Below are 112579 nucleotides of genomic sequence, written 5' to 3' on the forward strand. Positions count from 1 at the left end.
GTAGTGTGGGGTTTCCCCATGTGAGAGTAGGTCATCGTCAAGATTAAATTCCAAAATCCCTGTCTGCTCACGCAGACAGGGATTTTGTTTTTGTGCTCGAAAAAGCTCTGCCAATGTGGCAAAGCATGCTGTGCGTAAAACGCTGCGATCCTTGCCAGTGTTGTACAGTACTTGTCTTACAGGGTTTCTATGCAATAGCGTGGCTCGTCGTTATTATGCGTGCCTGATTGTGAGGCGTAACTTGCATGCTGACGTTGTTGAAGCTTCTTAAAGATGGTCGTTTTCATTCTGGGCAAGCGCTGGGTGCTGCGCTCGGCATTAGCCGTAGTGCGGTCTGGAAGCAGCTGCAGCGTCTGGAGGCGGATCTGAACCTGTCTATCCATAAAGTTCGTGGTCGTGGCTATCAATTGGCCATGCCGCTTGAGCTTCTTGAGCACGAGCAGCTCGCTGAAAGTCCCTACCCTGCTTTTATTCATGAGTCCTTAGATTCAACGAATGCTGAAGCCTTGCGCCAAATTGCAGGCGGGGTGCCGGCGCCTTTTGTGGTCCTGGCTGAGCAGCAGAGTGCCGGCCGCGGTAGAAGAGGGCGAAAGTGGATCAGCCCCTTTGCCGAAAATATTTACTACAGCCTGGTACTTCGAATTGATGGTGGCATGCGTCAGCTCGAAGGGCTGAGCTTGATTGTAGGTCTAGCGGTTTTGAGTTCGCTTCGCGAGTTTAGTCGCTGCGATGCGGGCTTGAAGTGGCCAAACGATGTGCTGGCGGGCAATAAAAAAATCGCAGGTATTCTGCTCGAGCTGGTGGGTGATCCTGCTGATGTTTGCCATGTCGTTATAGGTATCGGTATTAACGTTAATATGATGGTTGCCAACGATGTTGATCAATCGTGGACATCCGTTCGTCTGGAGGCGGGTCAGGCGATCAATCGGAACGAGCTGATTGTCGCCTTGGGGCGCAAGTTACAGGGGTATCTGATTCGCCACGAGGATGAAGGATTCGCTGCTATTCAGGCAGAGTGGGAATCTAACCATTTGTGGCAAGGGCGTGAGGTTACGTTGATTGCGGGTACGCATACTGTTGATGGCGTGGTTGCCGGCGTTGATCAGCAGGGCGCATTGCGTCTTAACGTCGCAGGGCAGGAAAAAGTCTTTAGTGGTGGCGAGCTGAGCTTGAGGTTGCGCCATGATTCTTGAAATGGATTGCGGTAACAGTTTTATCAAGTGGCGAGTACTTGATGGCGATGCTGTGGTTGAAGGTGGAGTTGTAGATTCCGATGCTGGTCTCATAGCCGCGCTCTTGGCAACTCCATTGCTGCGCATCACGCGTTGCCGTTTGGTGAGTGTGCGCAGTGACGACGAAACTGCGAGTCTGGCATCTCTCTTATCGTCCACATTCTCGGTAGAAGTAATATGTGCTAGCCCGGCAAGAGTGATGGCGGGGGTAACGAACGGTTATGAGGATTTCGAGCGTCTAGGCTTGGACCGCTGGCTAGCCTTGGTTGGCGCATATGAGCTCTCTAGGCGCGCCTGCCTTGTACTGGATCTGGGTACAGCCGTAACGGCCGATTTTGTGGCTAAAGACGGTAAGCATTTAGGTGGGTTTATATGCCCTGGATTGCCGTTAATGCGTAACGAGTTGCGCACGCATACCCGGCGAATCAGATATGACAATCTTTCCGCTGAGCAGGCGTTGTTGCGAAATAGCCCAGGGCGGACGACTGTAGAAGCGGTGGAGCGCGGCTGTCTAATGATGTTGCGAGGATTCGTCCTGAGTCAGCTGCAATTGGCACGTGATTACTGGGGGGATGATTTCGAGGTGTTTCTCACGGGCGGTGATGCAAATCTCGTGGCATGCACTGTGCCTGAGGGTCGCTTGGTGAAAGATCTTGTGTTCATAGGCTTGGCTGCAGCTTGTCCTGTTTATTGAGGTTTCTATGCGCTGGTTGTTTCTGCTGCTGGTTGTATTGAATATTTTCTACTTTATATGGCATCAGCAAGAAGCTCCTCTTAAAGCTAAGGAGGTTGTATCTCTATCGCTGTACAAAGGAAGCAAGCAGGAAATACAGCTGCTGAGTGAAATGCGAACGGGGCTTGTCCCTGTACGGCCTCAAGAAAACGCGAGCAGTGATAAGGATGTCTGCTTCTACCTGAGCGGTTTGATCCGTTCTGACGCTGAGACAAAGATTAAAAAAAGTTTGTCAGATGCAGGCATAAAGAGTGGTTTGGATAGTCTGGATCGTGCCGGCGCAGGTGATTTTGTCCTGGTCCTTTCTCCGTCGGACAATGTGCAGGCTGTTGAAAAGGTTCTACAAAGTCTTCTCAATGAATTCAATGAGTTGAAATACGAAAAAAAGCAGTGTCAGGGGTTGCAGGCATCCGATAGTTTGCATAGAATGGCGCCCGCTCCACAGTGAACACCGGAAGCGGTAGTAAGTGTGTAGTAAGTCAGAAAGCTAACTTGATGATTTAATTGAGAAAAGCAGTTGACAAAGAGTTGGGATGATGTAGAATCCCGCTCAGCTCAGGAGGGGTTCCCGAGCGGCCAAAGGGATCAGACTGTAAATCTGACGTCTACGACTTCGAAGGTTCGAATCCTTCCCCCTCCACCATATTTGCGCAAATCAGCATGATTTGCGGGTGTAGTTTAGTGGTAGAACCTCAGCCTTCCAAGCTGATGATGCGGGTTCGATTCCCGCCACCCGCTCCATTCATGCTGGTTTCAATGGTGTTTTGCTCTTGTAGCTCAGTTGGTAGAGCACACCCTTGGTAAGGGTGAGGTCAGCGGTTCAAATCCGCTCAAGAGCTCCATACAAACAAGGCAGATATGAAAATATCTGCCTTTGTTTTAACGGGCTGAAAAGCTTGTCCGGAGTGTTTGCTGGTGGCGCTGTTGTAAGGTGTTGCTGCTCTGGTTGGCGATTGCTGTCGTTGGTGGCCTGCATTCTGCTGCTTGCGTGTCGTTGGGTTTTGGGCTTGGCGATAAAGTAATTGCAAAGGTTGTTGAAAAGTCTCTCTCGGGTCTGCATAATCGGCGGCTCGATAATGTTTTAGGTCAGTAGCTCAATTGGCAGAGCGACGGTCTCCAAAACCGTAGGTTGGGGGTTCGATTCCCTCCTGACCTGCCAGATTCGCTCAATGCGTCTGGCTTTCTTTTCACAGGATCCTCTTTGATGACTCCCAAGGCTGAAGTTCAAGGCTCTCGCTTCGATCTCCTCAAGTGGCTAGTAGTGGTTGCCCTTGTGGTAGTTGGCGTTGTTGGGAATCAGTATTATTCTGGTTCGCCGATCCTGTATCGCGTCATTGCACTTCTTGTGATTGCTGCTGTTGCTGCCTATGTAGGTTTGCAAACCGCAAAAGGCAAGTCGTTTGCTGTCTTGGTAAAGGAAGCTCGTACTGAGATTCGTAAAGTCGTATGGCCGACTCGCCAAGAAACTACGCAGACTACGTTGATCGTAGTGGCTGTTGTTCTTGTTATGGCGTTGCTGTTGTGGGGTTTGGATTCCCTGCTCGGTTGGCTTGTTTCCTTGATTGTTGGCTAAGGGTGTCCCGTGGCTAAGCGTTGGTACGTAGTGCATGCTTATTCGGGTTACGAAAAGCATGTTATGCGCTCTCTGATTGAGCGTATTAAGCTGGCAGGCATGGAAGATGGCTTCGGCGAAATTCTGGTTCCCACTGAAGAAGTGGTTGAAATGCGTAATGGCCAGAAACGCAAAAGCGAACGCAAGTTCTTCCCTGGTTATGTGCTAGTCCAGATGGACATGAGCGAAGGTACTTGGCACTTGGTCAAGGATACACCTCGTGTCATGGGATTCATCGGTGGCACTGCTGACAAGCCTGCACCGATTACAGACAAAGAGGCAGAAGCAATTCTGCGTCGCGTTGCTGATGGCAGCGACAAGCCCAAGCCGAAGACGTTGTTCGAGCCGGGTGAAGTTGTTCGCGTCACCGACGGTCCGTTTGCCGACTTTAACGGCACGGTCGAAGAAGTTAACTACGAAAAGAGTCGCATCCAGGTGGCTGTACTCATTTTCGGACGTTCCACTCCGGTGGAGCTAGAGTTTAGCCAGGTCGAAAAGGTCTAGCTGAACACGCATCCCAACCCCACGGCTTCGGTCGTGGGGTTTTGTCGTCACTGGGATAAACACGCAAGTAACCGGGGAGCCTTTTAAGTTAGGCGTCTGAACCCGTAATTGGAGTGCCTCATGGCCAAGAAGATTACCGCTTACATCAAGCTGCAAGTGAAGGCCGCTCAGGCCAACCCAAGCCCACCTGTTGGTCCAGCTTTGGGTCAGCACGGTGTGAACATCATGGAATTCTGCAAAGCTTTCAACGCCCGTACTCAGGGTATTGAGCCAGGCCTGCCGACTCCAGTGATCATCACTGTATACAGCGACCGTAGCTTCACATTCGAAACCAAGTCGACCCCTGCTTCGGTTCTGCTGAAGAAGGCTGCTGGTCTGACTAGCGGTTCGGCTCGCCCTAACACCGTTAAGGTTGGCACCGTTACCCGTGCTCAGCTGGAAGAAATCGCGAAAACCAAAAACGCGGATCTGACTGCAGCTGATTTGGATGCAGCCGTGCGTACCATCGCCGGTTCTGCTCGTAGCATGGGCCTTAACGTGGAGGGTGTGTAATGGCTAAGCTGACTAAGCGTCAAAAGGCAATCGCCGGTAAAATTGAAGCTGGCAAGTCTTACAACTTTGTAGACGCTGCTGCTTTGCTGGCTGAGCTGTCGACTGTTAAGTTCAGCGAGTCTTTCGACATCGCTGTTAACCTGGGCGTAGACCCACGTAAATCTGACCAGGTTGTTCGTAGCGCAACTGTGCTGCCACACGGCACTGGCAAGACTGTACGTGTAGCTGTGTTCACCCAGGGTCCAGCTGCTGAAGCTGCTTTGGCTGCTGGCGCTGATCGCGTTGGTATGGACGACCTGGCTGCCGAAATGAAAGGCGGCGACCTGAACTACGACGTAGTTATTGCATCCCCGGACGCAATGCGTGTTGTAGGTCAGTTGGGTCAGATCCTCGGCCCACGTGGTCTGATGCCTAACCCTAAGGTTGGTACTGTAACTCCAGACGTAGCAACTGCGGTTAAGAATGCAAAAGCTGGTCAGGTTCGTTATCGCACTGACAAAAACGGTATCATCCACACTTCCGTTGGCAAAGTCGGTTTCGACGCTGTTCAACTGAAGGAAAACGTTGAAGCCCTGATCGCTGATTTGAAGCGTATCAAGCCAGCTTCCTCGAAAGGTATTTATGTTAAGCGCGTTACTCTGAGCACCACTATGGGCCCAGGCCTGGTCATCGACCAAGGTTCGTTGAACGCGTAAGACAAATTGGCGCAGTGTGCTGCGCCAATGAAAGATTGGGGTCCCTGCCTGGCGGGGGCTATCCAAGACCGTAGGCGGCGCAAGTCTTAAACCTCAAGCCTACGCAGATGGTGCTCCCGGTTCCTTACCGAATCAGACACCAAAACGACATCCGACTCAGGTCAGATGAAACGGTAACAAGCAGGAGTTAAACCCGTGGCAATTAAACTCGAAGACAAGAAGGCCATCGTCGCTGAAGTCAACGAGGCTGCCAAAGTTGCCCTGTCTGCTGTTGTGGCTGATGCCCGCGGTGTGACAGTAGGCGCTATGACCGGACTCCGTAAAGAGGCTCGTGAAGCTGGCGTTTACGTACGTGTTGTACGTAACACCCTGCTCAAGCGCGCTGTTGCTGACACTGAATACAGTGTTCTCAACGACGTGTTCACTGGCCCGACCTTGATCGCATTCTCCAACGAGCATCCAGGCGCTGCTGCCCGTTTGTTCAAAGAGTTCGCTAAAGGTCAGGATAAGTTCGAGATCAAGGCAGCTGCGTTCGAGGGCAAGTTCCTCGCAGCTAATCAGATCGACGTACTGGCAAGTCTGCCGACCCGTGACGAAGCAATTTCTCAGCTGATGAGCGTGATTCAAGGCGCTACCAGCAAATTGGCTCGTACTCTGGCGGCACTTCGCGACCAGAAAGAAGCAGCTGCAGCTTAAGGCTGAGCAACTCCTTTCAGCGTTTATTGTTTATTTCGATGGCCGCATAGGCTGTCACCCCAATACAGGAATTTATAGTCATGTCTCTGACTAACGAGCAAATCATCGAAGCAATCGGCGAGAAATCCGTTCTGGAAATCGTTGAGCTGATCAAAGCAATGGAAGAGAAGTTCGGCGTTTCGGCTGCTGCTGCTTCTGCTGGTCCTGCTGTTGCTGCTGCTGTCGTTGAAGAGCAAACTGAATTCAACGTCATGCTGGTTGAAGCTGGCGAGAAGAAAGTTAACGTGATCAAGGCTGTTCGTGAGCTGACTGGTCTGGGCTTGAAAGAAGCCAAGGCAGTAGTTGACGGCGCTCCAGCAATGGTTCTGGAAGCTGTTGCTAAAGACGCAGCTGATAAAGCCAAAGCTGCTCTGGAAGAAGCAGGCGCTAAAGTCGAGCTGAAGTAAGCATCGACTTTGCGTCTCCAGCCCAAGCGTTAAGCTGAGGCTGATGGCTGGTGGCTCATGCCACCGGCCTTTTTCCGTTCTTGGCAGCCGACTGGGTTGGCGCCATAAACGAGCTGTAACCACCCTGTGCGGTGGAGCAAACCAAGGGGTTTGCACGATTTTCTGGCTGCTCCCGTCGGGAGAGGCCAAACAAGCAGGTGACCAAGCTGGGGAACGCTGATGGCTTACTCATATACTGAGAAAAAACGTATCCGCAAGGACTTTAGCAAGTTGCCGGACGTCATGGATGTGCCGTATCTCTTGGCAATCCAGCTGGATTCGTATCGTGAATTCTTGCAGGCGGGAGCGACTAAAGATCAGTTCCGCGACGTGGGCCTGCATGCGGCCTTCAAATCCGTTTTCCCGATCATCAGCTACTCCGGCAATGCTGCGCTGGAGTATGTCGGTTATCGCCTGGGCGAACCGGCATTTGATGTCAAAGAATGCGTGTTGCGCGGTGTGACTTACGCCGTACCTTTGCGGGTGAAGGTTCGTTTGATCATTTTCGACAAAGAATCGTCGAATAAAGCGATCAAGGACATCAAAGAGCAAGAAGTCTACATGGGTGAAATCCCCCTGATGACTGAAAACGGTACCTTCGTAATCAACGGTACCGAGCGTGTAATTGTTTCCCAGCTGCACCGTTCCCCGGGCGTGTTCTTTGACCACGACCGCGGCAAGACGCACAGCTCCGGTAAGCTGCTGTATTCCGCGCGTATCATTCCTTACCGTGGTTCGTGGTTGGACTTTGAGTTCGACCCTAAAGACTGCGTGTTCGTACGTATTGACCGTCGTCGCAAGCTGCCTGCGTCCGTATTGCTGCGCGCGCTCGGCTATAGCACTGAGCAAGTACTGGAAGCGTTCTACACCACTAACGTTTTCCACGTTCAAGGCGAAAGCATCAGCCTGGAACTGGTACCTCAGCGCCTGCGCGGTGAAATCGCTGCCATCGACATTACCGATGACAAAGGCAAGGTGATTGTTGAGCAGGGTCGTCGTATCACTGCTCGCCATATCAACCAGCTGGAAAAAGCCGGTATCAAAGAGCTCGTTATGCCTCTGGACTATGTCCTGGGTCGCACAACGGCCAAAGCTATCGTGCACCCGGCGACTGGCGAAATCATTGCTGAGTGCAACACCGAGCTGACCACTGAAATCCTGGCAAAAGTTGCCAAGAGCCAAGTCGTACGCATCGAAACGTTGTACACCAACGATATCGACTGCGGTCCGTTCATTTCGGACACGCTGAAAATTGACTCCACCAGCAACCAACTGGAAGCGCTGGTTGAGATCTATCGCATGATGCGTCCTGGCGAGCCTCCAACCAAGGATGCTGCCGAGACTCTGTTCAACAACCTGTTCTTCAGCCCTGAGCGCTATGACCTGTCTGCGGTTGGCCGGATGAAGTTCAACCGTCGTATCGGTCGTACCGAAATCGAAGGTTCGGGCGTGTTGTGCAAAGAAGACATCGTCGCGGTACTGAAGACTCTGGTCGACATCCGTAACGGCAAAGGCATCGTCGATGACATCGACCACCTGGGTAACCGTCGTGTTCGCTGCGTAGGCGAAATGGCTGAAAACCAGTTCCGCGTTGGCCTGGTACGTGTTGAGCGTGCGGTCAAAGAGCGTCTGTCGATGGCTGAAAGCGAAGGCCTGATGCCGCAAGACTTGATCAACGCCAAGCCAGTGGCTGCGGCAGTGAAAGAGTTCTTCGGTTCCAGCCAGTTGTCCCAGTTCATGGACCAGAACAACCCGCTGTCCGAGATCACCCACAAGCGCCGTGTTTCTGCACTGGGCCCGGGCGGTCTGACGCGTGAGCGTGCCGGCTTTGAAGTGCGTGACGTACACCCGACTCACTACGGTCGTGTATGTCCGATTGAAACGCCAGAAGGTCCGAACATTGGTCTGATCAACTCCTTGGCTGCCTATGCGCGCACCAACCAGTACGGCTTCCTCGAGAGCCCGTACCGTGTAGTGAAAGACGCGCTGGTTACCGACGAGATCGTGTTCCTTTCTGCTATTGAAGAAGCGGATCACGTTATTGCTCAGGCTTCGGCCACCATGAACGACCAGAAAGTCCTGGTTGATGAACTGGTAGCTGTTCGTCACTTGAACGAATTCACCGTTAAGGCGCCGGAAGACGTCACCTTGATGGACGTTTCGCCGAAACAAGTAGTTTCGGTTGCTGCGTCGCTGATTCCGTTCCTCGAGCACGACGACGCCAACCGTGCGTTGATGGGTTCGAACATGCAGCGTCAAGCTGTACCAACACTGCGCGCTGACAAGCCGCTGGTAGGTACTGGCATGGAGCGTAACGTAGCTCGTGACTCCGGCGTTTGCGTCGTGGCACGTCGTGGCGGCGTTATTGATTCCGTTGATGCAAGCCGTATCGTGGTTCGTGTTGCTGATGATGAAGTTGAGACCGGCGAAGCTGGTGTTGATATCTACAACCTGACCAAATACACCCGCTCCAACCAGAACACCTGCATCAACCAGCGTCCGCTGGTGCGTAAAGGTGATCGGGTTCAGCGCAGCGACATCATGGCCGATGGTCCGTCCACCGATATGGGTGAACTGGCTCTGGGTCAGAACATGCGTATCGCCTTCATGGCATGGAACGGCTTCAACTTCGAAGACTCCATCTGCCTGTCGGAACGTGTTGTTCAAGAAGACCGTTTCACCACGATCCACATTCAGGAACTGACCTGTGTGGCCCGTGACACCAAGCTTGGCCCTGAGGAAATCACTGCAGACATCCCGAACGTGGGTGAGGCTGCACTGAACAAGCTGGACGAAGCCGGTATCGTTTACGTCGGCGCCGAAGTTGGCCCGGGCGACATCCTGGTAGGTAAGGTCACTCCGAAAGGCGAGACCCAACTGACCCCGGAAGAAAAACTGCTGCGTGCAATCTTCGGTGAAAAAGCCAGCGACGTTAAAGACACCTCCCTGCGCGTACCAACCGGTACCAAAGGTACTGTCATTGACGTACAAGTCTTCACTCGTGATGGCGTAGAGCGTGATGCTCGTGCCTTGTCGATCGAGAAGACTCAGCTGGACGAAATCCGCAAGGATCTGAACGAAGAGTTCCGCATTGTTGAAGGCGCTACTTTCGAACGTCTGCGCTCTGCCCTGGTCGGTCAAATTGCCGAGGGTGGTGCAGGTCTGAAGAAAGGCCAGGAAATCACCAATGAAGTGCTGGACGGTCTTGAGCACGGTCAGTGGTTCAAACTGCGCATGGCTGAAGATGCTCTGAACGAGCAACTTGAGAAAGCTCAGGCTTACATCATCGATCGCCGTCGTCTGCTGGACGACAAGTTCGAAGACAAGAAGCGCAAACTGCAGCAGGGCGATGACCTGGCTCCAGGCGTGCTGAAAATCGTCAAGGTTTACCTGGCAATCCGTCGTCGCATCCAGCCGGGTGACAAGATGGCTGGTCGTCACGGTAACAAAGGTGTGGTCTCCGTGATCATGCCGGTTGAAGACATGCCGTACGATGCCAATGGCACCCCGGTTGATGTTGTTCTCAACCCGTTGGGCGTACCTTCGCGTATGAACGTTGGTCAGATTCTCGAAACCCACTTGGGCCTTGCAGCCAAAGGTTTGGGCGAGAAGATCAACCTCATGATTGAAGAACAGCGCAAGGTTGCTGACCTGCGTAAGTTCCTGCATGAGATCTACAACGAAATTGGCGGTCGTCAAGAAAGCCTGGATGACTTCTCTGACCAAGAAATCCTTGATCTGGCGAAGAACCTTCGTGGCGGTGTGCCGATGGCTACCCCGGTGTTCGACGGTGCCAAAGAAAGCGAAATCAAGGCAATGCTTCGTTTGGCAGACCTGCCAGACAGCGGCCAGATGGTGCTGACTGATGGCCGTACCGGCAACAAGTTTGAGCGTCCGGTTACCGTTGGCTACATGTACATGCTGAAGCTGAACCACTTGGTAGACGACAAGATGCACGCTCGTTCTACTGGTTCTTACAGCCTGGTTACCCAACAGCCGTTGGGTGGTAAGGCGCAGTTCGGTGGTCAGCGTTTCGGGGAGATGGAGGTCTGGGCGCTGGAAGCTTACGGCGCGGCATACACTCTGCAAGAAATGCTCACAGTGAAGTCGGACGATGTGAACGGTCGTACCAAGATGTACAAAAACATCGTGGACGGCGATCACCGTATGGAGCCGGGCATGCCCGAGTCCTTCAACGTGTTGATCAAAGAAATTCGTTCCCTCGGCATCGATATCGATCTGGAAACCGAATAACACGTGACGCGAATCGAGAGCGGGGCTGCACTGCCCGCTCTCTGCTCCGCCAGGAGGAAAGGCCTTGAAAGACCTACTGAATTTGCTGAAAAACCAGGGTCAAGTCGAAGAGTTCGACGCCATCCGTATTGGATTGGCATCGCCTGAGATGATCCGTTCGTGGTCGTTCGGTGAAGTTAAAAAGCCGGAAACCATCAACTACCGTACGTTCAAACCTGAGCGTGACGGTCTGTTCTGCGCCAAAATTTTTGGCCCGGTAAAGGATTACGAGTGCCTGTGCGGTAAGTACAAGCGCTTGAAGCATCGCGGTGTGATCTGTGAGAAGTGCGGCGTTGAAGTTGCACTGGCCAAGGTCCGTCGTGAGCGCATGGCTCACATTGAACTGGCTTCGCCAGTTGCACACATCTGGTTCCTGAAATCGCTGCCGTCCCGTATCGGCTTGCTGATGGACATGACCCTGCGTGATATCGAACGCGTTCTCTACTTCGAGAGCTATGTTGTTATCGATCCAGGCATGACCACCCTTGAAAAAGGTCAGCTGCTGAACGACGAGCAGTATTTCGAAGCGCTGGAAGAGTTCGGTGACGACTTCGATGCCCGTATGGGTGCCGAGGCTGTGCGTGAGCTGCTGCACGCTATCGATCTGGAACACGAGATTGGCCGTCTGCGTGAAGAAATTCCGCAAACCAACTCCGAAACCAAAATCAAGAAGCTGTCCAAGCGCTTGAAGTTGATGGAAGCCTTCCTGGGCTCCGGCAACCTTCCAGAGTGGATGGTTCTGACCGTTCTGCCGGTTCTGCCGCCAGATCTGCGTCCTTTGGTTCCGCTGGATGGTGGTCGTTTCGCGACTTCCGACCTCAACGATCTGTATCGTCGAGTGATCAACCGTAACAACCGCTTGAAGCGCCTGCTTGATCTGTCCGCTCCGGACATCATCGTGCGTAACGAAAAGCGTATGTTGCAAGAAGCTGTCGACGCTTTGCTGGACAACGGTCGTCGTGGCCGCGCCATCACGGGTTCGAACAAGCGTCCTCTAAAATCCTTGGCTGACATGATCAAGGGTAAGCAAGGTCGTTTCCGTCAGAACTTGCTCGGTAAGCGTGTTGACTACTCGGGTCGTTCGGTAATTACCGTAGGTCCGACGCTGCGTCTGCACCAGTGCGGTCTGCCTAAGAAAATGGCACTTGAACTGTTCAAGCCGTTCATCTTCGGCAAGCTGGAAATGCGTGGTCTTGCTACCACCATTAAAGCTGCCAAGAAAATGGTTGAGCGTGAGCTGCCAGAGGTTTGGGATGTTCTCGCTGAAGTGATTCGCGAACACCCGGTCCTCCTCAACCGTGCACCAACGCTTCACCGTCTGGGTATTCAGGCATTTGAGCCGGTACTGATCGAAGGTAAAGCTATCCAGCTGCACCCTCTGGTCTGTGCTGCGTACAACGCCGACTTCGACGGCGACCAGATGGCTGTACACGTACCGCTGACACTGGAAGCCCAGTTGGAAGCCCGTGCGTTGATGATGTCGACCAACAACATTCTGTCGCCAGCTAACGGTGAGCCAATCATCGTTCCATCGCAGGACGTTGTATTGGGTCTGTACTACATGACTCGTGAAGCGATCAACGCCAAAGGCGAAGGTCGTGTATTCGCGGATCTGCAAGAAGTTGACCGTGTGTTCCGTGCCGGCGAAGCCGCACTGCACGCCAAGGTTAAAGTGCGGATCACCGAAACCGTCAACGACCGTGATGGCGGCAGCGTGACCAATACCCGCATCGTCGACACCACTGTCGGTCGTGCGCTGTTGTTCCAGGTTGTTCCAAAAGGCCTGTCGTACGACGTCGTCAACTTGCCAATGAAGAAAAAGGCAATCTCCAAGCTGATCAACCAGTGCTACCGCGTGGTTGGTTTGAAAGAGACTGTGATCTTCGCTGACCAGTTGATGTATACCGGTTTCGCTTACTCGACTATTTCTGGCGTTTCGATCGGTGTTAACGACTTCGTTATCCCGGATGAAAAAGCGCGCATCATCGGTGCTGCTACCGACGAAGTGAAAGAAATCGAAAGTCAGTACGCTTCGGGCCTGGTAACACAGGGCGAGAAGTACAACAAAGTAATCGACCTTTGGTCGAAAGCTAACGATGAAGTTTCCAAGGCGATGATGTCGAACCTCTCGAAAGAGAAGGTTATCGACCGTCACGGTGATGAAGTTGAGCAAGAGTCGTTCAACTCCATGTACATGATGGCCGACTCCGGCGCACGGGGTTCTGCTGCGCAGATCCGTCAGCTGGCCGGTATGCGTGGTCTGATGGCCAAGCCGGACGGTTCCATCATCGAAACGCCGATTACTGCGAACTTTCGTGAAGGTTTGAGCGTACTTCAGTACTTCATCTCCACTCACGGTGCTCGTAAGGGTCTTGCGGATACGGCCTTGAAAACGGCTAACTCCGGTTACTTGACGCGTCGTCTGGTAGACGTTGCGCAAGATCTGGTAGTGACTGAAGTCGACTGCGGTACCGAACACGGTCTGCTGATGACTCCGCACATTGAAGGCGGCGACGTTGTAGAGCCGTTGGGTGAGCGTGTACTGGGTCGAGTAATCGCCCGTGACGTATTCAAGCCAGGTACTGATGAAGTTATCGTTCCTGCTGGCACCCTGGTTGACGAGAAGTGGGTTGAGTTCATCGAGCTGAACAGCATCGACGAAGTGATCGTACGTTCGCCAATCAGCTGCGAAACCCGTTTCGGTATCTGCGCCAAGTGCTACGGTCGCGATCTGGCTCGTGGTCACCAGGTGAACATCGGTGAAGCTGTCGGCGTAATCGCTGCTCAGTCGATCGGTGAGCCAGGTACACAGCTGACAATGCGTACGTTCCACATCGGTGGTGCGGCAAGCCGGACCTCTGCTGCTGACAGCGTTCAGGTGAAGAATGGCGGTACTGTCCGTCTTCACAACCTGAAGCACGTTGAGCGTGTGGATGGTTGCCTGGTAGCCGTATCGCGTTCGGGTGAGCTGGCAATCGCTGATGACTTCGGTCGTGAGCGTGAGCGTTACAAGCTGCCGTACGGTGCTGTAATTTCGGTTAAAGAAGGTGACAAGGTTGACGCTGGCTCGATCGTAGCCAAGTGGGATCCGCACACTCACCCAATCGTTACCGAAATGAAAGGTACCGTGACCTACGTGGGCATGGAAGAAGGCATCACGATCAAGCGTCAGACTGACGAATTGACCGGTATGACCAACATTGAAGTGCTTGACGCCAAAGACCGTCCAGCTGCCGGCAAAGAAATTCGCCCGGCCGTTAAGATGGTAGGTGTTGATGGTAAGGATCTGCTGTTGCCAGGTACCGACGTACCGGCCCAGTACTTCCTGCCAGCCAACGCATTGGTCGGTGTAGCGGATGGTGCGGAAATCGCGATCGGTGACGTTATCGCTCGTATTCCGCAAGAAACTTCGAAAACTCGAGACATCACCGGTGGTCTGCCACGCGTTGCTGACTTGTTCGAAGCGCGTCGTCCGAAAGAAGCCTCTATTTTGGCTGAAGTCAGCGGCACCATCGCGTTCGGTAAAGAAACCAAAGGCAAGCGCCGTCTGGTTATTACCCCGAACGACGGTACCGATCCGTACGAAGAGCTGATTCCAAAGTGGCGTCACCTGAACGTCTTCGAAGGCGAGCAAGTGAACCGCGGCGAAGTTATCTCCGACGGTCCAAGCGATCCACACGACATCCTGCGTTTGCTGGGTGTGAGTGCGCTGGCCAAGTACATCGTTAACGAGATTCAAGATGTTTACCGTCTGCAAGGCGTGAAGATCAACGACAAGCACATCGAGACCATCCTGCGTCAGATGCTGCGTAAAGTTGAGATTTCCGAGTCTGGCGATTCCTCCTTCATCAAGGGCGACCAGATGGAGCTGACGCAGGTACTGGTCGAGAACGAGCGCCTGGGTAACGAAGACAAATTTGTCTCCAAGTTCACTCGCGTTCTGTTGGGTATCACCAAAGCGTCGTTGTCGACTGAATCGTTCATCTCCGCGGCCTCTTTCCAAGAGACAACCCGCGTACTGACCGAAGCAGCGGTAACCGGCAAGCGCGACTACCTGCGCGGCCTGAAAGAAAACGTTGTCGTGGGTCGTTTGATCCCGGCAGGTACTGGTTTGGCCTACCACAGCGAGCGTAAGCGTCGCCGTGATGCAGACAAACCATTGCGCGTAAGCGCCAGTGAAGTGGAAGCTGCACTGACCGAAGCGCTGAACTCCAGCGGTAACTGAGTTCTGCGATAAATAAGGGTGGGCCCCGGTCTTTCCGTTCATCGAATCACGACAATTAGTCGAGCTTTGATGGGGGAGGGGTCGGGGCTTTGCCTTGACTGGGGGCAGGATCCTCTTTAGACTCTTGTACCCCTAAATTTGGCGGGGATTCGTTCCCGTCATTTTGCTTTTCTTGCAAGACAATAGCGTCGCAAGACAACAGTGGAGCTAGTAGATGGCAACTATCAACCAGCTGGTACGTCAGCCGCGTAAGCGTATCGTCGAGAAATCCGACGTACCTGCGCTGCAAAACTGCCCGCAACGTCGTGGCGTATGCACCCGTGTGTATACAACTACGCCGAAAAAACCTAACTCGGCACTGCGTAAAGTATGCCGTGTGCGCCTGACCAACGGTTTCGAGGTTTCCTCGTACATCGGTGGTGAAGGTCACAACCTGCAAGAACACAGCGTGGTACTGATCCGTGGCGGTCGTGTAAAAGACTTGCCAGGTGTTCGTTATCACACCGTTCGCGGCTCTTTGGATACTTCCGGCGTTAAAGGTCGTAACCAAGGTCGTTCGAAGTACGGTACCAAAAAGCCGAAGTAGTCTTCGGTCGCTGGTAAATAAATGCAGATTTCTTTTTTTCTGAGTCGATAAGAGTAAGGTCGGGCGTGCATCCAAAGGGTGTAATGGTCCCGAGCTAACCTGAAGACCGTTTGAGGGCTTATCCATGCCAAGAAGACGCGTAGCAGCCAAGCGCGAAGTGCTTGACGATCCAAAATACGGAAGCCAAATCCTGGCCAAGTTCATGAACCACGTGATGGAAAGCGGTAAAAAAGCCGTTGCCGAGCGTATCGTTTATGGCGCGCTGGAAAAGGTTAAAGAACGTAAGAACGGCGATCCCCTGGAACTCTTCGAGAAAGCACTCGACGCCATCGCTCCGCTGGTCGAAGTGAAGTCGCGCCGTGTAGGCGGTGCTACTTACCAGGTTCCGGTCGAAGTTCGTCCTTCCCGTCGTAACGCTTTGGCAATGCGCTGGTTGGTAGACTTCGCACGTAAGCGTGGCGAAAAGTCTATGGCTTTGCGCTTGGCTGGCGAACTGCTGGACGCTGCTGAAGGCAAGGGCGCAGCAGTTAAGAAGCGTGAAGACGTGCACCGTATGGCTGAAGCTAACAAAGCTTTCTCGCACTACCGCTTCTAATTTCAGCGCTATTCACTTTGCGAGGGCTTTATGGCTCGTACTACACCGATTAACCGCTACCGTAACATTGGTATCTGTGCACACGTGGACGCGGGTAAAACCACGACTACTGAGCGGGTACTTTTTTACACTGGCAAAAGTCACAAGATGGGCGAGGTGCATGATGGCGCCGCGACCACAGACTGGATGGTGCAGGAGCAGGAGCGTGGTATTACCATTACTTCTGCTGCGATCACTACCTTTTGGCAGGGTTCTAACAAGCAGTACGATAACTACCGCTTCAACGTAATCGATACCCCGGGCCACGTAGACTTCACTATTGAAGTTGAGCGTTCCCTGCGTGTACTCGATGGCGCGGTTGTTGTGTTCTGCGGCACCTCGGGTGTTGAGCCTCAGTCCGAAACCGTATGGCGTCAAGCCAACAAGTACGGCGTTCCGCGTCTTGTTTACGTAAACAAGATGGACCGTGCTGGTGCGAACTTCCTGCGCGTGATCGGTCAGATCAAAACTCGTCTGGGTCACACTCCGGTGCCTATCCAGTTGGCTATCGGTTCCGAAGACAACTTCCAGGGTCAGATCGATCTGATGTCCATGGAAGCGGTTTACTGGAGCGATGCTGACAAGGGTATGACTGCTCGTCGTGAAGCTATTCCTGCAGAGCTGCAAGAGTTGGCTGAAGAGTGGCGCAGCAACATGGTTGAGGCTGCGGCTGAAGCTAGCGAAGAGCTGATGAACAAGTACCTGGAAGGTGAAGAACTCACCATTCCGGAAATCAAAGCGGCTCTGCGTCAGCGTACTATCGCTGGCGAGATCGTTTTGGCTGTTTGCGGTTCTTCCTTCAAGAACAAGGGCGTTCCCCTGGTTCTCGACGCCGTGATCGACTACCTGCCGGCCCCGGTAGATATTCCTGCCATCAAGGGTACTGACCCGGATGACGAGACTATCGAGCTGGAGCGTCATGCAGACGACAACGAGCCGTTCTCGGCTCTGGCGTTCAAGATCGCGACTGACCCATTCGTGGGTACTTTGACCTTCGTCCGCGTTTACTCGGGCGTGTTGAACTCCGGTGACGGCGTAATCAACTCGGTTAAAGGCAAGAAAGAGCGCGTGGGTCGTATGGTGCAAATGCACGCTAACGCCCGCGAAGAGATCAAGGAAGTACGCGCTGGTGACATCGCGGCCTTGATCGGCATGAAGGACGTCACCACTGGTGAAACCTTGTGCAACGCTGACAAGCCAATCATCCTGGTTCGCATGGACTTCCCGGAGCCGGTTATTTCGGTTGCCGTTGAGCCAAAAACCAAGGATGACCAGGAAAAAATGGGTATCGCACTGGGCAAACTTGCTCAGGAAGACCCGTCTTTCCGCGTTAAAACTGATGAAGAGACTGGTCAGACGATCATCTCCGGCATGGGCGAATTGCACCTCGACATCCTGGTTGACCGGATGAAGCGTGAGTTCAACGTTGAAGCCAACATCGGTAAGCCTCAGGTTTCTTATCGTGAGCGCATCACGAAGAACTGTGAAATCGAAGGCAAGTTCGTTCGTCAGTCCGGCGGTCGTGGTCAGTTTGGTCACTGCTGGATCCGTTTTGCACCTGCTGACGAAGGTCAGGAAGGTCTGCAGTTCGTGAACGAAGTGGTAGGTGGTGTGGTTCCTAAGGAATACATCCCGGCTATCCAGAAGGGTATCGAAGAGCAGATGAAGAACGGTGTTGTTGCCGGCTATCCGCTGATCGGCCTGAAGGCTACCGTGTTTGATGGTTCTTACCACGACGTCGACTCCAACGAGATGGCGTTTAAGGTGGCTGCTTCCATGGCTACCAAGCAACTGGCCCAGAAGGGCGGTGGTGAGTTGCTTGAGCCGATCATGGCGGTAGAGGTTGTTACACCTGAAGACTATATGGGTGACGTGATGGGCGACTTGAACCGTCGTCGCGGCATGATCCAGGGTATGGAAGATACGGTCTCCGGCAAAGTTATTCGTGCTGAAGTTCCGTTGGGCGAGATGTTCGGTTATGCGACCGACGTTCGTTCCATGTCTCAGGGTCGCGCAAGCTACTCTATGGAATTCAAAAAATACGATACAGCGCCGTCGCACATCGTCGATGCTGTTACTAAAAAACAAGGCTGATTTAGTTCAGTCCTTTAGGCAAGGAGTTAATTGTCGTGGCTAAAGAAAAATTTGATCGTTCCCTACCGCACGTCAACGTTGGCACTATCGGTCACGTTGACCATGGTAAAACCACGCTGACCGCAGCTCTGACTCGTGTTTGCTCCGAAGTTTTCGGTTCTGCTCGTGTTGACTTCGACAAGATCGACAGCGCGCCAGAAGAAAAAGCTCGTGGTATCACCATCAACACTGCTCACGTTGAGTACAACTCGACTATTCGTCACTACGCTCACGTTGACTGCCCAGGTCACGCTGACTACGTGAAGAACATGATCACTGGTGCTGCCCAAATGGACGGCGCGATCCTGGTTTGTTCGGCCGCTGATGGTCCGATGCCACAAACTCGTGAGCACATCCTGCTGTCCCGTCAGGTAGGCGTTCCGTACATCGTGGTTTTCCTGAACAAGGCTGACCTGGTAGACGACGCTGAGCTGCTGGAACTGGTTGAGATGGAAGTGCGCGATCTGCTGAGCACTTACGACTTCCCAGGCGACGACACTCCGATCATCATCGGTTCTGCTCGTATGGCTCTGGAAGGCCTGGACGACAACGAAATGGGCACCACTGCCGTTCGTAAACTGGTTGAAACTCTGGATACCTACATCCCAGAACCAGTTCGTCTGACCGACAAGCCGTTCCTGATGCCAATCGAAGACGTATTCTCGATCTCTGGTCGCGGTACTGTTGTGACTGGCCGTATCGAGCGCGGTATCGTTCGCGTTCAAGATCCACTGGAAATCGTTGGTCTGCGTGACACAACTGTTACCACTTGCACCGGCGTTGAAATGTTCCGCAAACTGCTCGACGAAGGTCGTGCTGGCGAGAACTGCGGCGTTCTGCTGCGTGGTACCAAGCGTGACGACGTTGAGCGTGGTCAGGTTCTGGTTAAGCCAGGCACTGTTAAGCCTCACACCAAGTTCACCGCAGAAGTATACGTTCTGAGCAAAGAAGAAGGCGGCCGTCATACTCCGTTCTTCAAAGGCTACCGTCCACAGTTCTACTTCCGTACTACTGACGTGACTGGTAACTGCGAGCTGCCAGAAGGCGTTGAAATGGTAATGCCAGGTGACAACATTCAAATGACTGTTACCCTGATCAAAACCATCGCAATGGAAGATGGTCTGCGTTTCGCTATCCGTGAAGGCGGTCGTACCGTCGGCGCTGGCGTCGTAGCCAAAATCATCGAGTAATCGATGATTGCATGAAAAAGCCCCCGCTCAGCGGGGGCTTTTTTTATTGAGTTGACACCTAGTGGGGTCGTCTATAGAATTGCGCCTCCTTTAAACGGGCGTATTGCGCTCGGTGGGAACAGCAATCTGGAGTCTGAAATCCAATGCAAAATCAGCAAATCCGTATCAGGTTGAAGGCTTTTGACCATCGCCTGATCGACCAATCAACCCAGGAAATCGTGGAAACCGCGAAACGTACTGGTGCTCAAGTGCGTGGTCCAATTCCACTGCCTACCCGTAAAGAGCGGTTCACCGTTCTGGTCTCCCCGCACGTCAACAAAGACGCGCGTGACCAGTACGAGATCCGTACTCATAAGCGCGTTCTGGACATCGTTCAGCCAACGGATAAAACCGTTGATGCACTTATGAAGCTTGATCTTGCGGCCGGTGTGGAAGTGCAGATCAGCCTCGGCTAAGACTTGGGTCTTAGTCGTGTAACGCTCTGAAATGGGCGGCCATAGCGGGTGAAAGCCCCGTACACTCATGAGGTTTACAACATGACTATTGGTGTAGTCGGTCGTAAATGCGGTATGACCCGTATTTTCACCGAAGAAGGTGTCTCCATTCCGGTCACGGTCATTGAGATCGAGCCGAATCGCGTCACCCAGTTCAAAACTGAAGAAACCGATGGCTATCGTGCAGTGCAAGTCACTGTCGGCGAGCGTCGCGCTTCGCGTGTAACCGCTGCTCAGGCGGGTCACTTCGCCAAGGCAAACGTTGCTGCTGGTCGTACCGTGCTGGAATTCCGTCTTGAAGAAGGCGAGTACCAAGCTGGCGATCTGATCAACGCTGAAATCTTCGCTGCTGGTCAACTGGTTGATGTAACCGGGCAGTCCAAAGGTAAAGGCTTCCAGGGTACGATCAAGCGTTGGAATTTCCGTGGCCAAGATAACACTCACGGTAACTCCGTTTCCCACCGCGTCCCGGGCTCTATTGGCCAGTGCCAGACTCCTGGTCGTGTATTCAAGGGCAAAAAAATGTCCGGTCATATGGGCGCTGAGCGCGTGACCGTGCAGTCCCTCGAAGTAGTGCGCGTCGACGCTGAACGCAATCTGTTGTTGGTCAAGGGTGCTGTTCCTGGCGCTACTGGCGGCAACCTGGTTGTACGTCCAGCGGCCAAGGCTCGCGGTTAAGGGGAAGCTGACATGCAATTAAACGTAAATGACGCTCAGGCGATCGAAGTTTCCGAACTGACTTTCGGCGGCGAATTCAACGAGACGCTGGTTCACCAAGCAGTCGTGGCCTACATGGCTGGCGGCCGTCAAGGTAGCAAGCAGCAAAAGACCCGTTCTGATGTTCGTGGTGGCGGTAAGCGCCCTTGGCGTCAGAAAGGTACTGGCCGTGCTCGTGCTGGTACTATCCGTAGCCCAATCTGGCGTGGCGGCGGTACCACTTTCGCAGCTCGTCCACAGGATCACTCTCAGAAGCTCAACAAGAAGATGTATCGCGCAGCACTGCGCTCCATCCTTGCTGAACTCGTGCGTACTGATCGTCTGGTCGTGGTTCAGGACTTCGCTGTTGAAGCGCCAAAAACCAAAGATCTGCTGAACAAACTGAATGGCATGGGTCTGACTGACGTCCTGATCGTGTCCGAAGTTGTTGATCAGAACCTGTACCTGGCTGCTCGCAACCTGCCACACGTTGATGTACGTGACGTGCAAGGTTCCGATCCAGTTAGTCTGATCGCATACGACAAGGTGTTGATCACCGTGTCGGCCGTGAAGAAATTCGAGGAGCTGCTGGGATGAACCAGGAACGCGTATTTAAAGTTCTGCTTGGCCCGCACGTTTCCGAGAAGGCTACGGTTCTGGCAGACAAGAAAGGCCAGTTCGTTTTCAAGGTTGCTACAGACGCAACCAAGCTGGAAATCAAGAAGGCCGTCGAAAGCCTGTTCAGCGTGAAAGTTGAGCGTGTTACTACCCTGAACGTTCTGGGTAAGAGCAAGCGCACCGCTCGCGGCGTGGGCAAGCGTAATGACTGGAAGAAGGCAGTAATTTCCCTTCAGCCAGGCCAAGATCTCGATTTCAGCAGCAGTGCTGAGTAAGGAAGGGGTGCATCATGGCAATCGTTAAATGCAAACCGACTTCCCCTGGCCGCCGTCATGTGGTCAAGGTGGTCAACAAGGAGCTGCACAAAGGCGCTCCTCACGCACCGCTGCTCGAGAAAAAATCGAAGTCTGGTGGTCGTAACAACAATGGCCGCATTACCACGCGTCACATCGGTGGTGGTCATAAGCAGCATTACCGTATGGTCGACTTCCGTCGCAACGACAAAGATGGCATTCCAGCCACTGTTGAGCGTATCGAATACGATCCAAACCGTACTGCTCACATTGCTCTTATGCTGTACGCAGACGGCGAACGCCGTTACATCATCGCCCCTAAAGGCGTGAGCGCTGGTGACCAGCTGATCTCGGGTGCTTTGGCTCCGATCAAGCCAGGTAACTCGCTGCAACTGCGCAGCATTCCAGTAGGTAGCACCGTACACGGCATCGAATTGAAGCCAGGTAAAGGCGCGCAAATCGCTCGTTCCGCTGGTGCTTCGGCTCAGCTGGTAGCTCGCGAAGGTGTCTACGTGACCCTGCGTCTGCGTTCTGGTGAAATGCGTAAAGTATTGGCTGAATGCCGTGCAACGCTGGGCGAAGTCTCGAACTCCGAGCACAGCCTGCGTTCGCTGGGTAAAGCTGGTGCCAAACGCTGGCGTGGCGTTCGCCCAACCGTTCGTGGTGTTGCCATGAACCCGGTTGACCACCCACATGGTGGTGGTGAAGGTCGTACCTCTGGTGGTCGTCATCCGGTATCGCCATGGGGCTTCCCGACTAAGGGCGCGAAGACTCGTGGTAATAAGCGTACCGACAAAATGATCGTCCGTCGTCGCAAGTAAATAGAGGGATACGACAGTGCCACGTTCTCTGAAAAAAGGTCCTTTTATTGATCTTCACCTACTGAAGAAGATCGAAGTGGCGGCGGAAAAGAACGATCGCAAACCGGTGAAAACCTGGTCGCGTCGTTCGATGATCCTGCCACAAATGGTCGGTCTGACCATCGCTGTGCATAACGGTCGTCTGCATGTTCCAGTTCTCGTGAACGAAGACATGGTTGGCCATAAACTGGGCGAGTTTGCCGGTACCCGCACTTATCGTGGGCACGTGGCTGACAAGAAAGCCAAGCGTTAAGGGGTAAGGAACGATGGAAGTAGCCGCTAAGTTGTCGGGCGCTCGAATCTCCGCCCAGAAAGCCCGCTTGGTCGCCGACCAGATCCGCGGGAAGAAGGTGGGCGAAGCGCTCAACCTGTTGGCTTTCAGCAACAAGAAAGCCGCCGAGATCATCAAAAAAGTGCTGGAGTCGGCCGTAGCCAACGCCGAGCATAACGAAGGCGCTGACGTTGACGACCTGAAAGTCGCCACCGTTTTCGTCAACGAAGGGCGTTCGCTGAAGCGCATCATGCCGCGTGCCAAAGGCCGCGCTGATCGCATCGTCAAGCGGTCTTGCCATATCACTGTCAAGGTTGCTGACAAGTAACGGAGTCGAAGAGATGGGTCAGAAAGTACATCCCATTGGCATTCGCCTGGGAATCGTCAAGGAGCACACCTCCGTCTGGTACGCAGACGGCCGGACTTATGCGGACTACTTGTTCGCTGATCTGAAGGTGCGTGAATACCTCCAAGACAAACTAAAAAGCGCGTCCGTAAGCCGTATCGATATTCATCGTCCGGCCCAAACTGCACGCATCACCATCCACACCGCTCGTCCAGGTATCGTTATCGGGAAGAAAGGTGAAGATGTTGAGAAGCTGCGTCAGGACCTGACCAAGCAAATGGGTGTGCCTGTGCACATCAATATCGAAGAGATCCGCAAGCCGGAGCTCGACGGTATGCTGGTTGCGCAGAGCGTAGCTCAGCAGCTGGAGCGTCGTGTAATGTTCCGTCGCGCGATGAAACGCGCTGTACAGAACGCTATGCGCATTGGTGCCAAAGGCATCAAAATCCAAGTGAGCGGTCGTCTCGGCGGTGCTGAAATCGCACGTACTGAATGGTATCGCGAAGGTCGTGTGCCATTGCACACCCTGCGTGCCGACATCGACTATGCCAACTACGAAGCTCACACCACTTACGGTGTGATCGGTGTAAAGGTTTGGATCTTCAAAGGCGAAGTAATCGGTGGTCGCCAAGAAGAGCTGAAGCCACAAGCACCAGCGCCTCGTAAAAAAGCTGCTAAGTAAGGGGTACGCAAAATGTTACAACCTAAGCGTACGAAGTTCCGCAAGCAAATGACTGGCCACAACCGTGGCTTGGCACTGCGCGGTAGCAAAGTCAGCTTCGGCGAGTATGCGCTGAAGTCTGTTGCTCGTGGTCGTCTCACCGCTCGTCAGATCGAATCAGCGCGTCGTGCACTGACCCGTCACGTTAAGCGTGGCGGCAAGATCTGGATCCGTGTATTCCCGGACAAGCCTATTTCCAAAAAGCCTCTCGAAGTTCGGATGGGTAAAGGTAAGGGTAACGTGGAATACTGGGTTGCCCAGATTCAGCCAGGCAAAGTCCTGTATGAAATCGAGGGTGTTTCTGAAGAGCTGGCGCGTGAGGCTTTCGCCCTGGCTGCTGCAAAGCTGCCGCTCGCCACCTCCTTTGTTAAACGGACGGTGATGTGATGAAAGCGAATGAACTTCGTGAAAAATCCGCACAGCAGCTGAACGAGCAACTGCTCGGCTTGCTGCGCGACCAGTTCAATCTGCGCATGCAGAAAGCAACTGGCCAGTTGGGGCAGTCGCATCTGCTCTCGCAAGTTAAGCGTGACATCGCTCGCGTGAAGACTGTGCTCAAACAGCAGGCAGGTAAGTAATCATGGCTGAAGCCGAAAAAACTGTCCGTACGCTGACTGGCCGTGTTGTCAGCGACAAGATGGACAAGACCATCACCGTTCTGATCGAACGTCGCGTTAAGCACCCGATCTACGGTAAATACGTTAAGCGTTCGACTAAGCTGCACGCGCACGACGAAACCAATCAGTGCCACATCGGCGACAAAGTCACTATTCGTGAAACTCGTCCGCTGGCCAAGACTAAGTCTTGGGCTCTGGTTGATGTTCTCGAACGCGCTGTGGAAGTCTAAGGACTAGGGGTCGGAGAAATTATATGATTCAGACTCAATCCATGCTCGATGTGGCCGATAACAGCGGCGCACGCCGTGTTATGTGCATCAAGGTGCTGGGTGGCTCCCATCGTCGTTACGCTGGTATCGGTGACATCATCAAAGTTACCGTGAAGGAAGCAATTCCTCGCGGTAAAGTGAAAAAAGGCCAAGTGATGACTGCTGTAGTAGTCCGCACTCGTCACGGCGTACGTCGTGCTGATGGCTCCATTATCCGCTTTGATGGCAACGCTGCTGTTCTTCTGAACAACAAGCAAGAGCCGATCGGCACCCGTATCTTTGGGCCAGTGACCCGTGAACTTCGCAACGAGAAGTTCATGAAGATCGTCTCGCTCGCCCCAGAAGTGCTGTAAGGAGATCCGACATGCAAAAGATTCGTCGTGACGACGAGATCATCGTGATCGCCGGCAAAGACAAAGGTAAGCGCGGTAAGGTGCTTAAGGTTCTCGCTAACAACCGTCTGGTTGTTGGTGGTCTGAACCTGGTTAAGCGTCATACCAAGCCTAACCCGATGTCGGGCGTGCAAGGCGGTATCGTCGAGAAAGAAGCTCCACTGGACGCTTCTAACGTGGCCATTTTCAACGGCGAAACCAACAAGGCTGACCGCGTTGGTTTCAAAGTAGAAGAAGGCAAAAAAATTCGTGTCTTCAAGTCGACCCAAAAAGCGGTTGATGCTTGAACACTGCTAGGTAGATGAGACCATGGCACGACTAAAAGAGATTTACCGGAAGGAAATCGCTCCGAAACTTAAGGAAGAACTTAAGCTTTCGAACGTGATGGAAGTTCCGCGCGTTACCAAAATCACCCTGAACATGGGCTTGGGCGAAGCGATCGGCGACAAAAAAGTCATCGAGCACGCAGTAGCTGATTTGGAAAAAATCACCGGTCAAAAAGTTGTTGTGACCTACGCTCGCAAATCCATCGCTGGCTTTAAAGTCCGTGAAGGTTGGCCGATCGGCGTCAAAGTAACTCTGCGCCGTGAGCGTATGTACGAATTCCTGGATCGTTTGCTGTCGATCTCCCTGCCTCGGGTTCGCGACTTCCGCGGCCTGAATGCCAAGTCCTTCGATGGTCGTGGCAACTACAGCATGGGCGTTAAAGAGCAGATCATTTTCCCGGAAATTGACTACGACAAAATCGATGCTCTTCGCGGTCTGGACATCACCCTGACCACCACTGCTCGGACGGATGACGAAGGTCGCGCATTGCTGCGTGCTTTCAAATTCCCGTTCCGCAACTGATTGGAGTAGGACCATGGCCAAGATGAGCATGAAAAACCGCGAGCTGAAACGTCAGCTCACGGTTGCCAAGTTCGCCAAGAAGCGTGCTGAGCTGAAAGCTATCATCGTTGATCTGAACGCAAGTCCAGAAGCACGTTGGGAAGCTCAAATCGCTCTGCAGAAGCAGCCACGTGACGCAAGCGCTTCGCGCATGCGTAACCGCTGCCGCCTGACTGGTCGTCCGCACGGTGTTTACCGCAAGTTCGGCCTGGGCCGTAACAAATTGCGTGAAGCAGCAATGCGCGGTGACGTACCAGGTCTGGTTAAAGCTAGCTGGTAAGGCGTACCGACAAAGTTATCGCTGTCGGGGTCGCAAGATCCTGACAGCCGGTGACCTTGTACTTGAATCAAGCCCCTATTGGGGCTTGATTCATTTCTGGCGTGTGTCTAGAATGACCGGCTCGCCAGAGCCTGTGCTTTTTGAGCACAGAGTCACTCGGTGACAGTTGTAGCCGCAAGGCTAATTCTTTTTGTATCAGGAGCGTCTAGCCCATGAGTATGCAGGACCCGTTAGCGGACATGCTAACTCGAATCCGTAATGCCCAGATGGCTGAAAAGTCTGTCGTAAGCATGCCGTCTTCCACGTTGAAGGTAGCTGTAGCCAAAGTTCTGAAGGACGAAGGTTACATCGCGGATTTTCAGATCAGCAGCGAAATCAAACCACTGCTGTCTATCGAGCTGAAGTACTTCGAAGGCCGTCCGGTTATCGAAGAAGTAAAGCGCGTTAGCCGTCCAGGTCTGCGTCAGTACAAGTCCTCCGATGATCTGCCAAAAGTTCGTGGCGGTCTCGGTGTGTCCATCGTCTCCACCAACAAAGGTGTGATGACGGATCGTGCTGCGCGCGCTGCCGGTGTCGGCGGCGAAGTTCTTTGCACAGTGTTCTAAGGGGGGATAAGCATGTCACGCGTCGCTAAGAACCCCGTTAAGCTGCCAGCTGGTGTCGAAGTTAAATTCGCCGGCCAACAGCTTTCGGTGAAGGGTGCTAAAGGCACTCTAGAACTGAACATCCATTCGTCGGTTGAAATCGTTGAAGAAGCTGGTGAGCTGCGTTTCGCTGCTCGCAATGGCGATCAACAAACTCGCGCAATGGCTGGTACCACTCGTGCGTTGGTAAACAACATGGTCCAAGGCGTAAGCCAAGGCTTCGAGCGTAAGCTCCAGCTGGTCGGTGTTGGTTACAAAGCGCAAGCAAAAGGCACAGTGCTGAACCTGGCTCTTGGCTTCTCGCACCCAGTGGATTACGAACTGCCGGAAGGCATCACCGCTGAGACTCCTAGCCAGACCGATATCCTGATCAAGGGCATCGACAAGCAGCTGGTAGGTCAAGTGGCCGCTGAGATCCGCGACTTCCGTCCACCAGAGCCTTACAAAGGTAAAGGTGTGCGTTACGCGGACGAAGTCGTCCGCCGTAAAGAAGCCAAGAAGAAGTAGGGCCTAGCAAATGACCGACAAAAAAGTTACTCGACTGCGTCGCGCTCGCAAAGCACGTCTGAAAATGCACGAATTAGAAGTCGTGCGTCTCTGCGTGTTCCGCTCTTCGCAGCACATCTATGCCCAGGTCATCTCGGCCGACGGCAGCAAAGTCCTGGCAAGCGCCTCGACTTTGGACAAAGAACTGCGTGATGCTGCCACTGGCAACATCGACGCGGCCACAAAGGTTGGCCAGCTGGTCGCTACGCGTGCAAAAGCCGCTGGCGTCTCGCAGGTGGCTTTCGACCGCTCTGGCTTCAAGTACCACGGCCGCGTGAAAGCGCTGGCTGAGGCTGCTCGTGAAGCTGGGCTGGAGTTCTAAGTTATGTCAAATAACGACCAAAAGCGCGACGAAGGCTACATTGAGAAGCTGGTTCAAGTTAACCGCGTAGCCAAAACCGTTAAAGGCGGCCGTATCTTCACTTTCACCGCGTTGACCGTGGTTGGTGATGGTAAAGGGCGCGTTGGCTTCGGCCGTGGCAAGTCACGTGAAGTGCCTGCTGCGATCCAGAAGGCAATGGAAGCTGCTCGCCGCAACATGATTCAAGTTGACCTGAACGGCACAACTCTGCAGTACGCAATGAAGTCCGCTCACGGCGCTTCGAAGGTGTACATGCAGCCTGCTTCTGAAGGTACCGGTATCATCGCTGGCGGCGCTATGCGTGCTGTCCTCGAAGTTGCTGGCGTTCAGAACGTTCTGGCTAAGTGCTACGGCTCGACTAACCCAGTAAACGTGGTTCACGCCACTTTCAAAGGTTTGAAAGCTATGCAATCTCCTGAGTCCATCGCTGCTAAGCGTGGCAAAAGCGTCAAGGAGATCTTCTGATCATGGCTACCGTAAAAGTAACGCTGATCAAAAGCATGACCGGCCGTATCCCTAACCACAAACTGTGCGTTAAGGGTTTGGGTCTGCGTCGCATCGGTCACACTGTAGAAGTCCAGGATACTCCCGAGAATCGCGGGATGATCAACAAGGCTTACTACATGCTGCGTGTCGAGGGTTAATCGATGAAACTCAATGATCTGAGTCCAGCGCCGGGTTCCCGTCGCGAAAAGCATCGTCCGGGCCGTGGTATCGGTAGTGGTTTGGGTAAGACTGGTGGCCGTGGTCACAAAGGTCAAACTTCCCGCTCCGGTGGCACAATTGCTCCAGGCTTTGAAGGCGGTCAACAGCCGCTGCATCGTCGTCTGCCTAAGTTCGGTTTCGTTTCCCTGAAAGCTATGGATCGCGCAGAAGTGCGTCTGTCCGAGCTGGCTAAAGTGGAAGGCGACATCGTTACTCTGCAGACCCTGAAAGATGCCAACGTGATCAACGTCAACGTACTGCGTGTGAAAATCATGCTGTCCGGTGAAGTTACTCGCGCTGTCACAATCGGCAAGGGAATCGGCGCCACCAAAGGTGCGCGTTCGGCTATCGAAGCAGCTGGCGGCAAGTTCGAGGAATAAATGGCTAAGCAAGGTGCTCTCTCAGCGCTCAGCAAAGGCGGGTTATCCGAGCTCTGGGCTCGTCTGCGTTTTCTATTCCTGGCGATTATCGTCTACCGGATAGGCGCACACATTCCAGTTCCAGGCATTAACCCCGACCGGCTGGCGGACCTGTTTCGACAGAATGAGGGGACCATACTTAGCTTGTTCAACATGTTTTCCGGCGGTGCGCTGGAGCGGATGAGTATTTTTGCGCTGGGGATCATGCCGTACATTTCGGCATCGATCATCATGCAGCTTATGTCCGCTGTCAGCCCGCAACTGGAGCAGTTGAAGAAGGAAGGTGAAGCTGGTCGTCGCAAGATAAGCCAGTACACCCGCTACCTCACTGTCGCTCTTGCTCTCGTCCAGGCCATTGGCATGTCCATTGGTCTGGCGGGGCAGGGCGTAGCGTTCACTGGTGATCTAGGCTTCCATTTCGTTGCAGTAACCACATTTGTGGCGGGTGCAATGTTCATGATGTGGCTGGGTGAGCAGATTACTGAGCGTGGTGTTGGCAACGGTATCTCGATGTTGATTTTTTCGGGTATCGTCGCCGGTCTTCCGAGAGCAATTGGGCAGTCTTTTGAGTCTGCGCGTCAGGGCGATATCAATATCTTCGCCTTGGTTGCTATCGGTTTGCTGGCAGTAGCGATTATCGGTTTCGTGGTGTTCATTGAGCGTGGTCAGCGTCGTATTGCTGTTCACTACGCCAAGCGTCAGCAAGGCCGCAAGGTGTTTGCTGCGCAGACTAGCCACCTACCGCTGAAAGTGAATATGGCCGGTGTTATTCCGGCTATTTTTGCGAGCAGCATTTTGCTGTTCCCGGCTTCGCTGGGTGCCTGGTTCGGTCAGTCTGAAGGTATGGGCTGGTTGCAGGACATCTCGCAGTCGATCGCTCCTGGTCAGCCGTTGAATATTCTGCTGTTTAGTGCAGGGATTATTTTCTTCTGCTTCTTCTATACGGCGTTGATGTTCAATCCGAAAGACGTAGCGGAAAACCTGAAGAAGTCCGGTGCCTTTATTCCGGGTATCCGTCCAGGTGAGCAGTCGGCACGCTATATTGATGGCGTTTTGACTCGTTTGACTCTGTTCGGTGCTCTTTATATGACGGCCGTATGTCTGCTGCCCCAGTTCTTGGTGGTTGCGGCAAACGTTCCGTTCTACCTTGGCGGGACCTCGTTGCTGATCGTGGTCGTGGTTGTTATGGACTTTATGTCGCAAGTACAATCGCACCTCGTTTCGCACCAGTACGAATCCCTGATGAAGAAAGCCAACCTGAAGGGCTACGGCAGCGGCATGCTGCGCTGAAGTTCCCATAAGGTTAGAGGAGTTGGTGATGAAAGTTCGTGCATCGGTGAAAAAGCTGTGCCGTAACTGCAAGATTATTCGCCGCGAAGGTGTTGTTCGGGTAATTTGCAGCGCGGAACCACGTCACAAACAGCGCCAAGGCTGAGTGTGATCTGTTTGAAGCCCAGCAGCTAGTGCGCTGCTGGGTTGATTATTTGTTATTACAGCGATATTATCTCGCGCCCTATTTCTTGGCTTCCGGGGCGTAGGTAGCTGTCAATTGGAGTCCCACTGAATGGCCCGTATTGCAGGCGTTAACATTCCAGATAACAAGCACACTGTTATCTCGCTGACCTACATCTATGGTGTTGGTCGCACTACTGCACAGAAAATCTGTGTGGATGCTGGTGTAAACCCAGCCGCTAAGATCAAGGATCTGAGCGACGAGCAGATTGAGTTGCTGCGTGGCGAAGTGGCAAAGTTCACCACTGAAGGTGACCTGCGTCGTGAAGTCAACATGAAAATCAAACGCTTGATGGACTTGGGCTGCTACCGCGGTCTGCGCCATCGTCGTGGTCTTCCAGTGCGCGGTCAGCGTACCAAGACCAACGCGCGTACTCGCAAAGGTCCGCGTAAGCCGATCCGCAAGTAATCGCACCAGCGAATCGACAGGAATTTAGTCATGGCAAAACCTGCTGCTCGTCCTCGTAAAAAAGTAAAAAAGACAGTGGTTGATGGCATCGCCCACATCCACGCGTCTTTCAACAACACAATCGTGACCATCACCGACCGTCAGGGTAACGCGCTTTCTTGGGCTACCTCCGGTGGTTCGGGTTTCCGCGGTTCTCGCAAGTCCACCCCGTTCGCTGCTCAAGTAGCTGCTGAACGTGCTGGTCAAGCTGCGCTGGAATATGGCCTGAAAAACCTTGACGTTAACGTTAAGGGCCCAGGTCCAGGTCGTGAGTCCGCTGTCCGTGCTTTGAACGGCTGTGGCTATAAGATCGCCAGCATCACCGACGTGACGCCAATCCCGCACAACGGGTGCCGTCCGCCGAAGAAGCGCCGCGTGTAATCCAGGAGACTGTAAAGAATGGCTCGTTACATTGGTCCAAAATGCAAACTGGCACGTCGTGAAGGCACTGATCTCTTCCTGAAGAGTGGTGTGCGCGCTATCGAATCGAAGTGCAATATTGAAGCTGCTCCAGGCATCCACGGCCAACGCCGCGGTCGCCAATCCGACTACGGCACCCAACTGCGTGAAAAGCAGAAGGTCCGTCGTATCTACGGCGTTCTCGAGCGTCAATTCAGCGGCTACTACAAACAAGCTGCTGGCAAGAAAGGCGCAACTGGCGAAAACCTGTTGCAACTGCTCGAATGCCGTCTGGATAACGTCGTATACCGTATGGGCTTCGGTTCTACTCGTGCCGAATCCCGTCAGTTGGTATCGCACAAGTCGATCAGCGTAAACGGTCAAACCGTTAACGTTCCGTCCTACCAGGTTCGTGCTGGTGACGTGGTCGCTATCCGCGAGAAAGCAAAGAACCAGCTTCGCATTGTCCAAGCTCTCGATCTGTGTGCCCAACGTGGCCGCGTAGAATGGGTAGAAGTAGACACTGAGAAGAAGTCGGGCGTTTTCAAGAACGTTCCAGCTCGCAGTGATCTGTCCGCCGACATCAACGAAAGCCTGATTGTCGAGCTCTACTCCAAGTAAGGGCTAGAAAATAGGTGCATCCATGCAGATTTCGGTAAATGAGTTCCTGACACCCCGCCACATTGATGTGCAGGTTGTCAGTCCAACCCGCGCTAAAATCACTCTCGAGCCTCTCGAGCGTGGTTTTGGCCACACCCTGGGCAACGCGCTGCGCCGCATCCTGTTGTCCTCAATGCCAGGCTGTGCAGTAGTCGAGGCCGAGATTGATGGTGTGCTCCACGAGTACAGCGCCATCGAAGGTGTACAGGAAGACGTAATTGAAATCCTGTTGAACCTTAAAGGTCTGGCTATCAAGCTGCACGGCCGTGACGAAGTTACGCTGACCTTGTCGAAGAAGGGTTCGGGGGTGGTTACCGCTGCCGATATTCAGCTGGATCATGATGTCGAGATCGTTAATCCCGATCACGTAATCGCCAACCTGGCGTCTAACGGCGCCTTGAACATGAAGCTCACCGTAGCTCGTGGTCGTGGTTATGAACCAGCCGACTCGCGTCAGAGCGATGAAGACGAAAGCCGCAGCATCGGTCGCTTGCAGCTCGACTCTTCGTTCAGCCCGGTTCGCCGTATCGCATACGTGGTGGAAAACGCCCGTGTCGAGCAGCGTACTAACCTGGACAAGTTGGTAATTGATCTGGAGACCAACGGTACACTGGATCCTGAAGAGGCTATCCGTCGTGCTGCAACCATCCTGCAACAGCAGTTGGCTGCATTCGTCGACCTCAAAGGTGACAGCGAGCCAGTGGTTATCGAACAGGAAGACGAGATCGATCCGATCCTGCTTCGTCCGGTTGACGATCTGGAACTGACCGTGCGTTCGGCCAACTGCCTTAAGGCGGAGAACATTTACTACATTGGTGACCTGATTCAGCGCACCGAAGTAGAACTGTTGAAGACTCCGAACCTGGGCAAGAAATCCTTGACTGAAATCAAGGACGTTCTGGCCTCCCGTGGTCTGTCCCTCGGCATGCGCCTCGACAACTGGCCGCCTGCAAGTCTTAAGAAGGACGACAAGGCGACTGCCTGATCGTCGTAATCACCGAACGTTGTGTTTGGTAAGGAATGAACCATGCGTCATCGTAAAAGTGGTCGTCACCTGAGCCGCACTAGCTCGCACCGCAAGGCTATGTTTCAAAACATGGCAGTGTCGCTGTTCGAGCACGAGCTGATCAAAACGACTCTGCCGAAAGCCAAAGAACTGCGTCGCGTTGCTGAGCCGCTGATCACTCTGGCCAAGAACGATTCTGTTGCTAACCGCCGTCTGGCTTTCGACCGCACTCGTTCGAAAGCTATCGTTGGTAAGCTGTTCAACGATCTGGGCAAGCGTTATGCAACTCGTGAGGGTGGCTACCTGCGCATCCTCAAGTGCGGTTTCCGCGCTGGCGACAACGCGCCTATGGCGTACGTCGAGTTGGTTGATCGTCCAGTTGGCGGTGAAGCTGTATCCGCTGAGTAAGACGTCAGTCTCTACAAAAAACCGGGCCTAGTGCCCGGTTTTTTGTGTCCGTTCGATAATAAAAAGCTATTGAGTTCGACAATTTAATGCATTTGCCCACACAGGTATCGTGGTCAATACTCTTCCTCAGCCGATTAGCCGGCAGCATCAAGACTGACTGAGGAAGGATTAGCATGAGCCAGACCAAAACCCTGACGACCGCCAGCGGCGCCCCTGTTGCTGACAACCAGAACTCTCGTTCGGCTGGGCCTCGAGGCCCGTTGTTGCTCGATGACTTTCACCTGATCGAAAAGCTCGCGCACTTCAACCGCGAAAATATTCCAGAGCGTCGTGTGCACGCCAAAGGTTCGGCTGCCCATGGCACGTTCACACTGACCCGTGACATCAGCCAATACAGCAGCGCCAAGCTGTTTGACACCGTTGGCAAGCAAACCCCGACCTTCTTGCGCTTCTCAACCGTGGGCGGTGAGCGTGGCTCTGCGGACACCGAGCGCGACCCGCGTGGTTTTGCCCTCAAGTTCTACACCGAAGAAGGCAACTGGGACATCGTGGGTAACAACACCCCAGTTTTCTTTATTCGTGATCCGCTGAAATTCCCTGACTTTATCCACACCCAAAAACGCTTGCCGCAAAGCAACCTTAAAAGTGCGCAGATGAAGTGGGACTTCTGGTCGCATTCACCAGAATCGCTGCACCAGGTCACCATCCTGTTCTCGGACCGTGGCATTCCTGATGGCTATCGCCACATGCACGGTTTTGGCAGTCACACCTACAGCCTGATCAATGCGGCTGGTGAACGTCATTGGGTCAAGTGGCATTACAAAACCAAGCAAGGCATCAAGAACTTGCCGCCAGAAGAAGCTGCACGTCTGGCGGGGACTGACCCGGACTACGCCCAGCGTGATCTGTTCGAAGCCATCGAGCGCGGTGACTATCCGAAATGGCGTGTGTGCATCCAGATCATGACCGAGGCCCAAGCGGCAACGCATCGCGATAACCCGTTTGATGTGACTAAAACCTGGTCGCAAAAAGAGTTCCCGTTGATCGAGATCGGCGAACTTGAGCTCAACCGCAACCCGCTCAACTACTTTGCAGAAGTTGAACAGGCTGCGTTCGGCCCAAGCAACATGATCCCGGGTGTCGGTCTGTCCCCTGATCGCATGCTGCAAGGCCGTGTATTCGCTTACGCGGATGCTCACCGTTACCGTGTAGGCACCAACCACCAGCACCTGCCCATCAACGCCCCGCGTGTGCCTGCGCACAACTATCAGCGCGACGGCTCCATGGCCTATGGCAACAACGGGGGGGCTGCGCCTAACTACGAACCCAACAGCTATGCTGACGCGCCCAAGCAAGCCCCGCAGTATGCTGAACCGCCATTGGCGCTCAGTGGCGCAGCAGACCGCTACGACCACCGTGAAGACACCGACTACTACAGCTACGCAGGTGCTCTTTTCCGCTTGATGAATGATGACCAGAAAGCCCTGCTCATCAACAACATCGCCGGTGCGATGGAAGGGGTGACCGACGACGTTGTTCAGCGTCAGTTGCAACACTTCCTCAAAGCAGACCCGGCCTACGGTCAAGGCGTTGCCAAAGCCTTGGGTGTAACGGTGAAGTAAGTCTAAGTGAGAAGCAGAACCGCCCGCAAATGGGCGGTTTTTGCGTTATTTAGGCGTGTTTTCTGTGCAAATTAGCGTTTTTATTGCGATTGAGCCGTGACCTCTCAGTCAGCTTGGTTCAAACTACAGCCTTTCAAGCAGGGAGATGTGGGGCGATGCTAGGGCACCCGGACGTAATCGATTACCTCAACACGTTGTTAACCGGCGAGCTGGCTGCACGTGACCAATATTTTGTCCATTCCCGTATGTACGAGGACTGGGGCTTCACCAAGTTGTACGAGCGTATCAACCACGAAATGGAAGAAGAGGCACAACACGCTGATGCGTTGATGCGCCGGATTCTCATGCTCGAGGGTACGCCACGCATGCGCCCGGACGATCTGGACGTCGGCACCACCGTGCCAGAGATGCTCGCCGCCGATTTGCGCCTGGAGTACAAAGTGCGTGCTGCACTGTGCAAAGGTATCGAGTTGTGTGAGCTGCACAAAGACTACGTGAGCCGCGACATCCTGCGCATTCAGTTGGCAGACACTGAAGAAGACCACACCTACTGGCTGGAGAAACAGCTGGGCCTGATCAAGTCCATCGGTCTGCAGAACTACCTGCAATCGCAGTTCTGATAGGCAGTCTTCACGCCCAACAAAAAGCCCCTGTCATTTCGCAATGAGAGGGGCTTTTTAATACCGCGATTTAAGCGCGGTCGCGGATCAGCAACGGCTTCAGGTAGAAGCCGGTGTGAGACTGAGTCATCTCAGCCACTGCTTCCGGCGTGCCGGTCGCAATGATCTGCCCACCTTTCGAGCCGCCTTCCGGACCCAGGTCCACCAGCCAGTCTGCGGTTTTGATCACATCCAGGTTGTGCTCAATCACCACCACCGTGTTGCCGTGGTCGCGCAGCCTGTGCAGCACTTCCAGCAATTGCTTGATGTCTGCAAAGTGCAGGCCGGTAGTCGGCTCATCAAGGATATACAGCGTTTTGCCGGTGTCGCGCTTGGACAGCTCGCGAGACAACTTGACCCGCTGCGCCTCACCGCCTGACAGCGTCGTGGCGGATTGCCCAAGCTTGATGTACGACAAACCTACGTCCATCAACGTTTGCAGCTTACGCGCCAGTGCAGGGACTGCATCGAAGAACTCACGCGCTTCTTCGATCGTCATCTCCAGCACTTCATGGATGCTCTTGCCCTTGTACTTGATCTCAAGGGTTTCGCGGTTATAGCGCTTGCTCTTGCAGACGTCACACGGCACGTAGATATCCGGCAGAAAGTGCATTTCTACCTTGATAAGGCCATCGCCCTGACACGCCTCGCAGCGCCCGCCTTTCACGTTGAACGAGAAACGCCCCGGACCATAACCCCGTGAACGGGACTCAGGCACGCCCGAAAACAGCTCGCGGATCGGCGTAAACAGCCCGGTATAGGTTGCAGGGTTAGAGCGCGGCGTCCGGCCAATCGGGCTTTGATCAATGTCGACGACTTTATCCAGATGCTCCAGCCCTTTGATGCTGTCATGGGCAGCAGCTTCCAGGGTGGTGGCGCCATTGAGTGCGGTCGCACTCAGCGGATACAGCGTGTTGTTGATCAGTGTCGATTTGCCCGAACCCGAAACACCGGTCACGCAGGTCAACAGACCAATCGGTATTTCAAGGTCGACGTTGCGCAAGTTGTTGCCGCGGGCGCCCTTGAGCGACAAGGTCAGCTTCTTGTTGCGTGGCGTGCGTTTGGCAGGGACTTCAATTTTCACCCGGCCAGACAGGTACTTGCCGGTGAGCGAGTCAGGGTGCGCCATCACTTCGGCAGGCGTCCCCTCAGCCACGATATGCCCGCCATGCACCCCGGCACCCGGGCCGATGTCCACCACGTAATCCGCCAGGCGAATAGCGTCTTCGTCGTGCTCAACCACAATCACCGTGTTGCCGATATCGCGCAGGTGCTTGAGCGTGCCCAGCAAGCGATCGTTATCGCGCTGGTGCAAACCAATCGAGGGTTCGTCGAGGATGTACAGAACGCCCACCAAACCCGCGCCAATCTGGCTGGCCAGACGAATCCGCTGCGCCTCGCCGCCCGACAGCGTGTCAGCACTGCGGTCCAGCGACAGGTAGTCGAGGCCCACATTCACCAAAAACTGCAGGCGCTCGCGGATTTCCTTAAGAATCTTGTCCGCGATTTCACCACGCCGCCCGGTCAGGCTCAGGCTACTGAAATACTCAGTCGCATCACCAATCGGCATATTGGTCACGGCCGGCAGGTTTTTCTCACCCACCCATACATGACGGGCCTCGCGGCGCAGGCGGGTGCCACGGCAATCCGGGCAAGACTGCGTGCTGAGGAACTTGGCCAGCTCTTCACGCACTGTGGCGGACTCGGTTTCCCGATAGCGGCGTTCAAGGTTCGGCACAATCCCTTCAAAAGGGTGAGCGCGCTTCACGATGTCGCCGCGATCATTCAGATAGCGGAAATCCACGTTCTGCGAGCCACTGCCGTACAGAATGACTTTCTGCTTGTCGGCAGGCAGTTCATTGAACGGCACTTCAAGGCTGAAATCGTAATGCTTGGCCAGGGCCCCGAGCATCTGGAAGTAATAGACGTTGCGCCTGTCCCAACCGCGGATGGCACCCTCGGCCAGGGTCAACTCACCGTTCACCAGGCGCTTGATATCAAAGAACTGCTTCACCCCCAGACCGTCGCAGGTCGGGCACGCACCAGCCGGGTTGTTAAATGAAAACAGCTTGGGCTCAAGCTCACTGATGGCATGGCCGCAGATCGGGCAGGCGAAGCGCGCAGAGAAGATGATCTCTTCACCCGGCTCATCGTCCATCGGCGCGACCAGCGCAATACCGTCGGCCAGCTTCAGCGCCGTTTCAAATGACTCCGCCAAGCGCTGCTGCAGATCAGCACGTACTTTAAAGCGGTCAACCACCACATCAATGGTGTGCTTCTTCTGCTTGTCGAGTTTAGGCAGCTCATCCAGCTCACAGAGCTTGCCGTCCACACGGGCCCGCACAAAACCCTGCGCACGCAACTCCTCAAACACCGACAGGTGCTCACCTTTGCGCTCGCGGATCACCGGCGCCAGCAGCATCAACTTGCTGCCTTCAGGCTGAGCCAGCACCAGGTCAACCATCTGGCTGACCGTCTGGGCTTCCAGAGGGATGTCGTGATCCGGGCAACGCGGGATACCGACGCGGGCGTAGAGCAGGCGCAGGTAATCGTAAATCTCGGTGATCGTACCGACCGTAGAGCGCGGGTTGTGCGAGGTCGACTTCTGCTCGATCGAAATCGCCGGTGACAACCCTTCGATAGTATCGACGTCGGGCTTTTCCATCATCGACAAGAACTGGCGGGCATAAGCCGACAAGGACTCGACGTAACGCCGCTGGCCTTCGGCATACAACGTGTCAAACGCCAGGGATGATTTGCCGGAGCCAGACAGTCCGGTGATGACGATCAGTTTGTCCCTTGGCAGGGTCAGGTCGATGTTCTTCAGGTTGTGGGTTCGTGCCCCACGTATCAGGATCTTGTCCACTGCGGCCTCGCTTGGCGGGCATAACGTAAACGACTGAGTATACGTATCTGCGGGAAAACTGTGCAGGCCCTTGATGGCTGCATGTCATCAGCGGTTGCTGACGTTGGGTGTGTGAGCTGTCAGGCGTTTCTTAACTTTTACGTGACAAAGCGTCGCGGCCCGCTCCTGTGTGTGCTGTTACTCGATGGGACTGATAGAATCGCCGCCGGTTCACATGAGGTTTTTCCATGCACGATCCCCAAAGCGAACGCATGAGTGGCAGCGAGACCCGCGCAGCCAGCGGTCTGGCACTTGTGTTTGCGTTCCGTATGCTTGGCATGTTTATGGTGTTGCCGGTTCTGGCGACCTATGGCATGGACCTGGCAGGCGCTACACCTGCACTGATTGGATTGGCGATAGGCGCTTACGGCCTGACTCAGGCGCTCTTTCAGATCCCTTTCGGGATCATTTCCGACCGTATTGGCCGACGCCCGGTCATCTACCTCGGGTTGATCGTGTTTGCCCTGGGCAGCGTACTGGCGGCTCAATCGGACTCCATTTGGGGCGTGATTGCAGGGCGCGTCCTGCAAGGCGCTGGCGCCATTTCGGCGGCCGTGATGGCGCTGCTCTCCGACCTCACCCGCGAACAGCACCGCACCAAGGCCATGGCCATGATCGGCATGACCATCGGCTTGTCCTTTGCTGTTGCCATGGTCGTCGGGCCGCTGCTGACCCGCGCCTTCGGCCTGTCCGGGTTGTTCCTGGCCACGGGGGCGATGGCGCTGCTGGGCATCGTGATCATCCGGTTTATGGTGCCGCGTTCTACCGACACCTTGCAGCACCGCGAATCCGGTGTGGCCAAGCAGGCCTTGTTGCCCACCTTGCGCCATCCCGACCTGCTGCGCCTGGATTTGGGCATCTTTGTGTTACACGCCATGTTGATGTCCAGCTTCATTGCCTTGCCGCTGGCGCTGGTCGAAAAAGCCGGCCTGCCCAAGGAGCAGCACTGGTGGGTATACCTTACCGCGCTGCTGATTTCTTTCTTCGCCATGATCCCGTTCATCATCTACGGCGAAAAGAAACGCAAAATGAAACGAGTTTTGCTCGGCGCCGTCAGTACGTTGATGCTGACTGAGCTATTCTTCTGGCAGTTCGGTGACAGTTTACGAACGTTGGTGATCGGCACGGTGGTGTTCTTTACCGCGTTTAATCTGCTGGAGGCGTCATTGCCTTCATTGATCAGCAAAGTGTCACCGGCGGGCGGCAAAGGGACGGCGATGGGGGTGTATTCCACCAGCCAATTCCTCGGTTCGGCACTGGGCGGCATACTCGGCGGCTGGTTTTTCCAGCATGGCGGTTTGTCGGCTGTGTTCCTGGGATGCGCAGCTCTGGCTGCACTCTGGCTGGTCTTTGCTGTTACCATGCGCGAACCACCTTACGTAACAAGCCTGCGCTTGCCGTTGTCACCTCAAGCGTTGCGCGAAGCAGGTCTGGCAGAGCGTTTAAAGGCCGTTAAGGGCGTTACAGATGCAGTGGTCGTGACTGAAGAGTCTGCGATTTATATCAAATTGGACACCGAACTATTGGATCGCGCGACACTTGAGCAGCTGGTTAACCCGGCGCCGGTGCGCGAAGCCTAGGAGAACGTTATGGCCCGTGGGGTTAACAAAGTTATATTGGTCGGCACATGCGGCCAGGATCCCGAAGTTCGCTACTTGCCTAACGGTAATGCCGTGACCAACCTGAGTCTGGCAACCAGCGAACAATGGACCGACAAACAAACCGGTCAGAAAGTCGAAAAGACTGAATGGCACCGTGTATCGATGTTCGGCAAAGTGGCCGAAATCGCTGGCGAATACCTGCGCAAGGGTTCGCAGGTGTACATCGAAGGCAAGCTGCAAACCCGTGAGTGGGAAAAAGACGGTATCAAGCGTTACACCACCGAAATCGTGGTCGACATGCAAGGCACCATGCAGCTGCTGGGTGGCCGTCCACAGGGCGACCAACAAAACCAGGGTGGCGGTAACAACTACCAGCAATCCGCTCCGCGTCAGCAGGCACAACGCCCTGCGCCGCAGCAACAGCAACAACAGTCGCGTCCAGCGCCGCAACAGCAGGCTCCACAGCCAGCCGCGGACTTCGACAGCTTCGACGACGATATTCCGTTCTGAGAATTACCTGAGACATAGATGTAAGGTTTCTTTCGGAAAGCCCCTGTATAGGGCAATGCTGTTCACATAAGCGAAAGCGAACCCTGTAGGAGCGAGCTTGTCTCGCGATCTTTTGATCTTTAAAAGCTCGCGAGACAAGCTCGCTCCTACAGTTACTCGTACGCATCTCATAAGTGAACAGCATTACCTATATAGGGGCTTTTTTTATGGTTTTACGACGCGAAGTTTTAAACCTTGAAGTGTTGTCCCCATCAGGAAAAAGCTCAGGCAAGCACACATTCCCCATTAACCGTCCGCCAGAGTTCTAGCGGATTGCCATCCTGTAGCGCTGCGGGCATCAAAGCCGCAGGCACGTCCTGATAACACACGGGCCGCAGGAATCTGTCGATGGCGCTGGCGCCGACCGCGCTGCTGCGACTGTCCGAACTGGCCGGGAACGGGCCGCCGTGCACCATCGCGTGAGACACCTCGACATTGTTCGGATAACCGTTCACCAGAATACGGCCTGCCTTGCGCTCAAGAATGGGCAGCAGTTTTTTGGCTAGCCCATGATCAGCGTCATCCAGGTGCAAGGTCGCCGTCAGCTGCCCTGACAGGTGCTCGGCGACCGTCAGCATTTCATCTTCATTCTTGCAGGCGACGATCAGCGAGCTGGGGCCGAATAGTTCGTCGCTCAGTCGTTCTGTCGCCAGAAAGGTGGCTGCATCTGTGACGAACACTGTGGCTTGCGCTGCACAGGGCTTTTGCGCTGGCCCACCTTGCCCCAGCGTTGTAACGCCGTTGATAATGCCCGTCTCCTCGACACCGGCGAGGTAAGCCTGATGTATGCCTGGCGTCAGCAGGGTTGCCGCCGCCTTTGTGCGCAGGGTATCCAGGGCTGTATCGCAAAACTGGGTCAGAGACGGGCCTTCCAGGGCAATCACCAAGCCCGGATTGGTGCACAGTTGCCCCGCGCTCATTGTCAGCGCCTCGACGAATCCACGGCCGATTTCGCTGGCGCGCATCGACAGCGCATGCGGCAACAGGAATACGGGATTGATGCAGCTCATTTCGGCGTACACCGGAATCGGTTCGCTGCGTTGCGCCGCTGTACGCATTAGCGCCAGGCCGCCTTGTCGCGAACCTGTAAAGGCGACGGCCTTGATCGAGGGATGGCTGACCAGGGTCTGGCCGAACAGGTGACTGTCGCCTATAAGTAGGGAAAACACGCCCTCTGGTAACGAGTGAGCAGCGGCTGCCTGCTGAATCACTTGGCCAACCAGTTCAGACGTACCCAGATGAGCCTCGTGCGCCTTGACCACGATCGGGCAGCCCGCGGCCAGAGCCGCGGCACTGTCGCCGCCGGCAACCGAAAACGCCAGGGGAAAGTTACTCGCACCAAATACCGCCACCGGGCCGAGGGCGATCTTGTGCAATCTCAGGTCGGGGCGAGAAGGGAGGCGCGTCGGCAACGCGCTGTCCAGGGTGGCGCCGAGGTAGTGGCCATCGCGAACAACTTTCGCAAATAACCGCAACTGGCTGACGGTGCGGCCCCGCTCGATGATCAGGCGCGCGGCAGGCAATCCCGACTCCAGGCAAGCGCGCTCGATCAGCGCAGCCCCCAACGCCAAAATGCCCGTGGCAATCGCTTCCAGAAATTGAGCGCGCTGCTCTGCCGTGGTCGCGCGGTAGCGATCGAAGGCTTGTTGCGCCAGCGTGCAGGCCTGCTCAATGTCTGTCATACCGCCGACGCCGAACTCAGGCCCCAGCGTTTCATGGGTGGCAGGGTTGATTGCACACAGCGATCCGTTGTCGCCACGCACGGCCGACTGGCCGATGAGCATTTTGCCGGTAATCATCATGTTTCCTATCGCTTGCTGTGCCATCGTCAGGCCCGATTTTTCGTTGAAATGAACTGCGCAGGCGGTTCGTTCTAGGTATAGCGGTAGCGGCCCAGCACAGCCTGCGGGTCCATCAACTGCTGCATGGCCCTGCTGATGTGCTGCACCTCAGGCGTCGTGTACTTGCTGTAATAAGCGGCATTCATTGGCCCGACACCATGCTCTGCACTGAAGCAGCCGCCGTTTTCGGACACCCGTTTATAAATGCCGCTGCGCACAGCGACGATCTTGGCGATGCCGTACTGGGCGATGTGCGCGTGCGGGATAAGCACAATCAAATGGCAGCCGCCGTCGGCAAAATGGCCGAAATCGTAAAGCTGCAGCAGCGGGTGTTCCTGCGCTAGCCACTGCGCAGCCTGATCTCTGAAAGCCACTAATTGTGAGCGCGAAAACGCCACGTCGAACGAGAGCGGGATACCTTCCTTGGCGATGGCCAAAGGCAGGTTGTCTCGCAGTGTCCAAAAGCTGCTGGGGTTCCCCAGAACAGCGTCGAGAACCCGGCCGCTTTCATACAGCGCTTCCAGCACCTGTTCGGTTCGTTGCGCAAAAACTGTGTGCAAGCCAGGCATGCTGCTGGCGATCTCAATCAGGGCATAACAGCTTGCCGACGATTGGCTGAACGGGTGGCGCAGGGTGGGGAAGTTGCGCAACGTAATGGCGAGCGCCGCCTCGGATATCACTTCGAACGCACACAGCAGGTCGCCAAATTGACGTTCGAAGGCCTGCAGCACCTCTAGCGCTGTCCCATGGTCAGGCAAGGCAACAAACATGCTCTGTGTCGACTGGTCGAGGCGTTTGAGCTCAAGAGTCGCCGCCGTAATGATCCCGAAGGCGCCGCCGGTGCCGACAAACATCTGCTTGAGGTCGAGCCCGGTATTGTTCTTGCGCAACGGCGCGAGCAACTGCACCACGGTGCCGTCGCCGTCGGCCAGCACTACCTCGATGCCGAGCAGGTTATGGCGCACGTCGCCATGCTTGAGCAAGCGGCTACCGCCGGCATTGGCGCCGATCAGTCCGCCTATCGCCGGATCGCTGCCGACATCGATAGGGAAGCACAGCGAATGGGGCTCCAGTTGGCGATTCAACTCAGACAAGAGCACACCAGCGTCAACAATGACCGTGCGGTTCAAGGGATCAATCTCGCGCACTCGGCGTAAGCGCGAAAGGGACACGATGACTTGCGTGCCGGAGTTGTCGGTGACGGCGCCGCCCACCAACCCGCTGCGGTTACCTTGGGCGACCAGCCGTATACGATGGCGCACCGCGATGCGCATCAGCGCGCTGACCGCGTGAGTATCACGCGGGAGCACGACCGCCGCCGCCTTGCCCCGGCACTGCGCGACGTCGATTTCATAAGGTGCACAGGCCGCCCCGGTCAGCAGTGACGCCTGCCCCAGCACGTCGGCGACTTCGGTCAGGAACGCGTGGAGTCCCGATGCAAGTTCCAGGTCGCTCATGGCGTCGCAACCACGCGCTTGAGCAACTGGCTGCGTGTGAGCACCAGCGCGACGATGGGCAATACGCCTCCCAGCAGCGTGTTATGGCGAAAAGCCAATGACACCGCGACGGCGATGGCAGCGGCAATCAGCAGCATCACCGAGAGTTTTCTAATCAACCCATGATCGCTGCTGGCTTCGCCGATAAAACCGAGTGGCGAAAGCCGGGTGGCGCCCAAGCCAATCACCAAGACGCACGCCAGCACGGGGGCCGCTCCCAGCTCCTGCCCCCACACTTGCAACGCCGCAGTAGAGACCCATGCCAGCAGGGCGCCAATCATCAGGTACAAGTCGACGCCCAGCGCGATCCAGTGACCTGGGCGGTACTTGAACAGCCACCACACGTGCGCAATGCTCAGAATGCCGCTGACCACATACGCGGTATCCCAGCGCACGCCTGCCTCGCCTGGGCCAAAACGACCATACAAAAGGAACACAATGACCGGAATGAATGCGCTGGCATTCGACAAATAGGCACGGCCTAGCTTGCTGATAGACATGCTGGTTTCCTTGAATAGAGATGCAATGAAATGCCCGGGGCGGGGCTTAACTTTTGTGCCAGCGGAACATGAAGGTCGCGGCAGAGAGGAACAAAGCGGTCCAGCCTGCCAGGGTCAACAAGGGCAGCCACAGCGAAGGCAGGGACGCGCCGTCGAGCATCACTTGGCGCAGTACCGAGACAAACTGGTTGATTGGAATCACCGAGAGCATGTTTTTGATCCAGGCGGGCGCATCGTTCAACGGGATGGTCAGGTTGCCGAAGAACAGGGCCGGGTAATGGATCAGATGGCACAGCAATTCGGTTTCTTTTATCGAGGCGGTACGACTGGCCAGCAGGGTGCCGAGGCACAGCAACATGACGCCGCCCAGCACAATCACCGGCAACGCGCGCAAGGTCTGCACACTCCACAACGAGAGGTCGATGCCGTATCCAAAGCGCGCCACCAGCAGCAAGGAGCCCACCGAAATCAGCATCATGACCACCCGCGACACGAGGATAGAGGCCAGAAAAACCAGCTTCGGCACGGGAAAGCAGGCGTAGATCTTGAGCGCGTTGTGTTCACGCAAGCTGGCAATCGACAAGGCGGTGGACATGATGCCGAGTGACATCAAACAGATGACCAAAATGCCGGTGGTAAAAAACTGGCCGTAGTCGAAGGGCTTGGCACCGGAGGCCGTGTCTTCGAAATGCACCAGGTCTGCCGACACAATGCCGCGCTGGGCCGCCGAACACCTGACCGCCGCAATCTCGATCACGCGTGCGGCGGCGCGTACCGCGAGCTGGCCGTTGAAGTCGTATTGCACCTGCAACGGGCCATCGCCTGCCGGGAATACAATGCGCACCGTGTCTGCTGCGATGGCGGCAGTGTTGCTGACGGTTGCGAAGTCAGCCTTTACAGGATCACCGCCCGCAAACGCCTGCTGGATCGCAAACTGGCAACTGGTGTTTGAGCTGGCCTGGACGCCTGCCTCCACAAACTCGACCTTGACCGTACCGAGTGAGCCTCGATGACCGAAAGCCATCAGCATTACGGTCAGCAGCAGGATGGGAAAGGCCAGGGCCCAGAACAGCGCCGACTTGCTGCGAAAAAAACCCAGCAGTTCGTTGCGCGTCAATATCGCCAGTACGCTAAGCATCCAGTTCTCCTTGGGCGCAGAGGTGCAACATATCGCGGTAGTGGGTGGGGCCGAACTCACAGTGCTGGAACGCAACGTTGCCGATCAGGCGGCGTATCAACGGCTCCAGTTCCTGCGTGCCGTACACGCTGATTTCATTGGGTGATGGCCTTGACAACCGCAGCGTCGCGCTTTCACGCTCCAGCTGGTGATAGATGGCGTTGACTTGATCAACATCGTCCAACTGCAAACAGGCATGAAAGGCGCCGACCAGGCGGTTCTTCAGTGATTCTTTATCGCCTCGATACTCAACCCCGCCGTTGCACACCCACACCACGTCGCTGGCGGCATCCAGCTCTTCTACCGAGTGGCAAATCATGATGATCGTCAGGCCAGCCAGGTCGTAGCGCAGCAGGTGTGCGACGCGCTCTATGTACGCGCGGTCAAGCCCGGTAAATGGCTCGTCAAGGACTGCAAGTTCCGGGTGGTGGGCCAGCGACACGAACAAGTCGAGCCGCTGTTTCTGGCCGCGTGACAGTGCCCGATAAGGCAGTTTGCGCAGCGCTTCGATATCCAGAGCCTGCGCCACCTGCGGGTCTTGCTTGCCGTACAAGGCCAGATGCAAATCGAGGATCTCCCGCACATTCGACGAGTCTTCATACTCGACCCGCTGCAATTGCACCCCCAGTCGCTGGCGGTGCCGGGTGCTTTGCAGAAAACGCGCCGCCGCCACCCCCAGAATCTGCGCCCCTTCCAGATGCGCCTGACGGAACCCGAGCAAGGCTTCGATCAGGGTGGTCTTGCCGGCGCCATTGGGGCCGATGATGGCGGTATGCCGACCGCTTCGAAAATGCAGATCGCGGACCTCGAAGCGGAAACTGCCAGCGCTGACCCGGATCAGTTTGGCTTCCATCGCATAAGTGGGCGTGGGTGCCAACTGCACCTCACGGTGCACGGCAGGTTCAGGCAGCCCGTGTTTGTCGTCTGTCAGCAGGATTGGACTGTTCATGGTCAATCGAACAACGCGACTTGGACATCGCGTTGGCCTTTGAAAGGATTGCGGCCATGGGCGACAGCAATGTTATCGATCAACAGCAGGTCACCGCTGCGCCAAGGAAAAGCGATCTCCTGCGCCTCCAGCGCGTCGTAGATCGGCGCGATGTCAGCCTCCGGGATCGGCGTACCGTCGCCCAGCCGCACATCGTAAGGACGGGCCGGTTTGTCTTGATAAGCGTGCTGAATGTAGGCGTAACCCGGCTTGCCAAGGGAGCGGGCATTGTTGTGTTGGGTCGAGAGTTGGTTGAACCAGATGGATTCGCCCGTCAGCGGATGTTTCAAGACGGCGTCACCGGTATGCGACACCGTGATGCTGCCGTCTTCGAGCCACTGGTAATCGAGGTGTGTCTCGCGGCACAGCTGTTCCACCCGCTGCGGATCATCGGTCAGAAACGCCTCATCCCAAGGCCGGTGGTATTCGCGCATATGGGTGTTGCGCGGTTCATTCTCGGGCGTGCTGGGGGCACGGAAGTTGCGCACATACTGAATGCGCGCGGCGCTGAGGCGTTCGACCAATGGCACTGGCAAGCGGCGGGTAACGGCACGCATGTCACACAGAATGGTTTCGCCGCCTTCTACCGAGGGCTGTTTGCAAAAGAAGGCGAGTTTCAGTGGGTAGTGCGCCATGTAGGCCTTTTCCTGATGCAGGCCAATTTTCAGAGTGGGCGGGATACGGGTCGATTCGTAGACTCTGCCCTCGATGTTCTTGCGTGGCGTGGCGCCGCCGATATAACCGAATGCGTGCTCAGGGTAGTTTTGCGCAATCACCTGGAAGTCCGCGATTTCGCGCAATGCAAAACCACGGAACAACAGACAGCCGAATTCCAGCAGCAGGCTGTCAAAGACTGCCCGATGCTGGCGATACCACGCCGCAAACGCTTCGCTGTCATCGCTTAGCGTGTTGTCCACAGGCGTTATGACCAGCGGCATGGGCCCGTGTGACAGGAACCCACACTGCACCTGCGAGCTGCCCAGCATTGCCTGAAAGTGCTCAACCCGATCTGTACGTTGATCCATAGCTTTGTCCTCGGCGAGTTGCGTATCAAACCAACAAAGGCTTTTTAATGAGGATTTCGAAACCCAGTGCGCCCATCCCTGAACGGGGGCTGGTCACCACCGTGCAATGCTCCAGGCCCGCCTCGATAACCAGCTCGCGCGCTTCTTGCAGGGTGACTTTTTCTTCGACATGGGTCGGTGGATAACCCACCGACGCGCGCATTTGAGTGAATTTTTCCAGCAACTCCGGGGCGACATCGCGGCGCATGTCGTGCACCAGACCGACGCCGCCGGGCTGCAGTACGCGGTACATCTCGGTCAGGCTTTTCACCTTGTCCGGCAAGTGATGCAAGGTGGCGCGGCTGACCGCCATGGTCAGGCTGTTGTCCGCGAAGGGCAGGTCCAGGGCGTCGCCCACCTTGAGTTCGATGGTGTCGCTCAGGCCTAGCGCTTCGATGCGCGGACGGCCACCCTCGAGCATGGTTTCGTCCAGATCCAGGCCGATGAAATGCCAGCCTTTCAATACAGGGTCTGCCGCCAGCCGTACCGGCACCACGACGGTGGCCGTGCCGATATCGACCAGGGCGCCGGGCGGCAGGTCGCGGGCAATCTGGCGGATGCGGGTAACAAACATCACGTCCCAGGGTTCCAGTGCTTGCGAGGCAAAACGGTCGTATTCGTCGGCAGGGCGCAGGTTTTTCAATAACATTTTTAAGCTCCAGCAGTAGAGGGCGTTAAAAGAGGTTTCGGCGTAGGCATAGCAAGGGCGGTGTGCGTCTGGCTGTCTTACAGCCACCCCACTGGAACGGTGGCCAATAACGTGCGGGCGGCTTTGCTGCCGACCCCGAAAGCAGGGCGATCACGCCGCTCGATGGCATGCGCGACCATGGCCGTCACCCGGCCACAAAGCCCCAGGCCGACACCCCAGCGGGCTTGCGTCACGCCCAGATCGAGCAGGGCTGCGGCGGTGATGAAATCAATGTTCGGACGCAGGCCTTTACGCTTCAGGACGTGGGCACACACGACGTCGAAAACCTCCAGGTAGCGCCCCCCAAATCCCCATTCTGCAAACAGGGCTCTGAGGTGCGGTGGCCGTGGGTCCTGCACGAATAGCGGATGGCCGAAACCAAACAACAGGTTGCCGGGCTGGTCCAGCGCGTGGTCGACCGCCTGGCGTATGTCCGCAGGGCTGGCTTGCGCACTGATGGTCTTGAGCCAGGTCATCGCTTCTTCGGCTGCGCCGACATGGTTAGGTCCGCTGGCCATGAACCCGGCCGCCACGGCTTGGGCAATGCTGACACCGGTGCCGATGGCGGTACGGGGTACCAGCACCGTTGGCGTGATGTAGCCGAACCCGGCGTGCCAGGCCACCAGCAGGGCATCGATGACACGAATGGACGGGGCGTCGATGCGGGTCGCGCCCATGGCAGCCAGCACGGCCTCGGCGTGTTGGGTCGGTGCGGCGCCGTGGGCGGCATAACCGAGCGCCGCGTGGAGAAAGTGCGGTGTCGAGGCAATGCTGACCAGGCCCTGGATAAAGTCCGCATGCGTGGGCAAACCGCGCGCGCTCGCTTCAATCAGGGCGATGTTTTCCAGCGTTGCCAAATCGCCGAGCAGGCCGCAGGCGGCTGCCTGAACGATGCCGGCACCGCTGGCGGCCACGGCTTCGATGCCACGCCGGTAGGCGGGCTCCTGCGACAAATGGCTGGCAATGCGGACCAATACGGCGTCAATGGCCTGGCTCTGCGTCGTGGACGGCAGGTTGCCAAACCATGCCAGCCAAAGCGCCGTGGGGAAGTCGACGATGCCGATCAGGTCATTGAGGTTGCGACCTCTAACCCACAGGCCTTCATTGGGCTCCAGTGTGGCGCCGTCGATATTGGTGCCGCGATACAAGGTGCGCGGTCCGCCAAACAGGCTCTGCGCCGGTGCGGGTGTGGGCGTGTCGGCCTGGACCAACTCATCCAGCGTAATGCTGCCATGGGCGACCAGCAGGTTTTCTATGGCGTGGGCGTGTTGCGTCACGGTCGGCAGGATGTTGGCGAAAAAATACTGGGCGGTCTTGACCTTGCCACGGTAAAAAGCCGCTTCTTCGGCGCTCTGTGGCTGGCGCAACTGACGCTCTGCCAGGCAGGCCGACTCCAGCAAGACCCAGGCGCTGGCGGTGAGGCCGAGCATTTCCAGGAAACGGGTATAAAACTGGCTGGTTTCGTGTGTGCGACCGGCACGCACGTGCTCATTGATCCATGAGAGCGCCTGCTCAATGGCGACCATGGCGTTTTCCAGCAGCGGGAATTGGCCTTGCAGCTCAGTACCGGCCCCCAGTGTGCTGTTCAAGAAGGCATCCAGCTCTTCGCGCAGAAACTTGATCAGGCGTGAGTTCCTGCCAAAACCCAGCTTGTCGCGCACCAGGTCCTGGGACTGGATGTAATTGGTCCCTTCCCAGATCGACAGGATTTTCACGTCGCGGGCATTTTGCTCCACAGGGTAAGCATCGGTGTAGCCGATGCCGCCATGCACCTGGATCGCCAGCTCGCAGATTTTCCAGGCCTGGTCCGAGACGAATGCTTTGCAGATCGGCGTGAACAGCAGCACCAGTTTGCGGAATTTTTCGACTTGGGCTTCGTCCTGTATCGGCTCGGCCTCCAGGGCAAACGCCTGGGTCGATGCGCCGGTCAATTTGCCGAGCAGCCCACGGCAGCCCTCTACCCGAGCTTTCATCTCCAGCAGCATGCGCTGTACGTCGGCGTGTTCGATGATGGGCACAGCAGGGGCGCTGGCATCGGACGTGCGACTGATGGCTCGTCCTTGCAGCCGTTTACCGGCGAAATCGGCTGAGTGCAGATAAGCGCTGGAAGCCAGGCCCAGGCCGATAATCGCCGTGCTCATGCGCGCCTGGTTCATCAAGGGCACCAGTTGCAGCAACCCGGCATTCTTGCGATCGCCCAGCAGGACAGCGCGGGTGGTGCCGCTTCGACCAAACACCAGTTGGGTATTGGCGCAGCCCTTCAAGCCCATTTTGCGCAGCAAGGACGTGCACTCGACATGGTTGTCTTCCAGCTCTCCCGTTTCCGGGTTAGGCCAGAAGCGCGGCACCAGCAGGCAGGACAGCGAGTAAGAAGTCGAGGTGGTGGTATTAATGCGGCCCAAGACAAAATAAACGGTGTTTTCGGTCAGCGTATGCATGCCCGCCGAGATATAGACCTTTTCGCCGCTGACGGCGTATTCGCCGTTTTCAAGGGGTTTTGCGACGGTGGTGACAGCCGTCAGGTCGCTGCCCGCCTGCTGCTCGGTGGCGCAGAAGCACGCGTCCCAGTCGTAGTGCTGAAGCTTGCGCAGGTACGTTGCTTTTTGCGCTGCGGTACCGTGCAGCTTCAACAGTTTGATGGCCGGAAAATTGAAGCCGCCGTAGGTCATGAACGCCGGATTGGCGCCCATGAACATTTCCTGGATGGCTTGCCGAATCAGCGGTGGCAAAGCCGGTTGCTGTGATTCGCTGTCGTTGCCCAGTACCTGAATCCACTCATCCTTATAGCGTTGCCAAAGCCCGTGGAACTCTTTGGGGATTTCGACTGTGCCGTTTTCCAGCAAGCGGCACTCCTGCCGGTCAGAGGCTTGATAGGCTTTGCCCAGCTCATAAGCGAACGCTCTGGCGCGCTCCAGCAAGGCATCGTAGTAGGCACGGTTCTTGTCGTTGAACGGCGCCCGAGCGAGAAAAGTCTGGTCGGTTTTATGCAGTTCCCACAAAAAAAAGCGAAGCTCACGCAGGCTGACTTTATAAGCAGACATAGGTTTTCCTGATTAATAAGCGGTGTGATCTGGGGTCAGGCGCCAGCCTGGATCTCGGCCACAATGGCCCCGGCGGTGCCGCACAAGGCTGCATCCCACAGCAAGACGGTGGCTGTTTTACCGGGGGGGAGGCTGGCACGCAGGCGCAGGAGCGACAGCAAGGGCGCCGCGCTCGAGTGATGAGGCCGGGCACCGAATTCGAAATGCCGGTCTTGCGCAATGCCCAGTTCGCGGCTGACGCCCAAGGTGAAGCTGTCGCCGAACCCGGCCGGCAGCACCCAATCGATGTCGCTGGCGTTCAGGCCCGCCCGCTCGATCGCCGTTTGCGCGGCGCTCACCGCCAGCGGATGCAGGCGTTCAGCCAGGGCGGCGGGCGTCAGCCCCCAAGGGTTGTCGATGGCTGCGCCATAGTGCACCGCCGAGGCGCGGATCGACCCCCAGCCTGGCCCAGCCTCATCGTCGCCATCGAGCAAGATGGCCGCTGCGCCGTCGCCGTACACCACCAGGTCACCCCAGGCGCGAAAGAAGGGGTAAAGCCACTTGTCGGAGGCCACCAACAGCACCTTGCCGCCAAGACTGACCAGCGCTTCGATCATGCTCAGAGCGCTGAATACCCCCGCCGTCCCCGCTTGGCCGATGGCGAAAGGCAAGGCTTTGGGCAAACCCAGTGCATGCTGGATACGGCCTGCGACCGATTCATTGATGCGCTGGTTGAGGGCGCTGTTGGTCACCACAATGTGGGTCACCTGTGCCAGCGTGTCTGCCGGAATCTGTTCACGCAACAGCGCGACGGCCTCCAGCGCCAGGTCGGCGCCGCTTTGCGCAGGAGGCGCTACCGGCAGTTCGATGCTCGCCGTGGGAAGCAGCCGCAGCGTTTCTTCGGCGTCTATCCTGCCCTTGCCGCGCGGCATGGAAAAGACCGCTGACTTGTACAACAAATGGCCATAGCCGATGTTTTTTTCCCGGGCTTGCACCGCCTGGAACGGGGTCGTGTCGGGAGCGTGAGAAGCGATAGCGCGAATTCGAAGCATGGTGCTATTCCGTGACCGTAAGTGAGGTAGAGAAAAACTCGGAAAACTGCTGCTTCAACTGCTTTCGGTCGATCTTGCCGTTCGGGTTGCGCGGTAAAGGCGAGTCATGGAAGGACACATGCAACGGCACCATGTAGGTCGGCAGTTTTTCCCTGCACAGCTTGATCAATGCCTGGGCGGTGGTCTGAATGTGCGGGTGGGCGAACAGGCTGATGATGATGGCTTCGCCCTGTTGCGGATGCGGCACACCAAACGCTGCCGCCTCGGCAACGTCATCCACGGCAAACAGGACTTCTTCGACTTCGGTGGGGCTGACGCGATAGCCGGAGGTCTTGATCATGTCGTCGCTGCGCGCAACGAAATACAGAAAGCCGTCGTTGTCGCGGTAGACGATATCGCCCGACCAGACCGCTGTTTCGGTGCGTGAAATCTGCGGGTCCGGGCGTGGCCAGGGACGAAAGCGCTGAGCGGTCAGCTCGGGATCATTCCAGTACCCGAGCGTGACGAATGCCCCGCGGTGCACCAATTCGCCGTGCTCTCCAGCCGCACATTCGGTGCCGTCCGGGCGCATCACGCGGATATCGGCGTTGGGCACCGCCTTGCCGATGGAGTCGGGCCGCGTGGCGGCTGCTTCCGGTGCCAGGTAGGTCGAGCGGAAAGCCTCGGTCAAGCCGTACATCAGGTAGGGCAGCGCATGGGGGAATGCGCTTTTGAGTTTTTCCAGCAAAGGCGGTGGCATATGCCCGCCGGTATTGGCAAAGCAGCGAAGGCGTGCACCGGTAGGCTGCGGCCACTGTACTGAGGCCAGTTGCATCCAGAGGGGCGGCACGCCGGTAATCACCGTGACGCCATGGGCTTCGCAGAACGTCGGTACTTCGCTCGCTTGCAGAAAATCCAGCGGCGCGTAGCACGCTGCGCTGGCCAGCGCCGTGGTCAGTTGGCTGAGCCCGGCATCGAAGCTCAGCGGCAATATGCCCAGGATCACGTCATCGGCCCGCAAGCCCAGATAGTGAGCGACGCTGTGGGCGCCAGACACCAGGTTACGCTGCGACAGCACCACACCTTTTGGCCGTCCGGTTGAGCCGGAGGTATACAAAATGGCCGCAGGGTCACTGTCAGTGACGGCGCTGTGTGCGTCAGCAAGCGCGGCATCGGTCGGCGTGTCCGGGTGATCGGGTTGCAGTCTTTCCAGCGGCCAGGCATCGATTTCGATGTCCTTGACCATCGCCTCGATGCGTCTGAGGCGTGGGCCCGTGCTGACGAGCAAGCGCGCACCGCTGTCCAGCAGGATATGGCGCACCTGTTGCTCTTTGAGCTGCGGATTGATGGGCACCAGGATCGCCCCCCGGGCATTGATCGCCAGGAACATGACCACGGTTTCGTACTGCTTGCCCGCATACACCGCAACGCGTTCGCCCGCTTGCACGCCGCTATCGGCCAGCCTCTTTGTCGTCAGGCGCACGTCTTGCAGCAGTTCGGAATAAGTCGCCATCTTAGCGCCCTGCGCGAACGCACGGCGGTCGCCATGGTGGTGGGCGCTGTCTTTCAACAGGTCGTACAAACTGATGTGGGCGGTCATGGTGACGTCCCTAGGATTGGTGGATATAGGTGTGTGCGGGGCTCTGCGAGAGAAAGGCGCTGACGCTGTACGTCTGGTTGTAGGCGCCGCAGTTCTCGAAGATCACCAGATCGCCCACGCTTGGCGGCGCCGACGCGTCATGGCTCCAGCCGATCACGTCGGCGCGGCTGCAGGTGCTGCCCACGAACTGGATCGGCAACGGGGGCGCATCTACCGGCGCCGGCTGGCGCCGCAGCAGACGCGGCTGCGCGTAGTGCTTCAACATGGATTCAGTTTTGGCCAGCAAGAAGTTATGGCTCAGGCCACCGTCGCAGACGGCAACGTAGCGCTCACCCAACGCTTTGACTGAGCGCACGCGGGTCACGAAAGTGCCTGCGCCGGCGAAGACGCCGCGCCCGGATTCATGGACGACCTTGAAGTCTTTTTGCAGCGGGGCAATACGCTGGCGATACGCGTCAAACGTCTGCGCCTGGCTAGGGAAGTGCTCGGAGAAACCGCCACCGACGTTAAGAAACTCAACCGGCATGCCGGTCAGGCGTGCGACTTGCGGCGCAAAGGCCGCAAGCGCGTGGGCCAGGGCGGCAGCATCGGCACCCTTGTCATCGATGTGAAAACTGTTGGAGCCCGCAAACGTATGGAGGCCGACGACGGGCACGTTGGCTTGGGTTAATGCCGTCGTCGTCAGCAAGGCGTCGTGGCGGCTCATGCCGAAATGGTCCGCCGGGTGTTTGCCCGAACTGACCAACTGGCCCGCGTTCAAGCGTAATACCGTATGCGGTGCGGCCTGTTTACCGATGACGCGAATCAGTCGCTGCGCCTGCTCCAGGCTGTCGATAATGAACGTGCAGCGTGAAGCCAGGGCCGCGCGCATGAAATCTTCATCCATGGACGGATTATTCACGTATTTGGGGGCGTTGATGCGGCCCGCCACAATATCGAGTTCGCCCAGGCTGGCCAGCTCCACACCGTCGATGAACGCGTGGCCGCAACGGATCAACAGATCCAGGTTGGGGTTGGCCTTGAGCGACACAATCAACGGCGTACCCAACCGCTCGCGTAAATCCGCGTAACGGGCCATTACGACAGTAGGGTCCAGCACATAGCACGGCGTTTTAAGACTCAGCAGCCATTGATCGGTCGCTGCTGCTGCGTCGTCCCGGACCGGCGGGGAGGCGTGAGTGGTGGTCATGTCAATTCACCGGATGAAGGGTCAAGGCCGAAAAGGAACCGTTGTCCGATTCCGTGATGTTCATCAGATGTGCCCCGGCATCGACCTTGCTCAAGCCCCTGTCGGCCAGGTTGATCGCCAGGTCCGAGCCAAAGGAGTGACCTTTGGTCAGGATGTTGTCGGTAAAGAGCGTGGTGGCGGGAATCGCCATGGCGTTACAGAAGGCGTTCCATCCAGAGTGGTTGGAGTTGTAAGGCAAAATGCAGGTGAAATCGCGGAGCGCCACGCCACAGTCGGCCACGGCTTCCATCATGACTTTGCGGGTGTAGTGCCACTCCAGATTGAACATGGCCTGCTTCACCGCGTTGTTGGTCACGGAGCCCAGATACCAACTGCCATAATTGCGCACGGCCGTCGCGCCAACCCGGTTACGGCGGCTGTTACGGGTCACCAGCAAACACCCTGCGCCATCACTTAAAATGCTCGCCTGCAACACTCGGTAACGCTCAATGAAGACGCGGTCGGACGAGACGATCAGCACCGCGTGCAATTGGCTGTGCACTTTCATCAGCGCCTGGGCCATCTGAATGGCGACGCTGATCGAGGAGCAATTGAGCTGTGCGATTGACCCGGCCCATACAGGGTTTATGCCGAATGCCGTGGCCACTTCCAGCGGCAGGCTGCGTGGCGCTGGCGGTACGCTGAACAGCCCGGTATGCACGTGAATCACCGCCCCGATGTCGCTGCCTTTAAAGCCTTGCTCGTCTTGCAGGCGAGCGACTGCGCGCTTGGCCAGCTCGACCTCGTCGATGTCCGGTGCCACATGGAAGTAACGGCAACCCGCATTGCGGATCATCTCCAGGCGCTCGGCGGGCAACTTGTGCTGCTGAGCCCAGTCATGGAGGTCCTGGCGTTCGCCGGGCAGTTCGTAAGCGGCGGCTTCAATACCGATGGTGAAGGGGGCGGGACTGTGTGTTGCCGCAGTAGTTGGGGGCATCATGACTGTCTTCCTTGTTAAGCCGGCATCGGCATGGCGGCGTAGTCCAGCACTCTGAGCTTTTCAAAGGCATCGCTCACACGGGGCGTCAGCAAGCCCATTTCGCGGATGGTCGGCACCAGCCGCCGGAAAATGGAACGGCGCATGGAGTTGGCCACTTCCGAACTCCTGACCAGGTGGCTGCACTCTCTTTTGGATAAGCCCATCGGCTCCCATATGTCGTCGGCGCACAGGTGCTCGTACAAGGTGTAAGCCCCTTCCACCACAAACTCTTCGCGTTCCTTGCGTTCAGTGCTGCTCATTTCCTTGTACACACTGCCCAGGGTGATACGGCCAATGGCGAAGTGGCGCGCTTCATCGCGCTGAATACGCGTCATCAGGTCTTTGATGAACGGGTCTTTGGTGTAGGCGACCATGCTTTGAAACAGTGACAGCGCAATGCCCTCCACCAGCACTTGCATGCCCAGGTTGGTCATGTCGAGTTTGTTGGTGGTAATGGTCTCTTCCAGCAGGCCTTTGAGCGCCTTGCTCATGGGGTAGCTGATTGGCAGCTTGCTGTTGACCAGGCGACCAAAGGCTTCGATATGACGGGCTTCATCGATGATTTGCCCGGCGGCGCAGAGTCGGGCCGAGAGGCTTTCTTCGGCCACCGCCAGCTTCGATGCGCAGATCAGGGCCGCCTGTTCACCGTGCAGCACCTGCGACAGGGTCCAGCCTTGAGAGTGATGGCGAATTTCGGCACGGTTTTGTTCATTCATTTTGTTCCAGACATCGGTGCCGTAGATCAGCAATGTGCCGTCCGGCATGCCCAGAGGATTGTCCGGGTTGAGCTCGTAGCTCCAATCGATGTCGGTATTGACATCCCACTGGTTGGCCTTTGTCTTCTGATACAGCGCATTCAAGCTGTCATCGCTGAAGTCGTAGGTCTGCGACATGAACGCATCGACCGAGAAATTCCACTTGATCGGCTGGCCATCATCGAGTGTCTGTTCGTGCTCTGTTTGCATGATCACCCCTGTACGTGCGTGCATTTCGATTGAGATGTGGTGAACGGCTCATGCGCAGGTGATGGGTGCACCTGCGCTGTTAAGCAGTCCAGTTCGGGTAAGAACCACTCGGTGATGGCTGGCGTTGGTGGGCAATTCCAGGCGGCGATGTGCAGGCGGTTATCGCCGCCGTCCCACAGGTCGCGCCGAATCTGTTCGGCGCTGATCCAGACCACCGGTGTCGGTAGCTGGCGTGCCCAGAACAAGGCTTCATTGCTTAAGTGGGCGCCCAGCGTTACGCGTGGATCGAGCAGGTTCTTTGGCAACGCAAGGTCGATGGACGGCATGCGTACCTGCGCCAGGATCAGCGTTTGTTCGCCGCAGCTGTCCCAAATGTGCCGGGCCAGCGTCGACAGCAAGGAGTAGTACTGCTGGTTGTTGACCAGCACCGGCGTGGGGTTGTCGTGTGCGTACACGCTCCGGCGTGCATAGTCGTGGGTTTCGAACAGTGGCAGATTGCGGGCCGAACATGGGATCGCCCGGTTGTGATCCGGATTGCGCTGCAACAGCAGCGAACAGGTGTGTGCGTTCTTCACAGTTCACCTTCCAGTGCAAAGTGCAGATCGGGTGCGAGGGTTATTTGAGCAATCGAGAAATAGCCGTTCATAGCCAGCGAAGACACGATGCAGTCGCTGCCGGGGTGCGCGGAGCCCGCGCCCAGCTCGGCCAGTAGCGAAAGCCAGGGGTCGCTGCCGAAGGAATGACCGAATCGCTGATAATGGTCGGCGTGCACGCACGCCGTGTCGAAACACTTGAACAGGGCGCGGCGTGACATCTCAGGAAAGAACGGTACTGCGATACCTAAGCCAGGCCGGCTTTCGGTGAAACTGCGCAGGCTTCGCCCTAATTGCAGCAGGGCATTAGCCTGGCTTGCAGTGCCGATGAGCAGCATGTTGTTGGGCTCTGGCATCACATCAATCACTAACGTGCAGATGCCAAAACCGGATTTGCCCCAACGGTTGTTGCCTAGCCAGTAAGTAAAGTTGTGGATGTCCGTGTCGACAATCTGCAGTAACAGCCTGCGACGACCGTTGAACTGAGCCTTGCCCTGGATATACCGCAGGATGAAACCCCAGCCCGTGCATTCGTAGGCATTGGTGACCCAGTCAGGGCGGCGCCCGTAATGGCTGGCAATCGCCTCCTGGAAATAGCCTGCATGGGGCGAGCCGTCCGCCAAAAACTGCGACAACACGGTAGAACTCACCACGTAATCGTCGATGGGGTCTGCGTCGCTTGCATAACGGCAAGCCTCATCGCCGACCCGCTGCCCCAGCGCCAGCGCCGCATCCTCCAGGCTGACCTGGGGCGACACAAAGGGCGTTTCGGTGCGCCGGTAAGCCACCGTATGGACCCTGAAAGCCGGAACGGTGCCAAGCGACGGCGTTGATGCAAAGGGCGGCGAGTTCGACATGGTGAGCTTCTGGTATGAGGGTGGTTGGCGATCAGGCGACTTGTTGCTGCTGCAACTGGCTGTCGATTTGCTCCAGGGTGGTGTACTGGGTGATGTTGAGTTGCTCAGGATCAATGGATCCGTAGAGCTGTTCGCAATAGACGATCAGCTCAACCACATTGAGTGAATCGATACCCAGCTCGCCCAAGCCGACGTGGGTGTCGACGGATTCGATATTGAGAATCTTGGCGGCTTCCTTTTTCAGAAGTTCCAGGGTATTGAGGGTGTCAGTCGTCGTTGTCATAGGTGCTTCTCCTGGGGGTACAGCGGGTTAAATTGACTCGGGTTCAGGCTTGGCCACGCGCATGCTTGCGCGCAATTCGTGATAACAGCGGTAAGAGCTGCCTTCCATTTTGGTAAACGCCAACAGGTCACGCTGGTCGAGAAAGCTCGCCACGGCGCCGCGGCTGACCAGATGCAAAAGCAGTTCATTGGAGGCGAGTTTCAGTGCCAGCACGCGGTGTACGTCTTCGCTCTCGTAGCGGTCGGCGAGCGTCTTGGTGTGGGCGGCAGCTGCGATGAAGTCGCGTGACGCGCGCTCATCCGGCGTGAGTTCGAGGCGCCCCTGATTTGCCAGCCATTGCAGATGGGCCATCAGTGCGCGCACCAGAAAAGGTCGTACTGTCGTCAGGTATTTATTGAGTACCGCAGGCCCGCCCACTTTCAGGCGATCTTCCTGGGCAACCTGCACCGTGCCCTTGACGTTCCCCAACTGCACGACATCGCCGAGAAAGGGGTCGCCGCAGAGCGTTCGCTTGAGGGTCTTGTATTGCTCGGGCCAGACCAGAAAGGCCGACGGGAAAAACGAGCCCGGCGTGCGGGCGGCAACGATCGCCATGCCATCAAGGTTGGCGTACATGCCCCAGACCTTGTCGATGTGCAGCTTGAAACCATCCCCTTCCGGCTGGGCGACCGTGCGCCAGCTCGTGAGGGTTGGGCCGCCAGCATCACTCATCAGAAAGCGCAGGGCGCTGCCGGCATCAATGCTGGCGCGTGCTCGCTCATATTGATCGGGTGTCAGAAACAGCGAAAACAAATGGGCGAAGTTCTGCATGAAGGATCGGTAGTGCAACGCCAGACCGTCTTGCTCAATGCGCTCCAGAATAAGTTCCAGGTCATGGGTCGGCTGCGACAGGGCAACTGAGGGCCGGTTCAATTGTTCGGCTGCCTCATAGTTGTGCATCGTCTGCGAAATCAACATGTCCGAATCCATCAGTCGCACTGAGGCGCGCGAAATAATCTGGATCAACTGAGCAGGAAGTTCGCCATAGAGGGATAAGCGGTGAAGAACTGGTTGCGCGCACACATTCAATAATGAATGGCGTGACGAACCCGTCTCCCCACCTTGCATCAAAGTGTGCATAGTGAGTGATCCAGTAATTAAAAGGTGCAGTGCGTCAGCGTGTCGATGTCACAGCGTTGCTTATGCGTTAACTCGTAAGTTGCGCTGTCTCGGATTTATCTGTGTTGTCCAATGCCAGTTGGAGATAAATGTTCCTGCACTCCAGACGTTTAAGTTTGTTACTGGTGGTGCGTGGCAAACTTCCGGGAGGGACAAACGAAATGGCGTGGGCGCCAAATCCAAACTTGTCGCGCAATTGGTTTTGAAGTTGAGTGCGCAGTTCTATTTGATCCTGTTTCGCATCAAGCTCGATCAGAATCGCCAAACTTTCGGTTCTCTGTGTTTCGTCATAGATACCGAAAGCCGCTATTGCATTGCCACCGCTGGCCAATAAAGGGTGTGAGGCAATGACGTCTTCAATTTCATGCGGGAAGTAATTACTGCCCCGGATGATGATGAGTTCTTTCTTGCGGCCCAGGACAAACACGTGTTCATCCACTCGATAACCGATATCACCGGTCGCAAACCAGTCGCCGCTTTGGTACTGCTCGGTCTGGCCTTCGGCGGGCAAATAGCCGGACATGACTGACGTACCGCGTATAAAGATTTCACCCACTTCGCGATCCTTGGCGTCGGAACGGTCCAGAGCCTTCACGGCAACGTGCATACCCTCGATCGGGCGCCCCATCGACAGCACGGTTTCTACCCTGCGAGTGTTCTCGTCGGCGCGGCGTGCCTGCCAATGGTCGATCACTGCGCCGGAGTCGATGCGGTCAGCAATGACGTAGGAGAGCGCCTGCTTGTCGTAATTGAAGTTCGTGTTATGCATGGTCACCGCCAGCGTCGATTCCGCCATGCCGTAACACGGTTGCAGCGCAGAACGTGAAAGGCCGTGCGTTGCGAACGTCTGTGCAAACTCCTTCAGGCAGGCTTCATCCACTCTTTCGGCGCCGACAAAGATGTTGCGCAACTTGCTCAGGTCGACGTCTTTCATTGACGCTTCGCGGTAACGGCGAATGCAATACTGCAGGGCGAACGTCGGTGCAGCCGTGGTAGTTGCACCAAAACTGGACATGCGCTTAAGCCAGCCAAGCGGGTTGCGAATAAAGCTGGCCGGTTGCATCAACAGCAGGGGCGCTTGGTAATACAGGTTCGACAATAGCGTCACCAGGCCCATGTCGTGATGCAGCGGCAGCCAGGACGCAGAGGCGTCGCCGCGCTCAACACTGTAACCCACCACGCCGCCGATACCGCGCACATTGGCGATGACATTGCGGTGGCTGAGGATGGCGGCCTTGGGGCGACCGGTCGAGCCCGAGGTCAGTTGCACATGATGGCCGCTGTCCGCCTGGCAACGCTCCACGCGCACTGCAAACCCTGCGCTGGCAGCGAGCTTCACCTCTTCGCTCGAGAACACCCGTACAGGCAGGTGGGCAAGCAAACGCTGGAGTGCGGGTGTGTTGCTCTCGGATGCGATCAGCAGGCGTGGTGCAAACAACTGACAGGCCACGTAGATCTGGTTGCGCGGGGAGTCGGCCATCAGCCTTCCGGGTAGCGCTACCGTGCAAGGCAAAGCGCCAATCAAAACGCACCCGGTCAATAACACCAGTTGATCGATGGAGGCCGGCAGGGCAAGGATAACCAAATCATTACGAACAACTCCCAGTTCGGTCAGGGCTGAAGAGACTGCCAACGCTTGTTGTGCCAACGCCGCATAGGAGATGCTTTTTTCTTCTCCGTTCTCTTCTATAACCGTAATGTGGCGCAGTGCACTTTGCTGTGGGTTATCCATCGCGCACAAAATAGCATCGATCATTGTTTCCAATTTCCGATCTCCGGGCAGTCAGACAAACAAGGCTATTAAATAGTGAAAGTGCAGTGTGGTACTCGAATGAGGGTTCAAGCCTGTAATGCCCTATTCGAACGACTCTAATAGATGAAATTATGTTTGTAAATATGTCATGAAAACTTTCATTTACGTAAACATGGGTGTGTGCACTGCGTTGTTGCTTTGTTTTGAAGTGGAATTCTAGTTGTTTAATCGTCTAAACATTAAGTGTGTTATGTAGGGTTTGTTGTATTTAAACGGCCTGCACAGGTGTTCCATTTTTGTAAGGGTGTCTGCTCTTAACTGTACGTATTGTCTTGATAAAGTTGTTGGGTTTATGCGGTTTAAACTTGTTTTAAAGTTGTCGTTTATTGGCTCTTGTGCGGAGTTCTAATAAGAGTGATGGCCTTCACATATTGAGAGCTTGATTTACTGTTTGCTACGTATGAAGTGTCTGGTGTCTGATCTTCGGGTTACACATTTTGTCTGGCCGTGTATTTTATGGAGGTCACTTCAGGCAGCCCCCGGGCGATGATTTCTGGCGCCAGAGGTGGCATTGACTACGCTGTACGTGATCGAAAACGCAGACGTGCCCTGTATCGAACCTGATCATTTGGTACGGTGGGTCTATCAAGGATGTGCATGAGGCCCCGGGTTTGTCCAAATTCAAAACAGTTTTTGTGTTCCTCATTCTGTTGCTGTCAGGCAACGGCCTGCTTCACGCGGCACCCACCCTGGCCTCGGTCATCAAAGCCGAAGAGACCGACGGCAAACCGCCGGTATTGGTAGACGGCGGGCTGCTCGGGGTGTTGGGTTCCAGCATCGATGATGTGCAAGACCAGTTGGGGCTGAGCAAGCACTTGCTGGATATCTGGCGCCTGCGTGCTGAGCGGGCAGCCCATGAGGCCGGAGCGCTGGCCGAGAAGGTGGTCGAGCAGCCTGATAAAAATGGTGTGGGCGACTTTTTCGTGTTGCTGGTTGTCTGGTCTGGCGTTTTTGCCGGGTTGATGCTGGCAGGCAAACTACTGGTACGTTCTTTGAACAACACCCGCGTCGTGCAAGCGCGTCCGCGCCTGCAGCGGCTGTTGCGCGCCGGAGTGCCGTACTTGCTGCCTGCGGTGCTGTCGTTGGTCGTCATCGTGTTCGGCAGCCACTTGTTGCCCAGCTCAATTGGCCGTGCTCTGGCAGTGTGTTTGACCTACGCCGGCAGCAGCGGGGTGTTTTGTGCGGCGCTGGTGATGTCATTGATCGCAATGCTCGATGCCGGCCACAAACGGCCCGCCGTGCGGATTATTCGTCAGCACTGTGTGCGTCCGTTGTTCGCGATGGGGTTCTTTGCTGCGTTGAGTGACGGGCTGGACACCCCGCAGGTCGGGCTCACGCTGGGCGCTAATATCGCCAGTTGTCTCTCTATATTTTCGGGGTTGGTCGCGTGCGCCATCTTCGCTTATCTGGCGATCAAGTTGCGCCGCCCAGTGGGGCAACTGATTCGCAATCGAGCGCTGGCGCAGCGCTTGGGGCAGCCTGCTTTCCAGGAGTCGTTGCGGATATTTTCGGTGCTCTGGTATTGGCCCATTCTGCTCATGCTGCTGGTCTCGGCGCTGGACCTGGTGGGCATCGGCGAGGGCAGCGGGCGGGCGCTGCGCAGTGCATTGCTGACCTCAGGCTTGCTGATTGCCACGGTGTTTCTGGGTTCGCTTTTGCACCACTCATTCACCACACTCCTGCGCTCCAACGGTGCCTACCGCGTGCGTTTGATGATGGTGGTGTATGTGCTGTTGCGCATTCTGCTGGCCGTGGCCTTCATCGAATTGCTGGCGCAGATCTGGGGGTTCTCCGTACTGGCGTTTGCCTCCGATAGCCACACGGGGCAAGTCATCAGTGATTCGCTTGGGCACATCCTGCTGATTTTTCTGGTCACCTGGCTGGCCTGGGTGGTGATGGATACCGCCATCCAGCAAGTTCTGGAGCCTCCGGTGACCCGGCGCGGCACTCATGCACCGAGCACCCGCATCAAAACCATCCTGCCGTTGATCCGCAATGCCATAAAAGTAGTGCTAGCGGTGATCTTCACCATCACCACCCTGGCCAACCTGGGCGTGAACGTGACCCCGTTTCTGGCGGGCGCGGGGGTGATCGGCCTGGCGATTGGTTTTGGCTCCCAGCAACTGGTGCAAGACGTCATCACCGGGCTGTTCATCCTTATAGAAGACACCATCTCGGTGGGCGATTGGGTCGAGATCGACTCCAACCACGCCGGCACGGTCGAAGGGCTGACTATCCGTACCTTGAGGCTGCGCGATTCGCGGGGTTATGTGCACTCGGTGCCCTTCGGTCAGATCAAGGCGGTGATCAACCATTCGCGGCAATTTGCCTACGCGTATTTCGCCGTTCAGTTCACCTATGACAGCGATATGGATAAAGCCTCGGACTTGATCAGCGAGGCAGGGCGGCAGATCAGCGACGACCCGTTGCTCAGCCTGAGTTTGCAGGGGGCGATGAGCGTGTACGGGATCGACAGCATGAACCTCGACGGGGTCACGATTACCGCGCAGTTCAGAACGATGTCCGGTGCGCAGGGCTCTATTACGCGGGCATTCAATGAACGACTTAAAAAGCTTGTGGATAATTCAGCCGATGTACATTTTGCACAACATTATCCACAGGGCTTTTTGATACCTGCGCGTGACACCGGGCAAACCGCACAAGCGGCAGCCGAACCGCCGCGTTCTGCGCTTGTGCTGCCTGACATGCCGCCTTCATCACAGTGATGGCAAATAACCAGCTGCGCAGTTTGTCAGTGACGACTCGCACAGAAACCCGCAAAATGGTGGGGTCTTGATCATGGCCAACAGCTTCCACGGTTGGTTTTCTGGTATATATCACCGTTCTGAATAGACTGAGCCTGCACACTCTATGCGAATGCGCCTTATGTTATTGGGCGGCGGAAATGCTCTCGGGCAGGCGCTGATTCGTCTGGGTGCCGAGGAAGACATCAATTTCCTCGCCCCGCGTCCGCCGCAAGACGGCTGGGACGCCGCGAGCCTGACGCAGCTGCTGGACGAGACCCGTCCGGATGCCGTCATCAACCTTGCGTACTACTTCGACTGGTTTCAGGCGCGGAGCGTGAGCGAAACACGCCTTGCCGACCAGGAACGGGCGGTCGAGCGGCTCTCTGAGTTGTGCCAGCACCACGGCATCACCTTGCTTCAGCCTTCCAGCTATCGAGTGTTCGACGGTTCGCGGGCCACGGCCTACAGCGAAAAAGACGAACCTGTGCCGCTCGGCCTGCGCGGTCAGGCGTTGTGGCGTATTGAGCAAAGTGTGCGGGCCATCTGCCCGCAACATGTTCTGCTGCGTTTCGGCTGGTTGCTTGATGACAGTCCCGAAGGCAGCCTGGGCCGGTTTTTGGCTCAGGCAGAAAAGCCCGGCGAATTGTTCAAGGCGGATGATCGACGCGGCAACCCGACACCCGTCGATGATGCCGCCCGGGTCATTATTTCGGTGCTCAAACAACTCGATTGCGCGGCGCCGCTGTGGGGCACCTACCACTACGCCGGGCATGAGGCCACAACGCCGCTGGCGCTGGGCCAGGCCATCCTGGATGAAGCGCGGCACTTGCACCCGCTGGCCATCCAGGCGCCGACACCGCAGGCACACGCTGCATGCCCTGATGCCTCAGAAGAGCCTCAGCATGCGGTACTGGCCTGTAAAAAAATCCTTCACACCTTCGGGATCAAACCTCGCGCCTGGCGTGCAGGGCTCCCGGCTTTACTGGACAGGTTTTATCGTCATGGTTGATGCCCCCGTTTTAATCACCGGCGGTGCCGGTTTTATCGGTTCCAATCTGGTGGACGGCTTGCTGGCCAAAGGGCATGCCGTACGAATCCTCGACGATATGTCGACAGGCAAGCGCAACAACTTGCCTCTGGATAACCCCAAGGTCGAACTCATTGAAGGCAACGTCGCCGATGCGGCCCTGGTCAAGCGCGCCATGGCCGGCTGCAGTGCAGTCGTGCACCTGGCCGCGGTGGCCTCGGTGCAGGCCTCGGTAGACGACCCGGTGAGCACTCACCAAAGCAACTTTGTCGGCACGCTCAATGTGTGCGAAGCCATGCGCGAAGCGGGCGTCAAACGAGTGGTGTTTGCCTCCAGCGCTGCGGTGTATGGCAACAACGGTGAGGGCGAGTCGATTGTTGAAGACACGCCTAAAGCGCCGCTGACCCCTTATGCTTCGGACAAGCTGGCCAGTGAGTACTATCTGGACTTCTATCGCCGCCAGCACGCGTTGGAGCCAGTAGTTTTCCGCTTCTTCAACGTCTACGGGCCGCGCCAGGATCCATCTTCGCCATACTCAGGCGTGATCAGCATTTTCAGTGAACGCGCTGAAAAAGGCCTGCCGATCACCATCTTTGGTGATGGCGAGCAAACCCGCGACTTCATCTACGTGGGTGATTTGGTCGGCATTCTGGTGCAGGCCGTTGAAGCACCACAGGTTGAAGAGGGCGCCATCAACGTGGGCCTGAACAAAGCCACCACCCTCAAGCAAATGCTCGAAGCCTTGAGCGAAGTGGTTGGCGAACTGCCACCGATCAGCTACGGCCCGGCTCGCCCGGGTGATATCCGCCATTCGCGTGCGGACAACAGTCGCTTGCTGCAGCGCTTCACCCTCGGTGACGCCACACCGATGAACGTCGGTCTGGCCCACCTGTTGGGGCGTTAACAACCCGAGTAACACTTCAACACCTTGTGGGAGCGGGCTTGCTCGCGATGGAAGCGACGCGGTTTTACAGAAAACCGCATCGTCTGCATCGCTGGCAAGCCAGGCTCCCACAGGTTTCGAAGTGCACCTTAAAAGGCGCTTTTTTCTTGCCGCTTGAAGCTAGAGGCTTTTGGCCAAGCGCTGCGCGCTTAAAACTTATAACCCAGGCCGACCATGTACACGAAAGGATCAACGTCGACGTTGACCTTGGCGCGGGTGCCATCGCCCACGGCGCTGTTGTTGACGTAGGCGTGCGTGTCGATATCGATGTAACGCGCCTGGGCGTTGATCATGATGTTGTCGGTCAGCATGTAGTCAGCACCGATCTGCCAGGCCACGCCCCACGAGTTGGACGCGCGGAAGTTGTCGAAACCTTCAGCCGTTGCGCGGCTGCCCACGTGCTCGTCGTAGATCCAGGTGTAGTTGATACCGGCACCCACGTACGGTTGGAACACCGACTTGGAATCCAGCGGGTAGTACACAAGGCTCAGGGTTGGCGGCAAGTGCTTGAGAGTCCCCAGCTTGCCGTTGGCTTGTGGCAGGCCCGTATTTTTGAGTTTCACGTCATGCTCAAACGGGGTCGCGGCCAACAGTTCGATACCCACGTGATCGGTGATCATGTAGGCAAAGTTAAGACCCAGTTGCGTGTCGCTGCTCATGGTCGCCTTGCCGCCCAGATCGGTTCCGCCCAACGAGCCGCGGTCCACTTTGACGTGGGAGCTATCGGCTTTCGGGTTTACCGTAATGGCACCGGCACGCAGGATGATGTCACCCTCGGAATGCGCGTGGGCCAACGGTGCGACAACGGCAAGCGTCAGCGCGGCGGCGCTAAGCAGGGACTTTTGCATGGGAGCTCCATTGGGATATTTAAAATTTATATAACCAATGGTAATGAGCGGCCGGGCCCGTTCTGTTGACCCAGCTCAATGAAAAGTGAAGACGTGAAAATTTCGTGAACAGCTGCCGGGTTAGTCCGGCAGTTCGTAGACCACGATCTTTTGTGCATCCATCTGATAGCCCGCGTCAGCCAAGTCGCTGGTGCTGGGCTTGACCTGCAGGGCACCGACGATCCAGTACGGTTGATACAACTCGTCGACCTGAACCCCGACTTTGCTGGTCACGTGCACGATCTGGTTGGACGGCGGAGGCGGCACGTGGATGCACGCGCCAAAGTACGGTACCAGCAGAAACTCCGTAGTACGCCCCTCTTCATTGACTTCCAGCGGCACGATGTATCCCGGCAGGCGAATCAGTTGGCCATCGAGTTGGGTGACCACGGGGGCGTTGGGCAAGTCCTGCTTGGCCGCGGGAGCGGTCTCCATGTCGCCCATTTGCGACAGGTCATGCAGCGGCGTCATGTTCGGCACTTCGGGCGGCGCGTCTGGCGGAATCATCTCTGACCACGTCAGTTCTTTCGGCTCGGCCGCCCACAAGGGTGTGCTCACCCAGAGAAACAGCGCCAGCAGCACACCAGACATCGCAGCTTTTTTCATTAACCTGAGCTCATAAACGAATGGACAGACCATCGGCCAGCGATTGTCGGTAAGCGCGCCATGCCGGTACGCAGCCCATCAGCAGGGCGGCTGCCAGAATACCGCCGAGCAGCGTCCATTCATATTCACTTGGCCAGGCCAGCGGCAAATAGATCCCGTAATTCGACTGCACATACCCCTGAGCCAGCGCGATGCACACGTACAGCAAGCCGACGCCTGCCACCACGCCTGCCAAAGCCAGGGCCAGCGCTTCAAACACCAGCAGCGTGGCGATATGCCAGGGCCGTGCACCCACCGAGCGCAGGATCGCCATCTCGCGGCGGCGCTCATTGAGGCTGGTCAAAATGGCCGTCAGCATGCCGATCAACCCCGTCAGCACCACAAACAGCGACACTACGAACAGCGCCTTTTCAGCGGTGCTCATCAGGCTCCAGAGTTCCTGCAACGCCACGCCGGGCAGAATCGCCATCATCGGCTCGCCGCGAAACTCATTGATCTCGCGTTGCAGGGCAAAGGTCGAAATCTTGCTGTTCAGGCCGAGCATAAACGCCGTGATGGCCTGAGGTGTCAGGTCCATATTGCGCGCCTGGTCGGCAGTGACCCGGGCAGCGCCTTGGGCAGGCACGCCGTTGTGCCAGTCGATATGGATCGCCTCCATACCGCCGAGGCTGATATGCAGCGTGCGGTCCACAGGCGTGCCGGTGCGCTTGAGGATGCCGACCACGGTGAAGGGCTTGTCGTCGTGTTTAACCAGGCTGACCGCAGCCACGCCATGGGCCAGCACCAGCTTGTCACCCAGCTTGTAATGCAGCGCCTCGGCCACTTCGGCGCCTAGCACGACCTCGAACGGGTCGGTCTGGAAGGCACGACCGCTGGCCAGCTGAAGGTTTTGCCGATGGCCGTATTGATAGTGCTCAAAGTACGCCTCGCTGGTGCCCATCACCCGGTAGCCGCGGTGCGAGTCACCCAAAGACATCGGGATCGCCCATTTCACTTTCGGGTTATTGGCGAAGTGCTCGAAGCTGTCCCAGCGAATATTGTTGGTGGCATTGCCAATACGAAACACCGAATACAGCAGCAAATTGACCGACCCCGAACGCGCACCCACGATCAGGTCGGTGCCGCTGATGGTGCTGGCAAAGCTGGCGCGGGCTTCGGTGCGCACCCGCTCCACCGCCAGCAGCAGGCACACCGACAGGGCGATGGCGAATGCGGTGAGGATCGCGGTGAAGCGTCGGTTGGCCAGGCTGGCCAGGGCTAGGCGAAACAAATACATCTCAGACCTCTGCCGGTGTAGCGGCGCGATTAAGTTCAGACAACGACAGGTTGCGGTCGAAGAGCGTGGCCAGGCTTTGGTCGTGGCTCACAAACAGCAAGCTGGCGCCGGCCTCCCGGCACTCGGCAAACAGCAACTGAATAAACGCTTCGCGGGCGTCCGCATCGAGGGCAGAGGTGGGCTCATCGGCGATCACCAACTCGGGCTGGCCGATCAGTGCGCGGGCGGCGGCAACACGCTGTTGCTGGCCGATGGACAGCGAGTCGGCACGGCGCTCCAGCAGGGCCGGGTCTTTGAGGCCCAAATGCGCAAGCAGGGTTTGCGCGGCCTTGACAACGCTGCCATGGCGCTGGGCGGCGCGGCTGGCGCGCAATTTAGAAAAGTGACACGGCAGTTCAACGTTCTCGCGCACGGACAAAAACGGCAGCAGGTTGAACTGCTGAAAAATATACCCCGTGTGATCAACCCGAAACCGGTCCCGGGCGCCTGAGCCCAATTCACTCAGTTCTTGCCCCAGCAAACGTATCGTCCCCTGACTGGCTTTTTGCACGCCGCCCAGCAAACCCAGCAAGGTGGTTTTACCACTGCCGCTGGGGCCTTTCAGAAACAGCGTTTCGCCGGGTTCAAGACGGAAGGCCGGAATATCCAGCAGCACCGGTTGCCCGGGCCAACTGAAACTCAGGTCATTGAGTTCGATAAGTGCTTGGGTCATGGGGAAGGGTTATTACCTGCCAATGAGAATGTTGACGTTGTAGTCGCTGCCGAAGGCTGCGATAAGGGCCGCAGGACCTTCAACAGCAGGGTTACTGCGCACCCCATCGCAGCCTTCGGCAGCGACTACAAAGTGGGGAGTTTAGAACTTCAGGCTTGGCGCTTTAGGCGTCAGCTCAGAACCTTGCTGGCCGCTGCCACCAATCATTTGCACCTTGATTTTGTGGGTGCCCGGGAAGGTCTTGAAGAACTGGGTCAAATCCAGTGCTTTCAACGCCTCGGGGTTGGAGCACGTGAATGCATAGTGCGCTTCTATGTCGCTGTGGTGGTGTTCTGTTTTTGCCGCACCGGCTTCTTCAGGGGCGGCTTCGAACAACGGGCTGTCCAGGTCTTGGGCTTCAACCACACACCCAGCCGCCTTTGGCAGGCTGAACAGAGCCAGCGGGTTTTCCAGTTGGGTGCGTGCGGAATCGACCTTGGCCTTATCGGCGTCCGTGGTCGCAATGTGCTCGAAACCCACGATGTTGACGGACGGGCCGTCGAGGTCCAGCTCCAGGGTTGGGCCGTCCAGGGCCACATTCATTGTCCCGACACCATGCTCGTGGGCACCCAGGCTGCCGTGTTCATGGTCATGATCGTCGGCGGCTTGAGCCATGGTCAGTGGCAACAGAGCAAACGGCAAAGCAAGAAGCAAACGGCGCATACCACGACTCCAACAAAAAAAGTATTAAATGTTATGTAATCTTATAACAATCAATTCGAGATTTTGCCCGTGTGCTTGGCGTTCTGCAAGCCGCATGGGAGCATGCCCCATGAAATTTAAGGAGCAGGACGATGGTGCGAATTCGCGGAACGATAGGTGATTGGCCGGTTGACCTCACCGTAGAGCTGGATGAGGGCGACTGGGCGAAGCTGGGCGCGCAACTGCACGTGAGCGAAACCCCAGCCCCGAACACGGCGACGCCCGCCAAGCCCGTAAGTCAGGATGATGCTCTCTGGGAAACCACCAAAGACCTGCTGCGTAAAGCCGGGCAAATCACCGGCCCGGAACTGCTGAGCCAGCTCGAAGCCCTGACAGGCAGCACCGGTGCGGGCAAACGCCTGTTGGTGCGCCTGCGCCACAGCAGCCAGGTCAAAGTCGTCAGCGGCGTCGACTCCCCGCTCTACAGCTGGATCGAATAACCCCGCAAACCCACCCCCGTAGGAGCGAGCTTGCCTCGCGATCTTTTGATCTTAAAAGATCGCAGCCATCGTGCCTCGGCAGCTTCTACCAGAGATTTTTGACCTTAGTACAACGCCGCAAACAGCTTGCGGCGGTAGGTCGTTACCAGCGGGTGGTCATTGCCCAGCAACTCAAATACTTGCAACAAAGTCTTGTGAGTAATGCCTTCGTTGTAGCTGCGGTTGCGGGTGAACAACTTCAGCAGGCCATCCAGCGCACCTTCATATTGTTGGCGGGCCAATTGCTGAATCGCCAACTGATACGCCGCCTCATCATCCTGCGGGTTTTGCGCCACGCGGGTTTTCAAATCGGCCACGTCTGGCAGTTCTGCCGCCTGGCGCAGAAACGTCAACTGCGCTTTGGCACCGGCCAGTTCGGCTTTATGCTCATCGCTTTTAACCGCATCCAGCACCGCTTGGGCTTCGGCCAGTTCATTGCGCTCGGCCAGGCAGCGACCATACAGAATCAGCGCTTTGGCGTTGGTGTTGTCTTCAGTCAGGATGCCTTTGAGCAACGCTTCAGCATCGGCAAAACGGCTCTCGGCAAACAGCGCCTGCGCTTGCTCCAGAGGGTCTGCTTCTTCGGGCTCAGGCATTTCAACGTGCGGCTCCAGCAAGGCGCGCACGGCGGATTCAGGCAGGGCCTCCTGGAAGTGCTCGACCGGCTTGCCCTCTTTAAACAGCACCACGATGGGCAGGTTCTGAATGCCGAAGTGTTGAACCAATGCGTGTTCAACGTCGCAGTTCACCTTGGCCAGCAACAACTCACCCTGATAGCTCTCGGTGATTTTTTCAAGGATCGGCAGGATCACCTTGCACGGTGCGCACCACTCGGCCCAGAAATCCACCAGAACCGGTTGCTCGAAAGAAGCGTCGACTACCAGCTTCTGAAAATCGGCTGCGGTCACGTCGAAGCTATAAGAAGGCGTAGGCTGATTCATCAAGAGTCTCGAAACAGGTAAATGAAGGCAACTATAAAGGCTGCACCGGCAGGCTGAAAGCCGCGCGCGTGCGTTGCGCGTGATACAGGCTGACGTTGCGAAACTCATGGGGTTCGGCCAGGTCTGGCAAGGTCAGCGCCTTGAGGCTGCCCAGTTGTTGGTACAGCGGATGCTGGAAATCGCGCACCCGGGAATCAGCGACTAGCGTTTGCTGGCCGCGGGTCAAAAACTGATCCAGCAACGGCAAGTTCTCGCGGTCGTACAGTACATCCGCCACCAGGACCAGATCGAAGCGGTCAGCTTCGGTAAAAAAGTCGCTGGAATACTGCAGCTGAACGTCATTGAGTTCGGCATTCGCCCTGCAGGCCGCCAGCGCCAGAGGGTCCAGGTCGCAGGCCACCACTTCCAGCGCGCCAGCCTTTGCCGCCGCTATCGCGGCAATCCCCGAACCGGCACCAAAGTCGAGCACGCGTTTGCCTTGTACCCACTGCGGTTGCTCGTCCAGGTAGCGCGCCAACGCCAGGCCGCTGGCCCAGCAAAAGGCCCAATACGGAGGCTCATAGAGAATGCGCCGGGTCTCATCGGGGGTGAACTCACGGTCCATGTTCTGCGCATCAATCAGCCAGAGCTTGAGTGCCGTGCCTGGCAGGTCGGTGATAACCAGGCGCGCATCGCCGAGCAATGCGCGTAAAGACTGCTGCAGGTCGAGCGGTGTGTTCATGGCGCGCTGACAAAGGCCAGGGTGCCCACATTCTGTGTCGACGGCTGGCTGATGATGCGCGAGGGCAGGTGCAGGATCAATTGGCCGGACTGGCTGGCCCGTCCGCGCAGCTCAACCCGTGCCCCGGCAGGGAAAGCTTCGGGGTTAAAGCGCAGCTTGAAGGGTAACGGCTGGTTATTGCCGATGATCTTGCTGCTGGCCATCAGCCCCTGCGGGCGGCCGCGCTCGTCAACAATCAGGATCGCCAGCTCCACCTCGGCGCCTTTCGGTGCCCCGGTCAGCACGCCGCTGAGTTCACGCTGATACGCCGGTAGCGGCCCCAGATCGGCCGGTGCGTCGGTTTCTGGCTGGGCCAGCACTTGAGTTTGTGGCGGTTTGGCAGGCTCGCTGCTGCAAGCGGCCAGCAAACTGACGAAACACAGTAAAACACACGTTCGTAGTGACATGAGAAGCTCCAGCGGCAGATCAGTCGACGTCAAAAATTGTGTAAAAAGGTAGTCGGCGGACTGTATACCGTAAAGCCTATGGCTTGTCTTGCCACCGGCATGCGCCAAGGTCTGTCCCCGCTTCATTGCGTCGCGGTTGCATTGACACGGGGACAGACCCTACCATGGCCCTCCCATTTTTTGTTGCCGCCACCATGCACTGTCCATTCTGCGGTGCCAACGACACTAAAGTCATCGACTCGCGTCTGGTCGCCGAGGGCGATCAGGTGCGCCGCCGGCGTGAATGCCTGGCCTGTGGTGAGCGTTTCACCACCTTTGAAACAGCCGAGTTGGTGTTACCGCGACTAATCAAGCAAGACGGCAGTCGTCAGCCTTTTGACGAAGAGAAACTGCGCGCCGGCATGCAGCGAGCGCTGGAAAAGCGCCCGGTCAGTGTCGAGCGCCTTGAAGCTGCGCTGGCCCATATCAAAAGCAAGCTGCGCGCCACCGGCGAACGCGAAGTCAAATCGCTGGTCGTCGGTGAGCTGGTCATGACCGAGCTGCAAAAGCTCGACGAAGTGGCCTATATCCGATTCGCCTCTGTCTACCGACGCTTCCAGGACCTCAACGAGTTCCGCGAAGAGATCGATCGACTCGCCCGTGAGCCTTCCAAAGAATGACTCTAACCGCCGAACAAGCTGTTTTAGACGCCCATTACATGGCGCGAGCCATCGAACTGGCGCGCAAAGGGCTGTACACCACTCACCCTAATCCACGGGTCGGTTGCGTGATCGTGCGCGACGGGCAGGTAGTGGGCGAAGGCTGGCACGAGCGCACGGGCGAGCCCCACGCTGAAGTCCACGCCCTGCGTGCCGCGGGCGCGTTGGCCCGTGGTGCTACCGCCTACGTAACCCTTGAGCCATGCAGCCACCATGGGCATACGCCGCCGTGTGCCGATGGCTTGCTGCATGCGGGCATCGCCCGAGTGGTTGCGGCCATGCAAGACCCCAATCCGGAAGTCGCCGGACGCGGGCTCAAGCGCCTCGCCGATGCGGGCGTTGACGTGCGTAGCGGCGTGCTTGAGCAAGAAGCGCGGGCGCTCAACCCCGGCTTCCTTAAACGCATGGAACACGGCCTGCCGTTTGTGCGGGTCAAAATGGCCATGAGCCTGGATGGCCGCACCGCCATGGCCAACGGTGAAAGCCAATGGATCACCGGCCCGGCTGCGCGCTCGGCCGTGCAGCGTCTGCGCGCCGAAGCCAGTGTGGTGCTGACCGGCGCTGACACCGTGCTGGCCGATGGTGCGCGCCTGACCGTGCGCGGGCCTGAGCTGGGCTTGAGCCCCGAGCTGACCGCGCTGGCGCTCAGCCGTCCGCCGCTGCGGGTATTGATTGACGGGCGCTTGCGCGTGCCGCTGGATGCACCGTTTTTCAAGGCCGGCCCGGCCTTGGTCGCCACCTGCGTGCCGCCTGCCGAGCAATACCGCACCGGCCCCGAGTGCCTGGTGATCCACGGAGCCAATGGCCAGGTCGATTTGCGCAAACTGCTGGTGGCGCTGGCCGCCCGTGGTGTCAATGAGGTGCTGGTTGAAGCAGGTCCACGTCTGGCTGGTGCCTTTGCCGAGCAAGGCCTGGTCGATGAGTACCAGATATTCATCGCCGCCAAGTTTTTGGGGTCGACCGCGAGGCCGTTGCTTGAGCTGCCGCTGACCCACATGAGCGAAGCGCCGTTGCTCAAAATCACTGAAATGCGCGCGGTAGGGGATGACTGGCGAGTCACAGCCATACCTGTGTCGCCCGCGAGCGTATAATTCTCAGCCTTCGCTTAGCGCAGGTTTTGTTCTCAAGGGGGACGCCCATGTTTACCGGCATTATCGAATCCATCGGCAACATCCGCGCACTGACCCCAAAGGGTGGCGATGTGCGGGTTTATGTTGAGACCGGCAAGCTCGACCTGAGCGACGTCAAACTCGGCGACAGCATCGCGATCAACGGCGTATGCCTGACCGCAGTAGAGCTGCCGGGCAATGGTTTTATGGCTGACGTCAGCCGCGAAACCCTTGATTGCACCGCGTTCAACGACCTCAAAAGCGGCAGCCGGGTCAACCTGGAAAAGGCCCTGACCCCGACCACGCGTCTGGGCGGCCACCTGGTCAGCGGCCACGTTGACGGCGTAGGCGAAGTGATTTCCCGCGAGGAAAACGCCCGTGCCATCGAGTTCCGCATCCGTGCACCCAAGGAACTGGCCAAGTACATCGCCCATAAAGGCTCGATCACCGTCGACGGCACCAGCCTGACGGTCAACTCGGTCAGTGGCGCCGAGTTTTCTTTGACCATCATTCCGCACACCCTGAGCGAAACCATCATGGACGACTATCGTCCAGGTCGCCGGGTCAACCTTGAAGTCGACTTGCTGGCGCGCTACCTCGAACGCCTGCTGCTGGGCGAAAAAGCCGCCGAGCCGACCTCGGGTGGTATCAGCGAAAGTTTTCTGGCCGCCAACGGCTACCTAAAATCCTGAAATAAGGGGGTGCCGCGTGGCGCTCAACAGCATCGAAGAACTGGTTGAAGACATCCGCCAAGGCAAGATGGTCATCCTGATGGATGACGAAGACCGCGAAAACGAAGGCGACCTGATCATGGCCGCCGAGTGCTGCCAGGCTGAGCACATCAACTTCATGGCGCGTTTCGCCCGTGGCCTGATCTGCATGCCGATGAGCCGCGAGCGCTGCGAAACGCTCAAATTGCCGTTGATGGCGCCGCGCAATGGCTCAGGCTTTGGCACCAAGTTCACCGTGTCCATCGAAGCCGCCACCGGCGTGACCACCGGCATCTCGGCCGCCGACCGTGCCCGCACGGTGCAAGCCGCCGCTGCCAAAGACGCCAAGGCCGATGACATCGTCAGCCCGGGCCACATCTTCCCGCTGATGGCACAAGCGGGCGGCACCCTGGCCCGTGCTGGCCACACAGAAGCCGCCTGCGACCTGGCGCGCATGGCCGGTTTCGAGCCAAGCGGCGTGATCTGCGAAGTGATGAACGACGACGGCACCATGGCCCGTCGCCCTGAGCTGGAAGCATTTGCCGCTGAACACGGCATCAAAATCGGCACCATCGCTGACCTGATCCACTATCGGATGATCCACGAACGTACCGTTCAGCGGATTGCCGAGCAGCCGCTGGACAGCGAGCTGGGCCAATTCAACCTGGTGACCTATCGTGATTCTGTCGAAGGCGACGTGCACATGGCACTGACCCTGGGCAAGATCTGCGCCGAAGAACCGACGCTGGTACGGGTGCACAACATGGACCCGCTGCGCGACCTGTTGCTGGTCAAACAGCCCGGCCGCTGGAGCCTGCGCGCCGCCATGAGCGCCGTGGCAGAGGCGGGCAGCGGTGTGGTGCTGTTGCTGGGCCACCCGTTGGACGGTGATGTATTGCTGGCTCATATTCGCGAAACCGCCGATGCCGCACCGGTGAAAAAACCGACCACCTACAGCATCGTCGGAGCAGGCTCACAGATCTTGCGTGACCTCGGAGTACGCAAAATGCGCCTCATGAGTTCACCAATGAAGTTCAATGCCATATCCGGTTTTGATCTGGAAGTTGTAGAATACGTGCCCGCCGAATAATGACCGGACATTTCCAGTCCCGATTCGTGGCCCAATATCCTTAAAGAACGCACGCAAGTGCGTTCTGGCTCTTTAATACGAGACATACCGAATGACCCTGAAGACCATCGAAGGTACCTTCATCGCCCCCAAAGGTCGCTACGCACTCGTCGTCGGCCGTTTCAACAGCTTCGTCGTCGAAAGCCTGGTGAGTGGTGCTGTTGATGCCCTGGTTCGCCACGGTGTAAGCGAAAGCGACATCACCATCATCCGTGCACCGGGTGCGTTCGAAATTCCGCTGGTTGCGCAAAAAGTTGCCCAGCGCAACGAATTCGCCGCCATCATCGCCCTGGGCGCTGTTATTCGTGGCGGTACTCCGCACTTCGAATACGTGGCTGGCGAGTGCACCAAAGGCTTGGCTCAGGTGTCCATGGAGTTTGGCGTACCGGTTGCATTCGGTGTGCTGACCGTCGACTCGATCGAGCAGGCCATCGAACGTTCCGGCACCAAAGCTGGCAACAAAGGCGCTGAAGCTGCACTGTCCGCTCTCGAAATGGTCAGCCTGCTGGCAGCGTTGGAGGCCAAGTGATTTCCGACGAAAGCGATCGTTTCAACCCGCGCGATCCTAAACCTGCGGATGCTGGCAAGCCCTCCAAGAGCGCCAAGCGTCGCGAAGCGCGTCAGCTCGCGACCCAAGCGCTGTATCAGTGGCACATGGCCAAGCACTCGCTGAACGAGATCGAAGCCCAGTTTCGCGTGGACAACGACTTCACTGACGTTGACGGTGCTTACTTCCGCGAAATCCTTCACGGCGTACCGGCCAATCGTACCGAGATCGATGCTGCCCTGGCGCCATGCCTGGACATCACCATCGAAGAGCTGGACCCGGTTGAACTGGCGGTTCTGCGCCTGTCCACCTGGGAGCTGATCAAGCGTGTCGACGTGCCTTACCGCGTTGTGATCAACGAAGGCATCGAGCTGGCAAAAGTCTACGGCTCCACTGACGGCCACAAGTTCGTCAACGGTGTTCTGGACAAACTGGCACCTCGCCTGCGTGAAGCTGAAGTCAAGGCGTTCAAGCGCTAATCAGCGCTGTTGGCCATGGGCGAGTTTGAGCTGATCCGCAACTTCTTCGCTGCCGCGCCTTGTGCGCAAGGCGGCGTGGGCGTTGCGTTAGGCATTGGCGACGACTGCGCCCTGCTGGATGTTCCCTTCGGGGAACAGCTGGCGATCTCCACCGACACCCTCGTAGCCGGGGTGCACTTCGCAGATCCTTGCGACCCTTTCTTGCTCGGTCAGCGTGCGCTGGCCGTGGCGGCCAGTGATTTGGCGGCCATGGGCGCCACACCTGTTGCGTTTACCCTTGCCCTGACGTTGCCGACAGTTGAAGCCGCCTGGCTAGACGCGTTTGCCCGTGGTTTGAACCTGATGGCCCAGGCGTGCGACCTGCGGCTGATCGGCGGCGACACCACGCGTGGTCCACTGTGCCTCACCTTGACGGTATTTGGGCGCGTGCCCACGGGCCAAGCCTTGAGCCGCAGCGGCGCGCGCCACGGCGATTTGCTATGCGTGGGCGGTGAGCTGGGCAACGCAGCGGGCGCATTGCCGCTGGTGTTGGGCCAATGCAGCGCTGCCCCGGCAATTGCCGAGCCTTTGCTGGCGCATTACTGGTCACCGCAACCGCAATTTGCCCTGGGCCAGGCCCTGCGCGGCAAAGCGACCTCGGCACTGGATATTTCAGACGGTCTTTTGGCTGACTGCGGGCATATCGCAACGGCTTCGCGCGTAGGCCTGCAGATCGAAAATGACCGCGTGCCGATGTCGCTGGCCCTGCAAGAGTTTTTGGGGGATGCGGGCGCGCAAAAAGCGGCTTTGAGCGGCGGTGACGATTACGTGCTGGCCTTTACCTTGCCAGCCGTTGAACTGCCGACCTTGCTCGCGGATGGCTGGCCGATCCACGTCATCGGCCGCGTAATTGAAGGGCAGGGCGTCAGCCTTGTCGACGAGCACGGCCAGGACATTACCCCGGCAATCCGTGGTTACCAGCACTTTTACGCGTGATGTGAAGGCTTGCGGGGCCTTAGCTATCAAACTTTTTGATATTTATCTCCGATAATTCAGCCTAAGCGTCTGTAGGAACGTCCTGTTACAATGTCGACTCTGCGAATTTCCAGTCCTCAAACTGATCAGGAGCACATGGTGCCCGTCGTTTTCGTTGCTGCTTGCAAGCTCCCAACCCCCTTTGCCGAATTCACCATGCATGGCTTTTTAGAACAAGCCACGGGTCGTGAACACGTTGTGCTCAGTTTGGGCGACGTGGCAGACGGTGCTCCGGTATTAGGCCGGGTGCACTCCGAATGCCTGACCGGCGATGCCTTGTTCAGCCAGCGCTGTGATTGCGGCTCACAACTCGAAGCCGCTTTGCAGGCCATCGCCCGCGAAGGACGTGGCGTGTTGCTGTACCTGCGTCAGGAAGGCCGTGGCATTGGTCTGTTGAACAAAGTGCGCGCTTACGCACTGCAAGATGGCGGTGCCGACACCGTTGAAGCCAACGAGCGTCTGGGCTTTGCTGCTGATCAGCGCGATTACGCCATCTGCCTGCCAATGCTTGAGCACCTGGGTGTCAACTCGCTGCGCCTGATGACCAACAACCCGCGCAAGGTCAAAGCTTTGACTGACATGGGCATCACCGTGGCGGAGCGCGTGCCGCTGCACACCGGGCACAACCCGCACAACAAACTGTACCTGGCAACCAAAGCCAACAAGCTTGGGCACATGATGGGCAACCAGCACCAAGGCGAGACAGATCCGGCGTGATGCGCTACTGGCTGGCAATCCTCTTGCTGGCCGTGGGTTTACCCTGCATGGGCGCCAGCCGAGTGATCAGCCTGGCGCCGTCGCTGTCTGAAATCGTTGTTGAGCTGGGGGCCGCCGACCTGCTGGTCGGGCGCCTCGACGCTGGCGAGTCACTTCCCGATCTGGTCGCTGTGCCCTCTGTCGGCCGTTATGGCCAATTAAACATTGAGCGTTTACTCAGCCTGCAACCCGACCTGATCCTGCTCTGGCCGGGCAGCGTGGGCGTTGCCCAGCGCGAGCAACTGCACCGCTTCAACATCCCGACCTACACCGCCGACCCTCAAACCCTTGATCAACTGATTGAGCAGATCCAGGCCCTTGCCGTCGCCTTGGGGCGCCCGGAACGCGGTCAGGAACTGGCCGATCAATTGCGTACGCGTCTGGCCGAGCTGCTCACCCGCTACCACCGCGACACGCCGTTGCGGGTGTTTTACCAAGTCTGGGATCAACCGCTCTACACCTTGGGCGGCGGGCAAATCATCAGCGATGCGTTGGCCGTGTGCGGGGCGAGTAACGTATTTGCCGACCTCAAACTCCCGGCCCCGCAAGTCAGCGTCGAGTCAGTATTGCAGCGCAATCCACACATAATCATCGCGAGCACCCAGGCGCAACTCGACGCCTGGAAAGCCTGGCCGCAACTGGATGCGGTCAAACACGGGCGTTTAGTGCTGTTGAGTGATAAAGGTCTGGAACGCCCGAGCGGGCAAATGGTGCAAGCAACCGGCAGGTTGTGCGAGCAGATCGCCCCCTGATCCCTGTAGGAGCGAGCTTGTCTCGCGATCTTTTGATCTTTAAAAGATCGCGAGCAAGCTCGCTCCTACAGTCGATCCGGGTGGGCTTAGAGGCCCAGCACCTGCATCCGCTGGCGAACCGAGGCTTCGATACCGGCTTCATCCAGGCCGCATTCAGCCAGCATCTGGCTCGGCTTGGCGTGCTCGACATAAATGTCCGGCAGGCCCAGGTGCAGCACCGACTTCAGTACGTTTTCACGGGCCAGGAACTCACTGACCGCCGCGCCTGCGCCACCCATGATGGCGTTTTCTTCAACGGTCACCAGCAGATCATGGCTGTCAGCCATTTCGCGTACCAAGGCTTCGTCCATCGGCTTCACAAAACGCATGTCGACCACGGTCGCGTCGATTTTTTCAGCCACTCGCAGGGCTTCGGCTAATTGCACGCCAAATACCAGGATCGCCACCTTGCTGCCTTGACGGCGCACGATGCCTTTGCCTATTTCCAGCGGCTCAAGGGTCTTCTCGATTGGCGCGTCAGGGCCGGTGCCGCGTGGGTAACGCACTGCCGCCGGACCGTTGTACAGGTGGCCGGTGGTGAGCATTTTGCGCAGTTCGTTCTCATCGCTCGGGGTCATGATGACCATGCCCGGGATGCAACGCAGGTAAGACAGGTCGTAGCTGCCGGCGTGGGTCGGGCCGTCTTCGCCCACCAGACCGGCACGGTCGATGGCAAACAACACGTCCAGGTTTTGCACCGCGACGTCATGCACCAATTGGTCGTAACCACGCTGCAAGAACGTCGAATAAATTGCCACCACGGGTTTGGCACCTTCACAGGCCATACCGGCGGCAAACGTGACCGCGTGCTGCTCGGCAATCGCCACATCGAAGTAGCGCGACGGGTACTGCTCGCTGAACTTGATCAGGTCCGAGCCTTCTTTCATGGCCGGGGTAATGCCGACCAGACGCTCGTCGGCCGCCGCCATGTCGCACAGCCACTCGCCAAACACGGCCGAGTACTTCGGCCCGCTGGCAACCTTGGGCGCGACTTTTGGCGCGTCCAGCGGCTCAAGCTTGGTGATCGCGTGGTAACCAATCGGGTCGGCTTCAGCCGGGGCGAAACCTTTGCCTTTCTTGGTGACAATGTGCAGGAACTGCGGGCCTTTGAGGTCGCGCATGTTACGCAGCGTGGCAATCAAGGTCGGCAGGTCGTGGCCATCAATCGGCCCGATGTAGTTCCAGCCCAGCTCCTCGAACAGGGTGCCGGGGACCAGCATGCCCTTGGCGTACTCTTCGGTGCGGCGGGCAATTTCCCAGGCGCCCGGCAGGCGTGATAGCACTTTTTTGCTGCCTTCGCGCATGCTGGCGTAGGTACGGCTCGACAGGATTTTGGCCAGGTAGTTGGACAAACCGCCGACATTGCGCGAAATCGACATGTCGTTGTCGTTGAGGATCACCAACATGTTGGCATTCACTTCGGGCGCGTGGTTCAGCGCCTCAAAGGCCATACCCGCCGTCAGTGCGCCGTCACCAATCACCGCAATGGCCTTGCGCTCGCTGTTTTGCAGGCGGGCGGCAATGGCCATGCCCAGCGCAGCGCTGATCGAAGTGCTGGAATGGCCGACGCCAAAGGTGTCGTACTCACTTTCGGAACGGCGCGGGAAGGCCGCAATGCCGTCCTTTTGGCGCAACGTCGCCATTTCATCGCGACGGCCGGTGAGGATTTTGTGCGGATACGCCTGATGACCCACGTCCCACACCAGCCGGTCATCCGGGGTGTCGAAGACGTAGTGCAGCGCGATGGTCAGCTCAATGACCCCAAGCCCGGCACCAAAGTGCCCGCCTGTCTGGCCAACGGTATAGAGCAATTCCAGGCGCAACTCATCGGCCAGGGTTTCCAGCTCGGCTTCGGCTAATCTGCGCAGGCCAACAGGCGTGCCCGCTCGGTCGAGCAGGGGCGTAGTCGGGCGCTTGCGGGGAAAATCTTGAAACGTCGTTGGCATCAGGCGAATCGTTATAGGTATATAAAAGAGGCGGCAGTTTACCTTATGGAACGTAAGCTGCCCACGCAGTGTGACATTCGTTAGTCAGACCTTGGCATTACACGTTGTGCGAAATATCTATTTGTCGCCGTATTAGTGGCGGCGATCCACGATATAACGCGCCAGTTCTCGCAAAGGTTCTGCTGCTGCATCAAAAGGTCGCAGGGCATTGAGCGCCTGATCACGCAGCTCCAGGGCATAGCTTTTGGCCTGCTCCAGACCCATCAGTGCCGGGTAGGTCGGTTTGTCTCGTGCAATGTCGGCGCCTTGGCGTTTGCCCAGGGTTGCGGTGTCACTTTCAACATCCAGAATGTCGTCCTGGACCTGAAACGCCAAGCCAATGGCCCGGGCATAAACGCTCAACGCCTGAAGATTGTCATCCGTTGCCTGGCCGCTGGCCAGTGCACCCAGCTTTACGCTGGCTTCTATCAAGGCGCCGGTCTTGTGGCGGTGCATGTATTCAAGCGCAGCCTGATCCAGCTTCAGCCCCACCGAGCCAAGATCGATGGCTTGCCCGCCAACCATGCCGGCAGGGCCCGCCGCGAACGCCAGGCCATTGACCATGCGCAAGCGTGTTTCGGCATCCAGAGTGGTCAGCGTCGGGTCCAGCAGGGCGCTGAACGCCAGGCTTTGCAGGCCGTCACCGGCCAGAATGGCGCAGGCTTCATCAAACGCCTTATGGGTGGTCGGCTGACCGCGGCGCAAATCATCATCGTCCATGGCCGGCAAATCATCATGCACCAGCGAATAGGCGTGGATCAGCTCCACCGCGCACGCCGCGCCATTGGCTTGTTCGGGGGCCGCGCCCAGCGCTTCGCAAGCGGCATAGGCCAATAGCGGTCGAACCCGTTTGCCACCATTCATCACGCTGTAACGCATGGCCTCGTATAGCCGGGCCAACTCCGGGGCCGGAGCGACAAACAAGCGTTCAAGTGCCGCGTTGACGCGTGCCTGGCTGCTGGTCTGGTAGGCATCAATCATTCTGGCTGTTCCGCATCAAAAGGTTCTTGAGCGAGCTCACCATCACGCTCAAGCAAAATTTGGACTTTCTGCTCCGCTTGCGCCAGTGCGCCCTGGCAATCACGGGTCAGACGAATGCCTTGTTCAAAGGCGGTCAATGAGTCTTCCAGTGACAGTTCGCCGTTTTCCAGGCGCTCGACCAATGTTTGCAGGTCGGCGAGGGACTGCTCGAAATCCAGGGAAGCTTTTTTGCGGGCCATGGCGGCATTCTCGGTAGGCGTTAAAACCGGCTGACACTAGCAGACAGCAGGTTTTGGGGCAAATAAGGCGGCAGTTTAAGCCACTGCCATGAAAGGTGAATCTGTTAACTGCATGACTTTAGTCGACATGTATGAGGCGTTTTTTTCAGCCGTTCGTGTCAGAGCTGACTGTTTTGGTGTAGTCCAAATCCTTGGTATGTCAGGTTTCGTAACGCGTGTGTGAGGCGATTTCTTTACCTTTTTTTAAGCGAAGACATTTCTCGGCCCATTGAGGAAACGTCTGACATTTTTCCCTTTTCCATTCACATAAGGTCTCGCCACTTGAATGGAATCGGTAATGCGCTGTGATCCTCCCCCTTGATACCTCTATGACGTACGTGGTGCCGACTGCAGTGGGCGGCGTGCTGTCATGACGTATTCCAGCCAATTATTTGCCCGCCTCATCGAGCTAGGCAAAACACCGGTGTTCAAGGATAGCTTTGCGGGCAATGACGCGCGCTTTTCGAACCAGTTCGAAGCCCTTGAGCGAGAAATCGGCAAGTCGCAGTCGATGTCAGAAAACAACCAGATCGACTGGTACGTGGTGCATGAGCAAAGCGAGGCGATGCTGCGCGATCAGTCCAAGGACCTGCGTGCCGCCGTCTGGCTGACCTGGGCGCTTTATCAGCGCGAATCGTTCCCGGGGTTGCTGGCGGGGCTGGGGTTGCTGCACCACCTGTGTACGGAGCGCTGGGCACTTGTTTACCCGATCAAATTGCGCACCCGTGCCGCCGCCATCAGTTGGCTGGTAGGGCGCCTTGATCGGGCTCTTAACGAAAACGTGCCGATTAAAGAACAACTGCCGCTGTTCCAGCACATGGTTGAGCTGTTGCTGGCGCTGGAGAGCGTGCTGGCCAAGCATTTGGGCGATGACGTGCCGCTGTTGCTGCCGATTTGCCGTCGACTGTCCCGAATGGTCCAGCGGGCCGTCGACAGCCAGCCCGAGAAGGGCGTTATTGCGACGGCGGTGGCGCAGGTCAGGCACGTGGCCATCCAGTTGATCGAGCCCAATGTGCTCATCGACAACGAAAAAGACGCCCACAAAGCCTTGCGTCAGCAGCAAGACAGCGCCCGTGCGTTGTGCGGCTGGTGGCTAAAACAGAAAGCCACCGACCTGCGAGCGCTACGCCTGAACCGCGTGCTGACGTGGCTGCCGCTAGACCTCCTGCCCGAGCGCAATGGCGAGCTGATCACCTCGCTGCGCGGCATCCCGGCCGACAAGCTCAACAGCTACGCGGACCGTTTCACCCAAGGGCAGTTTGCCGATTTGCTGGTGGAGCTTGAAGCCAGCTTGGCCAAATCACCGTTCTGGTTCGACGGCCAGCGCCTGGTCTGGGAATGCCTGAACGCCCTTAAAGCTGAGCCTGCCATGCGCGAGGTGGAGGTCCACTTCGCCTTGCTGCTGCAACGGCTGCCGGGCCTGGTCGAATTGCGTTTCAGTGACGGCACCGCGTTTGCCGACCCGCAGACCCGCGCCTGGATCGACGCACAGGTGCTGCCGCACCTGAGCCGAAGCGAGCCCGAAGCACCGGTCGCAACCGTACGTCCGGCCTGGGACTTGGCCCTCGATGAAGCACAAGAGCTTTTGCGTGCCAGCGGTTTCAAACCCGCTGTGCAGTGGCTCAAGCGTGCATCGAGCAGCGCCCCTGGCGAGCGTGTGCGGTTTTTCTGGCAGTTGACCCTCGCCCGGTTGTGCTTTCACGCCAAGAAATACGAACTCGCCAAAACCCAGCTCGAAATGCTCGATGAGGTCCTTCATCGCTCAGGTTTGCAGGCCTGGGAGCCGGATTTGGTGCTTGAAGTTTTGCGTCTTTTACATCGCTGCTGCGAGCTCCTGCCGCAGAACCACGAAGTGCGAGAACGCAAGGACGAGATGTATCGCAGGTTGTGCCACCTCGATCTTGAAGTGGTACTCGAATAGGCCTCAGGGCCACACACACGCAAGGAAAAACATCATGGCCAAAGAAAGCTCGGTAGCCCCCAAGGAACGGATCAACATCACGTTCAAACCAGCGACTGGCGGGGCTCAAGAAGAGATCGAACTGCCTTTGAAGCTGTTGGTGGTGGGTGACTATATCCAGCGCTTTGACGGGCGAAAGCTTGAAGACCGCAAGCCTATTGCCATCGACAAAATGACCTTCGATGAAGTGCTTTCCAAGCAAGGGCTGGAGCTGGCCCTGAATGTGCCCAACCGCTTGCACGGCGAAGACAGCACCGATGAGTTGGCGATTGCGCTGCGCGTCAGCGCGATGAAGGACTTCAACCCGGCGAGCCTGGTGGAGCAAATCCCTGAACTGAAAAAACTGATGGAGCTGCGTGATGCCCTGGTCGCACTTAAAGGCCCATTGGGCAACGCGCCGAGCTTTCGCAAGGCGATTGAAGGCGTACTGGCCGACGACGTCTCACGCGCTCGGATACTGAGCGAACTGGATCTGCTTGTCGCTCCGGCAACGGACGTTTGAGCCCCCCATCAGTCAAGGAAGCCACACAATGAGCAGCAGCGCCGCACAACTAAAAGACGATAAAAGCACTTCTTACAGCGTTCTGGACGACATCATTGCGCAAACCCGACTCACCCCCGAAGACGACGCCTATGGCATTGCCAAGCGCGGCGTGGCGGCGTTTATCGAAGAACTGCTGAAACCGCAAAACCAGGGCGAGCCGGTCAAAAAAGCCTTGGTTGATCGCATGATTGCCGAGATCGACGCCAAGCTCAGCAACCAGATGGACGAAATTCTCCACCACCCGTCCTTCCAGTCGCTGGAGTCCGCGTGGCGTGGCTTGCAGTTGTTGGTCGATCGCACCAACTTCCGCGAAAACATCAAGATCGAAATCCTCAACGTCTCGAAAGAAGACCTGCTGGACGACTTCGAAGACTCGCCCGAGGTCATGCAATCGGGCCTCTATAAACATGTGTACACCGCAGAATACGGGCAGTTCGGTGGTGAGCCGGTAGGCGCCATCATCGCCAACTACTTCATGACCCCAAGCTCGCCGGACGTCAAGCTGATGCAATACGTGTCCAGCGTTTCGTGCATGTCCCACGCGCCGTTCATTGCCGCCGCCGGGCCGAAATTTTTCGGCCTCGAAAGCTTCACCGGCATGCCTAACCTTAAAGACCTGAAAGACCATTTCTGTGGCCCGCAATTTGCCAAATGGCAGAGCTTTCGCGAGTCCGAAGATTCGCGCTACATGGCGTTGACCGTGCCGCGCTTCTTGCTGCGCAACCCGTACGACCCAGAAGAAAACCCGGTCAAGTCGTTCGTCTACAAAGAAACCGTTGCCAACAGCCACGAACACTACCTGTGGGGCAACACCGCCTACACCTTTGCTTCCAGGCTCACCGACAGTTTTGCCAAGTTTCGCTGGTGCCCGAACATCATCGGCCCGCAAAGCGGCGGTGCGGTTGAAGACCTGCCCCTGCACCACTTCGAAAGCATGGGCGAAATCGAAACCAAGATCCCCACCGAAGTTCTGGTCTCTGACCGCCGCGAATACGAACTGGCCGAGGAAGGTTTCATCTCCTTGACCATGCGCAAAGGCAGCGACAACGCCGCCTTCTTCTCGGCCAACTCGGTACAAAAACCCAAGTTCTTCGGCATCAGCGCCGAAGGCAAGAACGCCGAGCTGAACTACAAACTCGGCACGCAACTGCCCTACATGATGATCGTCAACCGCCTGGCGCATTACCTCAAGGTGTTGCAGCGCGAGCAGTTGGGTTCGTGGAAAGAGCGTACCGACCTTGAGCTTGAGCTCAACAAGTGGATCCGCCAGTACGTTGCCGACCAGGAAAACCCTGCCGCCGAAGTCCGTGGCCGTCGCCCTTTGCGTGCCGCTCATATCACCGTCAGCGACGTTGAAGGCGAGCCTGGCTGGTACCGCGTCAGCCTGAACGTGCGCCCGCACTTCAAGTACATGGGGGCTGACTTCACCTTGTCGCTGGTCGGCAAGATGGAAAAAGAGTAACGGGAGGCGGGCATGAGCGCATATGGCAGCCTTTTTGAACGCCTGGCGGGCGATGTGGATACACGCCGGGGCTTGAGCCCCGTTGCCTGCGCCCAGGCGTCCGTGGCTACCCATTTGGCAAAAATGCTCAGCACCCGGGCGGGCAGCGTGCAAACGCTGCCCGACTACGGCTTGCCCGATTTGAACAACATGCGTTTGAGCCTGCATGACGCGCTGACCCAGGCGCGCGAGGCCATCGAAATTTTTATTGAACGTTATGAACCGCGTTTGAGCCAAGTCCGCGTCAGCGCCTTGCCCCGAGACGGCGACCCGCTGCGGCTCGCCTTCAGTCTCGACGGCTGGCTGGACGTGGCGGGCACCAAGCGTCAGGTCAGTTTTACCGCGCACCTGGATGGCAGTGGCCAGGTCAGAGTCGGGACTTAAAGCCCGACACGCGTGACGTTCAACCCCTATGTGTTTCCCGTATTTCGTGCCGTCGACAACTAACAGGTAGCGCCGTGTCTTTTAACCATTACTACCAAAGCGAACTCACTGCATTGCGCCAGTTGGGCAGCCGCTTCGCTGAGCGTAGTCCTGCGTTGGCGCCGTTTTTGGGCCAGGCCGGGCGTGATCCTGACGTCGAGCGGTTGCTTGAAGGTTTTGCTTTTTTAACCGGGCGCCTGCGCCAGAAACTGGACGATGAACTGCCCGAACTGAGCCATTCGCTGATGCACCTGCTATGGCCCAATTACATGCGGCCACTGCCGGCATTCAGCCTGTTGCAGTTCGACCCGCTGGACCGTCCGGGCCCGGCGCTGCGGGTCGAGCGCGAAACCCGGGTGGCGAGCAAGCCGATTGACGGCGTGAGTTGCCAGTTCAGAACCTGCTACCCGACAGACGTGCTGCCATTGGCCTTGGTTGAGCTGAAGCACTCGGTCAATGCGCAAGGCTCGCTGCTCAGCCTGCGCTTGAACATGACCTGTGACGGTCATTTAGGGGAGCTGGCGCTGAGCCAGTTGCGCTTGCACCTGGCGGGCGAGCGCTACGTCAGCCAAATGCTTTACCTCGGCTTGTTGCGCCATCTGCACGGCGTCACCGTGGTGCCGCTCGATGGCAACGGCAAAGCCCTGGAGGCCAGCGAAAACCTGGCGTTCACCCTGGCACCCACGTGCATACAACCCGTGGGGTTTGCCGAAGAAGAAGCCTTGATTCCTTACCCGCTGAACACCTTTCGCGGCTACCGCTACTTGCAGGAATACTTCGCCTTTCAGGACAAGTTTCTGTTCGTTGACCTCAGCGGTCTGGAACGCCTGGGCACGCTGCCTGAAGACACCCTCAAGCAAGTGCGCGGCCTGGAATTGCGCTTTGATATTCGCCAGAGCAACGCCCAGCGCCTGCGCCCGACGCTGGACAACGTGAAGCTCTATTGCACGCCTATCGTCAACCTGTTCCAGCACGACGCCATGCCCGTGCGTCTGGACGGCAAACAAGACGAATACCTGCTGATGCCCTCACGGCTGGCGCTCGAACACTGCGCGGTGTTCTCGGTCGACAGCGTGACCGGCTGGCGCGTCGACGGCACGGGTTCCCAGCGGTATGTGCCGTTCGAATCATTCGAACACGACCCCAGTTTTGATGTGGCCGTCGAGCAAACGCATTACAGCGTTCGCCAGCGTACAGCGTTGCTGCATGAAGGGCTCGACACCTACCTCAGTTTTGGCACCCGCCAGCCCGAGGCGGGCGAAACCTTGTCCATTGAGCTGACGTGCACCAATCAGAACCTGCCCCGACGCCTTGGCCAGGGCGATATCTGTCTGCCTTGCGAAGGGACGCCCGAGTTCCTGGTGTTTCGCAACATCGGGCCGGTGACGCCCAGCTACGCACCGCCGCTCAACCGCGACTTCCTCTGGAAGCTGATCAGCAACATGTCACTCAACTACCTGTCGCTGGCCAACGTGGATGCCTTGAAGGTGATCCTCGAAACCTACGACTTGCCGCGCTACTACGACGAACACGCCGAGCGCGTCAGTAAAAACCTGCTCAACGGCCTCAAGTCAATCCGCCATGAGCACGTTGACCGCCTGCACCGCGGCTTGCCGCTGCGTGGCCTGCGCACCGAACTGACCGTTGATACCCAAGGCTATGTCGGCGATGGCGACCTGTTTGTATTTGCCTCGGTACTCAACGAGTTTTTCGCGCTTTACGCCAGCCTCAATTCGTACCACGAACTGCGGGTCCACAGCACACAGGGAGAGACCTACCAATGGACACCCCGCATGGGCCTGCAGCCCCTGCTCTGAGCGTGTTGGCGCGCACTGTCCGGGAGTACTCGCTGTTTCAGGCCGTGCTGCTGGTTATTGACCGCCTGCGTGACGGCAACACCGACATCAGCGAAGACGAGCTCTACGATCGGGTGGAGTTTGTTGCCAACCCGAGCCTGGGTTTTCCGGGCTGCGACGTTGATGCGGTGGAGTTCTTTGTCGAACACGGGCAACGCCGTGCACGGCTGCGTTTCAACCTGATGGGCCTGGTGGGTTCCGCGTCGCCGTTGCCGGCGTTTTATGGCGAGCAAGCGCTGGGCGACGGCGACGCGCAGAACACCACGCGGCAGTTTCTGGATCTGTTCAACCACCGCTTGCAACGGCTGCTGCTGCCGATCTGGCGCAAGTACCGCTATCGCGCCCGATTTGAAAGTGGCGCCAATGATCCGTTTTCCAGCCATTTGTTTGCCCTCATCGGGCTGGGTGGCCAAACCATCCGCGACGCTCAAGAGCTGAACTGGAAGCGCCTGTTGCCTTACCTCGGTTTGTTGAGTTTGCGTGCGCATTCGGCCGCCCTGATCGAGTCGGTGCTGCGGTACTACTTCAAGCATGCCGAACTGACGATTGAGCAGTGCATCGAGCGCCGCGTCGAGATTCTCCAGGAACAGCGCAACGCCCTTGGGCGCGGCAATCATCAACTGAGTGAAAGCCTGGTGCTGGGCGAGCGCGTTCGCGATTGCAGCGGCAAGTTTCGTATCCACATCCGCCAACTGAGTTGGGAGCGTTTTCATGAACTTCTGCCGATCGGCACGGGGTATCAGCCGCTGTGTGCGCTGGTGCGCTTCACCCTGCGTGATCCGCTGGAGTACGACATCCGGCTGGTGCTGCGCCACGAAGAAATCCGTGAGCTGCGCATTGCCGAGCACAACCCCTGCCGACTCGGATGGACCAGTTGGCTGGGCCGCGAATACGCGGACGGCGTCGTCACCCTGGGTAAAGCACATTAAGGAGCAATGGCCATGATCAACGTAGACCTGCAACAACTGATACAGGCACTCGACGCCGACACCCGGCGCGACCTTGAGGGCAGTGCCGAACGCTGTGTAACACGTGGCGCGAGCCAGGTATTGGTAGAAGACCTGCTGCTGCAACTGCTGGAGCGACCGCAAGGCTTGCTCGCACGTGCGCTGCAAGACGCCGCCATCGATGCGGGCCACTTGAGTGCCGCCTTGCAGCCGCGCAGTGAAAACAGCGCCTCACGCAACCCGGTGTTTGCGCCTGAGCTGGTGCAATGGCTGCAAGATGCGCTGCTGGTCGCCAGCCTTGAACTGGGGCAAACCCAGATTGATCAGGCCGCCTTGATCCTCGCCTTGCTGCGCAACCCGCTGCGTTATGCCGGGAGCGGCTATCAAACCCTGCTGGCCCAGCTCGATATCGAACGCCTCAAAGGCTTTGCCCTGTCGCAACAAACGCAACCCGCCAGCGACCGCGCTCCGGCGTCGGGCGAGGCGTTATTGCCGCGCTTTACCCACAACCTGACGGAGCAGGCGCGGGCCGGGAAACTTGACCCGGTGTTGTGCCGCGATGACGCCATCCGCCAGATGATCGACATCCTCGCCCGCAGGCGCAAAAACAACCCGATTGTGGTGGGCGAAGCCGGTGTCGGCAAAACCGCTATCGTCGAAGGTCTGGCCTCGCGCATCGCCGCCGGTGAAGTACCGCCGGTGCTGCTTGGGGTTGAATTGCTGTCGCTGGACATGGGCCTGCTGCAAGCCGGGGCCAGCGTTAAAGGTGAATTCGAACGCCGCCTAAAAGGCGTCATCGACGAAGTCAAAGCCTCGCCCAAGCCGATCATTCTGTTTATCGACGAAGCCCACACCTTGATCGGCGCCGGTGGCAACGCCGGAGGGTCCGATGCGGCCAACCTGCTCAAGCCCGCATTGGCCCGTGGCGAGTTGCGCACCATTGCCGCCACCACGTGGGGTGAGTACAAAAAATACTTCGAAAAAGACCCGGCGCTGGCCCGGCGTTTTCAGCCGGTGCAATTGCACGAGCCTACCGTCACTGAGGCGGTGACCATTCTGCGTGGCCTGGCTCACGTGTATGAAAAGAGCCACGGTATTTATTTGCGTGACGACGCGGTGGTGGCCGCCGCGCAATTGTCGGCTCGTTATCTGGCCGGGCGTCAGCTCCCGGACAAAGCCGTCGATGTGCTCGACACCGCCTGCGCCCGCGTGCGCATCAGCTTGGCCGCCGCGCCGCAAAAGCTTGAGCAACTGCGCGGTGAACTGGCTGAAGGCGGGCGCCAACGTCAGGCCATGCGCCGTGATGCCGAAGCCGGTTTGTTGATTGATCACGCGCAGCTGCTGACGCTGGAAGCGCGCTTGATCGAAGCCGAAAGCGAGCAGCTCGCCCTTGAAGCACGCTGGGTTGAGCAACGCACCTTAGCCGAACGCTTGCTGGCGCTGCGCCAACAACTGGCTCAGGCCCGTGAGGCCAGCGAACCGAACCTTGACCCTGACAACGAGCACAGCGTGCCCTCACTGGAGGCGCAGCTCAACCTCACCCACGCGGCCCTGAGCGAAGCCCACGGCCTTGAACGGCTGGTCAGTTTTGAAGTGTGCCCGCGTCTGGTCGCAGAAGTCATCAGCGCCTGGACCGGCGTGCCCGTGTCGCAATTGGCCCGTGAGCACAGCGCCAAGGTCAGCAGTTTCGGCGCCGATTTAAGCGCGCGCATTCGTGGCCAGGAACAGGCCATTCATGCGCTGGACCGCTCCATGCGTGCCACGGCGGCAGGCCTCAACAAGCCCGATGCGCCGGTGGGGGTGTTCCTGCTGGTGGGCCCGAGCGGCGTCGGCAAAACCGAAACAGCCCTGGTTCTGGCCGACCTGCTGTACGGCGGCGAGCGCTTTATCACCACCATCAACATGTCCGAGTTCCAGGAAAAACACACCGTTTCGCGGTTGATCGGCGCACCACCGGGATATGTCGGTTATGGCGAAGGCGGCATGTTGACCGAGGCCGTACGGCAAAAACCGTACTCCGTGGTGCTGCTGGACGAGGTCGAAAAGGCCGACCCGGATGTGCTCAACCTGTTCTATCAAATCTTCGACAAAGGCGTGGCCAACGATGGCGAAGGGCGCGAGATCGACTTTCGCAACACCCTGATCTTGATGACCTCCAACCTCGCCAGCGACCGCATCAACGCCTTGTGCGCCAACGGTGCGCGGCCAAGTGCCGAAGACCTTGAACAGAGCATTCGCCCGGTGCTCAGCAACCACTTTAAACCCGCCTTGCTGGCGCGCATGCGCGTGGTGCCGTACTACCCGGTCAGCGGGCCGGTGCTGCGCGAACTGATTGAAATAAAACTTCAGCGCCTGGGTGAGCGTCTGCAGCGGCGGCAACTGGCGTTCAGTCACTGCCAGCGTCTGGTCGACCATCTGGCCGAGCGCTGCACCCAAAGCGACAGCGGTGCGCGACTCATCGACTACTTGCTCGACACCCACGTCCTGCCGCTGATAGCCGACCGCTTGCTGGACGCCATGGCCAACGCGCAAACCCTCAAGAGCGTGCACGTCACCCTCGACCCGCAGGCCCATGTGCTGTGTGAGTTTGCTTAAGGTGGAGCCGATGTTTGTTCGCGTAGCGGACCCTCTGGCGTATGCCGAGTCGTTGCTCCAGCACTTTGCCAGCGTGGCGCGCTGCACTGACAGCGCCAGCGTGGTCGGCCAGTGCGTGCGTGCCGTGGCCCAACTCAGTGGCTGTGAGTTGAGCCAGCTGTACGTACTGGATGCCACGCACAAACGCCTGGAACTGACTGCAGAATGGCTCGACGGGCTTGTGCAAGCGCCCCGCGAACAGGGGTTGCCAACAGATTACGCAGGCCAGCACCTGTTGCAGTTTGCCGTGTGTCAGAACCGGGTCGTCAGTGTCGATGACCTCAGCGACGGGCTCTATGACATCGGTTTTTTGCCCAGCCAGGGCCTGCCATGGCGGGCGTTGCTGTGCGTACCGCTGCTCAATGTGCAGCAGTCGGTCGCAGGCGTGTTGCTGGTCGCCAGTCGTCAAGCGATTGAGTTGTTGGCTTATGCACCATCTGTTGGGGTTTTCGGGACTTTTGTCGGGGCGCAGTTGCGTTTGCATCAGCAGGACACAACCTCGGTAATGCCCTCAAACCTGACCGGCAGCACGACCGGGCTGATTGGCAAAAGCCGTGTCATGCGCCAGACGTACCACCTGATCAACAAAGTGTTGAACAGCCCCTACACCGTGCTGTTGATGGGCGAAACCGGTACCGGCAAAGAAGTCGTCGCCCGGGCGATTCATGACGGCAGCTCGCGCCGTGCCCGGCCCTTTATCGTGCAGAACTGCGCGGCCTTCCCGGAGGCCCTGCTGGAAAGCGAGCTGTTCGGTTACCGCAAAGGCGCCTTTACCGGTGCCAACCGTGACCGCGCCGGGCTGTTTGACAGTGCCAACGGCGGCACTTTGCTGCTGGACGAAATCGGTGACATGCCGCTGTCGTTGCAAGCCAAGTTATTGCGCGTGTTGCAGGAGGGTGAGATCCGGCCCTTGGGCTCAAACCTCACGCATAAAATTGATGTGCGGATCATCGCCGCCACCCATCGCGACCTGGCGCAGTTGGTCAGCCAGGGGCTGTTTCGCGAAGACCTGTATTACCGCCTCGCACAATTCCCCATCACCTTGCCGGCCTTGCGTCAGCGCGAGGGCGACATCCTTGATCTGGCCCGACATTTTGCCGCACAGACCTGCACTTTTTTACAGCGCCAGCCGCTGCTCTGGTCCGAATCGGTACTGGAGCAACTGGCGAGCTACGCCTTCCCCGGCAACGTGCGCGAGCTTAAAGGGCTGGTCGAGCGCGCAGTGTTGCTGTGCGAAGGCACTGAGTTGCGACCTGAACATTTCTCGCTGTTGCGCGATGCCTCCACCGATGACGCCACCCTCAATCTGCGCGAGCGACTGGATCAGGTTGAGCGGGGGTTGCTGCTCGACTGCCTGCGCAAAAACGCCGGTAACCAGACCCGCGCAGCCCATGAACTGGGCGTCGCCCGGCGCACGCTGCTGTACCGCCTGGAGCGCCTGAATATCCGTTTGGACGATCTAAAAAGGAAGGCCTCGTGAGCCCCTTTCATTCTTTGTGCCTGTGGAGACTCTCCTGATGATTGCTCGTCTCTGGTGCGCCGTGTTGCTGACTGTCGCCGTGCTCTGCGGCGCCAGTGGGTGCAGCGCCAATTACAAATTCAACGACAACAGCTATCGCCCATTGGGTGATCCGCAAGCGGTCAATCGCGGTAAGTGACCGTAAGGAGCCACACTATGGAACTGGTATTCGACCTGCTCGACACACGGTCGCGGGATGCTGCGCAGGTGATGCGCAAAACCTTCACCGAGCAAGGCGGCACCATCGGGCGCAATGCAGCCTGCGAGTGGGCGCTCGTGGACAGCACACGCAGCGTCTCCAATTACCACGCGCACATCAGCTATCGGGACGGCACGTTTTTCTTCACTGACACCAGCACCAACGGCAGTCGTTGCAACCGTCCCGAGGCCTGGCTGAACAAAGGCCAGGCGCAGCGCATCGAACATGGCGATGTGTTTTACATCGGTGACTTCCAGTTGCGTGCGCAACTGGAGCACGAGCTGCAAGCGATGCTGGAACAGGTCGGGCGCCCTCAACCGGCGGGCAGCATCATCCCCGATGATGCTTTTTTGGCCATGGACCCGCTCGACCCGATCAAACTACCCGCGGCTGTCTTTGCCGTGCTGGAGGAACCAGAGCCACGCCCCGGCCAGCCAACGGACTGGGAGCAGCGTGTCGATTTCGCCCGGATCGACTACGAAAACCTGCGGGTCCCGCATCTGGTCGAAGCCCCGAAGGCGCCACTGCCCGAGCCGATTGCGGCCATGGGACCACCCAGTGACGAGGCCTTTTGGCTGGCGTTTGGCGCGGTGTTGGGCGTTGACCTTGCGCAGCAATCACGTGAAGACCGCGAAGCGCTGGCGCTCAAGGCCGCCCACTTGCTCAAGCACAGCATCGGCGGTTTGCAGCAAAGTCTGTGGACCCGCAGCGAGCTTAAAAACCAGCTGCGCCTGGCCCGCACCGCCGCCCCGGACACCCGCCAAAACCCGCTCACCTCCAGCCAGGATGCCAGCGAAGCCTTAGGCCTGTTGCTGGCGCCGAAAAAGCCCCATCAGCCCTCGGCCGAGCAGGTGGTCGGGCGTGCCTTTCGGGATGTACAGGCGCATCAGGTCGCGCTGTTAAGCGCCAGCCGTGCCGCGATCCGCAGCAGCCTTGAGCACTTCTCCCCGCAGCAATTGGTCTTGCGCTTTGAGCGTGATGGCTATCAGCCGTGGCTCAAGACATCGGCCAGCCGCTGGCGGGCGTTCAGTCGCTATCACCAGGCCCTGCAACAGGACGATGACTGGTGTGAACGCGTGCTGGCGCGTGATTTCGCTCAGGCCTACGACGTGCAAGTGCGCATGATTTCCACCCTCCACAATGACCCTCAAGGATGATGCGCATGTCGCGTAGTACCCCCCTTTATCGCAACGTTCTGCTGGCACTGACGGTGTGGCTGCTGGGCGGATGTTCGGCGTTGTCGCCGTACTCCAGCCTCACCAAGCTCAACCTGACGTTGAGTGCCAGTGATCAGGTCAACCTCGACCTCAACGGCCGTCCGTCGCCGCTGGTGGTTCGGTTGTTGGAACTCAAACACCCGGTTGCCTTTGAGAACGCCGATTTCTTCAGCCTGTACGAGCGGCCCAAAGCCTCGCTTTCACCGGATCTGGTCACCAGTGAAGAGCTGGAGGTGCGCCCCGGCGAGACCGTCGACCTCAAGCTAAGCGTCGAGCCCGGCAGCCGCTATGTCGCGGTGCTGGCCGCGTATCGCGACCTGCCGCAAACCCAATGGCGCTATGTGGTGCCGCTGGCCGCGGGTGACCTGACCACGGCCCACTTGGTACTCGATCAGGCGGGCATTCATAACGCCGCCCGGGCCTCTGCACAGGCGGATGATTGAGCATGAATGCACACAAAGTTATCTGGCGCGAAGGCATGTTGCTGCGCCCGCAACACTTCCAACAAAGCGACCGTTATTACCACCACCAAATGAAAGCCCGCACCCAGTTACTGGGCCGCTACACCTGGGGCTTTCTGGGGCTGGACATCGACATGCAGTTTCTCAATATGGGCAAACTGGTGATCAGCCAGGCGGCGGGCGTCTTGCCGGACGGTAGCTTGTTTGAGCTGAGCGGCAGCACCCAGGCATTGGTCCTCGATGTGCCGCGCCACACCGCCAACACGGCGGTTTACCTGGCCTTGCCTCTGGTCACCGGCAATCACATTGAAACCCGCCGTGTGGACCAGGCCGATGTGCTGGCGCGCTACACCGCGTTCGACATTGACGTGTCCGACTCAAACGCCGGTGACGACGCCAGCAGCCAGGTCAGTTGCGCCCGCCCGGATTTTCGTCTGGTACTGGGTGAGCAACAGAACGAACAAGCCTGCATCAAGTTGCAGGTGTGCCAGATCCTCGACACCACCTCAGACGGCGTGATCCGGCTGGATGAGCAATTTGTGCCGACCTTTATCCACGCCCACGCGTCTGGCTATGTGCTGTCGTGCCTCAAAGAAGTCATCAGCATGATCGCCAATCGCGGCGAAGCGCTGGCGCAGCGCATCAGCTCCAACGGCAAGGTCGGCGGGGCAGAGGTCGGTGACTTTATGATGCTCCAGCTGATCAACCGCACCGAACTGGTGTTGCGCCACTATTTGAGCCTTGAGCACCTGCACCCCGAAGAGCTGTATTGCGCGTTGCTGGCGATGCTCGGCGACCTCGCGACCTTTGGCAGCGAGAGCAAACGCCCGCAGGTGCGCAGCGCCTACCAGCACAGCAATCAGGGCGAAAGTTTTCGCAGCCTGATGGACTCGATTCGCCAGGTGCTGTCGATGGTGCTGGAGCAACACGCTATGGAGCTGGTTCTGGAAAGCCGTCAGTACGGCGTGCTGGTGTCGCCATTGACCGACCACGCTCTGCTCGCCGCCACCTCGTTTGTTCTCGCCGCCCAGGCCCATTGCGACAGCGAGGAACTGCGCCATCGCTTACCCGCGCACCTCAAGGTCGGGGCCGTCGAAAACATTCGCCAACTGGTCAACCTGCACCTGCCTGGCTTCAAGGTCAAACCCTTGCCGGTGGCGCCTCGGCAGATCCCGTTTCACTCCAACAAAACCTATTTCATCCTCGAACTGGGCAGCGAAGAGCTGGCGCAACTGGAGCGCTCCGGTGGGTTTGCCTTCCATGTCTCGGGCGAGTTTTCAGCGCTTGAACTGCAATTTTGGGCCATCAGGAACTGACCGCCATGCGTACGGATTCACAACACCCAACAGATGACAGCACGGTGATGGTTTTTCGCGATGGCCACACGCCTGCGACCGCAGCCCTGACCGACGTGCAGGCCCCGCCAAAAATCGAGCAACTTGCCGAACGCATGATCTATTCGGCGCGGGTAAAACCTGCCGATGCGTTCAGCGTCAGTGTCAACCCGCTGGTGGCGGCGGCCAGTGAAGTGCTGTCGTTCGTGGTGCACATCAAGCACAGCACTTCGCCAGACACGCTGGTGGGCCTGCACGGACAGCTCACTGCCGCCATCAAGGCGTTTGAGGCCAATGCCCTGTGCCGGGGCGTTGACAGCCAGCACATGATGAAAGCCCGTTACGTGCTGTGCACGGTGGTCGACGAGGCCGTGGTGACCACCCGCTGGGGCAAGGAAAGCGAGTGGTCGCAGCAGAGCCTGCTGAGCAGTTTCCATAACGAAACCTTTGGCGGTGAGAAGGTCTTTCAGGTGCTCGACCAGCTGTGCAAAGACCCGGTGTACAACCTCTCGCTGCTGGAGCTGATTTACCTGTGCCTGGCCTTGGGCTTTGAAGGCAAGTTTCGCGTCATTGAGCGCGGCATTCATGAACTCGACGGCATTCGTGATGCGCTGTACCGGCAGATCCGGCACTTGCGCGGGGACGTCCCGCGTGAGCTTTCACCGCACTGGCAAGGGCTCAAGTCACACCGCCACCGCCTGACCCGCATCGTGCCGGGGTGGTTGCTCGCGACCTTCACGGCGGGATGCCTGGTGGTCATGTTTTCGGGCTTTGCCTGGGTTTTGGGCGAGCAGCGCGACGTCGTCTTGCAGCCGTATCAACAGCTCGACACTCCGGTTGTACGAGCGCAGTTGTAATTAGGGATAGGTCATGAAAAACGTGTTGAAAAAGGTCGGTGCCTTTGTGTGCCAGACCTGGGTGTGGACGCTGTTACTGCTGCTGTCGATTGCCCTGCTGGTGTGGTGGGTGGGGCCGCTGTTGGCGGTCAATGAGCATAAATTCTGGGCGGACGCCACGGCGCGGCTGTTGACCATCAGTGCGCTGTGCCTGATCTGGGGGCTGGCCATGGTCTTTGTCAGTTGGCGGGCCGGGGGGCGTAAAAAAGAGGCCGAAGACAGCGACATCGGCCAAGAGCGCGAGCGCCGTGAAGCGCTGATCAATGCCAGCTACAAAGAACTGCGCGCACGCTTCAAAGACGCGTTGCGTACACTCAAAACCTCCAGCGTGTACCGAGGTCGCAGCGAGCGCTGGCGCGATGAACTGCCTTGGTACGTGCTGATCGGCCCCAAGGGCAGCGGCAAAACCAGCTTGCTGGATTTTTCGGGGCTGGATTTTCCGCTCAACAAAATTGATCGCAAGCTCACCCGTGACACCAGCGGCACCCGTGATTGCGATTGGTATTTTGCTGAAAACGGCGTGTTGATCGACACCGCCGGGCGCTTCCTCACCCAAGACGCCACCCACGCCGATGCCAACGGCTGGCGCACCTTGCTCGACCTGTTGCGCAAACGTCGACGCGAGCGCCCGCTCAATGGTGTGCTGGTGACCTTGCCGGTTGATGCGCTGTTCTCAAACGATGAAACCCGGTTGTCCGACCTGGCCGAGCAAGTTCGCCTGCGTCTGCAAGAAGTGCATCAAACCTTGCACATTGAGGTGCCGGTGTATCTGGTGCTAAGCCAGGCCGACAAACTGATGGGCTTCACCGAGTTCTTTGAACAACTGAGCCGCGAAGAGAGCGACCAGGTGTTTGGTGCCAGTTTTGGTGAAGGTCAGAGCGGTGCCGATGTGGCCTTGCTGCGCGCTGAGTTCGAAGCGTTATTGGGGCGGCTCAACAGCCAGGTCATCACGCGCATGCACCAAGAGCGCGACAGTCTGCGACGCGGGCGCATTCTCGACTTCCCTCATCAACTGGGCAGCATTGGCGAGCGGCTGTGCCTGTTTGTCGACATGGCGTTCACCGGCAATCGTTACCAGCGTGCCAGCCCGTTGCGCGGCTTTTACCTGACCAGCTCGCCGCACGTTAAACAAAAACTGAACCCGACCACCGCCGATGTCGGCGCGCGCCTGGATATGAAAGCCCACGTGCTGCCGACCTTGCACAGTGGCCGCTCGCACTTCGTTCATCACCTGTTAAGCCGGGTTATTTTCCCTGAGGCAGAACTGGCGGGGCTGGATAAACGCGAGCGTCGGCGCCTGCATTGGGGTCAGCGCGTGATGTACGTGGGCGCGCTGGCGGTACTTGGTGGCGTGGGTGTGCTGTGGACGGCGAGCTTTTCGGCCAACCATGAACGTTTGGATAAATTGCGCGAACTGGCCCAGCAAGGCGACAAGCAGCGCTCACTGCTAAGCCCGCGCGATGATGCCCGGGCCATTCTCGGCACGCTCGACACGCAATACGCCGCGACGCGGGTGTTCCCGTCGCTGATTGACGTGTCGCTACATGAGCGCACCGGTTTGTATCAGGGCGGCGTCAGCCACCCGGTGGTGACCCAGGCCTACGAGCGCGAGCTTCAGGCGCAGTTGCTGCCCCGTGTGGCCCAGCAACTTGAAAGCCAGATCCGTGCCAACCTCAACAACCGCGACCGCCTGCTCAACAGCGTGCGCGCGTACCTCATGCTCGGCATGCCCGAACGTCGCGACAATGCCTGGCTCAAAGCGTGGGTGGCCACGGACTGGTCAGCGCGCTACCCCGGCAATAGCGCCGTGCAGAATGGACTTAACCAGCACTTTGGTCGGTTGCTCGGCCTTACGCTGAACTACCCGCTTAACGACACTCTGGTTGCTCAAGCGCGACAAGCGTTGCGTAGTGAGTCGCTGGCCTCAGTGGTGTACCGCATGTTGCGCGAGCAGGCACACACCTTGGCCCCCTACAGCTTTGATCAGCATCTGGGGCCGCAAGGCAGTGTGTTCAGCGGCGCGGGTTATGTGATTCCGGGGTTCTACACCCAACAAGGCTACAAGCAGTATTTCTCGGTGCAGGGCGCGACGCTGGTCAGTGACATCCTGCGTGACAACTGGGTACTGGGCGAGGGCAACACCCTCAGCGCCATGGACCTTCGCAAGTTGATGGTCGAACTTGAGCAACTGTACTTTCGCGATTACGCCACGCACTGGAGCGAAGCGGTCGGGCAGTTGGCGCTACAGCCTTTCAACACCGCCCGTGAAGGCGCTGAGCAGTTTGCCGGGCTGACCTCGGCCAACTCTGCGGTGCTGCACTTGTTACTCCAAGTGCGAGAAAACACGCGCTTCCCAAGCGTGGCCGAGGCCCTTGAAACCCTGCCGCAGGCGGCCGAAAAAGCCACTCAAGCCCTGGACGCTGTAGCGGCAAACGTACCGGACACCGCCAAAAAAGCCTTGCAGCGCCGGTTCGAGCCTTTGCACCGTTTGCTGGATGAAAACGACGGCCCGGCCGCCGACCTCATTCCTGCCTTGCAGGGGCTCAACGACGTGCAACTGCAACTGGCCGGCCTTGCGCGTGCCAGCACACCGGACCAGGCCGCCTTCGACATGGCCGCGTCGCGCATGACCGGCCAGCGCGATGCCCTGAGCCAACTGCGTCAGGCGTCGCAACGCTTGCCGAGCCCGCTCAACGGGTGGTTCAACGGGGTGACTGAGCACACCTGGCGTCTGGTGCTCAGCGACACGTATCAATTTATCAACCAGCGTTATCAGCGCGAGTTGTACGGCTTCTACGTGCGGGCGATCAAACAGCGTTATCCGTTTAACGCTCATAGCCACAGCGACGTGGCCCTGAATGACTTCCGCGAGTTCTTCCGTGGGCAAGGCATCAGTGATCGCTTTTTCGATACCTACATGCGGCCTTTTGTCAGCGGTGAAGCGGGTAATTACCGTCTGCGCAGCATGGACGGGCAAGGCTTGCCGATGGCCAGAACCTACCTGGATCAAATGGCCGCGGTGCACGTCATTCGCCAAAGCTTCTTTGCGCAAAACCCGGCAGAACCGCAGGTGCAGTTCACCCTCGAACCCTACAACCTGGACTCCAGCGTGAGCCGCTCCGAGTTTCGCTTTGGCAACCAGTCCATTGAATACCGGCATGGCCCGATCGTACCGATGACCTTGCAGTGGCCCACCGAAGCCGAAAACGGCCGCACCAGCCTGGTCATGGAAAAAACCGTCGGGCGCCCGGTCGGCATCGAAAAAAGTACCGGGCCCTGGTCGTTGTTCCGCTTGCTGGACCTGATGCAAACCGACTACCTGAGCGGGCGCGATGTGATGGTGCTCAAGGCCGATGTGGGCGGGTTGCGCGCCAACTACCTGCTGATGAGCCAGCGCACACCCAACCCGTTTGATATGGACGTGCTGCGCAGCTTCCGTCTGACCGAGCAACTGTGATGGTGCCAGCACTGCCATGGCGCAGCGCGGCGTGCACCGATCAGGGCAAGGTCCGTGAGCGCAACGAAGACGCCATTCTCGATTGCCCACAGCAAGGGCTGTGGGCCGTGGCCGATGGCATGGGCGGCCATCGGGCGGGCGACATCGCCAGCCAGATGATCGTCACCAGCCTGGGGGAACTGACCCAAGTGCAAACCTTTGACCAGCGCCTGGACGCCGTGCGTCAGTGTCTGCATTGGCTCAACCGGCGCATGGGCCAGGAGCTCACTGTCAGCGATCAATATGCTGACAACCTGATGGGCAGCACCGTGGTCGCGTTGCTGCTGGAGGGGCAGCGGGGCGCCTGTGTCTGGGCGGGCGACAGCCGTTGCTACCTGTGGCGTGGTCGGCAGTTGTACCAACTGTCGCGGGACCATTCGTTGCAGCAACAACTGATGGATGAACACGCCATGAGCAGCGGGCAGGCGCAGGCGCAACCTGGTGCCCGTGCACTGACCCGCGCAGTGGGCGCCAGCGAGCATTTGAACTTAAGCGTGGTCGAGCTTGAAGTGCTGCCCGACGATGTGTTTTTGCTGTGCAGCGATGGCTTGTACCAGAACCTCAGCCACAGCGAGATGGGCAACGCGCTGAGCCTGATCTCGCCGCAGGTGGCGCTGGCGCGATTGTTTGACGGCGTGCTGCGCGGTGATGCACGCGACAACATCAGCGCCGTGGTGATTCGCCAATGAGCGCACTGCCAACCGTGCTCGGCGGGCGGTATTGCATCGAGCGCTTGCTGGGCGCGGGTGGCATGGGCACGGTGTATCGGGCGCGTGACCTGCTTCAGGAACAGTTCGGTGACCCGCAGCCTTACGTCGCCCTGAAAGTGCTCAGCGAAGCCTACGAACAGTCACCGGATGCCAGCGCCTTGCTCTTCAACGAGTACGCGCTGATGCGCCATTTGCACCATCCCAACGTGCTGCGTATCTACAGCTTTGACGTCGATACGACGCACCAGCGGGTGTTTATGGTGATGGAGTTATTGCGCGGTCCGACCCTGGACCGTTTGTTGTGCGAGCGCCCGCTGGGGTTGGGGTGGTCTGCGTTACAGGAAATCGCCTTGCCATTGCTCGATGCTGTGGCCCACGCCCATGAGCGCGGCGTGCTGCACGGCGACCTCAAACCGAGCAATGTGTTGCTGAGCGAAGACGGCGTGCGCTTGTTCGACTTTGGCCTTGGCCAGGCGCAGGCCGGAACGCTGGACGGCTTGGCGCCGGTCAGCCGAAGCCGCGTCAACGCCTGGACACCGGGTTACGCCGCGCCTGAAATCCTTGAAGGTGCCGCGTTGACCTGCGTTGCCGACGTGTATGCGCTGGGCTGTTTACTCTATGAACTGGCCAGCGGCAAACACCCGTTTAACCGAAAGCCTGCCATCAAAAAGCGCCTCAAACGCCCAAAAAACTTGCCCCGCCACGCCTGGCGCGCCGTGCGTAAAGCCCTGGCATTGGACCCAACCCAACGAACCATCAGCGCCGCCCAACTGCGAACAGCCCTGGCAACCCAACCCGGTTTTTTCGCCAGACTCTTGTAGTCGCTGCCGAGGAACGAAGGCTGCGATAGGTACCTACCCCAACAAACACAACTTCTGCGCCCGGGTGATCGCTTGTATGCGGCTGGTGACGTGCAATTTGCTGAACAGGTTTTTCAGGTGCCATTTCACGGTCTCTGCCGAAATGTCGAGGCTGCGGGCGATTTGTTTGTTGGCCTGGCCTTGGGCAATCAAACGCAAAATCTGCAACTCGCGCTCACTCAAACTCGGCTCGCGGCTGTCGAGGTCTTCGTTGCCAATACGCGGATCGAGGTTTTCCTGCAGGCCGCGCAGGTAGTGCGCAACTTCACCCCGCGCCGTTTTCACCGTGGCTTCAAGCAACACCGGCATGGCGTCACCGGCATCCAGCACACTGCGCCGCAAATGTTGCCGACACGCCAGGTTAAGCAGCGGTTGCAAGGTGTTGACGGCACCCGCCGGGTCGCTTGGCCATAACGCACACGCCAGCGCAGCGCGGCTGCGGACGGCGCGCAACAGTTGGCCCTGACGCTCGTCGTCTTGCAGCAGGGCTTGCCACAGGGTGGCGGCCAGGCGCCAGTTTTTTTGCGCCGCGGCGATATGGCAGTGCGCTTCAGTGCGGGCACGGGTGATCTCGGCATGCGCCCGATGCGGGTCCAGCGCCTCGAACTGCGCCTGCAACTCCAACGCCTGCGGCAGTTGCTCACACGCAAGGTGAATGCGTATTTCCTCCACCAGCAGCCAGGCTTGTAACCGGGACCAGCGGCGCAGGGTTGCCAGTTGCTGCGCATGCTCCAGCAGGTAGCGCGCCTGGGTCGGCTCGCCCATCAGCAGCGCCCGGCGGGCGAGGCTGGCGTAGGCGCCAAACAGCGCGTCCAGCGGGGCGTTGGCGTCGATCTGGCTCAAGCGCGGCGTCACCAGCGTTTGCAGCGCTTGCCACTCACCGCGCTCGTACAGCACCTCGCCCAAGAGTGCCGCCAACGTCGCGCTGCCACTCGATTGCGGGCCGGTGAGGTCTTCAGTCGGGGTCAGCGCCAAGCGGTAATACTGCTCGGCACTGTGTAAATCGGCTTGGCGAAAGTGGCTCAGCCCCAGCACAAAGGCACGGTAAACCGTCACAAAGAGGTTGTGCGAGGGCGTTGTCGGGCACGGCATATGGCGCTGTACCGCTTGCGCCTGAGGGTAATGGCCTTGGGTCATGTAGCCATAACTGAGGATGTTGCAAATCAGCCCGTCAACCCAGGTATCGCCACACGGCACCTGCGCCAGCAACGGCTCAACGCGCTTGATGCTTTGGCTGATATTTTCAGCGAAGGCCTCGGTAATTGCGCCGATCACCTGGTATTTGATGGTCAGCCGCGAGCAGGGCTGCGGCGTGTTGAACAGCGGCCGCAAGCTGTCGAGCAAGCCCCTGGAAGCCGCGAAATGAAAGTGATGGCCCAACGCCCACGCGAGGTTCAGTTGCAGGTCGATGCGCTGCTGGTCCAAGGGCAGGCTGGCGATCTCGGGCATCTGCTGCAACCAGCGCACCAGCGTCTCTACATCGCCTTCTTCGGCCAGCGATTGCGCGCCTTGATGGGCACAATCGCTGCGGCTGCCCAGTTGGCCAGCGGCCAGCGCATGGCGAATCGCCTCGGCCCAGTACTGGTGTTTGGCCAACCAGTTACTAGCGCGTTCATGCAGGTGCACCACGTCAATATCGCTGTGCTGCAAGCGCTCGCTCAGGGTCTCGACAAACAGGGCGTGGTAACGAAACCAGTGGCCCTGGCTGTCCAGCGAAAACAAAAACAGATTGTGCCGTTCAATCTCGGCCAGCATGTCATCCGCGTCGTCGTGCTCTGTCACGGCATTGCACAGCGACGGCGTGAGGCGCCCGAGGATCGAGGTCTTTAACAAAAATTCTTGTAAGCGCACCGGCAGCGGCGCCAGCACCACGTCGTACAAATACCGGCCGATCTGCCGACTGCCCAGGTGCATGCGGTTGAGGTTGCGCAACGGATCGCTGGGCGCCAGTGCGGCCATTTGAATCCCGGTGATCCAGCCTTCCGTCAGGCTCAGAACCCGCTGCAACTCGGTCGCAGGGAAGCGCTGAGGGTTGGCGCTGGCCAGATAGCTTTGGGTTTCTTCGACGTTGAAACGCAGGGCGTTGGTGTCGATTTCAAGCAACTGATTGTGCGCCTGCAAACGGCTCAGCGGCAGCGCCGGAACACTGCGGCTGCCCACCAGCAAGTGGAAACAGTCGGGAGCATGCTGCAACAGCTGCTCAAGGTCGCTGACGATGCCGGGGTGGTTGAGCAGGTGCAGGTCATCGAGCACCAGGTACAAGGCGTTTTGCCTGGGCTGCATCAGGTTGATCAGCTCGCGGATAAACCGGCTGTCGGCCAGCGCGAGGCTCTCGGTCAGGGCCGCCACCGGCTCCAGCGGTTCGCCACTGGCCTGGCTCAAGGCCGCCAGCACATAGCGGCGAAAGGTCTGCGGGGTGTTGTCCTGCTGATCCAGGCTGAGCCACGCCACGCTGTGGCCCTGCTCCAGCAAATGCTGGCGCCACTGCCCCAGCAACGTGGTTTTGCCAAACCCGGCGGGCCCGCACACCAGCGCCATGCAGCGTTCTTGCATCAGGCTGACTTTTTCCAACAGGCGTGTCCGTGTCAGCACCGTACGCGCCGAGCGCGGCGGTACCAGTTTGGTGCCGATCAGCGGTAAGCCGTGGTCAAGACCAAAGGCCGTATGGCGCTCGATCGGGTTGGAAAAATTGGCCTGGGTCATTGTTTTTATACATCCCTCTAGCGTTTGGATGACGCCGTCCCTGGGGGGCTCAAGAGTACCCCCCGGGGGAGTGAGTGGCGCCCCCCCATACGGGTAGTTATGGCTGCGACTTTAGACTCTTACCGTAAGGGAACGCCATCGTCGATCACTACAAGGTGTTCGATAAACCCAATAAAAAAGCCAAGACAAGAGGGCGAACCCATGTCGCTTAGCAAGTCAGAACTGCTCAAGGCCTACCGCAAAATGCGCGAAATTCGCGTGTTCGAAGAACGCCTCCATCAAGAGAACACAACGGGTGATATCCCCGGTTTTATTCACCTTTACTGTGGTGAAGAGGCCATTGCGGTGGGGGTGTGCGAGAACCTCAAAGACACCGATTACATCGGCTCCACTCACCGTGGTCACGGCCATTGCATTGCAAAAGGTTGTGACATTCACGGGATGATGGCAGAAATTTTTGGCAAGGATTCTGGCCTGTGCCGAGGCAAGGGCGGCTCGATGCACATCGCCGATTTGAGCAAAGGCATGCTCGGCGCCAACGCCATTGTCGGTGGCGCGCCACCCCTGGCCATCGGCGCGGCTCTGACGGCAAAAACCTTGGGCAACGGCGGCGTGGCCGTGTCGTTCACCGGTGATGGCGGTTCTAACCAAGGCCTGGTGTTCGAAGCCATGAACATGGCCGTGGTGCTGCAACTGCCGGTCATCTTCATGTTTGAAAACAACGGCTTCGGTGAAGCCACCGGCCACGACTATGCGGTGGGTGGGCGCAACATTACCCAGCGCGCGGCAGGTTTCGGCATGCCGGCGGTCAAGGTGGATGGCACAGACTTCTTTGCGGTATACGAGGCGGTGAGCGAGGCCGTCGAGCGGGCGCGCAACGGTGGCGGCCCCACCGCCATCGAAGCCATTGCCCATCGCTGGTACGGGCACTTTGAAGGTGACCCGATGCTGTATCGCGCAGACGGCGAAGTCGAGCGCCTGCGCCAGGAAAGCGACCCTTTGAAAATCTTCAGTCAACACGTTGCCGGTCAAATCTCCCCAGAAGAACTGCAAGCCATCGACGACGAGGTCACGGCCTTGGTCGATGACGCCGTGGCCAAGGCCCGCGCCGCTGAGTTCCCTGCGGTAGAAAACCTGCTGACCGACGTTTACGTGTCTTACTGAGGAGTTGAACCATGGCAATTCGTACTTATCGTGAAGCGGTCAAAGAAGCCCTGGCGCAAGAAATGGCGCTCGATGATCGTGTGGTGCTGATCGGCGAAGACGTGTGCGGCGGTCAGGCCGGTACTGCCGAAGTGGGCAGCAAGGGCGAAGCGTTCGGCGGCGTGCTGGGCGTGACCAAAGGCCTGTGGACCGAGTTCGGCTCGGCACGGGTGATCGACACCCCGATCACCGAGTCGGCGATTATCGGCATGGCGGCGGGCGCGGCAATGACCGGGCTGCGGCCAGTGGCCGAGCTGATGTTCATGGACTTTTTCGGCGTGTGCCACGACATGCTCTACAACCAGGCGGCCAAGTTCCGCTACATGTTCGGCGGCAAGGCCAAAGCGCCGATGGTGGTGCGCGGCATGATCGGCGCGGGCTTCTCGGCAGCGGCGCAACACTCGCAGTCGCCGTACCATATTTTTGCCACCACGCCGGGCCTCAAAGTGGTGGTGCCGTCGACGCCGTACGACGTTAAAGGCTTGTTGATCCAGGCGATTCGCGACGACGACCCGGTGGTGTTCTGTGAACACAAAGCGCTTTACGACATCAAGGGCGAAGTACCCGAAGAGCCGTACACCATCCCGTTCGGCGTGGCCAACTACACCCGCGAAGGCACCGACGTGACCATCATCGCGCTGGCTGCCATGGTCCACAAAGCCAACCAGGTGGCCGACAAACTGGCCGCCGAAGGCATCTCGGTTGAAGTGGTCGACCCGCGCACCGTATCGCCGCTGGACGAAGACGGCATTCTGGAATCCGTGACCTCCACTGACCGCGTGGTGATTGTCGATGAGTCGGCGGCGCGTCTGGGCTTTGCCCACGACCTGGCCGCCCTGATCGCTACCAAAGCGTTCTACCAGCTCAAAGCGCCGATCATCATGGTCACGCCGCCCCACACGCCCGTGCCGTTCTCGCCGGTGCTGGAGCAGGCGTGGATCCCGAGTGTCGACCGCATCGAGGCCGCCGTACGCAAAGTGATGGAGGCCTGACCATGAGCGAGATCAAAATCATCGAGGTGCCTAAATGGGGCCTGTCGATGGAAGAGGGCACCCTGAACAACTGGCTGATTGAAGAGGGTGACAGCTTCAAACAGCATCAGGAACTGTGCGACATCGAGACCAGCAAAATCTCCAACGTGCTGGAAGCGCCATTCGACGGTGTGCTGCGGCGTAAAGTGGCGCAGCCGGGGCAAACCTTGCCGGTGGGCGGGTTGCTGGGCGTGGTGGCCGATGCGTCGGTGAGCGATGCCGAGATTGACGCCTTTATCGCCCAGCGGGGCGTGGCTCCAGCCGCTGCGCCAGAGCAACCACCCGTGGCCGCCACCGCACCTTCCGCGCCTGCTGCCCCCGCCGTAACGGCCAAAGCGCCTGCACCGGCACCAGCGGCCAAAACCAGCAATGGCTGGCAAGTGCCGCAAGCCTTGCTCGGTGCCAGCGCCGACCCGGTGTTCGCCACCCCGCACGCCCACCGTTTGGCCAAAGAGCTGGGCATCGACCTGAGCCGTGTCACCGGCACCGGCCCCACCGGGCGCATCAGCGTGGCCGACATCGAGCAGACCGTGAAGGACCACGGCGGCAAGGTCGCCACGCTGCAACCGGCGCAGCGGGCAGACAGCCCTGCGCGTTCGCGGGCCGATGACAGCCAGATCGTGGCCACCCCGTTGGCGCGGCGTCTGGCGGCCAAGCTGGGGGTTAACCTCAACGACTGCCGTGTGACGGGCAGCCGTGGCCGGGTCAGCAAGGTCGACGTACTGGAAGCCCACGCTGCGCAAAACCCAGTGGCGGCGGCACCTGTACAAGCGGTTGAGCAGGCCCCGGAAGCCGAAGTGCTGCCCATGAACGGCATGCGCAAAGCCATTGCCGCGCGCCTGCAAGAATCCAAACGCACGGCGCCGCACTTTCGCTTGCAGGCCGATCTGGACCTTGAAGCGCTGCTGGCGCTGCGCAGTGAAATCAATGCCTCGGCCCCGGCGGTCAAACTGTCGGTCAACGATCTGTTGATCAAGGCAGTTGGCCTGGCGCTGGTCAAAGTGCCGGACGTCAACGTGCAGTTCGACGAAGCGCGCCAGGCCGTGCTGCGCTTCAAAGACGCCGATGTGTCGGTGGCGGTGGCGCTGCCCGGTGGTTTGATCACGCCGATCGTGCGTCAGGCCAATCGCAAAAGCCTGTCGAGCATCTCGCAAGAAATGCTCGACCTGGTGACCAAAGCCAAGGCAGGCACGCTCAAGCCCGAAGAGTTCCAGGGCGGCACGTTCAGCATCTCCAATTTGGGCATGCTCGGGGTCAGCCAGTTCGACGCCATCATCAACCCGCCCCAAGGCGCGATTCTGGCCATTGGCGCAGGCGAGCAGCGGGTAGTCGCGCACAACGGCCAACCCGCCGTGCGCACGCAAATGACCGTGACCTTGTCGTGTGATCACCGGGTGATTGACGGTGCGCTGGGGGCCCTGTTCCTCAAGGAACTCAAGCGTCTGGTGCAGACCCCCAGCCTGATGATGCTCTAGGAGCCACCATGACCGATAAATACGATGTACTCGTCATCGGCGGTGGCCCCGGCGGTTACGTGGCGGCTATTCGCGCCGCCCAACTGGGCCTGAGTACGGCCTTGGTCGAGCAGCAGCACTTGGGCGGCATCTGCCTGAACTGGGGCTGCATCCCCACCAAAGCCATGCTCAAAGGTGCCGAAGTCGGGCACACCTTGAAGCACCTGGACACCTTCGGTTTTAGCGCTGACAACATTCAGTTCGACATTGCCCAACTGGTGGCCCACAGCCGTGGGGTGTCGCGCAAGTTGACCGGGGGTATTGCCTACCTCCTGAAGAAAAACGCCGTCAAGGTCATCGACGGGCGTGGCCGCGTCAGCGCCAAAGGCGTGGTCACCGTCACCAGCGACACCGGCGAGGCGCAGTATCAGGCGCGGCATATCATCCTCGCCACTGGCGCACGGCCAAGGCCGTTGCCGGGGCTGGTGGCCGACGGGCAAAAAGTCTGGAGCTACTTCGACGCGCTCGTGCCCAAGACCGTGCCCGAGTCGCTGCTGGTGATCGGCTCGGGCGCCATTGGCGTCGAGTTCGCCAGCCTGTACAGCGACCTCGGCAGCCAAGTGACGCTGGTCGAAGTGGCCAAGCAAATCATGCCGGTCGAAGACCACGACGTCGCCAGCCTGGTGCAGCGCGAGTTCGAACAACGCGGCATTCGCGTGCTGACCCAAACCAAAGTCAGCGCGGTACAAGGTGAAGTCGGCGCGCTGCAATGCCGGCTCACCCTCAGCGATGGCAGCGAGCAGACCGTGCACGTGGCGCAAGTGTTGTTGGCGGCGGGCATTCAACCCAATACCGAAGACATGGGCCTGGAAGCGCTGGGCGTGGAGTTCGACAAAGGCTTTATCAAAACCGATGCGTGGTCACGCACCAGCGTGGCCGGGCTGTATGCCATCGGCGACGTGGCGGGGGCGCCGTGCCTGGCGCACAAAGCCAGCCATGAAGGGGTGATCTGCGTCGAGAAACTGGCGGGCGTAGACGGCGTGCACCCGCTCAACAAAAGCCGCATTCCCGGCTGCACCTATGCCCGGCCCGAAGTCGCCAGCCTGGGGCTTACCGAAGCGGCAGCGCGCAGCAAAGGCCACAGCATCAGCGTCGGCCGTTTCGACTATCAGGCCAACGGCAAAGCGCTGGCCATGGGCGAAAGCACCGGCTTTGTGAAAACCATTTTTGACAGTGAAACCGGTGAATTGCTGGGCGCCCACATGGTGGGCCCGCACGTGACCGAACAGATCCAGGGCTTTGGTATCGCCCAGGCGCTGGAGGCCACCGACGCGGAGCTCAGCGAGGTCATCTTTGCCCACCCGACGCTCAGCGAAGCCATGCACGAAGCCGTGCTGGCGGCCAGAGACCGTGCGCTGCATCAATAGACACGCCAGCGGTCTGGGCTATGGTTCAGACCGCTGATCTTGCTAACGGTTGAAAGGAGTCCAACGAATGAAACGCAGTGGAAAAGTTGCATTGATCACCGGCGCGGCACAAGGCATTGGCCGTGGCATCGCCTTGCGTCTGGCCAAAGAAGGCGCCGACA

At 58.0% G+C, this 112579-nt stretch carries 112 protein-coding genes and 4 tRNA genes (1 of these 116 cut by a window edge); 85 read left to right on the plus strand and 31 right to left on the minus strand.

Annotated features, from left to right (window positions below; genetic code table 11):
- Positions 1 to 245: 245 nt before the first annotated feature.
- The 49 genes from birA (at position 246) to bfr (ending at position 35665) form a co-directional block, all read left to right on the plus strand.
- Positions 246 to 1193: a bifunctional biotin--[acetyl-CoA-carboxylase] ligase/biotin operon repressor BirA gene (gene birA / locus GHO32_RS05580; protein ID WP_153335220.1), complete on the plus strand. Its 948-nt coding sequence runs from the start codon at positions 246 to 248 to the stop codon at positions 1191 to 1193.
- On the plus strand, positions 1183 to 1926 hold the full coding sequence (locus GHO32_RS05585; RefSeq protein ID WP_123751625.1) for a pantothenate kinase: 744 nt from the start codon (positions 1183 to 1185) through the stop codon (positions 1924 to 1926). Before birA ends, GHO32_RS05585 begins: the two co-directional genes overlap by 11 nt.
- 7 nt (positions 1927 to 1933) lie before the next feature.
- Positions 1934 to 2413, plus strand: coding sequence for a hypothetical protein (locus GHO32_RS05590; RefSeq protein ID WP_153335219.1), 480 nt, complete (start codon positions 1934 to 1936; stop codon positions 2411 to 2413).
- 110 nt (positions 2414 to 2523) lie between these two features.
- Positions 2524 to 2608, plus strand: a tRNA-Tyr gene (locus GHO32_RS05595).
- A 24-nt stretch (positions 2609 to 2632) separates the two neighbouring features.
- Positions 2633 to 2706: transfer RNA gene (locus tag GHO32_RS05600), tRNA-Gly, on the plus strand.
- Positions 2707 to 2731: 25 nt separating this feature from the next.
- Positions 2732 to 2807 (plus strand) — tRNA-Thr (locus GHO32_RS05605).
- A gap of 241 nt (positions 2808 to 3048) precedes the next feature.
- Positions 3049 to 3124: transfer RNA gene (locus GHO32_RS05610), tRNA-Trp, on the plus strand.
- A gap of 45 nt (positions 3125 to 3169) precedes the next feature.
- Entirely contained in the window at positions 3170 to 3538 is a 369-nt protein-coding gene (secE, locus tag GHO32_RS05615; protein ID WP_016779165.1) for a preprotein translocase subunit SecE, read from the plus strand.
- 9 nt (positions 3539 to 3547) lie between these two features.
- Entirely contained in the window at positions 3548 to 4081 is a 534-nt protein-coding gene (gene nusG, locus GHO32_RS05620; RefSeq protein ID WP_026014126.1) for a transcription termination/antitermination protein NusG, read from the plus strand.
- 120 nt (positions 4082 to 4201) lie between these two features.
- Positions 4202 to 4633: a 50S ribosomal protein L11 gene (rplK, locus tag GHO32_RS05625; RefSeq protein ID WP_048362305.1), complete on the plus strand. Its 432-nt coding sequence runs from the start codon at positions 4202 to 4204 to the stop codon at positions 4631 to 4633.
- Positions 4633 to 5328, plus strand: a complete 696-nt coding sequence (rplA, locus tag GHO32_RS05630) for a 50S ribosomal protein L1 (RefSeq protein ID WP_048373858.1) — start codon at positions 4633 to 4635, stop codon at positions 5326 to 5328. The genes rplK and rplA overlap by 1 nt, the downstream gene beginning before the upstream one ends.
- A 195-nt stretch (positions 5329 to 5523) precedes the next feature.
- On the plus strand, positions 5524 to 6024 hold the full coding sequence (gene rplJ / locus GHO32_RS05635; RefSeq protein ID WP_003444392.1) for a 50S ribosomal protein L10: 501 nt from the start codon (positions 5524 to 5526) through the stop codon (positions 6022 to 6024).
- A gap of 80 nt (positions 6025 to 6104) precedes the next feature.
- A complete protein-coding gene (rplL, locus tag GHO32_RS05640; RefSeq protein WP_153335218.1) occupies positions 6105 to 6470 on the plus strand; it encodes a 50S ribosomal protein L7/L12 in 366 nt (121 codons plus the stop codon).
- Positions 6471 to 6689: 219 nt separating this feature from the next.
- Complete coding sequence (gene rpoB / locus GHO32_RS05645; RefSeq protein ID WP_048373853.1) at positions 6690 to 10763, plus strand: DNA-directed RNA polymerase subunit beta; 4074 nt, start codon at positions 6690 to 6692, stop codon at positions 10761 to 10763.
- Positions 10764 to 10827: 64 nt separating this feature from the next.
- Positions 10828 to 15027 (plus strand): DNA-directed RNA polymerase subunit beta', encoded by a 4200-nt coding sequence (gene rpoC, locus GHO32_RS05650; RefSeq protein WP_048373851.1) that lies wholly within the window; start codon positions 10828 to 10830, stop codon positions 15025 to 15027.
- 214 nt (positions 15028 to 15241) lie between these two features.
- Positions 15242 to 15613, plus strand: a complete 372-nt coding sequence (rpsL, locus tag GHO32_RS05655) for a 30S ribosomal protein S12 (RefSeq protein WP_002555494.1) — start codon at positions 15242 to 15244, stop codon at positions 15611 to 15613.
- Positions 15614 to 15737: 124 nt separating this feature from the next.
- Positions 15738 to 16208, plus strand: a complete 471-nt coding sequence (gene rpsG, locus GHO32_RS05660; protein ID WP_019409900.1) for a 30S ribosomal protein S7 — start codon at positions 15738 to 15740, stop codon at positions 16206 to 16208.
- Between the two features lie 30 nt (positions 16209 to 16238).
- Positions 16239 to 18341: an elongation factor G gene (fusA, locus tag GHO32_RS05665; protein WP_123751627.1), complete on the plus strand. Its 2103-nt coding sequence runs from the start codon at positions 16239 to 16241 to the stop codon at positions 18339 to 18341.
- A 35-nt stretch (positions 18342 to 18376) separates the two neighbouring features.
- Positions 18377 to 19570 carry an elongation factor Tu gene (gene tuf / locus GHO32_RS05670; RefSeq protein ID WP_123751628.1) on the plus strand — a complete coding sequence of 398 codons (1194 nt, stop codon included), beginning with the start codon at positions 18377 to 18379 and terminating at the stop codon, positions 19568 to 19570.
- A 143-nt stretch (positions 19571 to 19713) separates the two neighbouring features.
- The gene (rpsJ, locus tag GHO32_RS05675) at positions 19714 to 20025 is read left to right on the plus strand and encodes a 30S ribosomal protein S10 (RefSeq protein WP_003186070.1); all 312 of its coding nucleotides are present in this window, start codon (positions 19714 to 19716) and stop codon (positions 20023 to 20025) included.
- A gap of 81 nt (positions 20026 to 20106) precedes the next feature.
- Positions 20107 to 20742, plus strand: coding sequence for a 50S ribosomal protein L3 (gene rplC / locus GHO32_RS05680; RefSeq protein WP_019409902.1), 636 nt, complete (start codon positions 20107 to 20109; stop codon positions 20740 to 20742).
- A 12-nt stretch (positions 20743 to 20754) separates the two neighbouring features.
- Positions 20755 to 21357, plus strand: coding sequence for a 50S ribosomal protein L4 (gene rplD, locus GHO32_RS05685; protein ID WP_048373846.1), 603 nt, complete (start codon positions 20755 to 20757; stop codon positions 21355 to 21357).
- Positions 21354 to 21653 (plus strand): 50S ribosomal protein L23, encoded by a 300-nt coding sequence (gene rplW / locus GHO32_RS05690; protein WP_003444375.1) that lies wholly within the window; start codon positions 21354 to 21356, stop codon positions 21651 to 21653. The genes rplD and rplW overlap by 4 nt, the downstream gene beginning before the upstream one ends.
- Before the next feature lie 14 nt (positions 21654 to 21667).
- Positions 21668 to 22492, plus strand: a complete 825-nt coding sequence (rplB, locus tag GHO32_RS05695; protein ID WP_048373844.1) for a 50S ribosomal protein L2 — start codon at positions 21668 to 21670, stop codon at positions 22490 to 22492.
- Positions 22493 to 22508: 16 nt separating this feature from the next.
- Complete coding sequence (rpsS, locus tag GHO32_RS05700) at positions 22509 to 22784, plus strand: 30S ribosomal protein S19 (RefSeq protein WP_003232420.1); 276 nt, start codon at positions 22509 to 22511, stop codon at positions 22782 to 22784.
- 13 nt (positions 22785 to 22797) lie between these two features.
- Positions 22798 to 23130, plus strand: coding sequence for a 50S ribosomal protein L22 (gene rplV / locus GHO32_RS05705; protein WP_003444373.1), 333 nt, complete (start codon positions 22798 to 22800; stop codon positions 23128 to 23130).
- Between the two features lie 13 nt (positions 23131 to 23143).
- Positions 23144 to 23830 (plus strand): 30S ribosomal protein S3, encoded by a 687-nt coding sequence (gene rpsC, locus GHO32_RS05710; protein WP_003176422.1) that lies wholly within the window; start codon positions 23144 to 23146, stop codon positions 23828 to 23830.
- A 12-nt stretch (positions 23831 to 23842) separates the two neighbouring features.
- Entirely contained in the window at positions 23843 to 24256 is a 414-nt protein-coding gene (gene rplP, locus GHO32_RS05715) for a 50S ribosomal protein L16 (RefSeq protein ID WP_019409905.1), read from the plus strand.
- Positions 24256 to 24447: a 50S ribosomal protein L29 gene (rpmC, locus tag GHO32_RS05720; protein WP_003444371.1), complete on the plus strand. Its 192-nt coding sequence runs from the start codon at positions 24256 to 24258 to the stop codon at positions 24445 to 24447. Before rplP ends, rpmC begins: the two co-directional genes overlap by 1 nt.
- A gap of 2 nt (positions 24448 to 24449) precedes the next feature.
- Entirely contained in the window at positions 24450 to 24716 is a 267-nt protein-coding gene (gene rpsQ, locus GHO32_RS05725; protein WP_003176419.1) for a 30S ribosomal protein S17, read from the plus strand.
- Between the two features lie 23 nt (positions 24717 to 24739).
- Positions 24740 to 25108 (plus strand): 50S ribosomal protein L14, encoded by a 369-nt coding sequence (gene rplN, locus GHO32_RS05730; protein ID WP_011063774.1) that lies wholly within the window; start codon positions 24740 to 24742, stop codon positions 25106 to 25108.
- Between the two features lie 11 nt (positions 25109 to 25119).
- Positions 25120 to 25434, plus strand: a complete 315-nt coding sequence (gene rplX / locus GHO32_RS05735) for a 50S ribosomal protein L24 (RefSeq protein ID WP_048373841.1) — start codon at positions 25120 to 25122, stop codon at positions 25432 to 25434.
- Between the two features lie 22 nt (positions 25435 to 25456).
- Complete coding sequence (gene rplE / locus GHO32_RS05740; RefSeq protein ID WP_003186044.1) at positions 25457 to 25996, plus strand: 50S ribosomal protein L5; 540 nt, start codon at positions 25457 to 25459, stop codon at positions 25994 to 25996.
- A gap of 13 nt (positions 25997 to 26009) precedes the next feature.
- The gene (gene rpsN / locus GHO32_RS05745; protein ID WP_048373839.1) at positions 26010 to 26315 is read left to right on the plus strand and encodes a 30S ribosomal protein S14; all 306 of its coding nucleotides are present in this window, start codon (positions 26010 to 26012) and stop codon (positions 26313 to 26315) included.
- Between the two features lie 212 nt (positions 26316 to 26527).
- Positions 26528 to 26920, plus strand: coding sequence for a 30S ribosomal protein S8 (gene rpsH, locus GHO32_RS05750; RefSeq protein ID WP_048373837.1), 393 nt, complete (start codon positions 26528 to 26530; stop codon positions 26918 to 26920).
- 12 nt (positions 26921 to 26932) lie between these two features.
- A complete protein-coding gene (gene rplF / locus GHO32_RS05755; protein ID WP_003176412.1) occupies positions 26933 to 27466 on the plus strand; it encodes a 50S ribosomal protein L6 in 534 nt (177 codons plus the stop codon).
- Between the two features lie 10 nt (positions 27467 to 27476).
- Positions 27477 to 27827 carry a 50S ribosomal protein L18 gene (gene rplR / locus GHO32_RS05760; RefSeq protein WP_003444364.1) on the plus strand — a complete coding sequence of 117 codons (351 nt, stop codon included), beginning with the start codon at positions 27477 to 27479 and terminating at the stop codon, positions 27825 to 27827.
- 3 nt (positions 27828 to 27830) lie between these two features.
- Entirely contained in the window at positions 27831 to 28331 is a 501-nt protein-coding gene (gene rpsE / locus GHO32_RS05765; protein WP_003186035.1) for a 30S ribosomal protein S5, read from the plus strand.
- Between the two features lie 2 nt (positions 28332 to 28333).
- Entirely contained in the window at positions 28334 to 28510 is a 177-nt protein-coding gene (gene rpmD / locus GHO32_RS05770) for a 50S ribosomal protein L30 (RefSeq protein WP_003176408.1), read from the plus strand.
- A 3-nt stretch (positions 28511 to 28513) separates the two neighbouring features.
- Positions 28514 to 28951 carry a 50S ribosomal protein L15 gene (gene rplO, locus GHO32_RS05775; protein WP_048373834.1) on the plus strand — a complete coding sequence of 146 codons (438 nt, stop codon included), beginning with the start codon at positions 28514 to 28516 and terminating at the stop codon, positions 28949 to 28951.
- Positions 28952 to 30280: a preprotein translocase subunit SecY gene (gene secY / locus GHO32_RS05780; RefSeq protein ID WP_003444361.1), complete on the plus strand. Its 1329-nt coding sequence runs from the start codon at positions 28952 to 28954 to the stop codon at positions 30278 to 30280.
- Positions 30281 to 30308: 28 nt separating this feature from the next.
- On the plus strand, positions 30309 to 30425 hold the full coding sequence (rpmJ, locus tag GHO32_RS05785; RefSeq protein ID WP_002555468.1) for a 50S ribosomal protein L36: 117 nt from the start codon (positions 30309 to 30311) through the stop codon (positions 30423 to 30425).
- Between the two features lie 129 nt (positions 30426 to 30554).
- Positions 30555 to 30911 carry a 30S ribosomal protein S13 gene (gene rpsM, locus GHO32_RS05790; protein ID WP_019409909.1) on the plus strand — a complete coding sequence of 119 codons (357 nt, stop codon included), beginning with the start codon at positions 30555 to 30557 and terminating at the stop codon, positions 30909 to 30911.
- A gap of 30 nt (positions 30912 to 30941) precedes the next feature.
- On the plus strand, positions 30942 to 31331 hold the full coding sequence (rpsK, locus tag GHO32_RS05795) for a 30S ribosomal protein S11 (RefSeq protein ID WP_002555466.1): 390 nt from the start codon (positions 30942 to 30944) through the stop codon (positions 31329 to 31331).
- Between the two features lie 18 nt (positions 31332 to 31349).
- Positions 31350 to 31970 carry a 30S ribosomal protein S4 gene (rpsD, locus tag GHO32_RS05800; RefSeq protein WP_003444359.1) on the plus strand — a complete coding sequence of 207 codons (621 nt, stop codon included), beginning with the start codon at positions 31350 to 31352 and terminating at the stop codon, positions 31968 to 31970.
- A 22-nt stretch (positions 31971 to 31992) separates the two neighbouring features.
- Positions 31993 to 32994, plus strand: coding sequence for a DNA-directed RNA polymerase subunit alpha (gene rpoA, locus GHO32_RS05805; protein ID WP_003176403.1), 1002 nt, complete (start codon positions 31993 to 31995; stop codon positions 32992 to 32994).
- 42 nt (positions 32995 to 33036) lie between these two features.
- Positions 33037 to 33423, plus strand: coding sequence for a 50S ribosomal protein L17 (gene rplQ / locus GHO32_RS05810; RefSeq protein WP_047277870.1), 387 nt, complete (start codon positions 33037 to 33039; stop codon positions 33421 to 33423).
- Positions 33424 to 33596: 173 nt separating this feature from the next.
- Positions 33597 to 35045, plus strand: coding sequence for a catalase (locus tag GHO32_RS05815; RefSeq protein WP_048373827.1), 1449 nt, complete (start codon positions 33597 to 33599; stop codon positions 35043 to 35045).
- Between the two features lie 155 nt (positions 35046 to 35200).
- Complete coding sequence (gene bfr / locus GHO32_RS05820; RefSeq protein ID WP_048373825.1) at positions 35201 to 35665, plus strand: bacterioferritin; 465 nt, start codon at positions 35201 to 35203, stop codon at positions 35663 to 35665.
- A 70-nt stretch (positions 35666 to 35735) separates the two neighbouring features.
- Here the strand turns inward: bfr and uvrA are convergent, their stop codons facing one another.
- Positions 35736 to 38570 carry an excinuclease ABC subunit UvrA gene (gene uvrA, locus GHO32_RS05825; protein WP_048373823.1) on the minus strand — a complete coding sequence of 945 codons (2835 nt, stop codon included), beginning with the start codon at positions 38568 to 38570 and terminating at the stop codon, positions 35736 to 35738.
- Between the two features lie 227 nt (positions 38571 to 38797).
- Here uvrA and GHO32_RS05830 point away from each other — a divergent pair, with 227 nt between their 5' ends.
- Positions 38798 to 40189, plus strand: a complete 1392-nt coding sequence (locus tag GHO32_RS05830) for an MFS transporter (RefSeq protein ID WP_048373821.1) — start codon at positions 38798 to 38800, stop codon at positions 40187 to 40189.
- A 9-nt stretch (positions 40190 to 40198) separates the two neighbouring features.
- A complete protein-coding gene (locus GHO32_RS05835) occupies positions 40199 to 40720 on the plus strand; it encodes a single-stranded DNA-binding protein (protein WP_048373818.1) in 522 nt (173 codons plus the stop codon).
- 263 nt (positions 40721 to 40983) lie between these two features.
- Here the strand turns inward: GHO32_RS05835 and GHO32_RS05840 are convergent, their stop codons facing one another.
- The 18 genes from GHO32_RS05840 to GHO32_RS05925 form a co-directional block, all read right to left on the minus strand.
- Positions 40984 to 42561, minus strand: a complete 1578-nt coding sequence (locus tag GHO32_RS05840; RefSeq protein WP_153335217.1) for an aldehyde dehydrogenase (NADP(+)) — start codon at positions 42559 to 42561, stop codon at positions 40984 to 40986.
- Between the two features lie 71 nt (positions 42562 to 42632).
- Positions 42633 to 44057 (minus strand): FAD-binding oxidoreductase, encoded by a 1425-nt coding sequence (locus GHO32_RS05845; RefSeq protein ID WP_153335216.1) that lies wholly within the window; start codon positions 44055 to 44057, stop codon positions 42633 to 42635.
- A complete protein-coding gene (locus GHO32_RS05850; protein ID WP_153335215.1) occupies positions 44054 to 44596 on the minus strand; it encodes a permease in 543 nt (180 codons plus the stop codon). Before GHO32_RS05850 ends, GHO32_RS05845 begins: the two co-directional genes overlap by 4 nt.
- A gap of 46 nt (positions 44597 to 44642) precedes the next feature.
- Positions 44643 to 45734, minus strand: a complete 1092-nt coding sequence (locus GHO32_RS05855; RefSeq protein WP_153335214.1) for an ABC transporter permease — start codon at positions 45732 to 45734, stop codon at positions 44643 to 44645.
- The gene (locus GHO32_RS05860; RefSeq protein ID WP_153335213.1) at positions 45727 to 46722 is read right to left on the minus strand and encodes an ATP-binding cassette domain-containing protein; all 996 of its coding nucleotides are present in this window, start codon (positions 46720 to 46722) and stop codon (positions 45727 to 45729) included. The genes GHO32_RS05855 and GHO32_RS05860 overlap by 8 nt, the downstream gene beginning before the upstream one ends.
- A 2-nt stretch (positions 46723 to 46724) precedes the next feature.
- Positions 46725 to 47786, minus strand: a complete 1062-nt coding sequence (locus tag GHO32_RS05865; RefSeq protein ID WP_153335212.1) for a TauD/TfdA family dioxygenase — start codon at positions 47784 to 47786, stop codon at positions 46725 to 46727.
- A gap of 25 nt (positions 47787 to 47811) precedes the next feature.
- Entirely contained in the window at positions 47812 to 48474 is a 663-nt protein-coding gene (locus GHO32_RS05870; RefSeq protein ID WP_153335211.1) for a class I SAM-dependent methyltransferase, read from the minus strand.
- 77 nt (positions 48475 to 48551) lie between these two features.
- The gene (locus tag GHO32_RS26625; RefSeq protein WP_218576911.1) at positions 48552 to 51554 is read right to left on the minus strand and encodes a citrate/2-methylcitrate synthase; all 3003 of its coding nucleotides are present in this window, start codon (positions 51552 to 51554) and stop codon (positions 48552 to 48554) included.
- Between the two features lie 35 nt (positions 51555 to 51589).
- The gene (locus GHO32_RS05880) at positions 51590 to 52585 is read right to left on the minus strand and encodes a hypothetical protein (protein WP_153337996.1); all 996 of its coding nucleotides are present in this window, start codon (positions 52583 to 52585) and stop codon (positions 51590 to 51592) included.
- A gap of 4 nt (positions 52586 to 52589) precedes the next feature.
- On the minus strand, positions 52590 to 54164 hold the full coding sequence (locus tag GHO32_RS05885; protein ID WP_153336421.1) for an acyl-CoA ligase (AMP-forming), exosortase A system-associated: 1575 nt from the start codon (positions 54162 to 54164) through the stop codon (positions 52590 to 52592).
- A 10-nt stretch (positions 54165 to 54174) separates the two neighbouring features.
- Positions 54175 to 55353 carry a PLP-dependent decarboxylase gene (locus GHO32_RS05890; RefSeq protein ID WP_153336422.1) on the minus strand — a complete coding sequence of 393 codons (1179 nt, stop codon included), beginning with the start codon at positions 55351 to 55353 and terminating at the stop codon, positions 54175 to 54177.
- A 1-nt stretch (position 55354) separates the two neighbouring features.
- Entirely contained in the window at positions 55355 to 56332 is a 978-nt protein-coding gene (locus GHO32_RS05895) for a hypothetical protein (protein ID WP_218577043.1), read from the minus strand.
- Between the two features lie 14 nt (positions 56333 to 56346).
- On the minus strand, positions 56347 to 57336 hold the full coding sequence (locus tag GHO32_RS05900; RefSeq protein ID WP_048388963.1) for a ferritin-like domain-containing protein: 990 nt from the start codon (positions 57334 to 57336) through the stop codon (positions 56347 to 56349).
- Positions 57337 to 57338: 2 nt separating this feature from the next.
- Positions 57339 to 57911, minus strand: a complete 573-nt coding sequence (locus GHO32_RS05905) for a hypothetical protein (protein ID WP_153336423.1) — start codon at positions 57909 to 57911, stop codon at positions 57339 to 57341.
- A complete protein-coding gene (locus GHO32_RS05910; RefSeq protein WP_153336424.1) occupies positions 57908 to 58786 on the minus strand; it encodes a hypothetical protein in 879 nt (292 codons plus the stop codon). The genes GHO32_RS05905 and GHO32_RS05910 overlap by 4 nt, the downstream gene beginning before the upstream one ends.
- Positions 58787 to 58817: 31 nt before the next feature.
- Positions 58818 to 59069: an acyl carrier protein gene (locus GHO32_RS05915; RefSeq protein ID WP_048373891.1), complete on the minus strand. Its 252-nt coding sequence runs from the start codon at positions 59067 to 59069 to the stop codon at positions 58818 to 58820.
- 27 nt (positions 59070 to 59096) lie between these two features.
- Positions 59097 to 60026 (minus strand): hypothetical protein, encoded by a 930-nt coding sequence (locus GHO32_RS05920; RefSeq protein WP_218577045.1) that lies wholly within the window; start codon positions 60024 to 60026, stop codon positions 59097 to 59099.
- 229 nt (positions 60027 to 60255) lie between these two features.
- Positions 60256 to 61983 (minus strand): AMP-binding protein, encoded by a 1728-nt coding sequence (locus GHO32_RS05925; protein WP_153336437.1) that lies wholly within the window; start codon positions 61981 to 61983, stop codon positions 60256 to 60258.
- 668 nt (positions 61984 to 62651) lie between these two features.
- On the opposite strand from GHO32_RS05925, the gene GHO32_RS05930 reads away from it, so the two are divergent.
- The 3 genes from GHO32_RS05930 (at position 62652) to GHO32_RS05940 (ending at position 66718) form a co-directional block, all read left to right on the plus strand.
- Entirely contained in the window at positions 62652 to 64766 is a 2115-nt protein-coding gene (locus tag GHO32_RS05930; RefSeq protein WP_153336426.1) for a mechanosensitive ion channel family protein, read from the plus strand.
- A 145-nt stretch (positions 64767 to 64911) separates the two neighbouring features.
- A complete protein-coding gene (locus GHO32_RS05935) occupies positions 64912 to 65796 on the plus strand; it encodes a sugar nucleotide-binding protein (protein ID WP_153336427.1) in 885 nt (294 codons plus the stop codon).
- Complete coding sequence (locus GHO32_RS05940) at positions 65789 to 66718, plus strand: NAD-dependent epimerase/dehydratase family protein (RefSeq protein WP_153336428.1); 930 nt, start codon at positions 65789 to 65791, stop codon at positions 66716 to 66718. Before GHO32_RS05935 ends, GHO32_RS05940 begins: the two co-directional genes overlap by 8 nt.
- Before the next feature lie 188 nt (positions 66719 to 66906).
- On the opposite strand, the gene GHO32_RS05945 is transcribed toward GHO32_RS05940, so the two are convergent.
- From GHO32_RS05945 to GHO32_RS05965, 5 genes are all read right to left on the minus strand, one after another.
- Positions 66907 to 67605: an OmpW family protein gene (locus GHO32_RS05945; RefSeq protein ID WP_153336429.1), complete on the minus strand. Its 699-nt coding sequence runs from the start codon at positions 67603 to 67605 to the stop codon at positions 66907 to 66909.
- 120 nt (positions 67606 to 67725) lie between these two features.
- Complete coding sequence (locus GHO32_RS05950) at positions 67726 to 68235, minus strand: DUF3299 domain-containing protein (RefSeq protein ID WP_153336438.1); 510 nt, start codon at positions 68233 to 68235, stop codon at positions 67726 to 67728.
- Positions 68236 to 68260: 25 nt separating this feature from the next.
- Entirely contained in the window at positions 68261 to 69526 is a 1266-nt protein-coding gene (locus tag GHO32_RS05955) for an ABC transporter permease (RefSeq protein WP_048388952.1), read from the minus strand.
- A gap of 1 nt (position 69527) precedes the next feature.
- The gene (locus tag GHO32_RS05960; protein ID WP_153336430.1) at positions 69528 to 70238 is read right to left on the minus strand and encodes an ABC transporter ATP-binding protein; all 711 of its coding nucleotides are present in this window, start codon (positions 70236 to 70238) and stop codon (positions 69528 to 69530) included.
- 141 nt (positions 70239 to 70379) lie between these two features.
- Positions 70380 to 70940: a DUF2796 domain-containing protein gene (locus GHO32_RS05965; protein ID WP_153336431.1), complete on the minus strand. Its 561-nt coding sequence runs from the start codon at positions 70938 to 70940 to the stop codon at positions 70380 to 70382.
- Between the two features lie 131 nt (positions 70941 to 71071).
- On the opposite strand from GHO32_RS05965, the gene GHO32_RS05970 reads away from it, so the two are divergent.
- Positions 71072 to 71419: a hypothetical protein gene (locus tag GHO32_RS05970; protein WP_153336432.1), complete on the plus strand. Its 348-nt coding sequence runs from the start codon at positions 71072 to 71074 to the stop codon at positions 71417 to 71419.
- 104 nt (positions 71420 to 71523) lie between these two features.
- On the opposite strand, the gene GHO32_RS05975 is transcribed toward GHO32_RS05970, so the two are convergent.
- Genes GHO32_RS05975 through GHO32_RS05985 form a run of 3 tightly spaced genes read right to left on the minus strand, consistent with a single transcriptional unit; the run spans position 71524 to position 73566 of the window.
- A complete protein-coding gene (locus GHO32_RS05975) occupies positions 71524 to 72399 on the minus strand; it encodes a co-chaperone YbbN (RefSeq protein WP_153336433.1) in 876 nt (291 codons plus the stop codon).
- Positions 72400 to 72430: 31 nt separating this feature from the next.
- The gene (locus GHO32_RS05980; RefSeq protein ID WP_153336434.1) at positions 72431 to 73120 is read right to left on the minus strand and encodes a methyltransferase; all 690 of its coding nucleotides are present in this window, start codon (positions 73118 to 73120) and stop codon (positions 72431 to 72433) included.
- Positions 73117 to 73566 (minus strand): YbaY family lipoprotein, encoded by a 450-nt coding sequence (locus GHO32_RS05985; RefSeq protein WP_153336435.1) that lies wholly within the window; start codon positions 73564 to 73566, stop codon positions 73117 to 73119. The genes GHO32_RS05980 and GHO32_RS05985 overlap by 4 nt, the downstream gene beginning before the upstream one ends.
- 194 nt (positions 73567 to 73760) lie before the next feature.
- Between GHO32_RS05985 and nrdR the strand changes: the two genes are divergently transcribed.
- From nrdR to GHO32_RS06030, 9 genes are all read left to right on the plus strand, one after another.
- A complete protein-coding gene (gene nrdR / locus GHO32_RS05990) occupies positions 73761 to 74225 on the plus strand; it encodes a transcriptional regulator NrdR (protein ID WP_048367842.1) in 465 nt (154 codons plus the stop codon).
- Entirely contained in the window at positions 74222 to 75355 is a 1134-nt protein-coding gene (gene ribD, locus GHO32_RS05995; protein WP_173430600.1) for a bifunctional diaminohydroxyphosphoribosylaminopyrimidine deaminase/5-amino-6-(5-phosphoribosylamino)uracil reductase RibD, read from the plus strand. The genes nrdR and ribD overlap by 4 nt, the downstream gene beginning before the upstream one ends.
- A 47-nt stretch (positions 75356 to 75402) precedes the next feature.
- A complete protein-coding gene (locus tag GHO32_RS06000; RefSeq protein ID WP_153336075.1) occupies positions 75403 to 76065 on the plus strand; it encodes a riboflavin synthase in 663 nt (220 codons plus the stop codon).
- A 16-nt stretch (positions 76066 to 76081) separates the two neighbouring features.
- Entirely contained in the window at positions 76082 to 77173 is a 1092-nt protein-coding gene (gene ribBA / locus GHO32_RS06005) for a bifunctional 3,4-dihydroxy-2-butanone-4-phosphate synthase/GTP cyclohydrolase II (protein WP_048367768.1), read from the plus strand.
- A gap of 91 nt (positions 77174 to 77264) precedes the next feature.
- On the plus strand, positions 77265 to 77741 hold the full coding sequence (gene ribE, locus GHO32_RS06010; RefSeq protein WP_048367766.1) for a 6,7-dimethyl-8-ribityllumazine synthase: 477 nt from the start codon (positions 77265 to 77267) through the stop codon (positions 77739 to 77741).
- On the plus strand, positions 77738 to 78238 hold the full coding sequence (gene nusB, locus GHO32_RS06015) for a transcription antitermination factor NusB (RefSeq protein WP_262123476.1): 501 nt from the start codon (positions 77738 to 77740) through the stop codon (positions 78236 to 78238). Before ribE ends, nusB begins: the two co-directional genes overlap by 4 nt.
- A 15-nt stretch (positions 78239 to 78253) precedes the next feature.
- On the plus strand, positions 78254 to 79213 hold the full coding sequence (gene thiL, locus GHO32_RS06020) for a thiamine-phosphate kinase (RefSeq protein WP_153337995.1): 960 nt from the start codon (positions 78254 to 78256) through the stop codon (positions 79211 to 79213).
- 138 nt (positions 79214 to 79351) lie between these two features.
- A complete protein-coding gene (gene ribA, locus GHO32_RS06025; protein WP_048367839.1) occupies positions 79352 to 79969 on the plus strand; it encodes a GTP cyclohydrolase II in 618 nt (205 codons plus the stop codon).
- Positions 79969 to 80760, plus strand: coding sequence for a cobalamin-binding protein (locus GHO32_RS06030; RefSeq protein WP_153336091.1), 792 nt, complete (start codon positions 79969 to 79971; stop codon positions 80758 to 80760). Before ribA ends, GHO32_RS06030 begins: the two co-directional genes overlap by 1 nt.
- A gap of 86 nt (positions 80761 to 80846) precedes the next feature.
- Here the strand turns inward: GHO32_RS06030 and dxs are convergent, their stop codons facing one another.
- The 3 genes from dxs to GHO32_RS06045 form a co-directional block, all read right to left on the minus strand.
- Positions 80847 to 82745: a 1-deoxy-D-xylulose-5-phosphate synthase gene (gene dxs / locus GHO32_RS06035; RefSeq protein ID WP_153336077.1), complete on the minus strand. Its 1899-nt coding sequence runs from the start codon at positions 82743 to 82745 to the stop codon at positions 80847 to 80849.
- 132 nt (positions 82746 to 82877) lie between these two features.
- On the minus strand, positions 82878 to 83765 hold the full coding sequence (gene ispA / locus GHO32_RS06040) for a (2E,6E)-farnesyl diphosphate synthase (RefSeq protein WP_153336078.1): 888 nt from the start codon (positions 83763 to 83765) through the stop codon (positions 82878 to 82880).
- A complete protein-coding gene (locus tag GHO32_RS06045; RefSeq protein ID WP_048367754.1) occupies positions 83762 to 84004 on the minus strand; it encodes an exodeoxyribonuclease VII small subunit in 243 nt (80 codons plus the stop codon). Before GHO32_RS06045 ends, ispA begins: the two co-directional genes overlap by 4 nt.
- Positions 84005 to 84413: 409 nt before the next feature.
- Between GHO32_RS06045 and tssA the strand changes: the two genes are divergently transcribed.
- The 16 genes from tssA (at position 84414) to GHO32_RS06125 (ending at position 104561) form a co-directional block, all read left to right on the plus strand.
- Positions 84414 to 85964 (plus strand): type VI secretion system protein TssA, encoded by a 1551-nt coding sequence (gene tssA / locus GHO32_RS06050; protein WP_153336079.1) that lies wholly within the window; start codon positions 84414 to 84416, stop codon positions 85962 to 85964.
- Between the two features lie 34 nt (positions 85965 to 85998).
- Positions 85999 to 86505 carry a type VI secretion system contractile sheath small subunit gene (tssB, locus tag GHO32_RS06055; RefSeq protein WP_123751656.1) on the plus strand — a complete coding sequence of 169 codons (507 nt, stop codon included), beginning with the start codon at positions 85999 to 86001 and terminating at the stop codon, positions 86503 to 86505.
- Positions 86506 to 86533: 28 nt separating this feature from the next.
- Positions 86534 to 88009: a type VI secretion system contractile sheath large subunit gene (gene tssC / locus GHO32_RS06060; RefSeq protein WP_048367750.1), complete on the plus strand. Its 1476-nt coding sequence runs from the start codon at positions 86534 to 86536 to the stop codon at positions 88007 to 88009.
- Positions 88010 to 88021: 12 nt separating this feature from the next.
- Positions 88022 to 88432 carry a type VI secretion system baseplate subunit TssE gene (tssE, locus tag GHO32_RS06065; RefSeq protein ID WP_153336080.1) on the plus strand — a complete coding sequence of 137 codons (411 nt, stop codon included), beginning with the start codon at positions 88022 to 88024 and terminating at the stop codon, positions 88430 to 88432.
- A gap of 74 nt (positions 88433 to 88506) precedes the next feature.
- A complete protein-coding gene (gene tssF / locus GHO32_RS06070) occupies positions 88507 to 90288 on the plus strand; it encodes a type VI secretion system baseplate subunit TssF (RefSeq protein WP_368668348.1) in 1782 nt (593 codons plus the stop codon).
- Entirely contained in the window at positions 90252 to 91256 is a 1005-nt protein-coding gene (gene tssG, locus GHO32_RS06075; protein ID WP_153330181.1) for a type VI secretion system baseplate subunit TssG, read from the plus strand. Before tssF ends, tssG begins: the two co-directional genes overlap by 37 nt.
- 6 nt (positions 91257 to 91262) lie before the next feature.
- Positions 91263 to 93869, plus strand: a complete 2607-nt coding sequence (tssH, locus tag GHO32_RS06080) for a type VI secretion system ATPase TssH (protein ID WP_178113844.1) — start codon at positions 91263 to 91265, stop codon at positions 93867 to 93869.
- Between the two features lie 10 nt (positions 93870 to 93879).
- Positions 93880 to 95388: a sigma 54-interacting transcriptional regulator gene (locus GHO32_RS06085; RefSeq protein ID WP_153336083.1), complete on the plus strand. Its 1509-nt coding sequence runs from the start codon at positions 93880 to 93882 to the stop codon at positions 95386 to 95388.
- Between the two features lie 37 nt (positions 95389 to 95425).
- Entirely contained in the window at positions 95426 to 95566 is a 141-nt protein-coding gene (locus GHO32_RS06090) for a type VI secretion protein (protein WP_153336084.1), read from the plus strand.
- A 17-nt stretch (positions 95567 to 95583) separates the two neighbouring features.
- Entirely contained in the window at positions 95584 to 96783 is a 1200-nt protein-coding gene (gene tagH / locus GHO32_RS06095; protein WP_153336085.1) for a type VI secretion system-associated FHA domain protein TagH, read from the plus strand.
- Between the two features lie 5 nt (positions 96784 to 96788).
- On the plus strand, positions 96789 to 97286 hold the full coding sequence (gene tssJ / locus GHO32_RS06100; protein WP_153336086.1) for a type VI secretion system lipoprotein TssJ: 498 nt from the start codon (positions 96789 to 96791) through the stop codon (positions 97284 to 97286).
- 2 nt (positions 97287 to 97288) lie between these two features.
- On the plus strand, positions 97289 to 98620 hold the full coding sequence (gene tssK / locus GHO32_RS06105; protein ID WP_153336087.1) for a type VI secretion system baseplate subunit TssK: 1332 nt from the start codon (positions 97289 to 97291) through the stop codon (positions 98618 to 98620).
- A 5-nt stretch (positions 98621 to 98625) separates the two neighbouring features.
- Positions 98626 to 99495: a type IVB secretion system protein IcmH/DotU gene (icmH, locus tag GHO32_RS06110; RefSeq protein ID WP_048367738.1), complete on the plus strand. Its 870-nt coding sequence runs from the start codon at positions 98626 to 98628 to the stop codon at positions 99493 to 99495.
- Between the two features lie 13 nt (positions 99496 to 99508).
- The gene (gene tssM, locus GHO32_RS06115) at positions 99509 to 102991 is read left to right on the plus strand and encodes a type VI secretion system membrane subunit TssM (protein ID WP_153336088.1); all 3483 of its coding nucleotides are present in this window, start codon (positions 99509 to 99511) and stop codon (positions 102989 to 102991) included.
- Positions 102991 to 103719, plus strand: a complete 729-nt coding sequence (locus GHO32_RS06120) for a PP2C family serine/threonine-protein phosphatase (protein ID WP_153336089.1) — start codon at positions 102991 to 102993, stop codon at positions 103717 to 103719. Before tssM ends, GHO32_RS06120 begins: the two co-directional genes overlap by 1 nt.
- On the plus strand, positions 103716 to 104561 hold the full coding sequence (locus GHO32_RS06125; RefSeq protein ID WP_153336090.1) for a serine/threonine-protein kinase: 846 nt from the start codon (positions 103716 to 103718) through the stop codon (positions 104559 to 104561). The genes GHO32_RS06120 and GHO32_RS06125 overlap by 4 nt, the downstream gene beginning before the upstream one ends.
- A 33-nt stretch (positions 104562 to 104594) precedes the next feature.
- On the opposite strand, the gene GHO32_RS06130 is transcribed toward GHO32_RS06125, so the two are convergent.
- Positions 104595 to 107303, minus strand: a complete 2709-nt coding sequence (locus GHO32_RS06130; RefSeq protein WP_153337994.1) for a LuxR C-terminal-related transcriptional regulator — start codon at positions 107301 to 107303, stop codon at positions 104595 to 104597.
- Between the two features lie 201 nt (positions 107304 to 107504).
- Here GHO32_RS06130 and GHO32_RS06135 point away from each other — a divergent pair, with 201 nt between their 5' ends.
- The 5 genes from GHO32_RS06135 to GHO32_RS06155 form a co-directional block, all read left to right on the plus strand.
- A complete protein-coding gene (locus GHO32_RS06135) occupies positions 107505 to 108467 on the plus strand; it encodes a thiamine pyrophosphate-dependent dehydrogenase E1 component subunit alpha (RefSeq protein WP_048389391.1) in 963 nt (320 codons plus the stop codon).
- An 11-nt stretch (positions 108468 to 108478) separates the two neighbouring features.
- The gene (locus GHO32_RS06140) at positions 108479 to 109498 is read left to right on the plus strand and encodes an alpha-ketoacid dehydrogenase subunit beta (RefSeq protein ID WP_153442792.1); all 1020 of its coding nucleotides are present in this window, start codon (positions 108479 to 108481) and stop codon (positions 109496 to 109498) included.
- A gap of 2 nt (positions 109499 to 109500) precedes the next feature.
- Positions 109501 to 111012: a 2-oxo acid dehydrogenase subunit E2 gene (locus GHO32_RS06145; protein WP_153442793.1), complete on the plus strand. Its 1512-nt coding sequence runs from the start codon at positions 109501 to 109503 to the stop codon at positions 111010 to 111012.
- Positions 111013 to 111020: 8 nt separating this feature from the next.
- A complete protein-coding gene (gene lpdA / locus GHO32_RS06150) occupies positions 111021 to 112418 on the plus strand; it encodes a dihydrolipoyl dehydrogenase (protein ID WP_153336526.1) in 1398 nt (465 codons plus the stop codon).
- A gap of 67 nt (positions 112419 to 112485) precedes the next feature.
- Positions 112486 to 112579, plus strand: partial view of an acetoin reductase gene (locus tag GHO32_RS06155; protein WP_153336525.1) — the beginning only. The gene runs 686 nt beyond the window's last position; only the first 94 of its 780 coding nucleotides appear in the window; the start codon lies at positions 112486 to 112488; its stop codon lies beyond the right edge, outside the window.

It is taken from the genome of Pseudomonas sp. FSL R10-2189 (assembly GCF_009600325.1).
In the GTDB taxonomy this organism is placed as follows: Bacteria; Pseudomonadota; Gammaproteobacteria; order Pseudomonadales; family Pseudomonadaceae; genus Aquipseudomonas; species Aquipseudomonas helleri.

Excerpts from the sequence above, each read along its gene's own strand:
- birA (WP_153335220.1), top strand. The coding sequence starts at position 246 with ATGCTGACGTTGTTGAAGCTTCTTAAAGATGGTCGTTTTCATTCTGGG.
- GHO32_RS05585 (WP_123751625.1), top strand. The coding sequence starts at position 1,183 with ATGATTCTTGAAATGGATTGCGGTAACAGTTTTATCAAGTGGCGAGTA.
- GHO32_RS05590 (WP_153335219.1), top strand. The coding sequence starts at position 1,934 with ATGCGCTGGTTGTTTCTGCTGCTGGTTGTATTGAATATTTTCTACTTT.
- secE (WP_016779165.1), top strand. The coding sequence starts at position 3,170 with ATGACTCCCAAGGCTGAAGTTCAAGGCTCTCGCTTCGATCTCCTCAAG.
- rplK (WP_048362305.1), top strand. The coding sequence starts at position 4,202 with ATGGCCAAGAAGATTACCGCTTACATCAAGCTGCAAGTGAAGGCCGCT.
- rplA (WP_048373858.1), top strand. The coding sequence starts at position 4,633 with ATGGCTAAGCTGACTAAGCGTCAAAAGGCAATCGCCGGTAAAATTGAA.
- rplL (WP_153335218.1), top strand. The coding sequence starts at position 6,105 with ATGTCTCTGACTAACGAGCAAATCATCGAAGCAATCGGCGAGAAATCC.
- rpoB (WP_048373853.1), top strand. The coding sequence starts at position 6,690 with ATGGCTTACTCATATACTGAGAAAAAACGTATCCGCAAGGACTTTAGC.
- rpsL (WP_002555494.1), top strand. The coding sequence starts at position 15,242 with ATGGCAACTATCAACCAGCTGGTACGTCAGCCGCGTAAGCGTATCGTC.
- rpsG (WP_019409900.1), top strand. The coding sequence starts at position 15,738 with ATGCCAAGAAGACGCGTAGCAGCCAAGCGCGAAGTGCTTGACGATCCA.
- fusA (WP_123751627.1), top strand. The coding sequence starts at position 16,239 with ATGGCTCGTACTACACCGATTAACCGCTACCGTAACATTGGTATCTGT.
- rpsJ (WP_003186070.1), top strand. The coding sequence starts at position 19,714 with ATGCAAAATCAGCAAATCCGTATCAGGTTGAAGGCTTTTGACCATCGC.
- rplC (WP_019409902.1), top strand. The coding sequence starts at position 20,107 with ATGACTATTGGTGTAGTCGGTCGTAAATGCGGTATGACCCGTATTTTC.
- rplD (WP_048373846.1), top strand. The coding sequence starts at position 20,755 with ATGCAATTAAACGTAAATGACGCTCAGGCGATCGAAGTTTCCGAACTG.
- rplW (WP_003444375.1), top strand. The coding sequence starts at position 21,354 with ATGAACCAGGAACGCGTATTTAAAGTTCTGCTTGGCCCGCACGTTTCC.
- rplB (WP_048373844.1), top strand. The coding sequence starts at position 21,668 with ATGGCAATCGTTAAATGCAAACCGACTTCCCCTGGCCGCCGTCATGTG.
- rplV (WP_003444373.1), top strand. The coding sequence starts at position 22,798 with ATGGAAGTAGCCGCTAAGTTGTCGGGCGCTCGAATCTCCGCCCAGAAA.
- rpsC (WP_003176422.1), top strand. The coding sequence starts at position 23,144 with ATGGGTCAGAAAGTACATCCCATTGGCATTCGCCTGGGAATCGTCAAG.
- rplP (WP_019409905.1), top strand. The coding sequence starts at position 23,843 with ATGTTACAACCTAAGCGTACGAAGTTCCGCAAGCAAATGACTGGCCAC.
- rpmC (WP_003444371.1), top strand. The coding sequence starts at position 24,256 with ATGAAAGCGAATGAACTTCGTGAAAAATCCGCACAGCAGCTGAACGAG.
- rpsQ (WP_003176419.1), top strand. The coding sequence starts at position 24,450 with ATGGCTGAAGCCGAAAAAACTGTCCGTACGCTGACTGGCCGTGTTGTC.
- rplN (WP_011063774.1), top strand. The coding sequence starts at position 24,740 with ATGATTCAGACTCAATCCATGCTCGATGTGGCCGATAACAGCGGCGCA.
- rplX (WP_048373841.1), top strand. The coding sequence starts at position 25,120 with ATGCAAAAGATTCGTCGTGACGACGAGATCATCGTGATCGCCGGCAAA.
- rplE (WP_003186044.1), top strand. The coding sequence starts at position 25,457 with ATGGCACGACTAAAAGAGATTTACCGGAAGGAAATCGCTCCGAAACTT.
- rpsN (WP_048373839.1), top strand. The coding sequence starts at position 26,010 with ATGGCCAAGATGAGCATGAAAAACCGCGAGCTGAAACGTCAGCTCACG.
- rpsH (WP_048373837.1), top strand. The coding sequence starts at position 26,528 with ATGAGTATGCAGGACCCGTTAGCGGACATGCTAACTCGAATCCGTAAT.
- rplF (WP_003176412.1), top strand. The coding sequence starts at position 26,933 with ATGTCACGCGTCGCTAAGAACCCCGTTAAGCTGCCAGCTGGTGTCGAA.
- rplR (WP_003444364.1), top strand. The coding sequence starts at position 27,477 with ATGACCGACAAAAAAGTTACTCGACTGCGTCGCGCTCGCAAAGCACGT.
- rpsE (WP_003186035.1), top strand. The coding sequence starts at position 27,831 with ATGTCAAATAACGACCAAAAGCGCGACGAAGGCTACATTGAGAAGCTG.
- rpmD (WP_003176408.1), top strand. The coding sequence starts at position 28,334 with ATGGCTACCGTAAAAGTAACGCTGATCAAAAGCATGACCGGCCGTATC.
- rplO (WP_048373834.1), top strand. The coding sequence starts at position 28,514 with ATGAAACTCAATGATCTGAGTCCAGCGCCGGGTTCCCGTCGCGAAAAG.
- secY (WP_003444361.1), top strand. The coding sequence starts at position 28,952 with ATGGCTAAGCAAGGTGCTCTCTCAGCGCTCAGCAAAGGCGGGTTATCC.
- rpmJ (WP_002555468.1), top strand. The coding sequence starts at position 30,309 with ATGAAAGTTCGTGCATCGGTGAAAAAGCTGTGCCGTAACTGCAAGATT.
- rpsM (WP_019409909.1), top strand. The coding sequence starts at position 30,555 with ATGGCCCGTATTGCAGGCGTTAACATTCCAGATAACAAGCACACTGTT.
- rpsK (WP_002555466.1), top strand. The coding sequence starts at position 30,942 with ATGGCAAAACCTGCTGCTCGTCCTCGTAAAAAAGTAAAAAAGACAGTG.
- rpsD (WP_003444359.1), top strand. The coding sequence starts at position 31,350 with ATGGCTCGTTACATTGGTCCAAAATGCAAACTGGCACGTCGTGAAGGC.
- rpoA (WP_003176403.1), top strand. The coding sequence starts at position 31,993 with ATGCAGATTTCGGTAAATGAGTTCCTGACACCCCGCCACATTGATGTG.
- rplQ (WP_047277870.1), top strand. The coding sequence starts at position 33,037 with ATGCGTCATCGTAAAAGTGGTCGTCACCTGAGCCGCACTAGCTCGCAC.
- GHO32_RS05815 (WP_048373827.1), top strand. The coding sequence starts at position 33,597 with ATGAGCCAGACCAAAACCCTGACGACCGCCAGCGGCGCCCCTGTTGCT.
- bfr (WP_048373825.1), top strand. The coding sequence starts at position 35,201 with ATGCTAGGGCACCCGGACGTAATCGATTACCTCAACACGTTGTTAACC.
- GHO32_RS05830 (WP_048373821.1), top strand. The coding sequence starts at position 38,798 with ATGCACGATCCCCAAAGCGAACGCATGAGTGGCAGCGAGACCCGCGCA.
- GHO32_RS05835 (WP_048373818.1), top strand. The coding sequence starts at position 40,199 with ATGGCCCGTGGGGTTAACAAAGTTATATTGGTCGGCACATGCGGCCAG.
- GHO32_RS05840 (WP_153335217.1), bottom strand. The coding sequence starts at position 42,561 with ATGATGATTACCGGCAAAATGCTCATCGGCCAGTCGGCCGTGCGTGGC.
- GHO32_RS05845 (WP_153335216.1), bottom strand. The coding sequence starts at position 44,057 with ATGAGCGACCTGGAACTTGCATCGGGACTCCACGCGTTCCTGACCGAA.
- GHO32_RS05850 (WP_153335215.1), bottom strand. The coding sequence starts at position 44,596 with ATGTCTATCAGCAAGCTAGGCCGTGCCTATTTGTCGAATGCCAGCGCA.
- GHO32_RS05855 (WP_153335214.1), bottom strand. The coding sequence starts at position 45,734 with ATGCTTAGCGTACTGGCGATATTGACGCGCAACGAACTGCTGGGTTTT.
- GHO32_RS05860 (WP_153335213.1), bottom strand. The coding sequence starts at position 46,722 with ATGAACAGTCCAATCCTGCTGACAGACGACAAACACGGGCTGCCTGAA.
- GHO32_RS05865 (WP_153335212.1), bottom strand. The coding sequence starts at position 47,786 with ATGGATCAACGTACAGATCGGGTTGAGCACTTTCAGGCAATGCTGGGC.
- GHO32_RS05870 (WP_153335211.1), bottom strand. The coding sequence starts at position 48,474 with ATGTTATTGAAAAACCTGCGCCCTGCCGACGAATACGACCGTTTTGCC.
- GHO32_RS26625 (WP_218576911.1), bottom strand. The coding sequence starts at position 51,554 with ATGTCTGCTTATAAAGTCAGCCTGCGTGAGCTTCGCTTTTTTTTGTGG.
- GHO32_RS05880 (WP_153337996.1), bottom strand. The coding sequence starts at position 52,585 with ATGCTTCGAATTCGCGCTATCGCTTCTCACGCTCCCGACACGACCCCG.
- GHO32_RS05885 (WP_153336421.1), bottom strand. The coding sequence starts at position 54,164 with ATGACCGCCCACATCAGTTTGTACGACCTGTTGAAAGACAGCGCCCAC.
- GHO32_RS05890 (WP_153336422.1), bottom strand. The coding sequence starts at position 55,353 with ATGACCACCACTCACGCCTCCCCGCCGGTCCGGGACGACGCAGCAGCA.
- GHO32_RS05895 (WP_218577043.1), bottom strand. The coding sequence starts at position 56,332 with ATGATGCCCCCAACTACTGCGGCAACACACAGTCCCGCCCCCTTCACC.
- GHO32_RS05900 (WP_048388963.1), bottom strand. The coding sequence starts at position 57,336 with ATGCAAACAGAGCACGAACAGACACTCGATGATGGCCAGCCGATCAAG.
- GHO32_RS05910 (WP_153336424.1), bottom strand. The coding sequence starts at position 58,786 with ATGTCGAACTCGCCGCCCTTTGCATCAACGCCGTCGCTTGGCACCGTT.
- GHO32_RS05915 (WP_048373891.1), bottom strand. The coding sequence starts at position 59,069 with ATGACAACGACGACTGACACCCTCAATACCCTGGAACTTCTGAAAAAG.
- GHO32_RS05920 (WP_218577045.1), bottom strand. The coding sequence starts at position 60,026 with ATGTTGATTTCGCAGACGATGCACAACTATGAGGCAGCCGAACAATTG.
- GHO32_RS05925 (WP_153336437.1), bottom strand. The coding sequence starts at position 61,983 with ATGATCGATGCTATTTTGTGCGCGATGGATAACCCACAGCAAAGTGCA.
- GHO32_RS05935 (WP_153336427.1), top strand. The coding sequence starts at position 64,912 with ATGCGAATGCGCCTTATGTTATTGGGCGGCGGAAATGCTCTCGGGCAG.
- GHO32_RS05940 (WP_153336428.1), top strand. The coding sequence starts at position 65,789 with ATGGTTGATGCCCCCGTTTTAATCACCGGCGGTGCCGGTTTTATCGGT.
- GHO32_RS05945 (WP_153336429.1), bottom strand. The coding sequence starts at position 67,605 with ATGCAAAAGTCCCTGCTTAGCGCCGCCGCGCTGACGCTTGCCGTTGTC.
- GHO32_RS05950 (WP_153336438.1), bottom strand. The coding sequence starts at position 68,235 with ATGTCTGGTGTGCTGCTGGCGCTGTTTCTCTGGGTGAGCACACCCTTG.
- GHO32_RS05955 (WP_048388952.1), bottom strand. The coding sequence starts at position 69,526 with ATGTATTTGTTTCGCCTAGCCCTGGCCAGCCTGGCCAACCGACGCTTC.
- GHO32_RS05960 (WP_153336430.1), bottom strand. The coding sequence starts at position 70,238 with ATGACCCAAGCACTTATCGAACTCAATGACCTGAGTTTCAGTTGGCCC.
- GHO32_RS05965 (WP_153336431.1), bottom strand. The coding sequence starts at position 70,940 with ATGCGCCGTTTGCTTCTTGCTTTGCCGTTTGCTCTGTTGCCACTGACC.
- GHO32_RS05970 (WP_153336432.1), top strand. The coding sequence starts at position 71,072 with ATGGTGCGAATTCGCGGAACGATAGGTGATTGGCCGGTTGACCTCACC.
- GHO32_RS05975 (WP_153336433.1), bottom strand. The coding sequence starts at position 72,399 with ATGAATCAGCCTACGCCTTCTTATAGCTTCGACGTGACCGCAGCCGAT.
- GHO32_RS05980 (WP_153336434.1), bottom strand. The coding sequence starts at position 73,120 with ATGAACACACCGCTCGACCTGCAGCAGTCTTTACGCGCATTGCTCGGC.
- GHO32_RS05985 (WP_153336435.1), bottom strand. The coding sequence starts at position 73,566 with ATGTCACTACGAACGTGTGTTTTACTGTGTTTCGTCAGTTTGCTGGCC.
- nrdR (WP_048367842.1), top strand. The coding sequence starts at position 73,761 with ATGCACTGTCCATTCTGCGGTGCCAACGACACTAAAGTCATCGACTCG.
- ribD (WP_173430600.1), top strand. The coding sequence starts at position 74,222 with ATGACTCTAACCGCCGAACAAGCTGTTTTAGACGCCCATTACATGGCG.
- GHO32_RS06000 (WP_153336075.1), top strand. The coding sequence starts at position 75,403 with ATGTTTACCGGCATTATCGAATCCATCGGCAACATCCGCGCACTGACC.
- ribE (WP_048367766.1), top strand. The coding sequence starts at position 77,265 with ATGACCCTGAAGACCATCGAAGGTACCTTCATCGCCCCCAAAGGTCGC.
- thiL (WP_153337995.1), top strand. The coding sequence starts at position 78,254 with ATGGGCGAGTTTGAGCTGATCCGCAACTTCTTCGCTGCCGCGCCTTGT.
- GHO32_RS06030 (WP_153336091.1), top strand. The coding sequence starts at position 79,969 with ATGCGCTACTGGCTGGCAATCCTCTTGCTGGCCGTGGGTTTACCCTGC.
- dxs (WP_153336077.1), bottom strand. The coding sequence starts at position 82,745 with ATGCCAACGACGTTTCAAGATTTTCCCCGCAAGCGCCCGACTACGCCC.
- ispA (WP_153336078.1), bottom strand. The coding sequence starts at position 83,765 with ATGATTGATGCCTACCAGACCAGCAGCCAGGCACGCGTCAACGCGGCA.
- GHO32_RS06045 (WP_048367754.1), bottom strand. The coding sequence starts at position 84,004 with ATGGCCCGCAAAAAAGCTTCCCTGGATTTCGAGCAGTCCCTCGCCGAC.
- tssA (WP_153336079.1), top strand. The coding sequence starts at position 84,414 with ATGACGTATTCCAGCCAATTATTTGCCCGCCTCATCGAGCTAGGCAAA.
- tssB (WP_123751656.1), top strand. The coding sequence starts at position 85,999 with ATGGCCAAAGAAAGCTCGGTAGCCCCCAAGGAACGGATCAACATCACG.
- tssC (WP_048367750.1), top strand. The coding sequence starts at position 86,534 with ATGAGCAGCAGCGCCGCACAACTAAAAGACGATAAAAGCACTTCTTAC.
- tssE (WP_153336080.1), top strand. The coding sequence starts at position 88,022 with ATGAGCGCATATGGCAGCCTTTTTGAACGCCTGGCGGGCGATGTGGAT.
- tssG (WP_153330181.1), top strand. The coding sequence starts at position 90,252 with ATGGACACCCCGCATGGGCCTGCAGCCCCTGCTCTGAGCGTGTTGGCG.
- tssH (WP_178113844.1), top strand. The coding sequence starts at position 91,263 with ATGGCCATGATCAACGTAGACCTGCAACAACTGATACAGGCACTCGAC.
- GHO32_RS06085 (WP_153336083.1), top strand. The coding sequence starts at position 93,880 with ATGTTTGTTCGCGTAGCGGACCCTCTGGCGTATGCCGAGTCGTTGCTC.
- GHO32_RS06090 (WP_153336084.1), top strand. The coding sequence starts at position 95,426 with ATGATTGCTCGTCTCTGGTGCGCCGTGTTGCTGACTGTCGCCGTGCTC.
- tagH (WP_153336085.1), top strand. The coding sequence starts at position 95,584 with ATGGAACTGGTATTCGACCTGCTCGACACACGGTCGCGGGATGCTGCG.
- tssJ (WP_153336086.1), top strand. The coding sequence starts at position 96,789 with ATGTCGCGTAGTACCCCCCTTTATCGCAACGTTCTGCTGGCACTGACG.
- tssK (WP_153336087.1), top strand. The coding sequence starts at position 97,289 with ATGAATGCACACAAAGTTATCTGGCGCGAAGGCATGTTGCTGCGCCCG.
- icmH (WP_048367738.1), top strand. The coding sequence starts at position 98,626 with ATGCGTACGGATTCACAACACCCAACAGATGACAGCACGGTGATGGTT.
- tssM (WP_153336088.1), top strand. The coding sequence starts at position 99,509 with ATGAAAAACGTGTTGAAAAAGGTCGGTGCCTTTGTGTGCCAGACCTGG.
- GHO32_RS06120 (WP_153336089.1), top strand. The coding sequence starts at position 102,991 with ATGGTGCCAGCACTGCCATGGCGCAGCGCGGCGTGCACCGATCAGGGC.
- GHO32_RS06125 (WP_153336090.1), top strand. The coding sequence starts at position 103,716 with ATGAGCGCACTGCCAACCGTGCTCGGCGGGCGGTATTGCATCGAGCGC.
- GHO32_RS06130 (WP_153337994.1), bottom strand. The coding sequence starts at position 107,303 with ATGACCCAGGCCAATTTTTCCAACCCGATCGAGCGCCATACGGCCTTT.
- GHO32_RS06135 (WP_048389391.1), top strand. The coding sequence starts at position 107,505 with ATGTCGCTTAGCAAGTCAGAACTGCTCAAGGCCTACCGCAAAATGCGC.
- GHO32_RS06140 (WP_153442792.1), top strand. The coding sequence starts at position 108,479 with ATGGCAATTCGTACTTATCGTGAAGCGGTCAAAGAAGCCCTGGCGCAA.
- GHO32_RS06145 (WP_153442793.1), top strand. The coding sequence starts at position 109,501 with ATGAGCGAGATCAAAATCATCGAGGTGCCTAAATGGGGCCTGTCGATG.
- lpdA (WP_153336526.1), top strand. The coding sequence starts at position 111,021 with ATGACCGATAAATACGATGTACTCGTCATCGGCGGTGGCCCCGGCGGT.